Consider the following 115,343-nt stretch of genomic DNA (forward strand, 5'->3'; position numbering starts at 1 on the left):
GCTGCGGTCGAGACGATCGCGGCGGCCGCCAATCCGGGCCTGTCGAGCTTCGTTGCCGACGCGCTGTCGTCGTCGGACCGTCCGGAACTGACCTCGGCCAAGATCATCATCTCCGGCGGCCGGGCGCTCGGCTCGTCGGAAAAATTCCAGGAGGTCATCCCGCCGGTTGCCGACAAGCTCGGCGCCGCCGTCGGGGCAAGCCGTGCGGCGGTCGATGCCGGCTACGCGCCGAACGACTGGCAGGTCGGCCAGACCGGCAAGGTGGTCGCCCCCGATCTCTACATCGCCTGCGGCATCTCCGGGGCGATCCAGCACCTGGCCGGCATGAAGGATTCGAAGGTCATCGTCGCCATCAACAAGGACGAGGAGGCACCGATCTTCCAGGTCGCCGACTACGGTCTCGTCGCCGACCTGTTCGAGGCGCTGCCGGAATTCGAAAAGGCGCTGTGAGCAAGGACATGAGCGAGCGACAAGAGCTGCCCGAGCGCGAGAGCATGGAGTTCGACGTGGTGATCGTCGGGGCGGGACCGGCCGGTCTGGCCGCGGCGATCCGGCTGAAGCAGATCAATCCCGAACTTTCCGTCGTGGTGCTGGAAAAGGGGACCGAGGTCGGCGCGCATATCCTGTCGGGCGCCGTCGTCGACCCCATCGGCATCGACCGGCTGCTGCCGGGCTGGCGCGACGAGGCCGAGCATCCGTTCAAGACCGAGGTCACCGACGACCAGTTCCTGCTGCTCGGCCCCGCCGGCTCGATCCGCCTGCCGAACTTCGCCATGCCGCCGCTGATGAACAATCATGGCAACTACATCGTCTCGCTCGGCAATGTCTGTCGCTGGCTGGCCGGCCATGCCGAAGCGCTCGGCGTCGAGATCTATCCGGGCTTTGCCGCCACCGAAGTGCTCTACAACGACGCCGGCGCCGTCATCGGTGTCGCCACCGGCGACATGGGCATCGAGCGCAATGGCGAGCCAGGCCCGAACTTCGCTCGCGGCATGGCGCTGCTCGGCAAATACACGCTGATCGGCGAGGGCGTGCGCGGCTCGCTCGCCAAGCAGCTGATTGCAAAATTCGATCTCTCGAAGGACCGCGACGTCCAGAAATTCGGCATCGGCCTGAAGGAACTGTGGCAGGTCAAGCCGGAGAACCACAGGCCCGGTCTGGTGCAGCACTCGTTCGGGTGGCCGCTCGGCATGAAGACCGGCGGCGGTTCGTTCCTCTACCATCTCGAAGACAACCTGGTTGCCGTCGGCTTCGTCGTGCACCTCAACTACAAGAACCCCTATCTCTTCCCGTTCGAGGAGTTCCAGCGGTTCAAGACCCATCCGGCCATTCGCGGCACATTCGAAGGCGGCAAGCGGCTGTCCTACGGTGCCCGGGCGATCACCGAGGGCGGTTACCAGTCGGTGCCGAAGCTGTCGTTCCCCGGCGGCGCGCTGATCGGCTGTTCGGCCGGTTTCGTCAACGTGCCGCGCATCAAGGGCAGCCACAATGCGGTGCTGTCGGGCATGCTCGCCGCCGACAAGCTGGCGGAAGCGATCGCCTCGGGCCGCGCCAATGACGAGCCGGTCGAGATCGAGAACGAATGGCGCCAGACCGACATCGGCAAGGATCTGAAGCGGGTGAGAAACGTCAAGCCGCTGTGGTCGAAGTTCGGCACCGCGCTCGGTGTGGCGCTCGGCGGTCTCGACATGTGGACCAACCAGCTGTTCGGCTTCTCCTTCTTCGGCACGCTGAAGCACGGCAAGACCGACGCAGCGAGCCTCGAGCCGGCGGCAAAGCACCAGAAGATCGACTACCCCAAGCCCGACGGCGTCTTGACCTTCGATCGGCTGTCCTCGGTGTTCCTGTCGAACACCAACCACGAGGAAGACCAGCCGATCCACCTGCAGGTGAAGGACCCGGAGCTGCAGCGCAGCTCGGAACTCGACGTCTTTGCCGGCCCGTCGACGCGCTACTGTCCCGCCGGGGTCTATGAGTGGGTGGAGAAGGACGGCAAGCCGGTCTTCGTCATCAACGCCCAGAACTGCGTGCACTGCAAGACCTGCGACATCAAGGACCCGAACCAGAACATCAACTGGGTGCCGCCGCAAGGAGGCGAAGGCCCGGTCTATCCCAACATGTAATCCCACTCTTGCCTACTTATGCGCAGGCCATGCCACTTTGGCATCACAGGCCGACCGGCAGTCAGCTGACGCGGCATGGGATATCGAATAGGCGGCTGCAGCGTTCGGCTCGGCACGAGCAGCGCGTCGCGCTGTTTTATCGTCATCGACGAACTCGACCTCCTCGAATTTGCGGCGCCTGAGGATTGTAATCGCCTGTCTGACGTGATTGCCGCCTGTAGCGGAGCTGTATTCCACACACGACCAATGAGCGGATCACCTGAAAGGTGCTCTCGGCGGTTACGACGGTACGGGTGGCGGCACGCCATCGCTCTCTTGATCGCATTTCCGAAGTTCACGCTGGGCCCGCGGTTTTTGGTAGTCGGGTAGCTCCCGTCACGCGGCATTTAGCGACCGCCTAATCAGCGCTGAATCAAACTCTTATGTCGGGCAATTCCGCCCTCCTTTACACCAATCGGCAGGATCGGCCGCAGGGGCCGACCCTCCGTCGAAGCAAAAGAGGATGCGGCATGTCAGTGGAAAAAGTGGATACGCTCGTCATCGGCGCCGGTCAGGCAGGCGTAGCGATGAGCGAACATCTCGGCAAGCGCGGCGTGCCCCATCTGGTGCTCGAAAAGAACCGCATCGCTGAGAGCTGGCGCACCGCGCGCTGGGATTCCCTCGTCGCCAACGGCCCCGCCTGGCACGACCGCTTTCCCGGCATGACCTTCCCCGGCATCAACGACGACGCCTTCGTCCCGAAGGAACAGGTCGCCGATTACTTCGTCGCCTACGCGCAGAAGATCGAGGCGCCGATCCGTACCGGCGTCGAGGTCAAGAGTGTTCGCAAGGAGGGCGATGCTTTCCGCGTAGAGACAACGGCGGGTGTGATCGAGGCGAAGAACGTGGTTTCCGCCACCGGCGCCTTCCAGCGTCCCACCATGCCAGCCCTCGTGCCGGCAGAGGAAGGCCTTCTGCAAATTCATTCCAACGCCTACCGCAATCCGGGTCAGTTGCCCGAGGGTTCGGCGCTGGTGGTGGGCGCCGGTTCCTCCGGCACACAGATCGCCGACGAGTTGCTGCGCGCGGGCAAACGCGTCTATCTCTCCATCGGCCCGCACGATCGGCCGCCGCGGCGCTATCGCGGCAAGGATTTCTGCTGGTGGCTGGGCGTACTCGGGATCTGGGACCTCAAGGTGCCGGCCCCCAATACGGAACATGTCACCATCGCCGTCAGCGGCGCCTATGGCGGGCAGACCGTCGACTTCCGCTGTCTCGGCGCACGTGGCATGGCACTGCTCGGCCGGGCCGATACCTTTGAAAACGGTGTGTTGCACATTGCGCCGGACCTCGCAACGAACATCGCGCTGGGCGATGCCAACTACCTCTCCCTGCTCGATCGCGCCGACGACTATGCCGCGAAAAATAATCTCGATCTGCCCGAAGATCCCGAAGCCCGCCGGAAGGAGCCCGATCCGCTTTGCATGACCGATCCCATCCTTTCGTTGAACCTGAAGGGGGCTGGTATCACGTCCATCATCTGGGCGACGGGCTATACGGTCGACTACAGCTGGGCGCGGCTTGATGCCTTCGACGAAAAGGGACGGCCGGTGCACGAGCGCGGCGTCTCCAGGGTGCCAGGCCTCTTCTTCGTCGGCCTTCCCTGGCTGTCGCGCCGCGCCTCGTCCTTCATCTGGGGCGTCTGGCACGATGCGGATTACCTCGCGGGCTACATCGCCGAGAACCGGAGCGGGCAGACGGCCGATACTGCAGCCGCGGCCTCCTGAGAGGCTGCGCCGGCGCCCGCACGGAGGAAGCGAGCATGCCATGATCCGAAACCCAAGCCCCGGCGGCAATGTCATCCACAGCCCTGATGACGATGCCCTTTTCGCGCGTTCGAATCTGTTCCTTAATTGGCGGACAAAAAAGGATACAGATATGGTTCTGCGCTTCACCCTTCGCCAATTGGAATATCTCGTCGCTGTCGGGGAATACGGCTCCGTCACGGAGGCGGCCGAACGGGTGAATGTGTCCGCACCCTCGGTTTCGGCGGCGGTCTCCCAACTCGAAAAGGAATTCGGCATCACCCTTTTCGTGCGCCGGCATGCGCACGGCCTTTCGCTGACGCAGGCCGGCCGCAGCTTCGTCGACCAGGCGCGGCAAATCCTTTCCGAGGCGGCCAAGCTCAATGCGCTTTCCAATGAGTTGACCGGGCAGGTGCGCGGACCGCTGCACGTCGCCTGCCTCGTCACCTTCGCGCAGGCCGTTATCCCGGCGCTGCGCCGTGCCTTTTCCGACGCCTATCCGGACGTTGATTTCTTCCAGTACGAGCGCGACCAAGCCAGCATTCTCGAAGGGTTACGCATGGCGCGCTTCGACATCGCGCTCAGCTACGACCTCGACATTCCCGCCGACATAACGTTCCACCAGCTTGCCGTGCTGCCGCCCTATGCCGTGCTGCACGTGGATCACCCGCTTGCGGGCCGCCGCGAAGTGACGGTGGAGGATCTCGCCTCCCACCCGATGATCCTGCTCGACCTGCCGCACAGCTCGGCCTACTTCCTCTCACTTTTCCGCGATGCGGGCCTGACGCCGCACATTGTCGAGCGCACGCGCGACATGTCCGTGATGCGCGCCATGGTCGCCAACCGGTTCGGCTATTCCATCGCCAACATAAGGCCGGTCTCCGCCTATGCGCCCGACGGCAACAAGCTGGCCTTCGTACCGCTCACCGGGAACCTCCGTCCCATGCGCATGGGCATACTCGCCATGGGCGGGGCGAGCCCGGCGCTCACCGTGCGGCGCTTCATCGATTTCTGCGGCGAAAAGATCGGCGACATGGTCATGGACCTGCCGGTTTCCGCCGACGTCCCCCGAGAACAGAAAGGCAGTTCATGACCACGACCACCGACTGGCGCGCCCGCGCCGCGAGCATGAAATTCCGCAACGGCCTCTATATCGACGGCGGTTTTCGCAAGGCGGCGAAGGGCGGGCGGTTCGAAACCGTGAACCCCGCCAACGCGCAGGTGCTGACGGACGTCGCCCGCGGCACCGCGGAAGACATCGACGCCGCCGTCACTTCGGCCCGCCGCGCCTTCAATGACGGCCGCTGGTCGGGCAAATCGCCGGCGGAGCGCAAGGCGGTGCTCCTGAGGCTTGCCGCCCTCATTCGCGAAAACGTGCCGGAACTCGCCCTGCTCGACACGCTCGATATCGGCAAGCCGATCAGCGACAGCTCCACCATCGACGCGCCCGGCTCGGCGCACTTCTTCGAATGGCATGCGGAGGCCATCGACAAGCTCTATGACGAGATCGCGCCCACCGGCCGCGGGGATCTCGCCATGATCCGCCGCGTGCCGCTCGGCGTCATCGGCGCCGTCGTGCCGTGGAACTTTCCGCTGGACATGGCAACCTGGAAACTCGCGCCCGCGCTCGCCACCGGCAATTCCGTCGTGCTGAAGCCGGCCGAACAGTCGCCGCTTTCCGCCCTCATGCTGGCGGAACTCGCTTCCGAGGCCGGCCTGCCGGACGGCGTGCTCAACGTGGTGCCCGGCTTCGGCGAAGATGCCGGCCGTGCCCTTGGCCTCCATCCGGATGTCGACGCGCTGGTCTTCACCGGCTCGACCAAGGTCGGCAAGCTCTTTATGACCTACGCCGGCGAAAGCAACATGAAGCAGGTGTGGCTGGAGACCGGCGGCAAATCGCCGAACCTCGTCTTCGCCGATGCCGATCTCGACAAGGCGGCCGAGATGGCGGCCTTCGGCATCCTGTTCAATTCCGGCGAGGTCTGCTCGGCCAATTCGCGCCTGCTGGTGCACCGCTCCGTGCAGGAGGAATTCACCCAGAAGCTGATCGAGGCCGCCGCCGCCTGGCCGCTCGGCGATCCGCTCGACCCCGTCACCCGCATGGGGCCGATGGTCGAGAAGACCCATGCCGACCGCGTGGCAAGCTATATCGACATCGGCCGCTCGGAAGGCCGGCTGGCATATGGCGGCAATCGCGAGACCCGCGACGGCTCGGACTGCTACATCCAGCCGACCATCTTCAACGAGGTGTCGCCGGATGCCCGCATCGCGCGGGAGGAGATTTTCGGCCCCGTGCTCGCGATTACGCCCTTCGATAACGACGAGGAGGCGCTGCGGGTTGCCAACGACAGCGAATACGGCCTGGCCGCCTCCGTCTGGACACGGGATCTGTCACGGGCGCTCTCCGTTTCGGACCGCCTCCATGCGGGCACGGTCTCGGTCAACACCGTCGATGCGCTCTCCACCATGACGCCCTTCGGCGGCATGAAGCAGTCCGGTTTCGGCCGCGACCTCTCGCTTCACAGCTTCGACAAGTACTGCGCGCTGAAAACTGTTTGGGTGAAATACTAGGCATCCGCCCGCTCTGGCTGCGGCGCGCCGCCGGGGATTTCAACCATCGAAGGCGCCGGTTACCGAATGCGTATTTGCTCGCGAACGGTGACTGGCGTCGGTCCCTCCACAAGCATCTGAAAATAAACAGGAAATCCTCCAGATGCTCTGGTGCAGCTGCACTTTCGCGCGGAGATTGAATTTGCAATATCGCCACACGGCGGTCGCTGCTTAGCCTGAACCTAATCCATGTTTCCAGAACGTGTCATTTACGGATTGCGGTTCGTCAAATCCAATAGTCGATATAATCCTCTACAGGAGCATTGAGAATGCCCCATATGCGCGACAGCAAATACGACATTCTGTTCGAGCCCGTCCCAATCGGTCCCCACGTCGCGAAGAACCGGTTCTATCAGGTGCCGCATTGCAACGGCGGCGGTTACCGCGACCCCTCCGCAGCCGCGGCCATGCGCGGCATCAAGTCCGAGGGCGGCTGGGGCGTCATCTTCACCGAGCAGACCGAGATGCACCACACCTCGGAGATTACGCCCTTCATCGAGCTGCGGCTTTGGGAGGACAAGGACATTCCCGGCCTGCGCCGAATGTCCGACGCCATGAAAGTGCATGGCGCGCTCGCAGGCATCCAGCTCGCCTATTCCGGTATCAACGGTCCGAATTTCTACACGAAGGAAGTGCCGCTCGCGCCCTCGGCCCTGCCGATCCGCACCTTCACCAACGATCCGGTGCAGGCCCGCGCGCTGGATCTCACGGACATCAAAAATCTGCGCCGCTGGTTCGTCAACGCCGCGAAGCGCTCGAAGATGGCCGGTTTCGACCTCATCTGTCTTTACGGCGCGCACGGCTTCGGCATTTTCCAGCACTTCCTGTCGCGCGCCACCAACCAGCGCACCGACGAATACGGCGGGAGTCTCGAAAACCGCTCGCGCTTTGCACGCGAGGTGGTGGCCGATATCCGCGAGGCCGTGGGCGATACGACGGCGATCACCATGCGCGTCAGCCTCGACGAGACGATTGGCGAGCTCGGCTTCTCCAATGCCGAGGTGCGCGAATTCGTCGAGATGAACGCCGACCTGCCTGACCTCTGGGACTTGGCGCACGGTGCCTGGGAAGACTGTTCCGGCCCCTCGCGCTTCAAGGAGGAGGGCGCGCAGGAGCTTCTCGTCAAGGGCATTCGCGAGCTCTCGTCGAAGCCGGTGGTCGGCGTCGGCCGCTTCACCTCGCCGGACGTGATGGCGCGCATGGTGCGTCAGGGCGTTCTCGATCTGATCGGCTGCGCCCGTCCGTCCATCGCCGATCCCTTCCTGCCGAAGAAGATCGAGGAAGGCCGGATCGAGGACATCCGTGAGTGCATCGGCTGCAATATGTGCATCACCGGCGACATGACCATGTCGATCAGCCGCTGCACACAGAACCCGACCTTCATGGAGGAGTGGCGCAAGGGCTGGCACCCGGAACGCATGAACGCGAAAGGCGAGAGCCAGACGGTGCTCGTCGTCGGCGCCGGCCCGGCCGGACTGGAGGCTACCCGTGCCCTCTCGCTGCGCGGCTATGACGTGACGCTCGCCGAAGCCACCACGACACTGGGCGGCCGCGTGGCGCGCGAACGCCTTCTGCCCGGCCTTTCCGCCTGGGGCCGGGTGGTTGATTACCGCCAGTACCAGATCAGCCAGCGCACAAATGTCGAGACCTATTTCGACAGCCGGCTGACCGCCGAGGATGTGCTCGCCTTCGGCTTCGAGCATGTCGCGATCGCCACCGGCTCACACTGGCGCCGCGACGGCGTTGCCCGCCAGCATGTCGTGCCGATGCCAATCGATGGGGCAATGACGCTCTGGACGCCGGACGACATCATGGCGAACAAGCACCCGGAAAACCTCGCCGACAAGACGGTCGTCGTCTATGATGACGACCACTATTACATGGGCGGCGTGATGGCTGAGGTGATGGCGAAGGCCGGCGCCAAGGTCATCCTCGTCACGCCCTCGGCCTATGTCTCGGATTGGACGCGCAACACGCTGGAACAGGGCGCGATCCACGTGCGCCTCGACGATCTCGGCGTCGATATTCGCCTCAACCGCGGCGTCACCGCTATCCGCGCTGGCGAGGTCGAGACCAACTGCACCTATACCGGCCGCCGCAGCGCGGTCAGCTGCGACGCGGTCGTCCTGGTTGGCTCGCGCATGTCCGACGATGCGCTCTATAACGACCTTCTGGCCCGGCAGGACGACTGGGCCGATGCCGGCATCAAGAGCGTCAAAATCATCGGCGATGCGGCCGCGCCCGCGCCGATCGCCTGGGCGACCTATGCCGGCCACCGCTATGCGCGGGAACTGGATACGCCGGATATCGGAGATGCCCTGCCGTTCCGCCGCGAAGTCACCCAACTCGAGCCGATGTGAGGAAATGCGGATGAACCAGTCCAAAGCCATCGAAGTAAAGTCGGTCTCGAAGTATTTCGGAGCCTATCAGGCGCTGAAGTCGGTCAGCTTCAACATCGGCAGCAACGAGTTCTTCACGATGCTCGGCCCCTCTGGTTGCGGCAAGACCACGCTGCTGCGGATGCTGGCCGGGTTCGAAAGCCCGAACAGCGGCTCCATCTTGCTGAACGGCAGCGAGGTGGTTGCCATCCCGCCGCACAAGCGCCGCGTCAACACGGTCTTCCAGAGCTATGCGCTCTTCCCGCACATGACGCTGGAGCAGAACGTCGCTTACGGGCTCGAAAACCTCGGCTGGGACCGGGCGCGCATCCGCAATCGTGTCGGCGAGATGCTGGAACGGGTGCACATGAGCCAGATGGCAAAGCGCAAACCCGCCCAGCTTTCCGGCGGCCAGCGTCAGCGCATCGCGCTCGCCCGCGCTTTGGCACCCGAGCCGGAGGTTCTGCTGCTCGACGAGCCGCTTTCCGCGCTCGACCTGAAACTCCGGCAGGCAATGCGCGATGAGTTGCGCACCCTGCAACGCGACACCGGTATCACCTTCGTGTTCGTAACCCATGACCAGGAGGAGGCGCTCGATATGTCGGACCGCATCGCTGTGCTCGGCGGCGGCGAGGTGCAGCAGATCGGCACCCCGACGGAGATCTACGAGGAGCCCGTCAACCGGTTCGTCGCCGATTTCGTCGGCGAGACGAATTTCCTTGATGTGGACGTGGTCGAAACCGCGGCCGGACAGGCGACCATCCGCACGCCCTTCGGCGTTGCGCTTACCGTTCCCGCGACCGGCCATGCCGCCAAGGGTCGCGCGACACTTTCGGTGCGTCCAGAGAAGATCAACCTCGGCGACCAGGCGCAAGGTGTCGTTTTCGAGGGCCGCATCACCAACAAGAACTACATGGGCGGCTATACCCACTACACGCTGGACGTTGCGGGAACCGAGCTGCGCGCCTCCCGTCGCAACGCCTCGCGTGAGGGGGACACCATCCCGCTTGGCGCGACCGTTCCGGTGGGCTTCGTCGCGGGTTCTGCGCGGGTGCTTGCGGCATGACCGACAGCGTCCTCCATGTCGCCGCCGAAGCGGACCGCGTGCCTCGCGTCCGTTTCTGGCATGATCTTTCCTTCTGGGGCCTGCTGCCGTCCCGGCTGCTGATGGGTTTTGCGCTGATCCTGCCCATCTTCATCATCGCCGCCGTTTCCGTCGCGACACGTGGCGCGCATGGCGGCTTCGCGTGGGATTTCAACCTCGCCGGCTACCGCCAGATCCTCTTCAACGAGGGCTGGACGGGCGAGCTGGAATTCACCCCGCAATACCTCTTGATCATTGTCCGCACCTTCCTGCTGGCCGGCGCGACGACACTGATCTGTCTGCTCTTCGCGGTGCCCGTTGCCTATTTCATCTCGCGTCAGCCGCCGGGCCGTAAGGCGGCGCTGGTCTATCTGGTGACTTTGCCCTTCTGGGCCTCGATGATCCTGCGGGTCTATGCCTGGATGATCATCCTCGGCAAGGACGGCACGCTGCCGCGCCTGCTCGAATATCTCGGCTTTCCCGCTGGCACGAGCTTCATGTTCAACGACGGGGCGACGTTGACGGCAATGGTCTACACCGCCATGCCGTTGATGGTGCTGCCAGTCTTTGCCTCCATCGAGAAGCTCGACGGCACGCTGATCGAAGCCTCGCACGACCTTTACGGCAGCCGCTGGGTGACGCTGCGCCGGGTGATCCTGCCGCTGACGGCTCCCGGCATCGTCGCCGGCGCCATCCTCGTCTTCGTGCCTTCGCTCGGCGCGGTGCTGGAGCCCTCGCTGATGGGGGGCGGCAAGCAGATGATGATGGGAACGCTGATCCAACTCCAGTTCGGAGGTGGCCGCAACTGGCCCTTCGGCGCAGCCATCGCCATGACGCTGATGGCACTCGTCATGATCGTTCTGATCTTTACAGCGCTACGCGCTGCCCGCCGGGAGGTCGCGCTATGAGCACTCGCCACGACGTTAAACGATATCCCGGCCTTGGTCCGCTGTCGGTGCTGTTCTTCATCTACCTTTATGCACCGCTGGCCGTCGTCGTGATCTACTCCTTCAACGCCAACAACATCGCCGGCGTCTGGACGCATTTCTCGCTTCAGTGGTATTCCTCGGCGCTGAGAAACACGGCGCTGTTAAACGCGCTGAAAACCTCGCTGACGGTGGCCGCCATCGCAACCGTCGTCTGTACTCTTGTCGCGCTTTGTGCTGCGCTTGCCATCATCCGCGGCAAGAACGTCCGCTTCCGCAAGCTCTCGGAAACCATCGTAAACCTGCCGCTGCTCCTGCCGGAAATCGTGCTGGCCGTCGCCACGCTGATCCTCTTCTCGCTGATCGACGTGCAGAATGGCGTGATCCGGCTGACCATCGCCCACTCCGCCTTCTGCACGCCCTTCGCCTTCCTGCCGATCCGCGCGCGCCTGCAGGGCATGTCGCTGGATTTCGAAGAGGCGAGCGCCGATCTCTATGCTGACCGCTGGACGACGTTCCGGCGCGTGACACTGCCCCTCATCCTTCCTGGCGTCTTTTCCGGAGCGATGCTCGCCTTCCTGATCTCGATGGACGACTTCATCACCTCGAACCTGTTGTCGACGGGCGGCACGACGACGCTGCCAGTCTACATCTTTTCGCTCATTCGCAGCGGTACGTCGCCGGAACTGAATGCGATCGCCACGCTCCTGATCCTTGCCTCGCTGGTCCTTGCTACCGTGGCCCTTCTGGTCGCGACGCGAGGCAGCCGCGACAATGCCTGAACCAAAAACAACGAAGAGAGGAACAGCACATGAACAAATACCTGACCGCCACCACCCTCGCGCTTTGCTTCGCCACCGCTGCCCAGGCCGAGGGACAGCTCAATCTCTATGTCTGGGCTGATTCAATCTCACCCGTCGTGATCGAGAAATTCGCCAAGGAGTATGACGTCAAGGTCAATGTCGACGGCTACACCTCGAACGAAGACCTCCTGACCAAGCTGCAGGCCGGCTCCTCCGGCTATGACATCGCCACGCCCTCCCAGCACTTCCTGCGCGTAATGATCGACGAGGGTTTGGTCGAGAACTACGGGGCCAACACGCTGAAGGCGTACGAGAACATCGAAGCGCGCTGGCGCAATCAGTGGTGGGACGAGAAGCAGGAGTACTCGATCCCGATCGCCTACGGCACCGCCGGCTTCGTCGTGAACACCGAGCAATACAAAGGCCCGACCGACAGCTTCAAACATTTCTTCGAGCCTGACGGCGAGCTGAAGGGCAAGATCGCCATGCTCTCCTATCCCGACGAGGTGATTGGCGCGGCCCAGCTCTATCTCGGCATACCCTTCTGCACCGAAGACCAGGCGGAGATGAAGAAGGTGCTGGACCTCCTGATGGCACAGAAGCCGTCGGTGGCGGTCTATTCGTCCGACAACATTCCAAGCCGCCTCGCCTCGGGCGAAGTCGCTGCTCACTTCTGGTGGGACGGCGAGGAACTGAAGGCTCGAACCAAGGGATCGCCCTTCGCCCTCGCCATGACCAAGGAGGGCATGGTCGGCTGGCTCGACAGCATGGTGATCCCGAAGGGCGCGCCAAACCGCGACAATGCGATCAAGTTCATCGAGTTCATTTCCCAACCGGAAAACGCCACCGAACAAATGAACTTCTATGCTCATTCGTCGCCCATGAAACTGGTGCAGGAAAAGGTCGTCTACAAAAAGGAAAACGCGCCGGAGCTCTATCCGGAAGTACCAATCGTCTTCTCGCGCACCTGCTCGCCCGCCGCGCAGGATCTCGTTACCCGCGTGTGGACCCAGCTCCTCCAGTAAAACCGTCGCGGGGGCTCTTTGCCCCCGCTTCCTCTCATTTGGTAGGGAGCCGCCGATGCCAGCCGATCTCATCATCGTGAACGCCCGCGTGCGCGCGATTTTCGCGCCCGCGGGAACGACCGCCATCGCCGTTGCCGAGGGGAGGATCCTGGCACTCGGCACGGATGAGGCCATCCGCGCTCATGCCGGCACCACCACCCACGTGATCGATGCGGGTGGACGCGAATTGCTGCCGGGCTTCGTCGAAAGCCACCTGCACCTCTTCATGGGCGGGGCGACGCTTACCATGCTCAACCTCGGGCCAACTTTCGGCTTCGAGGCGACCCGCGACGCCCTTCTCGGCTTCGCCGCCGCCAACCCCGGTGACGACATCCTCTTCGGCTATGCCGTCAACTACGTGATTTTCGGCGAAAACCGCAGGCCCGACCGCCACCTTCTCGACGCGATCATCGCCGACCGCCCCCTCTGCCTCCTGTCGACGGACCTGCATTGCGCCTGGGCCAACACCCGCGCGCTGGAGCTGGCCGGCATCCTCCAGGGGGCGGATGTCGGACCGGGCGCGGAGGTGGTCATGGGCGACGACGGGTTTGCCAATGGCGAGCTGCGCGAATTTGCCGCCATGAACCGCGTGCAGATGCTTTCCCGTCTCAAGGGGCGCGACGGCCTCCACTACGAAGGCGGCAAGGTCTCGGAGGAAGATCGCACTCACGACAAGCGGCTGATCCGCAGAGCCGGCGACTATTGCGCCCAAAACGGCATTACCAGCGCCGTCAACATGGACGGCAATGCCTATCAGGCGGGCCTCCTGCGTGATCTGGCGCTCGCCGGCGAGATGCCGGTCCGCGTGAGCCTGCCGCTCCGGCTGGAGCAGCGCCACGGCCCCCAGGGCATCGCGCAGATCGACGACTTCGGTCCCGACGTACCGGGCTGGCTGCGTTTCGGCCGTATCAAGCTGTTCATGGATGGCGTCTACGACACCTGGACGGCACTGACTGTGAGCGACTATCCCGACCGACCCGGCTTCTGCTCCGAGCCGTTGATCGCACCCGACATCTTCAACGCCATGTGCATCGAAGCCGACCGCCGTGGCCTCCAGGTCGCGACCCATGCCGTCGGCGACGGTGCGGTGCGCGCGACCATCGACGGCTACGAGGCCGCCCGCACGGCGAATGGCGCTCGCGACGCCCGCCACCGCATCGAGCATATCGACACGATCGCGCCCGAAGACCTCGACCGACTGAAGCCGCTCGGCATCGTTGCCTCCATGCAGCCGGTGCATCCGCCGGGCTCTGCCGGCCTGCCGCTCGAACCCACGACCACGATCATGGGCCGCGACCGCTGGCCAACCGCCTTCCCCTGGCGGATGATCCGCGACCGCGGCGTGCCGCTTGCCTTCGGCACGGACTGGCCGGTGTCGCCCCTCTCGCCGCTCTACGCGATCCATTGCGCCCTGACACGGAAACCCTGGGCCACCGACATACCCGACCAGCGCATCAGCCTCGACGAATGCCTGCTCGCCTACACCGCCGGCGGTGCCTATGCAGACTTCGCCGAAGACAGCCGCGGCCAGCTGAAACCCGGCTTTGACGCCGACCTGGTGCTGATCGACGGCGCGCTGGAGGGCCTTGCCGAGGCCGAGGACGCCGCCCGCGTGGCACTGACAGTCTGTGGCTGCAGAATCACCCATGACGGCAGGCCGTGACGGCAAGGATGGGCCGCGACGCCGTGGCCGTCGTCGATCCCGTCTCGATGAAGGTGCTCGGGATTGAGGGCCTGCGCGTCGCAGACGCCCCGGTCATGCCGACGCTGATCGCCGGCAACACAAATGCGCCGTCGATGATGATTGGCGAGAAATGCGCCCGCGCGATGCTGGGACCAGCGGCGCGCGCTGGTCTTTGACCCCGCCCGGCGCGTAGCTTTTTCCAAAGCACGGGCTCGGCAAAAACGACTTTAACCGCCGGTCGGCGGCCCGCTAGTATCCGCGTCCGACCCCACCTTGCGCACCAGGAGACAGACATGCCCGTGCATACCCGCATCCGCCCCTTCAACACCAAGGACACCTATCCCGAGCAGAAGCTGAACAACGATCTCTGCCAGGCCGTGGTGGCGCGCGGCGCGACGGTTTTCGTGCGCGGGCAGATCTCGCAGGATCTCGACACGCGCGAGAGCCTGCATATCGGCGATGCGGCCGCGCAGGCTCGTAAGGCCATGGAAAACATCAAGATGCTGCTGGAAGAGGCGGGCTCGGACCTCAGCCACATCTGCCGCGTCGTCGTCTACCTCATCGACATCCGCTACCGCGAGGACGTCTATCAGGAGATGGGCAAGTATCTGAAGGGCGTGTTTCCGGTTTCGACGGGCCTCGTCGTCTCGGCGCTCGCCCGGCCGGAATGGCTGGTCGAGATCGAGGCGACCGCCGTCATCCCCGACCAAGCTTGACGGAGGGCGTCATGACCTTTTCCGTTTCCGGCCGCTGTGCCGACACCGGCATGTTCGGCATCGCCGTCTCCTCCTCCTCGCCGAGCGTTGCGGCGCGCTGCGCCCATGTGCGCGCAGGCGTCGGCGCCGTCTCGACGCAGAACGTCACCGATCCCCGCCTTGGCCCGCAGGGCCTCGAACTGATGGCGAGGGGCCTTTCCGCCGAAGCCGCGCTCGCACGTCTCGTCGCGGAAGCTCCGCATATAGAATACCGCCAGCTCGCCCTCATCGACGCCGCGGGTCGGACGGCGGCCTATTCGGGCGCCAAGACCCTCGGCTCCCATGCGGTCGGGCAGGGTGACAATGTCGTGGCCGCCGGCAACATGCTGACGACGACGGGCATCCCGCAAAAAATGGTCGAAGCTTTCGAAGCCACGAAGGGCAAGCATCTCGGCGACCGGCTGATTGCCGCCATGCGGGCCGCAGTTGCGGCCGGCGGTGAGGAAGGCCCCGTCCACTCCATGGGACTTGTCATGGTGGATAAGGTCTCGTGGAACGTCGCGGATCTGCGCATCGATTGGACCGAAGGCGACCCCATCGAGGAATGCGCCACGCTCTGGGCGCGCTGGCGCTCGGAGATGGACGCTTACGTCACGCGCGCGCTCGACCCCACGCAAGCGCCGAGCTACGGCGTGCCGGGCGATCTTTGAGGAGCGGGACGATGCCGAACCTCGCACGACGGACTGGCGCATGATCCCGTCGACACCGGACATCCTCGCTCGGCTCGTCGCCGAGCCGACGGTCTCGCGCGCCTCGAACCTCGCCCTGCTGGACTATGTCGAAAGCTTGCTTCGGCCGGCCGGCGCCCGCATAGAGCGTTTCACCCACCCGGACGGCAGCCCGGCCAATCTCTGGGCGACCATCGGGCCCGACGGGCCGGGCGGCGTGGTGCTCTCGGGTCATACGGACGTCGTGCCCGTCGAGGGGCAGGACTGGAGTGGCGACCCTTTCACGCTGACCGAGCGGGACGGACGGTTCTACGGGCGCGGTACGGCCGATATGAAAGGGTTCGTCGCAGCGGCGGTGCGCGCCGTCCTCGTTGCCTCCGACAAGCTCCTGAAGCGCCCGCTGCATCTGGCTCTCTCCTATGACGAGGAAATCGGCTGCATCGGCGTGCGCGGCATGATCGACGAACTTGCGGCGCGGTCGGCGCGGCCGGCGCTCTGTATCGTCGGCGAGCCCACGGGCATGCGGATCGCCACCGGCCACAAGGGCAAGCTGGCGCTGCGGGCTTGCTGTTACGGGCTGGAAGGGCATTCGGCGCTGGCCCCCAATGCGCTGAACGCGCTGCATCTTGGCGCCGCCTTCATCACCGCCCTAAAGACCCGTCAGGAGGGACTGGCCTTCCAGGGGGCCACAGACGCTGACTACGACATTCCCTATTCCACCATCCATGCCGGCATGGTGCGCGGCGGCACGGCGCTCAACATCGTGCCCAACCGCTGCGAGATCGATTTCGAAATCCGCAACATCGCCGAGGACGATCCGCGCGACATCCTCGCCGCCATCCAATCCGATGCCCAGACCATCGCCGCGCCCTATCGCAACCGGTTTCCGATGGCCTGTATCGAGATCGAGCCCGTGTCCGGTTATCCCGGCCTCAATTCTGGCGCCGACGCGCCGGCGGTGCGTCTCTTGCGGCTGCTTCTCGGCGATGACGGACCCACGCTCAAGGTCGCCTTCGGCACTGAGGGTGGGCTCTTCAATCAGGCGTTCGGCATCTCCACCGCGATCTGCGGCCCTGGTTTCATGGATCAGGGACACAAGCCCGACGAATTCGTCAGCGTTGATCAGCTCGCACGGTGCGACAGAATGCTGGCGCGGCTCATCGATGAACTGAGAACCGGCCTCTGGAACGTCTAACGAGTGTCATGCACAGTTTGGCGTGATTGTTTTCAGTTTCGGGCAAAGGGGGCCGTGACGCAGCCATACGCCGTCGTTTCCGCGGGCTTAATCGCCGGCGCATCGTAACCGGTACCGAGGCGATACCAGCGCGCGATGGCACCTGGCGGGAAATCCCCGGTCTCGTCTTCGTTCCGCTAACGTCCTGGCTTGGCCAAGGGCGTGATGTTTTTTACCATCGAGGACGATATCGGCATTGCCAATCTTGTCGTCTGGGCGAAAGGTCGTGCTCGGGGCGGGCACGATTGGCATGCTTCTCCGCGGGCCCTCGGCATCTACAGCGCAAACAGATTGCTACGCCTCAAAACAAACAGCCCAAGTAGAGAAAATGTTCTCGTTTTGTGCTTCTAGCATCGCATAATGGATCGACTGGAATGGCACCATTGGTCCAAGGACCCGGCTGACCGAGCCATGTCAGCGGTTTGCCAATCGCACTCCAGGACCGCCGTCAGGCCCAGGACCGTTCTCGAAGAAGATGACCCCTCGAGCTTCGTAGACGCGTTTGATCGCTTCAACTGTGACAGGCTGAGGGCCCCTTGGGCCAGCCTCGTCCTGCTCAACCCGGCTGACTGTATTCGCGGTGACTTTAGCCAGTTCCGCGACCTCCCGTACGCCGAGCTTTAGAATGGCACGCGCAGCACGGGCTTGAGCAGGATTCACGGCGACCTCGTATTTATTTCGATACATGGTATTGATAAACGCCCAGACACTATGACAAACACCCAGACGCTATATAGATACACTGCATCGATATCTCCTTCAACGATTCCGCGTTGTTCGCAGGGCGTATTCCGCCCTGCGCCCTGACACTTGCTCTTCCGAACATCGGAGCGTCGCCATGGAACTGCGTCAGCTGTCCTACTTCGTTGCGGTGGCCGAGGAGCTGTACTTCCATCGGGCAGCCGCGCGGATGTGCATTGCCCAGCCGGCGTTGAGTTCCCATATCCAGGCGCTGGAGAAGGAGCTGGGGGTGCGGCTGCTTGAGCGGTCGACGCGCCGGGTCGAGCTGACGCGGGCAGGGGAGGTGTTCTACGATCGGGCGGTCAGGATTATCGGTGATGTCGGACTGTCGGCGGAGGTGGCGCGCTCGGTTGCTGGGAAGGCGGCGTACACGATCAAGATCGGAACCGTTTATCCGGCGACCATAGGCGTGCTGCCAGCGTTTCTTTCCCGCATTGGCCGGAAGTTTCCGGATGTCGCATTGCATGTGATGAGCGGCTCGACCAGCAACATCATCCGCGGACTGGAAAACGGCCAGATCAATCTCGGCTTCATCCGCCCGGTCGAAAACATCGGCTCCTTGCGCTTCTTCTCGATTGCGCACGAGCGCTATCTGCTGGCGGTCGAAAAGACGAGCCCGCTGGCCGCCCATAGCGAGATCGACATCGAGGATCTGCGCTTGGAGAAAATCATCGCCTTTTCCCGACAGAACCTTTCCTAGCGCTATTTCTCAGAGATGTTCGAGACGCATGGCCTGACCAGCAACATCGCCTACAGCTGCGACGACACCTTCTCGCTGGTCTCGGCGGGCCTCGGCATCGGCTTTGCGCCGGAATGGACGAAGGATCTGCCAAACCGCAACTTCGAGCTCAGGCCCGTGCGCGGTGTCGATCTCAAGATCGGGCTTGGTGTCGCCTGGAGCAAGGAAGACCCGACCGCGTTCAGAAACGACATCATCGACATTGCCCGCTCGCTGGCGCGATCGGCCAGATGAGCGGCTCTGCTCGTCGGTCCTAGCTTATCGCCGCGCTCGGCTGAATTCCTGCGCAGACGGCAACCAGTCCCGGCCGTTGTCGCGCCGACGCAATCCTCGTCAAGACGCTTCTTCTCGCAAACATCTCACAACGATGCCGAGCGCGTGAACTGTGGGTATGTCGTTCGCAACGACAGGCATTCCTGCTTTCGTCCCTCCATGAAAAGCTTTCCTCCAGTTCAGATAGGCAGCCGCCAGTGCACTTACGGAGTTCATCTTCGAATGAGCGGCGACGAAGGAGAGGGCGTATCAATGGATGACATCAAATTCACGACTGGGCTGACGGCGGCCCAGGGAGCACGTGTTGCATTTCGCGGAACGCCTTTCGTCGAACGGACGGCTCCCCTGAACCAGAATGCGCTTTGGATGCGCTGGGATCGGAACATGGTCGTCGATGCCTATTCCGATATGGTCGAGGAGCTTGCGGCAATTCGTACCGCGGTCGCGATGGGCGACATGTCGCCCCTGTCGAAATATGTGATCTCAGGTCCTGACGCCGAAGCGATGATGGACAAACTGATCCCGCGCGACATCAAGAAGCTCCAGGTCGGGCAGATCTACTACGCGCCCTGGTGTGACGAAAACGGCCATGTCGTTGGCGACGGCCTCATCTTCCGAATGGACGAGAACACGTTCCGCATCTCGGCCGACCCGGGCTTTGCCTGGTGGAAGCGGCATGCCGAGGGCCTCGACGTCCAGGTGACCGATATCACCGACACCTATGGAATTCTCACCCTTCAGGGTCCCCGCTCGCGCGAAGTCCTCGAGGCGGCCACACAGTCGGGCTTTCAAGAACTACCCTTCTCGCGACTGGCAGTCGTGAGCATTGCGGGAAAGCACGTCGAAATCCTGCGTCAGGGCTTTACTGGCGAGCACGGTTACGAGCTCTGGGTTAAGGCAGACGACGCGCCGATGGTCTGGGACGCGGTCGAAGAGGCAGGTCGATCCTTCGGTATTCGTCCCGTGGGCGCCTGGGCGCTCGACGTCGCGCGGCTCGAGGCGGGCCTGCTGATCGTCGGCTACGACTACACCAGCGCCGGGCCGGACCATGGCGGTGCCGGCATTCAGGCCGCAGGCAGGTTCCGTGCCTCGCCATTTGACCTCGGTCTCGGCCGGCTGGTCGATTTCAAAAAGCCGGATTTTCTTGGCCGGGCTGCCTTGGAGCGCATGTCGAACGACGGCGAACACCGTCAGCTCGTGGGACTGGAAATCGATTGGAAGCAACTCTCCGGCACTGGGCTGAAAACCGCGGAACCCGGCAACCTTCGGCGTGTGCGATGGTATCCGGTGCCCGTCTTTGATGGCTCGGTCGAGATCGGTCACGCCAGCAGCGTTGCCTGGTCGCCCACGCTCCGCAAGCTGATCGGTTTCGGCCACCTGCGACAGGCATTCGGGGAGGTGGGGACGCAGGTGAGCCTACGCTGGGACGATGGCGTAACGGCGATCGACGTTGCCGCCCGGGTCGTTGCCCTGCCATTCCTCTCCTTGCGCCGTTCCGCCGGCAACTGAGTATCCAGATGCCCGACTGCTGAAGCGGTCGGGCGCTCCCTCCAATGGTAGTCCGCAGATCATGGTCGCCGTCTTCGCTGCGCCCAACGGATCTGCCTGTTTGAAATCCGGGGAAGGCGATGACCAATTCAAGTGAGGCTTGCACTGAAACAAGGATTGATCCCTCAAGCGGCGGCGAGGCGACGACATCGATCGAACTCGCCCCGGAGCAGGTCCGCAGCTTCGCGCCGCAGGCCGATATGCTTCCCTTGGGCTCAAGGGTGTTTCTGACGCATCTTGCAGGTAAGCCGGAAGCCCTGCAAGTCGAGGCGGCGGCCCGCATTACGGAAATGGGCTATGTCGCTGTGCCGCACCTGGCCGCCCGCAATTTCAAAACGGAAAGGGACTTTGTCGCTCTGGTTCATGCGCATAGTCGCAATGGCATCGACGAGGTACTGTTCCTTGGTGGCAATCCGGCACTTTTCCCCGGTCCGCTCGGTGAATCCGCCGAACTGCTTGCTCATCCGGTCTTGGCCGATAGTGCGATACGGACGGCCTTTGTCGCAGGCTATCCGGAGGGGCATCCGAACATTCCGGCGGATCGGCTGAAGGATGCGCTTAAGCGCAAGCTTGAGATCTGCGCGCGTCGGTCGCTCGAGCCTCGGATCGTGTCGCAGTTCGCCTTCGACGGCGGGATGATCGGCGCCTGGGCAAAGCAACTGCACCGCAACTACCCGGAGGTTCCCGTTCATGTGGGGCTCGCCGGCGTCACCAGTTTGACGAAACTGATCCGCTTCGCCGCCATGTGCGGGGTGGGCCCCTCTATAGCCGCTCTCAGGCGCTCGGCGAGCGGGCTTCTCAACATTATCGCAGACCGTAATCCGGGCGACGTGCTGGAGGCGATTGCGTCGACCTATCCCACTCCGCTCACGCCATTGCACCTTCATTTCTTTCCGTTCGGCGGGTGGGAGAAGACGCTTACCTGGCTCGGTGACTATCAGGAGGCCCGCATGATGCGGGCGGGCGCACGATGACCCGCCAAATACGGCCCGTCGTCCTCACGCTTACCTGTGACGACCGGGCAGGGATCGTGGCTGCAGTGACCTCGCAACTTCTCGATCTCGGCACCAACATCGTTGAGAGCAATCAGTATTGGGACTGCGAAACCAACCGCTTCTTCATGCGGCTCGCGTTTACCGCATCGGGCGAGGCATCGGCTGAGCTGATCGAAACCAGATTGGCGCCGATCCTCGAGCAATTTGGAATGCAGGACCGGCTGCTCGACTGTCGCCAGCGACCAAAGACGGTAATCTTGGTCTCCAGGTTCGACCACGCATTTCTGCATCTGCTTTACCAGATCCGTGTCGGCTGGCTCGACACCGAGGTTGTGGCGGTGATTTCCAATCACGACGACAGCCGTGAAACGGCCGCTTGGGCGGGTATTCCCTACCATTTTCTGCCAATCACAAGGGAAAACAGAAAGCAGCAAGAGGACCGCATCTTCGCGATCGTTCAAAATAGCGGAGCCGACCTGGTCGTGCTGGCACGCTATATGCAGATCTTTTCCGACGATCTCGCCGGTCGGTTGTTCGGCAAGGTCATCAACATCCACCATTCATTCCTGCCCAGCTTCAAGGGGGCGCGACCCTACCATCAGGCCCACGAGCACGGCGTCAAGCTGATCGGCGCGACGGCACACTATGTCACCGCCGACCTCGATGAGGGACCGATCATTGAGCAGGAAACCGAGCGCGTCTCACATGCCATGAGTGTCGAGGATTTCGTTGCGGCCGGCCGAGATATCGAAAGCCGTGTTCTGGCGCGTGCCGTCAAGCGGCATCTGGAGGCACGCGTGATGCTCAACGGGCGCAAGACAGTCGTCTTCGCTTAGGGCCGCGGCCGGATGCCGGCTTTGCAATTTGATTGAACAGAGCGTCGCGCGTTGCGACCACAGGCCACCGTGCGTCAAATCAAGGGAGGACCACGTAATGCGAAATGGAACATCACATCTTTTCGTGCCCGGACCGACAAATATTCCGGATGCCGTGCGCCGGGCCATGAACGTGCCGATGCAGGATATGCGGGCACCGGATTTTCCCGACCTGGTTCTTCCGCTGGTCGCCGATCTCAAGCGGATATTCCGGACCGCCGACGCCTCCATCTTCCTGTTCCCGGGTTCAGGAACCGGTGCGTGGGAAGCGGCGATCTCGAACACCCTGAACCGTGGAGATCGTGTACTGATGTCGCGCTTCGGTCAGTTCTCCCATCTTTGGGTCGACATGGCTCAGCGCCTTGGGCTCGATGTCGAGTGCATCGACGTTGCATGGGGCGAGGGCGTGCCGGTCGAGGAATATCAGCGGCGATTGAGCGACGACAAGAACCGGCTGATCAAGGCAGTTTTCGTAACCCACAACGAGACGGCAACCGGCGTAACCTCTGACGTCGCGGCCGTTCGTGCCGCCCTTGACGACACCGGCCATGAAGCGTTGCTGTTCGTCGATGGTGTGAGTTCGATTGCATCCATTGATTTTCGAATGGACGAATGGGGTGTCGACCTCGCCGTTACCGGCTCGCAGAAAGGGTTGATGCTTCCGGCCGGTCTCGGCATTCTCGCCGTCAGTGCAAAGGCGTTGGCCGCGCACGAGTACTCAACGATCGAACGCTGCTATTTCAGCTTCGAGGACATGAAGGCACCGTCCGTAACCGGCTATTTTCCTTACACCCCGCCGACACAGCTTCTGCTTGGCATGAGGGTCTCGCTCGACCTGATTTTTGCGGAAGGGCTGGACAGGGTCATTGCCCGGCACCACCGGCTTGCAGAAGGTGTTCGCCGCGCTGTCCATGCCTGGGGCCTGCGGCTTTGCGCCACGGAAAAGAAGTGGTGGTCGGATACGGTCTCGGCGATCGTCGTCCCCGACGATGTCGATGCCAGACAGGTCATCGCGAACGGCTACACAAAGTATCGTACGTCCTTCGGTGCCGGGCTTAGCAAGGTGGCCGGCCGGGTATTCAGGATCGGTCATCTCGGCGACTTGAACGAGGTCATGTGTCTTTCGGCGCTTGCGGCTGCCGAGATGTCCTTGCGCGATGCGGGTGCCAAGATCGAAGCGGGCTCGGGCGTTGCCGCCGCACAGGAGTGGTACCGTTCCGAGATCCGGCTGATTGACCAGGGCCAAAAGGATTGCGCTGCATGAGGAGGGCCAGGATCATGAAACCGAAAGTCGTTGTAACGCGTCGGTGGCCGACGGAGGTCGAAGACCGGCTGAATGCAGAATTCGACGTATCGCTCAACCGCACCGACCAGCCTTTCGACGGACGTGAGTTGCGCGCAGCCCTCGAAGGCGCCGATGCGGTGCTGCCGACGGTAACCGACAGGATCGGCGCCGACCTGTTCGAGGGAGGCGTTCGCGCAAGGATCCTCGGCAATTTCGGCGTCGGCTTCAATCATATCGATGTCGCGGCAGCAAAGGCCGCCGGGCTGGTCGTCACGAATACACCGGGCGTGCTGACGGATGCGACCGCCGATCTGGCGATGACCCTCCTGTTGATGTGCGCCAGGCGTGCCGGAGAGGGGGAGCGGGAACTGCGGTCCGGCAAGTGGACCGGTTGGCGTCCCACGCATCTTTGCGGAACGCACGTCACCGGCAAGACCATCGGCATCATCGGTATGGGGCGTATAGGGCAGGCAATGGCACGGCGCTGCCACTTTGGTTTCGGCATGGACGTCGTCTTCTTTGACAGCAATCCAATTGCGGGTCTCGACGTGCCCGCACGCCAGTTGCCGACCGTCGAGGACGTGCTGGGGACCGCCGATTTCGTATCGCTCCATTGTCCTGGAGGCGGGGAAAACTACCACCTGATCGACGATCGTCGGCTCGCATGTATGAAATGGTCGGCTTTCCTTATCAACACGGCCAGGGGCGATGTCGTGGACGAGCACGCCCTGGTCCGCGCGCTGGAGAACCGAAGGATCGCGGGCGCGGGCCTCGACGTCTTCGAAGGCGAGCCGCGTGTGCCTGGTCGTCTGGCCGAGCGGCAGGACGTGGTTTTGTTGCCACATCTGGGGAGCGCGACGAAGGAGACCCGCATCGCCATGGGGATGCGCATCATTGAGAATCTGAAGGCTTTTTTCAGCGGCCGCGCTCCGCCGGATGCGGTCAGCTGATCCTATACTTCCCATTGCAGTTCAATTGGCAGGCAGACGATACGGTCGCCGTGTCGTCGCCTCAGGAGAAAACCGATGTCGGGTTTATTCGAAAGACAACTCAAGCATGATTCCGTCATTGCCGGCGCGATCGCGCGCGAAATGGGGCGGCAACGCTCCGAGATCGAGCTGATCGCTTCGGAGAATATCGTGTCGCCGGCCGTGCTTGCTGCGCAAGGCTCCGTCATGACCAACAAGTACGCCGAGGGCTATCCGGGGCACCGCTACTACGGCGGCTGCCAGTATGTCGATCTCGTCGAAGCCGCTGCGATCGAACGGGCGGGGATGCTGTTTGACGCATCGTTCGTCAATGTGCAGCCGCATTCCGGCGCGCAAGCCAATGGCGCGGTCATGCTGGCGCTGTTGAAGCCGGGCGATACATTCATAGGCCTGTCGCTTGCCGCTGGTGGTCATCTAACCCACGGCGCGCGACCGACCATGTCGGGCAAATGGTTCAACGCCGTCCAATATGGCGTTCGCGAGAGCGATTGCCTGATCGACTATGACGAACTTGAGGACAAGGCCATCGCGACACGGCCGAAGTTGATCATCGCGGGCGGATCGGCCTATCCACGCCTGATCGACTTCAAACGAATTCGGGCAATCGCCGATGCGGTCGGGGCGGCGATGATGGTCGATATGGCGCATTTTGCCGGTCTGGTCGCTGGAGGTGTGCATCCGAACCCGGTCGAAATCGCCGATATCGTCACCACGACGACGCACAAGACCCTCCGCGGACCCCGCGGCGGCATGATCCTCACCAACAATCAGGACGTCGCGAAAAAGGTGAATTCGGCGGTGTTCCCGGGGCTGCAGGGCGGTCCGCTGATGCACGTCATCGCTGCAAAGGCGGTGGCACTTGGCGAAGCGCTTGAAGACAACTTCAGGCAATACGCGCGCCAGATGGTGGCCAACGCCCGGGCACTAGCTTCGGCGTTGACCGAACGCGGCTACGATATCGTTTCGGGGGGAACCGATACACATCTGATCCTGGTCGACCTGCGCAGCAAGGGGGTCTCCGGCAAGGATGCGGAGGAGGCCCTGGGGCGTGCCGGTCTGACCTGCAACAAGAACGGCATTCCATTCGATCCCGCGCCCCCGGCGATAACCTCCGGCATCCGACTGGGAACGCCGGCTGCCACCAGCCGGGGCTTCCGCGAAGCGGAGTTCAATGAAGTTGGCACGTTGATCGCCGACGTCCTCGACGCCCTTGGCACCGATCAGGGCACCGAACAGGAGCGACGCGCGAGGAAATCGGTCCACGATCTCTGCGCGGCCTTTCCCATCTACTCAGCGGCGCATTGAAACCAGGCGTGGTTCGATCGGGAATTGAAAGTCGTTGACGTTCGATGCTTGATCGAGCGGGCGTTAACCAGGAGTATCAATGGTGCTCGCCGGGCCAATGTTGGCGAACACTGCCGTCAGGTGCTTTGAAAGGCTTCGATGCGACTGCCGCCCATAGATCTTAGTCGGGAAAACACATTCGGGGAGATCTCCTACGAAAGTGGAGGGGAATATGGCCCTATTCGGGGGGACTATATTGCCTTCATCATCGTGCATCTTGGATCGCTCAAGATCGAGGCGGATGAGACCACCGTGGAGTTGGAAGCGGGCCAGTGTGCCCTGTCGCTGACACATGACCGCTATCTGACAACGATCAATCCCGACGCTCTGACACATATAAGCTGGTGTGATGGACGACCGCAGAATGCTGCTTGGCTTTTCAAGGAGCGCCACAAGTATGCGCCCTTCATCACCGCCTCGGCGCAGGTTCAGACGCTGATGCAACTGGGTGTCGATCTCGGCATCGGGGATCGCGATGGTCGCGGCGGCCTTCGCGAGGCTCTGACGAACACCCTCCTCAACGCCTATATCTATGAGGCGGAAGTCGTCGCCGAGGAAAGGCCGATCCCGCAGACGATTCTTCAGGCCCGTCGCTTTCTCGATGAAAACTTCGCTGCAGACGTCTCTATTGAGCGCGTTGCACAACAGGTTCGCGTCAGCCCGCAGTATCTTGTGTCTGCCTTCAAGAAACACTTGGGCATGACGCCGGCGCGGTATCTCTGGCGGTGTCGGCTGGACTATGGCGCGCATCTTCTGCAGCGCAGCGGCTTGTCCGTGAGCGAGATTGCCTACCAGGTCGGCTACAAAAATCCCTACCACTTTTCCCGTCAGATCAAGCTCGCCTTTGATTGCTCCCCGACAGAGTTGCGTGAGAAAATGCTGAACGGCTGAGTTTTCCAGCGCTTTCAATGCCCGACGCTCCGCAGCTAGGACAGGCGAATTGGCGATATTGAAACGCCAAGCGTAGGCATGGTCGTCCTCCTCCGCTTCATACACCTTTCCAAGGCGCCTCCATCTCCAGGTGCGGGCGCACGGTGCGCACAGCAAACATCCATGGGACTGCGATATGGAAAACCTCTCTCTCATCGACCCGATTGCACGCGACGAATGGCATGTCATTGCCTCGCTCGAGGAGCTCCCATCGAGCGGTATGTTCGCAACCGTTCTTCTCGGCGAAAGGTTGCTGATCGGCCGGCAGGGCGACCGGCTGGGGGTCTGGCGCGAGCCGCAAGACGGCATAGAGCCGATCGATGCCCAGACGCTCGCCGCCGAGCTTCCGACCATTCAGCGGTTCGGCTATCTCTGGACCACCTTGGGCAGCCCAACGCGCGATCTGTTCGAAATACCGGAATTTGACGAGCCGGATCGCAGCCGCATCGTTCAGGGCGTGACCCGGGTTGGCGTATCGGCGCCGCGCGCGGTCGAGAACTTTCTGGATATGGGCCATTTTCCATTCGTTCACACAGGGATCCTGGGGGAAGAACCCCACACTGAGGTCAAACCCTACAAGGTCGCTGTCTACTCCGACCCGCCAGAAATCCTGGTCACCGATTGCGAGTTTTACCAACCACAAGCCAATGCCGGATCGGAGACCGGTGCTGATACCGAGTACGTGTACCGAATACCCCATCCGTTTTGCGCTGTCCTTTACAAAACCGGGTCAACACGCCCGGACAGACGCGACGTGATCGCGCTTTTCGGGCAACCCGTCGATGAGGACCGGGTGCTCGTGCATATCGTTATCTGTCTGATTGATGAAGTCACGGATCTGGCGGCCATGCGCAGCTTTCACCAGACCATCCTTGGGCAAGACAAGCCCATACTGGAAAATCAGGTGCCCAAGCGCTTGCCGCTCGACTCGCGCTCGGAAGTTCCGATCCGTGCAGACGCCGCCTCCGCAGCTTATCGCCGCTGGCTTCGCGAAAGAGGTCTTCGCTACGGCGTCGTCGCGGGCAGCCGCTGATGACGGGTGCCAACAACAATCTGGGCAAGCTTAACTGGAGATATGCGGGGCCAAAATAGCAGTCATTGTTGCCCAGGCTGTTTCATGAAAGCCTGGTACAGCAATGTGAAAGAACCAACGTCGACGGCGACAAAAAACCAAAAGGGGAAGCCGTTGGCCCGGACAGTTTCGCATCGATGCCCGCAACCGAGTGCGGAAAGGCGCATCGCCTGCGAGCGACCGAACAAGGTCCAAGGTTGAAACAGGGAGGAATTTTCATATGCCTATCAATATCACGCGGCGCACCGCGATCCTGGGTTCGATGGGAGCGTTGCTGGTATCCGCGCTCGATCAGTCTTTCGCAGCTGAACCCAGTGCACTCAGGATCGCGCTCATTCTCGAAAGCCGGACCGATGTCGGCTGGACCCGCACGTTGCTGGATTCGTTGGAACAGGTGAAGCAGGCACGCCCCGACGGGCTCGACATATCGTGGGATTACACGGACCCGCTGTGGAACGATGATGCCGAGAACGCCATGCGCTTCTACGCCGAAGGCGGAGAATACGACATTATCTGGGCCCACGGCCGATACTCTGACCAGGTAAAGAAGCTTAGCGCCGAATTCCCCGACATCATGTTCGTCGTAACCGGGTCGGGCAACCTGCCGCTCGGAACCAACCAATATTGGCTCTACAAGCGACTTCACGAACCCTCCTACCTGCTCGGCATGCTGGCCGGTCGCACGACCAGATCGGGCGTCATCGGATTGGTCGGGACGTTTGCCGCAGACGATGTCAACGACCAGATCAATGCGTTCCTCGACGGCGCGAGAGCCGTCAGGCCTGACGTGAAGCACCGCGTGTCGTTCATCGGATCGTGGTCCGACAACGCGCTGGCGGCAGAACACGCAAACGTGCAGATCGCCTCAGGTGCGGATGTCGTGTTCATGCTCACGGACAACTTCAAGCCCTGTCAGGAGCACAAGATCATGTGCTTTGCCAACATCATCGACCAAAGTAAGCTTGCGCCAGACGCGATCGCCTCCAGTGCGATCATCAACTGGCAGCCGGATATCAAATGGATCGTTTCCGAATGGCTCAAGCACAAGCCGCGAGGCCAGTACAACGGAAACACCGAGCCGAAATGGTTCTCCATGGGGCAGGGCGGCGTCGATATCGCGCCCTATCACGACTTTGATGCAAAGCTACCGGCGACCGTCAAGGAAGAGCTTGCGGCGACGAGACAGAAGATCATGTCCGGCGAGTTTGTCGTTCCTCTCAACACCGCGGAGGTGAAGTAGGACCGACGACAGAACAGGGTTGGTGTCACTCAATGGAAAACCTTCTCAGCGTACAGAACCTGACCAAGCGGTTTGGAGCCGTTACCGCAAACGACAACGTCGACCTCGACGTTCGCAAGGGCGAAATTCACTGCCTCTTCGGTGAGAATGGTGCGGGCAAGTCGACGCTGTCGGCCTGCCTGTACGGATACTATCGCGCAGATAGTGGTGTCATTCGTTTCAAGGGTGAGATTGCCGAGCTGAACTCGCCGGCCGATGCGCTTCGGCTTGGCATTGGCATGGTGCACCAGCACTTCGTCCTCGTTACCAATTTCACCGTCCTTGAGAACATTATCGTGGGAAGCCCCGAAGTCGGGATGTTCCTGTCAAAATCAGCGGCGCGACGAAAGGTCGAGGATCTCTGTCGCCGTTGCGGCATCCAGATCGATCTCGATCGGGAAATCTGGGAGCTCTCGGTGGGCGAACAGCAATGGGTCGAAATCCTCAAGGCATTGTATTTCGGGGCGGAACTGCTGATCCTCGACGAGCCGACGGCTGTTCTGACCCCACAACAGTCCGATCAGCTATTCGCAATTCTCGACGGAATGCGTCGCCAGGGCCTGTCCATCATACTGATCAGCCATAAGCTGCGTGAGGTGATGCAGTCCGATCGGGTCACGATCCTGCGCAAAGGCAGGGTCGTCGCCACCGTCGAGACATCCGGCACGACGGCAGAAGCCATTACTGCACTCATGGTTGGCCACAAGGTCACCAAGCATGTTAGCGACAGGTCTATCGAACCGGGTCGTGATGTCCTTGTCGTCGATCGCGCCTGTGCGCTCGGCGAGTGGGGCGAGGACGTGCTTCGTGATGTCACCTTCAGCATCGCCAGCAACGAGATCCTCGGCCTGGCGGGTGTTGCAGGCAACGGCCAGAAGGAGTTGTTCGAAGTCTTGATGGGCGTGAGGACGTTGAGCTCGGGTGGTTTTCTTCTCGACGGAGATGCTGTCGCTGTGCCGACCTCGCGCGAAATGCTCGACAGGGGCGTTGGGCTCGTGCCTGACGATCGCTTTCGCGAGGGGTTGATTCCGGAGTTCGGAACGGCCGAGAACCTGGTGCTCGGATGGCAGCGCAAGCCGGAGTATCGGCGCGGACCGTTTCTCGATCGCCGCAAGCTCAACGCTTTGGCCGAGCGCAAGATCGAGGAGTTCAGGATCGTCGCTGCATCCGCGGACCTGCCCGTCGAGCGCTTGTCCGGCGGCAATGCCCAGCGCGTCATTCTTGCGCGCGAATTCCTTCACGCCGGGAGCCTGCTGCTTGCCAATCAGCCGACGCGTGGGCTCGATGTGGCGGCATCCGAATTTGTCTACGAGAAGATCCTCGAAAAGCGCGCCGAGGGCTTTGCCATCCTTCTGGCCTCCGAGGAACTCGACGACCTTCTGCGTCTGTGTGACCGCATAGCCGTTATCTTCAAAGGCAGGATCGTGGGCATTGTGCGGCCCGAGGAAACAACACTCCTCGAGCTTGGAATGATGATGGCGGGTGACGCCAGCAACCTTGATGGACACCTCAATGATCTTAGTTCAAAGGCGCTCAGGCAATAGCATGGGCTGGAACGTTGCCTGCTATTCGGCGGCAATGCTGTGTGCTCTTTTTTCCACCGCCGCCTTACTCCATTTGTCCGGAGGTGACGTGGCAAAGGCCTTCTCGTCGCTCGTTATCGGGGCCTTCGGCAGCCAAAAGGCGTTACTCGGTTCGCTTGCCAAGGCGACTCCCCTGCTGCTTGTGGGCCTTGGAACGGTGATCGCTTTCAGGGCGAAGATCTGGAATATCGGACAGGAAGGGCAGGTTCTGGCCGGCGCCATGTGCGCCTATTGGGCCAGCCTGTGGATCGGCCCGCTGCCTTATTGGATGGCGTTCGCCGTCCTTGTCCTTGCGGGCCTGGCAGGAGGCGGCGCCTTGGGTCTCTTGGCCGGAATTCTCAAGACTCGCTTTGGCACTAGCGAGATCATCTCGACAGTCATGTTGAACTACATCGTGATCTTCCTGCTCGCCTATCTGCTTGATGGTGGACCGTGGATGGAGTCCGGCGTGACCGTCGCCTATCATCAGTCTCCCCCGGTCAATACAATGTTGGAGTGGCCGACGCTGTTCGGCCAGGGCTCCGCCAAGCTGCATGTCGGTTTCTTGCTTGCGCTCGGTGCCACGGCGTTATCGGCCGTCTTGCTGGAGCGAACGCCGCTCGGCTACGAAATCCGCGCTTTCGGCTCCAACCCGACTGCGCTTCGGTTCCGCGGAACTGATATCAGCCGCCTCCTGCTGGTCGTGATGCTGGTATCCGGCGCCCTTGCGGGTCTCGCTGGCGCTGGCGAACTTTTCGGCACGTCCCATCGTCTTCGCGCCGAAACACTGCTCGGTATCGGCAGTTCCGGCATCGTCGTTGCGATGGTCGGAGGGTTGCGGCCAAGCGGCGCCATGCTTGCGGCCCTCTTCTTCGGTGCGCTGAAAAGCGGAGCCATTTACATGCGATTGCAGAGTGGAACCCCGGCCGGGCTGGTCTCGGCCATGGAAGGGCTCGTCCTGCTCTTCTTCCTGTGTGCAGCCGTGGCCACCAGGATCCAGGTTACTGTCAGGAGTGAAGTGCATGCTTGAGCTTTTTCAGGGTCCACTGTTCATCAGTATTCTGGCCGCAATGGTTCGGATCGCCACGCCGCTGTTGTTCTCTGCCATGGGCGAACTCGTCACCCAGCGTTCCGGTATCTGGAACATTTCCGTCGAGGGGACGATGTTGCTTGGCGCGGTCGTCGCCTATGTAATCGCGTCAACGACGGGCTCGCCGTGGCTTGCCCTGCTCGTCGCGGTACTGGCTTGCGCGGCATTGAGCCTGATCCTCTCGTTCGTCACGATCGTTCTCAAATCAGAGCAATTCATCGCCGGCCTTGCCCTCAACTTGGTTGCCTCGGGTCTCACCCTGTTCTGGTTCCAGACCTACATCATCGGTCGCGATCCGCCCAAATTCGCGGGTTTTGAAGCTGTCGAGATACCGTATCTGTCGGATATTCCGATCCTTGGAACGGTGCTGTTTTCCCAGCGCCTTCTGACCTATGTCAGCTTCCTGCTTCCGATCGCGGTCTGGTTTTTTCTCTACCGCACCCGGTATGGGCTCGAAATTCGCTGCGTCGGGGAAAATCCGAAAGCACTCGACGTCAAAGGGCTGAACGTTGGTCGCCGCCAATGCCTGGCAATCATGTTCGGCAGCCTGATGTCGGGCTTCGGTGGCGCATTCCTGATGCTCGGCTATTCCGACCGGTTTGTGCCGGACCTTATCGCCGGTCGCGGTTGGCTCGTCGTTGTTGCCATTATCGCCGGCAACTGGATGCCTTTCCGTGTGGTTGCAGCGATCTTCATATTCGCATTGCTCGAAGCCATCGGAATTCACGCCCAGGTCGTCGGGGTTTCAATTCCGCATCACGTCTTCCTGGTGTTGCCATATGTGGCCTCACTCGTGCTTCTGGCTGGCCTGAGGTCGCGAACGCATCAGCCGGTCGCACTTGGAATTCCCTATCGCCGGGAATGAGGGATAGATGAACTGACGACATCCGACTTTTGCTTCAGCGCCCAGCCGTGTGAATTCTCACGGCTGGGCTCGGCGCGTCATCCTGCCTAGGCGATGAGGCGAAAAGTGACCGGCCAAGAAGGTAACAGGGCCAAATTAAGCTATTGATTAAATGCAGCTCTAATCCGACCGCCGGACGGTTCCTTGCGGAGAGCGGCAAACATAGGGCAGGAATGACTGCCCTGTTGATGTGTGGGATTTCCGACGGGGACGTTGCCGACCGGTATCTCGAAAAACGTTAATTGAAGGTATGCGCGGGGCAACGGAAGACATTCCGTCGCGGTCCCGAAAATGAAACTCTGCGGGCAGTTAACAGGCATCGCTACGGTTTTTCCGCAGTGATGCATGACCGCACCGGAGGTGGCCAATGGGAGAGTTTCGCTGCGCCGATCGTACGCTTCTCAACGACTGGCACGTTGTCGCGGAGCGGGCTGCCCTGCCGTCGAATTCGGCCTTCGCCACCAAGCTGATGGGACATGATCTTCAGGTCACACTCGATGGCCGCTACAGCCAGAGAGTGGTCCTGTCGGGGACAGGTGAAGAAGTCTGTTCGGACGCTCGATACGGATTCATCTGGGCGTGCCTCGGTAGGCCGGAACGAGACATCATATACCTGCCGGAATCGAACGAGGCCGACCGCCACTTGTTGAGCGGCGGCTCCATCGCAGTCAAGGCATCGGGTCTACGAGCCGTCGAGAATTTTCTCGATATGGGGCACTTTCCCTTCGTGCACACCGGCTGGCTGGGCGATGAGCCGCACACCGAAGTGCTGCCCTACAATGTGACGATTACCGCGGCAGACGAAGTGCTGGCAACCGATTGCAAGTTCCACCAGCCGCTTGCCTCTCCTACGGCACAGACGGCGATGCTGGTCGATTATGTCTACAAGGTCTTCCGGCCCTATACGGTCGCACTCTACAAGAGCAATCCTCTTGATCCCAACCGAAAGGATCTGATCGTGCTGTTCATCCAGCCGGTCGATGAGGAGAACTGCGTCGTTCACTCCTATCTCTGCTACCTCAAGCAGGGCTTGGAGGCGGCGGCAGTGCGCAGTTTCATGCAACTGATATTCGCGCAGGACAAACCGATCCTCGAAAACCAGCGCCCACGACGCCTGCCGCTCGATCCGAGGGCGGAAACCCCGATCAGAGCCGATGCCGTCTCCGTCCACTATCGGCGGTGGCTTCGTGATCGCTCGGTCACCTATGGCGCGATCACGTACCCTGTCTGATCGGCGACGGTCCACCTTGAAGGGAATTTCTTATGGCGATGACAACTAGATGTTCGGATTCCGTCGTCCTGAACCTATGGCACCCGCTGGGCGCGCTGGCGGAGCTCCCCGTCGATACGGTTGTCGATACCGTTCTCCTGGAGGAGCGGCTCAGTCTCGCCGTCGGGCCAGACGGTACGGTTGCCGTTTGGCGGTCTTGCGCCGAGTTTGCCGCCGGCGACAAAATCGACGCGGCATCCGTGTGCAATTCGCTGCCGGCAAAGGTCGCCTATGGTTATCTCTGGGCCTCCCTCGGTTGCCCTCCCGACGAGCTCTTCCCCATCCCGGAGTATGACGAAACCGATCGGCGCCGCCTGAATGCAGCGACCTTCGGGGTCAATGTGTCAGCGCCGCGCGCGATCGAGAATTTCCTCGACATGGGTCATTTTCCCTATGTCCACACCGACATCCTGGGCGTTGAACCGCACACCGAGGTCAAGGAATACGATGTCGACATCTCGGTCGAGAGGGACGAAATCCTGGCAACCCGCTGCCGTTTCTTTCAGCCTTTGGCGTCGAGCGCTTCCCAAACCGGCGCCGAGGTCGAGTACATCTACCGCGTGCCTCACCCCTATTGCTCCGTACTCTATAAATCGAGCCCGGTCGACGGCGCCCGGTACGATGTCATCGCCGTGTTCATGCAGCCTCTCAGCCAGGAGACTGTCCGTGCGCACATGATGCTTTGCATCCTCGACGAGGACAATGAAGACAAGGTGATCAAGCGGTTTCAGCAGACGATTTTCGGCCAGGACAAGCCGATTCTGGAAAACCAGTTTCCCAAACGTCTGCCGCTCGATCCGAGAGCCGAGACCCCGATCCGAGCAGATAAATCCGCCATCGCCTATCGCCGCTGGCTGAACCGGAAGGGTGTCAAATACGGGGTCATTCCGGCTCCGAATTGAACCCAGCCAACACGAAACACTGACGACGAATTGGAGACGACGATGCTTGAAGAAGCGAGGACCCGGTGGCATCCGATCGCAGCAACCGATGACCTGCCGCTACGCCATGTCTTCCACGGCCAACTGCTTGGCCGGGAGTTTGCTGTGTGGCGCGCAGACGATGGATACGTCAATATCTGGGAAAACCGCTGTCTGCATCGCGGTGTCAGGCTATCGATTGGCATCAACGACGGCCGAGAGCTGAAATGTCAATATCACGGCTGGCGCTATTCGAACCGCACGGCCGGATGCACCTATATTCCGGCCCACCCCGCCGACGCACCTGCCCGGACCATTACCAACCGGTCGTTCCCCGCTGTCGAACGCTACGGTTTGGTGTGGTCGTCCGAAGGGCCGTACGGCGATCTTCCCGTGTTCGAGGGGCTTAGTGGAGACGACCTGCTCGTGCTGCGCGCCATACCTGTCAATGCATCGGCAGAACTGGTTGTTAAGACGTTGCGATCCTATCGCTTCCAACCGAATGATGAGATCGATGGGACGGACGCCAGCGTTGAACTGGCGGTAGTGACGGAAGCGGTCGTGGCTCTGAGGAGCCGCCACGGCATGGCTGAAACGCTTGGTGTCTTTTTCGTTCAGCCGGTGGATTCCGGCCGTTCGATAATCCGAGGCGTTCTTAATGGCAGGCCGGATACTGTCCACGCGATGACGGTGTTGCGTCATCACAACGAGGCGCTCTCGGCATTGCGTATACACATTGAGAAGGAAGCCGCCTCACTGCCGATACCTGCGCCGATCGAACCGATCTTCGAGCGGGTCTCCGAAGAGCTTGCCAGTCTGCCTGAGCTGGACAGCCGTGGACGCAAAGCGGCGATCCGTGTTCAAGTTGCGCGAAAGTGGCAGACTGCCGATGCCATCATGGCCTTCGAACTCCGACCCATCAAAGGTCTTCTGCCGACGTTCCAGCCCGGTGCTCATATCGATGTACATCTTCCGAACGGTCTTATCCGTCAATATTCGATTACCAATGGACCTGGTGAAACGGACTGCTTCACCATCGGAGTGAAGCTCGATCCGGCATCGAGGGGTGGATCCCAGTGCCTTCACGACAGCGTCCGTGAAGGAGATGTGCTGGCGATCTCCGAGCCAAGGAACAATTTTCCGCTGCGACGCGACGCCCTGAAGACCATCTTCGTTGCCGGCGGCATTGGCGTGACGCCGTTGCTGGCGATGGCAAAGGCGCTGAACAACCAGAGCCTCGCCTACGAACTGCACTACTTTGCTCAGAACGAACAGCAACTCGCATTCGTCGAGAGCAGGCAGGCGCTCGGTGATGCCGTGAAGCCCCATCTCGGGCTATCACCTGACGACACTGCCAGCGAATTGCGCCGACTTCTGTCGCCCTATCGCCCGGACACGCAGCTTTATGTTTGTGGCCCCGGACCGATGCTGGAAGTGACGCGCGCCCTGGCGGCCGAGGTTGGTTGGCCCGAGACTGCGGTGCATTTCGAGTACTTCAAGAACACCAACGTGATCGACGACAGTTCGAGCTTCGAAGTTGCTCTGGCCCGGTCGTGTTTGACCATCAAGGTGCCGGCCGGGCAGTCCATCCTCGAAGCGATGCGCGAAGCGGGTGTCGATTTGCCGTCATCTTGCGAGCAGGGCGCCTGCGGGACCTGTCTTGCGACCGTCATTGAAGGCGAACCGGATCACCAGGACGTCTATCTCAGCCCATCCGAGCGAGAATCCGGCACGAAGATCATGACCTGCGTTTCCCGCAGCAAGTCAGCCCGTCTCGTCCTCGACGTGTAAGGAAATCAAAACATGATCAAGCTTTACGATTATGAATTATCGGGCAATTGCTACAAGCTCCGGCTGCTGATGAGCATCCTGGGGGTCGAATACAGCACCGTTCCCGTCGACTTCTATCCGGGCCGCGAACACAAGGCCGGCTGGTTCCTGAAACTCAATCCGCTCGGTCAACTGCCCGTCATCGATGATGACGGTTTGGTGCTGCGCGACGCTCAGGCGATCCTCGTCTACCTCGCCGCCAAATACGACACTGCCGGAACCTGGTACCCGCGCGACAATCCTGAACTCCTGGGCGAGATCACCCAATGGCTTGCATTTGCGGATGGCATTACGGGCACCGCCTCGGCTGCCCGTCTGCACGATGCCTTGTTCTACGACTTCGACATCAACGCTGCGCGCGCCGGCGCCCATCGGCTGTTCCGGATCCTCGATGAACATCTTTGGTTCGGTGAGCGGCAAGGGCGCGAATGGATCTGTTCCACAAGCCAACCAACGATCGCCGACATCGCGTGCTTCCCCTACATCATGCTTTCGGAGGAGGGGGGCATTTCCAGGCAGGACTATCCGGCGATCCGTCGCTGGTGCGACCGGGTCAAGCGGCTCAAGGGGTTCATTGTCATGTCGGGCGTGTTTCCCGCCGGCCCCGCTAAGGCGGCATAGGCATTGGGATTGGAGACGGTCCAACTCGCGTTCTGCCAACGAAACAATATGCAGGGAGAAAATAGATGGATGTACGCGCCGCCGTCGCCGTTCAGGCCGGCAAGCCGCTGGAAGTGATGACCGTTCAGCTCGAAGGCCCAAGGGCCGGCGAGGTGCTGATCGAGGTCAAGGCGACCGGCATCTGCCACACCGACGATTTCACGCTGTCGGGCGCCGACCCCGAAGGTCTGTTCCCGGCGATCCTCGGCCATGAGGGTGCCGGCGTCGTCGTCGATGTCGGCCCGGGCGTCACCTCGGTCAAGAAAGGCGACCATGTCATCCCGCTCTATACGCCCGAATGCCGCTCCTGCCCGTCGTGCCTGTCGCGCAAGACCAACCTGTGCACGGCGATCCGCGCCACGCAAGGGCAAGGGCTGATGCCGGACGGCACCTCGCGCTTTTCGATCGGCAAGGACAGGATCCATCACTACATGGGCTGCTCCACCTTCGCCAACTACACCGTGCTGCCGGAGATCGCCGTCGCCAAGGTCAACCCCGACGCGCCGTTCGACAAGATCTGCTACATCGGCTGCGGCGTCACCACCGGCATCGGCGCGGTGATCAACACGGCCAAGGTCGAGATGGGTGCGACGGCGATCGTCTTCGGCCTCGGCGGCATCGGCCTCAACGTCATCCAGGGGCTCAGGCTTGCCGGTGCCGACATGATCATCGGCGTCGACCTCAACAACGACAAGAAGGCCTGGGGCGAGAAGTTCGGCATGACCCATTTCGTCAATCCGAAGGAGATCGGCGACGACATCGTGCCCTATCTCGTCGACATGACGAAGCGTGGCGCCGACCAGTTCGGCGGCGCCGACTATACCTTCGACTGCACCGGCAACACCACGGTGATGCGCCAGGCGCTCGAAGCCTCGCATCGCGGCTGGGGCAAATCGGTGATCATCGGCGTTGCCGGTGCCGGCCAGGAGATTTCCACCCGCCCGTTCCAACTCGTCACCGGCCGCAGTTGGATGGGCACCGCCTTTGGCGGCGCCCGCGGTCGCACCGACGTGCCGAAGATCGTCGACTGGTACATGGAGGGCAAGATCGAGATCGATCCGATGATCACCCACACCTTGGCCCTCGAAGACATCAACAGGGGCTTCGAGCTGATGCGCCAAGGAGAAAGCATCCGCACGGTCGTTCTGTACTAGACACGAGGACGAGGCCTCGGGGCGCGATAGGAGGTCCAATCGCTACTAGCATGTCTTGGACGCGCCGGGATACGGTTCCTCCAGCCACCGGCGCCAGTGGCGGCGCAATTGCTTCTCCAAACACCGATTGCGCCGCCGCGACTTCCCTGATCCGCTGAGAGAAGGATAACAGCGTGAAGATCGTTTCTACCGCGAGATCCCATGGAGGTGTCCAGGGCGTGTATTCACATGCCTCAACCACCTGTGCCTGCGAAATGACCTTCGCCGTATTTGTTCCCCCGCAGGCCGAGCATTCGCCGCGGCCGGTTCTCTGGTATCTATCGGGGCTGACATGCACCCCGGCAAATGTCGTCGAGAAGGGGGAGTACCGGCGGCTCGCAGCCAAATTCGGGCTGATCATAGTCTGCCCGGACACCAGCCCGCGCGGAGAGGGTGTCCCGGATGAGCCGGACAATTGGCAGTTTGGTTGTGGTGCTGGCTTTTACCTCGACGCAACACAACCCCCTTTCGCCAAGCACTATCGGATGTACAGCTACTTGACGGACGAGCTTCCGGCAGTTGTCGGCGCAAATTTTAACGCCGATATGGAGCGTCAAGGGATATTTGGTCACTCGATGGGCGGCCACGGGGCGCTGGTCATGGCGTTGCGGCAGCCCGACCGGTTCAGGAGCTGCTCAGCCCTTGCGCCGATCGTTCGCCCTACCGAAGCCGAGTGGTCAAAACCAGCACTGCGGAAATACCTAGGAGCCGACGAGGCAACTTGGCGCGGTTACGATGCCGTTTCTCTTATCGAGGATGGCCATCGGTTCAAGGAGTTACTGGTCGATCAGGGAAAGAATGACCCATTCCTGACGGACGGACTTCGGCCCTGGTGCCTCGAGGAGGTCTGCAGAAAAGCGAACATGGCGCTCACAATGCGCCATCAAGCTGGGTATGATCACTCCTATTATTTCATCTCGACATTCATGGAGGATCATCTGCGGTGGCACGCGGAGCGGCTTACCGGATAGCCACCCGGCGCCATGCTAAGTTCCGTGCCGAGCTGTAGTGGCTGCGCGAAAGTCCGCAATTTAGCAATCACCTTAACTCCCGCGACAAGCGTTCCATGGCGCCGCGATCAGATGGCGAGTTTCGCCCCCTTGAGCGCTTTTGGGATGCAGTGAAAGCCGATATAGCCTCGTCGTCGCGATCTCCTGACCGATGTTCCCGTTCCGAGCTCGAAAAATCGCATAATGTATCGTTGGGAACTGACCGATCATCTGGGATTGCGTCCCCCCGACAGACTCGATGGCGTTTTTCGTCGGCTCCTCGGCTCGACGAACAGCTCGAAAACACTGCACACCAGACCTATAGCTCACGCCGAGATATCCGCTTGAGCCCACATAGTCAGCGCGTAAGTAAGACAGACGTACATATGTCTCCGAGCGCGTCGCGGTGATATGCCACTTATCCTGACATCACGGCGCTAGACGCCATTCGGTCTTTCGAGCGTTGGGGCTTTCTGGTTTGTATGGGCGACTCGCCCTCACTTGTGCGGTACACCTTCGCAAAGTGGGAACCCGAAGTGAAACCGCAAGCGATAGCGACTTCTACAACAGGCATCGCTGTTTGTTCCAACAGTGCTCTGGCGCGTTCAACCCGCAGCTTCACGTAGAAGCGACTTGGACTGCAGCCGGTGCTTGTCTGGAACTGGCGTTCCAGTTGCCGACGCGAAATGCCGACCTTTTTTGCGAGGAACGCTAGCGGAAGCGTTTGTGCTACGTTCTCTGCCATCAGTTCAATTGCGGCCTGAAGCGTGCGGTGCTTAATATCTTGAGAGAGCGAAAACGGAAGCCGCTGGCGTTCCGACCGATGCCTGACAGTTCCGACGATAGCCTGTTGGCAGATTTTCCGCGCTGCCTCAGAGCCGTGATGTTCGGAAACGATGTGCAACATCATGTCGAGTGAAGAAGTGCCGCCGGCGCATGTGTAGATGCCGTCGTCGACTTCATACAACTGTGGCCGCGCCTGGGAGTCGGAGAAGGCTTCCGCGAAAGACGGATAGTTTTCCCAATGGATCGTGCAGCGCTTATCTACGAGCAACCCAGCTTTCGCGAGCAAATGGGCACCAGTGCAGATGGCCCCTAACGGGATTCGTTGCGAGCGGCATTCGCGAAGCCATTGGTCGAGCGACCTGTCGAGATGTTTCTGGACATTCCGACCTGCGCAGACGATCGCCATGCCGAGCTTTACGCCGCTCGCCCTTAGCTTTCGTGCCTCGACCAGGGCAAGGTCCGGGGTTATCGAGAGACCACAGCTTGCCCGGACAGCCTTGCCGTCGCTTGTGACAATGCGCCATTCATAGACCTCGTCCCCGATCACTTGGTTCGCCAACCTCAAAGTTTCGAGAGCAGAGGTAAAGGCGAGTAGAGTGAATTCCGGCGCAAGGTAAAAAAGGAACAGTCTTCTCGTGTCCGATGTCGTTGTCATCGGTGCCTCCAAGTCCAAGATAGCTGGTTTGAAACTAATCTCTAAAGCCCAAGCGCCTGGCGTTGCTTCATGGCAAAGGCTTGAACCAAACGGTCCGCAACTAGAGCCAGAATTGCCATCGCCGCTCCGGCCGCCACGCCGAGGCCGACATCGCCCTGGCCTAGAGCGAGATATATCTGCTGGCCGAGGTCGGTCGTTCCGATCAGTGCGGCGATCACAAGCATCGAAAAGGCATACAGAACCGTCTGGTTCAGCCCGAGGAGAATGGTGGGCAGCGAGTAGGGAATACGCACCTCCCGCATTACCTGCCAGTCGCTCGCGCCGGACGCGACTGCCGCCTCGAGGAGTTCTTCCGGGGTCGATGTCAGGCCATGATACGTGTAGCGAACCATTGGCACGATCGCGTAGGCGCATATCGCCAGGAACGCGGAGAACTCACCGATCTGGAAGAACATCAGGACGGGAATAAGGAAGACAAAGAGCGGAATGGTCTGGAAGAAGTCGCAGACAGGCCGTACGACGCTCCAGGTCGCCGGACTGACGGATGACACCAGCCCAATCAGACCGCCAAGCACCACGCACACCGATACCGCCGCCGTGCACAGGTACAATGACAGGAGCGCGGGCTCCCACAATCCCATCAACAGGATCGCCATTATCATGGTGACGGCGAACGCAGCGAGTTTGGGTCCGCCGGCAACCCAGCCCAGCGCGCCGAGAGAAACCAGCATGAACGGCCATGGTAGGTTCGCGATGCCGACAATCATGACGCCAGAAACGATGAGAAGCGACAGGCCGAGGACCGCACTGCCACGAAGTGCCATTACGACTGCGACGACGCCGAAGACTGCATAGACGGCGGCACTCATCCATTTCGTCCACATGAAGCCCCAGGTGAACGGGAGCACTGCCTGGCCGAGACCGATCTTCAAGGGCAGCAGGACAAAGAACATTGCGCCGTTCTTGACCGCGTCCAACACGAGGCCGTTGGCAGCCGTGAAAGCGTTGAGATAACTGTCGGCCGCGGCGGCAAGACCTTTGAAGGCGGAATAGGAGTCGGGCCCAGGTAGGAGGCTGCGCTCCACCGTCGCCAAGGCAACCGAAACCAGGACCACGGCGAGCGCGATTCTCCACGAGTACCGCACCTCCGATTGCGCCAACGCGCCGCTCATTCGGTCCGCCAGGATCGCGAAAATGACGATGACGAGGCCCGCAACCAAGCTCTGCCCGAAAGCCGCCTTACGCATGGTCAGCAGGACTTCCCAACCGATGTCGTTGAATCCGCCGATCACCGCTGCGATGATGACCATGGACAGAGCCGCCATGATGGTCTGGTTGACGCCGACCATGATCTGCCTGACGGCCGACGGCACCTCGATCAGGAACAGTTGCTGGACGCGGGTCGCGCCGTTCATGATCGCCGCTTCCTTGATCTCTGGCTCGACCCGTTGAAGCCCAAGCATAACATTTCGGGCCATCGGAGGGGCGGCATAGATAATCGAGGCTATGAGGCCGACTACCGGGCCGAAGCCGAAGAGGAGCAGGAGCGGCGTGAGATATGCGAACGTCGGTACTGTCTGCATCACGTCGAGAGTGGTTTCGACGACGCGGTTAATCGATTTGAATTCGTTCGCTAGCAGGCCAACGGCGAATCCGACCAGGAGGGCGAAGGGCACCGAGACGAACACGAGTGCCAAGGTGTTCATGCTGGCGATCCAGTAGCCGCTGAAGAGGACGAAGCCCAGGCCGGAAACGACCAGAAGCGTCAGGCGGATGCCCCCGAGGTACCAACCAAGTGCAGTAAGAATCCCGATGGTGAGGGAGTACGGCGAGTTCACCAGCACCGTGTTTGCAAACATCATCGGATACGAAAGCAGTGTCGAAATCGTGCGTGCGAGAGGCTTGAGCAATTCGAATGCGGCCGTAAGGCCGGTTCCGATCCATGACGTGACGGGAAGGGTCGCCCCTGCCGGCCAGGAAGTGACCCAGTGGAAATAGGGCGACAACGTGATGCAGGCAGCTCCGACAAGGACAGCAGTCAGCGCCGCCCAAACCGCTGGGGTGGGGCGTTTCATGGAGATTTCTCCGGTTCCCGATTTATTGTTCAGGACGGTCCGCTGGGGCGGACCGTTCATAATGCAGTCGGTTTCACGCAGGTCGCTCGGATTGGAGCGCACTCGCCAATTGGCTCGGATGGACTATCCCCGCCATCTTCCCGTCGGCTCCCCATACGGGAACAGGCTGGTAGAGAGCCATGCACGAGGCCAAGGCGTCATCGACTGTCATCTCCGCGCCGATCTTGGGATCGTCCGGCATATTCGGGAGGCGATCCGGCAGGCTCATCATCGAGCTGACATGTGAATACCTGCCCTTGGGGACGTCCCGACTGAACTCCCGCACATAGTCATCGACTGGATTGACGATGATCTCGTCCGGGGTTCCGATCTGTACGATTTTGCCGTCGCGCATGATCGCGATCCGGTCGGCCAGTTTAAGCGCCTCCGTGATATCATGGGTGATGAACACGGAGGTCTTCTGCAGGCCCGCCTGAATCCTCAGAAATTCATCCTGGAGCTGGCGACGGATCAGCGGATCGAGGGCCGAATAGGGCTCGTCGAGGAACCAGAGGTCCGGATTGACGGCCAGAGCGCGGGCGATTCCGACGCGCTGCCGTTGTCCGCCTGACAACTCACGGGGATAGGCGTCCTCTCGGCCGGAAAGCCCTACAAGTTCCAGCACTTCGAGGGCGCGTTTCCGACGTGAGGTTTTGTCCGCCCCCTGCATTTTCAGCGGGAACCCGACGTTTTCGCAGACGGTCATGTGGGGAAAGAGCCCGAAATGCTGGAACACCATGCCCAGCTTGTTTCGGCGCAACTCGATCAGCCGCTGCTTGCTCGCGGTGAGGATGTCCTCGCCGCTGATCAGGATAGATCCAGCAGTCCCTTGTACGAGGCGGGAGATCGTCCTGATGAGGGTTGATTTCCCTGAACCCGAAAGTCCCATGATGACGAAGACTTCGCCTTCGAGAACATCGAAGGTTACATCCTGTACCGCTGGAACCAGCCCCCGTTGACGAAGCAGCCGCGCCGCCTCGTCTGCGCTTCCGCCCGCATCCGACAGAGCTTGTTTAAGTCCTTGCTCTGGGTTTGCCCCGTAGACCTGCCAAACACCTTTGCATGAAATCGCCGGAGGCGGGAGTTGTTGCAACATCGGCCCTGACCTCACTTGGTCGCCGCCTCAACGACGGGCTTCCAGGCCGCCGAATTCGCTTCGATCCAAGTTTGCGTGACGTCTTCGGCGGATTTTCCATCAACGTCGACGGCACCCATGAGAGGCTGCTGCTCCTCCGTGGACAGCTTCAATCCCTTGAGGATTTCATATGCGGCCGGCCACTTTTCCTTGAGACCCGGCCATGCCGCCTTGAAGACACGCGTCGGGATAAAGTCGCAGTCACCGGTCGCGTCCTTGTTCGGACCGTAAGCCGGATCATCGAAGCATTCTTGCTTGCCTTCGGGGAGTTCGACGAACTTCAGATCGTATGCCGCGATCGCCCAGTGCGGCTGCCAGAAAACGGCAACCAGCGGCTTCTTGCGTTCGACGGACGCCTTGAACTCGGCGGCGAGCGCTCCCTCGGAACCGGCGGGGATTGCCTTGAAGGGAAGGCCGAGGGCTTTGATACGGTCCGCTCCTGGCGTGCCCCATTCACCCGGGTAGTCGACAAGACGACCCTCAGGAAGCGTCTCGGCCGTCGCAAAGACGCTGGCGCAGTCCTTCAGAGCTTCCCACTTGGGGAGGCCAGGACACAGCTCTGCAACATGGGCTGGGTAAGCGAAACCTTCACGCGCCACCAGCCCCAGTTCACCGAGGTCCTCGACCTTACCCTCCTTGTTTAGCTGTTTGTACTGTTCGGTGACGTTGGAACCCCAAACTTCGAGGGCCGCGTCAATCTGGCCCTCGGAAACGGCCTGCCACATATTCTGGTAGCCCGCGGTTACGTATTCGACCTTGTATCCGGCAGCTTGCAGCATTTGCCCGGCGATGCGGGTGGTGATCTGCTGACCTGTCCATTCGTTGATGGCAAGCTTGATCGGCTCGTCGACAGCGCCCAGTTCTGCGGCATAAGCGGCTCCGGAAAGCAGCGTCAGGACAGCGCACGTCGAGACAAGTTTTGAAACCTTGTTCATTATTGATCTCCCAGTTTGTATTTGTTCCCTTCCAAAATTGTTGCATAAAGCGGGGGTGTGTTTTAACATTTCACGACACTGGTTTTACATTTTCGGCCATGTCAGAGAAATACAACTCTACCGTCCAGATACTCGTCCTCGTCACGCCGAACTTTAATGTCGCGGCTACGGCTGCCTTCATCGACCCTTTTCGCGCGGCCAACTATCTCGAGGGGGATACCCGGTTTCGATGGCAACTGGTGTCCGTAAAGGGTGGGCCATGCATGGCAAGCAACGGCTTCGCCGTTGACACTCAGCGCCTGAGTGACATCCAGAACGATCAGTTCGACATCGTCGTCATGTCCGCGAGCTGGACACCGGAAGCTGCTGCCACACCGCAACTGCTGGCCACCTTACGAAAGTGGGCGAGGGCGGGAAGCATTATGGGCGGTCTCGACACCGGGGCCTTCATTCTCGCCGATGCCGGTCTTCTCAGCGGCAAGCGCGCGACCGTCCATTATGAGCATATCGACGCGCTCAAGGAACTGCATGAAGACATCGAGGTTTCGGAAGACATCTTTGTCCGTGACGAAAAACAGTTCACATGTTCGGGCGGGATCGCGTCGGCTGACATCGCGCTTCACGTCATCCAGGCTATCTCGGGTGACGCGCTGGCCAACGCCGCAGCCCGGTACATTTTCCATCCCCTGTTGAGGCCAGCGGGAACCCCGCAGAACCCCGCCAACGTCGAGCCCCTGGGAAGCCACGTTCCAGCCTCGATCAGGCAGGCAATTGTTGTCATGGAGCAGCACCTCGAGGACGCGCTCGCTATACCCGACATTGCCGACCGGGTCCGGATTTCCCATCGTCAGCTCAACCGACTTTTCTTGAAATATGTCGGCAAGTCCCCTGCGATCTATTACCGCGACATCCGTCTGGACCGCGCTCGCGGACTCGTAACGCAGACCGACATGCCCATGTCGGAAATTGCCATCGCCTCAGGGTTCGCCAGCCAGGTGCACTTCAGTAGAGCCTACCGGGAGCGATTCGGGCTATCCCCGCGAACCGACAGAATCGACGGGCGAATACCGTTTGAGTTCCGAGCATGGCCGATGCACAGAAAGCAGTCGGGGGCGGTCTGATGACTGGGGCGGCCGGCGGGATCAAGCCAGGTTATCTGGTACCGTTTTCGGCCCGGTCATCGAGGGTTATTTGCGAAGACAGATCGTCGACTCGGCGAACTTAGGTGGCGGGATGCTTGTTTGCTCCCTGTCAGCCGCTTAGTGTTGCGCTGGTGAATGAGCAGGTGAGGACTCCCAATGAATAACGAAAAAATTCAGCAGCTGCGGAGCGATATCCCGTACATTCACGACAAAATCTATGTTGATAACGCTTCTGTTACCCCAATACCCATTCGGGTTCAGTTGGCGAGCGAGCAATACAACAAGATTTTCTCAGAAAACCTTCGGGAGTACCGTGCCGCTTCTCTGCCGTATTTCGACAAAGGTCGCGCTCTTGCGGCAAAACTTGTTGGATCAACTCCGCAGAGCATCGCTTACGTTCAGAATACGGCGCACGGCCTGTCTCTCGTTGCCCTGGGCGTCGATTGGCGACCGGGTGATAACATCGTAGTTTGCGCCGATGAGTTCCCGTCCAACTATCTGTGCTGGGTTCAATTGACCGACATGGGCGTCGAGGTTCGGCAGGTAACTTCGACGGGAGGTAGGATCGAGCCCAGCCAAGTCCGTGCGGTTACCGATAGCCGTACCCGAGTTGTCGCTGTAAGCCACGTCCAGTTCTATAGCGGTTTCCGCGTTGACGTTGCTGCTTTTGGGGAAATCTGTACCGCAGCCGGTGCTCTCCTCGTGGTGGATGGCACTCAGTCCACCGGGGCCATAAAACTTGATGTAGGAGCGTCCGGTGTTGATGTTCTCGTTGCCAGCGCTCATAAATGGATGATGGGACCTCGCGGGATCGGCTTCGCCAGCTTCTCCGACCGGGCTTTGAACTCGATAACACCACGGATTGTCGGCTGGCTCAGCGTGAACGATCCCTTTGCCTTCAACCGAAAACTCGACTTTCTGCCGGATGCGCGTCGGTTTGAGCCGGGTACGGCCAATGGGTCGGGCATCCTTGGTCTGGCTGAGAGACTTGCCCAGATCGATGAACTGGGGATCGACTGGATTGAGGAGAGGATTTTGTCGTTGAGCGATTTGCTTCGCGAGCAAGCCCTGAGCAAGGGCCTTCAGCCGGTCTATCAGTTCGACGACAAATTCCGATCAGGCATCAACATCCTCAAAAAGCCTGGGGTGCCCACCTCGGAGTTGCACTCGACGCTAACGGCCAACGGAATCTACGCTAGCGTTCGCAATGAAGCAGTTCGGGTGTCGCCACACTACTACAATACCTCCGACGAAATTGAGCAGATCATCGCCGTGATGTCCGGTTCGTGACGAGAGATGTCTAGCGTGCGGCTGTTATTTGACCATTTTAGACTTCCGTGCATTTCCGATGCCGGACGTAACTACTACCTCGACCAAATCGTGGTTTGAATCCACGGCCGACTTCACACGCCAAGAGCCGAAATTTCTATTGGCCTAATTTCGAGCCGCGTCCGGCATCGGCATAGCACCGATCCGGAGCTGGATGACTTGTATTCACCCTACGACAAGGCATCGGCCATATCGTCCTGCTTTCTCTCATTAGCCGCCGCACTTAGCTGCTTCAGCCACACCGCACGATGAAGATCACGTCCGATCCCGCGGCCCGTATGCCGTTTCGATAGATTGCGGCAACGATCCTAGTTCGCCGAACACGGCGGCGAAAAATATCAAATTCATGGCGGTTCGCGCACAGACGGTGGAGGAGGTCAGCGCGAAGCTTGGGCATCAAAACAGACATTCCGCGCCAAGCGAATGCGGGAAACGAGAGAGGAGCAGCCATGACCGTCCTGCCATCAAAGGAAGAATTCGCCGCCATCCAAAAGGGCTATTCGCCGAACGCGTCCCGTTCCCTTTCGTTGCACAAGGACGCCTATGTTGATCCGCGTTGGCACGCCGTCGATCTCAAGGAGATCATCGCCAAGACGTGGCAGTGGGTCTGTCATGTCCAGAAAGTTCGTACTCCGGGGTCTTACGTCACCGTCGAAATTGCCGGGCAGCCAATCGCGGTCGTACGCGACCGTGAAGGCGTGCTGCGAGCGTTTTACAACGTCTGCAAACACCGTGCCCATGAGCTGTTGAGCGGCGAGGGCAACACGAGCCGAATTATGTGTCCCTATCACGCTTGGACATACAAGCTCGATGGACAGCTCGTCCGTGCGCCTCATACCGAAACACTCGAGGACTTTGATACTAAGGATATCTGCCTCGACCAGGTTCAGGTGGAGGAATTCTGCGGCTTTATCTACGTCAATCTCGACCCCAACGCTGCTTCGCTGCGTTCGCAGACGGGCGACCTCGAAACAGAGATCAAGCACTGGGCTCCCGACATCGATAAGCTGACGTTCGCCAAGCGCCTGACCTATGACATCAAGTCGAACTGGAAGAACGTCGTCGACAACTTCCTCGAGTGCTATCATTGCCCGACGGCCCACAAGGACTTCTGCACCTTGGTCGATATGGACACCTACAAGGTGACGACGCACGGCATCTACTCCAGCCATATGGCCGATGCCGGCAAGAACGCGAACAGCGCCTACGACGTCTCGAACGCCACGGTGACGACGCACGCCGTGTGGTGGCTGTGGCCGAACACCTGCGTCATGCGGTATCCGGGTCGCTCTTCGATGATCATTCTGAACATCATCCCGGCCGGCCCCGACCGGACGCTGGAGACCTACGACTTCTTCTTGGAGGACACCAACCCGAACGAGATGGAACTCCAGACGATCAAGTACCTCGACGAGGTTCTGCAGGTCGAAGACATCAAGATCGTGGAGAGCGTCCAGAAGGGCATGAACACGCCGGCCTTCAGCCAGGGCCGCATCGTCAACGACCCTGACGGCTCCGGCCAGTCCGAGCATGCCGTGCATCATTTCCACGGGCTCGTTCTCGAAGCGTACGCGAAGAGTGCTCCGTAAGGACCCGGCTCGCCTCCCGATGGCCAAATCCAATTGGCCATCGGGAGGTTGTCCGAAACACATCGGTGATGTGCGAGACCGCCCACCGATGCGCTCCACGCCAAAAGAAAAGAAGCCGTCGATGACCGGAAAACTCGAAGGAAAGGTGGCGCTCGTCACCGGGGGACGTGGCGGTATCGGCCGCGCGATCTGCGATAGATTCATCAAGGAAGGGGCGGTCGTTTATGCCGCTGACATTTCGGACGCCGGCAGCATGACTTCGGTCGCTGATGATCGCGCTAAATTCATAAAGCTCGACGTCACCTCGGAAGAGAACGCGCTCTCGGTCATGGCTACGGTCATGAAAGAGGCCGGCAAGCTAGACGTCCTCGTCAATGCCGCTGGCATCGAGATCGAGAAGACGATCGAGCATACGACGTTGGAGGAATGGAACCGGAGCTTTGCAGTCAACGTGACCGGAACGTTCCTCGCTTCGAAGCACGCGCTGCCGCTTCTCAGGAATGCCACGACGGGCGGCGTTACCGCGTCCGTAATCAACTTCGGCAGCTACGACGGTTTCATTGCCGATCCAGGTCTAGCCGCCTACTGCGCGACGAAGGGCGCGGTTCACGCGCTGACCCGTGCGATGGCCTGCGATCACGGCCCGGAAGGCATACGCGTCAATGCGATCTGCCCCGGCTACATCGACACACCGATGCTCCAGAGCTTTTTCGCCGGGGCAGGCTCGGGCGGGAAGGGTGGCACGATCGACACCCTCAAGGAAGCCGTCCGCAACGTCCACCCGATCCGGAACTACGGCGCGCCGGAAGATATCGCAAACCTGGTGAACTGGCTGGCGAGCGACGAGGCCAGATACGCCAGCGGACAACTGTGGGTGCTCGACGGTGGTCTGTCGGCGCAAGTTCAGCAAATGAGGCTCTAAATATGTCTAAGTCAGTAATCATTACGTGCGCGCCGACGGGCGGTATCCACACGCCGACCATGTCCGAGTACTTGCCGATCACGCCGTCTCAAATCGCTGAGGCGAGTATCGAGGCAGCGGAAGCGGGCGCCGCGATCATACACCTCCACGCGCGCAATCCCGAAAACGGAAAGCCCGATCCAAATCCGGACCTCTTCATGGAGTTCCTGCCGCGCATCAAGCAGGCTTCTAACGCGGTGCTCAACGTTTCCACCGGCGGCGGGCTCGGCATGACTCGCGAAGAACGCCTGCGCGCCGCCACCCGGACGAGCCCGGAAATGGCATCGCTCAACGTCGGTTCGATGAACTTCGGCATTTTCCCGATGATGCAGAAGTACAAGGACTGGAAGCATTCGTGGGAACCCACCTTCCTCGAATCCACCAGGGACTTCATCTTCCGGAACACCTTTGCGGACATCGAATACACGATCAAGGAACTGGGCGAGGGCCACGGCACCAAGTTCGAGTTCGAGTGCTACGATCTCGGTCACCTCTACAATCTCGCCTGGATCATCGATCAGGGTTGGATAAAACCTCCGTTCTTCGTCCAGATGGTTTTCGGCATTCTCGGCGGCGTCGGTCCCGATCTCGACAACCTCGTGCACATGCACACGATCGCCAACAAGCTCTTTGGTGACGACTACGAGTGGTCGGTGCTGGCCGCGGGCAGGCATCAGATTCCGTTTACGACGCAGGCTGCCCTCCTCGGTGGGAACCTGCGGGTCGGCATGGAGGACAGCCTCTACATCGGACCTGGCCAGAAGGCGAAATCCAGCGCCGAACAGGTGCGCAAGATCAGGTCCATCGTCGAGAACCTTGGAAGAACGGTCGCGACGCCGGAAGAGGCGCGTCAGCGACTGGGACTCAAGGGTGGCGATCAGGTGGCGTTCTGACCATGCAAACCAAACTCCTCATAAACGGCGAACTCGTTCGAGGCAGTGGCGAAGCACTGTCGATTGTCGACCCGGCCACGGCCGGGGAGATTGCAAGCGTCCAGGAGGCCAGCCCAGAGCAGGTCGACACGGCCGTCGACGCCGCAGCCAAGGCCTTTGACAAGTTTTCGCGGACGACGCCGAAGGAACGCGCAAACCTCCTGCTGAAGATCGCAGACGTCATCGAGTCCAACAGCACCGAGTTGGCGGAGCTTGAAAGTCTCGACGTCGGCAAGCCCTTGCCATCAGCACACGACGATGAGATGCCTCTGACGATCGACACCTTCCGCTTCTTCGCCGGCGGTGCCCGTACGATGACAGGACCTGCCGCTGGTGAGTACGTCGCCGGACACACTAGCATGATCCGACGCGAAGCCGTCGGTCCGGTGGCGGCGATCACCCCTTGGAACTATCCGTTGATGATGCTGTCGTGGAAACTCGCAGCCGCCGTTGCCGCCGGGTGCACCACCGTCCTCAAACCTTCGGAAATCACGCCTCTTTCGACGCTCAAGCTAGGCGAGCTACTCGCCGACGTCCTCCCGAAGGGCGTCTTCAACATCGTCCACGGTCGTGGGGCGACGATCGGCGACAGACTAATCAATGCGCCGCAAGTCGAAGCAATCGCCGTTACAGGTTCGCCTGCGACGGGCATGGCGGCGATGAGGGCCGCCTCGCATCAGATCAGGCACGTTCATCTCGAACTCGGAGGCAAAGCACCGGTAATCGTCTTTGACGACGCTGATATCGATGCCGTTGTCCAGGTCATCCGATACGGCAGCTTCTTCAACGCGGGCCAGGACTGCGCCCAGCCATGCAGATTGTTCGTCCAGGACGGCATTTACGACAAACTGGTGGCAGCGGCCGCGACGGAAGTCTCCGAGATCAAGATTGGACCCCAGAAGGCCGAAGGCACGCAGATGGGGCCGGTCGTCTCCGCCATGCAGTTGGAACGCGTTGAAGGCTTCGTCGAGCGGGCTCGCTCCAGTTGCGACATCGTGACAGGTGGCAAACGAGGCGAGGGGAAGGGCTTCTTCTATCAGCCGACCGTAATCGCAAACGTCGATCACAACGCCGAGGTTGCCTGCTCCGAAATCTTCGGGCCGGTGGTGACGATCTCCCGTTTCTCAGACGCGGAGGAGGCGGTCTCAATCGCTAACGCCGGACGATACGGACTAGCGTCGTCCGTGTGGACTCGGAACGTCGGCCGGGCGATGGATGTGTCCAGCCGTCTTCGATACGGCTTCACCTGGGTCAATACCCACGGCGTGGCGACCCCCGAGATGCCTTGGGCGGCCATGAAAGGATCGGGAACGGGATCGGACATGTCGATCCACGCGCTCGACGCCTATACCTCGGTCCGTCACGTGATGGTGTCCCATGGATAACGATTTCCAGAAGGTTGCGATTGTTACTGGCGGCGGGCGCGGAATTGGCGCGGCCATCGTCCGTCGACTGCGGGAGGACGGTGCCTTGGTGGTCGCGTGCGGGCGCAGCGCGAGACCGGAAGGGTTGGACGATGACGTCGTTTGGGTTCGCGCCGACGTCTCCTGGAGCGGCGATGCAAACAGGGTCATCGAAACTGCCAGCAAATACGGACCCGTATCCATCCTGGTAAACAATGCCGGGGTGCAGGTCGAAAAGACCGTGCGCGACACGACCGACGAAGACTGGTCGAACGTTATCGACATCAACTGCCGGGGCGTCTTCAATATGTCCCGCGCCGTGTTGCCAATAATGGAGAAATCCGGCGGGTCTATCGTAAACCTCGGCTCGATTTCCGGACACGTGGCCGATCCGTCCATGGCGATCTACAACGCCTCGAAAGGCTTCGTTCACAGTCTCACGCGCTCGATCGCCGTCGATCACGGCCCGGCTGTACGCTGCAATGCTGTTTGTCCGGGCTGGATCATGACTGCCATGGCCGAAAGCGGCTTTGCTTTGGCTGAGGACCCCGAGAAAGCGAAAGCGGACGCGATTGCCCGCCATCCCGCTCGCAGGTTTGGAACGCCGTCCGATATCGCAAACACCGTAGCCTGGCTCGTCTCCGATCAGGCATTATTCGTAACCGGCCAATTGTTCACCATCGACGGTGGACTGACAGCCGCCTCTCCACTCCAACCTGGGTTACTCTGATGACTGAATTCAAAAATACTGCCGTGCTCGGCGCTGGGGTAATTGGTGCCAGCTGGACCGCTTTGTTTCTCGCCTCCGGCCGGGACGTCGCGGTTCACGATATCTCCCCGAACACGGAAAAGAGCGTTCGTGATTACGTCGAGCGCGCGTGGCCAACCCTTGAGCAGATTGGTCTGGTCAAGGGAGGTAGTCCCGACCGAGTTCGCTTCTGCAAATCTGCCGTCGAAGCGGTTGAAGGCGCGACTTTCGTGCAGGAGAACGTTCCGGAGCGGCTCGCTATCAAGCATGCTCTCTACGGTGAAATCGAAAAACATCTCGCGGCCGACGCTGTCGTCGCCACGTCGGCCTCGGGCCTGACGCTTTCCGAAATGCAGGGCGGTTGGCGTGATCCGTCGCGCTTCGTCCTTGGCCATCCGTTCAATCCGCCCCACCTGATTCCGCTCGTCGAGGTCATGGGCAATGAACAGACCGCCGATGGCGTTGTGGAAGCCGCGGAAGGCTTCTACGCAGCGGTCGGCAAGGTGACGATCCGCGTCAACCGCGAAGTCCCGGGCCACGTCGCCAATCGACTGCAGGCTGCCGTCTGGCGCGAGGCCATTCATCTCGTCAAAACGGGCGTGGCCTCCGTCGAGGACGTCGACAAGGCTATGTGGGCCGGTCCGGGTCTGCGCTGGGCCGCAATGGGGCCGACGATGCTCTTCCACCTCGGTGCCGGCGAGGGCGGTCTTGCGGCCTTCTGCGAACGCTACACCGATAGCTTCAATCGCTGGTGGGATGACCTTGGTGTGCTGCACCTAGACCCCACGTTGGCGGAGACTCTCGTCTCTGGCGTCAAGCAGGAGGCCAACGGGCAGTCGCCAGCCGATCTCTCCGAGCAGCGCGACGCTCTCATCGCCAGCATCCAGAAGGCAATGGCTCCGCTCCGAGCCAACTAAACATTAGAAGGACGGCAACATGGAAGACGGTCGGGTTGATCAGACCTCCCGGATTGTGGTGATCGGTGCAGGTCAGGCGGGATTTTCCGCATGTGCCAAACTCCGCGCGCTCGGACATATGGGGTCGATCACCTTGATCGGCGACGAAAACCATGCGCCTTACCAAAGGCCGCCGCTCTCGAAGGGGTTCCTCCTCGGCGAAACGACCGAGGAAAGACTCTATTTCAGGCCCCTGAGCTTTTACGAGGAAAAGGGCATCGAGTTGAGGCTGTCATCGACGGTCGAGGCCATAGACAGGTCCACGCAAAAGGTGGCGATGGCGGACGGATCAGAAGTCGCCTACGACCGTCTGCTTCTGGCGACAGGTGCACGCCCGAGGCTGCTGCCTGCCGAGATCGGCGGGGACTTGGGCGACGTCTTCTACGTCCGAAATCTCGCCGACATCAACTCGATGGCGCACTGTTTCCGCGAGGGGCAGCGTGTCCTGATCATCGGCGGCGGCTACATCGGCCTGGAAGCGGCAGCCGTTTCGTCCAAGCTTGGACTCCAGGTCACTCTCATCGAGGCTTCAGACCGCATCCTGCAGCGCGTTGCTAGCCCTGAGACTTCACGGTTCTTCAGAGAGCTGCATGCGTCTCACGATGTCACCGTGCTCGAGGGAACGGGGATCAGGCGCCTTACCGGCGAAGACGGTCATGTTCGGGCGGCCGAACTCTCCGATGGCTCTGTTCTCCCGGTTGACTTCGTCATTGTCGGGATCGGAGTTCATCCCAATGTCGAGCTTGCGCGCGACGCAGGCATCGACGTCGACAATGGCATCGTGGTGGACGCGAACTGCCGGACCTCGGACCCGCACGTCTTCGCGGCGGGGGACTGCGCTTCATTTCCGTGGAGGGCAGGCCGAATCCGCCTGGAAAGCGTAGGCAATGCAATCGATCAGGGAGAAGCAGCAGCCAAGGCGATGCTCGGGGATTCCGCCGGATACCTGGCGAAGCCCTGGTTCTGGTCAGACCAGTTTGACGTCAAACTGCAGATCGCTGGCCTCTCCACGGGATACGACAGGGTGGCGACCCGCCATGGAGCCGGCAATGCAGTCTCCTATTGGTACTACCGCGGTGACGAGCTTCTGGCCGTCGACGCCATGAACGACCCGAGGGTCTACATGGCCGCCAAGCGGATGATCGAAGCGGGCAAGTCACCGGCACCGGTCGTGGTCGCCGATACGACGGTCGATCTCAAGTCATTGCTATAGGGGGACCGTACAATGGTGAAGTTGTCCATATCCACCTTCGACGGAACGCCATTCGAATTAGATGCGGCCACCGGAACGACACTGATGGAGAATGCGGTTCGGAATTCTGTCCCCGGCATAGAGGCGGAATGTGGTGGCGCGTGTGCCTGCGCCACCTGCCATGTCTACGTGGACGAGGAATGGAGAGAGCGGGTCGGGCCGCCCAACAATATCGAAAAGGATATGCTCGATTTCGCACACGACGTTCGCGAGAGCTCGCGCTTGTCGTGTCAAATCAGGCTGTCGGAGGCAATCGACGGACTGAGCGTAAGAATCCCAGAACGACAGTCGTAAGCTCGCGTTGTCGCAGATTAGCGCACGATCAAATGGAATCGAACGTAATGACCCCAGCGGCTATGTATCTTTGGGAGGGTTCCGTCCTTCCCGAGTGGCTCGACTACAACGGGCACATGACGGAGCACAGATACCTTCACATCTTCAGCGATAGCTCGGATGCCCTTTATGCGAAGCTCGGGGTGGTCTTCGAAAAAGCTGCCGAAGGGTCTTATTATACAATGGAGACTCATCTGAGGCATTTGGCAGAGACACATGTCGGAGGCAGTCTCTGGACCGAGACCGAAATTCTCGGATACGATGAAAAGCGCCTACATCTATTTCATCGCCTCTTTGAATCCGGAGGGAAACTGCTAGCGACAGCGGAGCATCTGGCATTGCATGTCGCCCATTCCAAAAGCTGTGCGGCAAGCGGTGACATGCTCACTAAAGTGGCATCCATTTTCGCTAATCAGAACGAACTGCCAGTAGCGGAACGGGTAGGCAGTGTCCTTCGCCAGCCTTCGCGACATACATGACTGCGATGATTTATCCGCACCCCCTTGGCGAGCTTCAATGAAACAGAGTGGGCCCACAGCCACCGAACCGGCTATCATTGCTTGCGGACCTTTTTCCTGGATTGACCACGGAGGAATGTCGGTGGGGTCCCCTTACCAAAAGCCCGTTTCCGCGCAACCCGCAAGCAGCGTGAAGGCTCACTTCGACAGCGTCGCTCGCAACTCGCGCGGCGACTGGCCGAAGGTCTTGGCGAACATCCTGGAGAAATGCCCAGCGCTTTCGAAGCCGACGTCGAGGGCGATTTCAATGAGTGAAGCATCGGTCTGGGTGAGAAGGCGCTTGGCGCGTTCCAGCCGGAATTTTCTGTAGACGTGCGCCGGCGACATCTTCGCCTTTTCCATGAACAGGCGCTCGAGCTGACGCCGTGACAGGCCGACGGAGGCCGCTAGTTCAGGGATCGAGATCGTGTTCTCGGTATTCTGCTCCATGATGATAAGGGCAGCGTTCAGGCGGGGGTCGTTGCTCTCGATCGCGAGCGGCTTTCTTGGCTGGACATGAAGATGCGAACGGGCCCTGTCGATCTGCAGGACCTCGAGCGCATTGCGTTCCGCCTCCCTGCTGATATGGAGGCGAACGATATGGGCTGCCATGTCGGCCGCACTGCTGCCGCCGGCGCAGGACCCACGGGTGCGGTCGAGGTTGAAGAGGCGATCCGAGCGCACCTTCAGATCCGGGAAGCGCTCGCGGAATGCCTGATAGTGGAGCCAGCTGACACAGACGACGTGCCCCGCCATGAGCCCCGCCTCCGCCAGGATGAAGGTCCCGGTGCACAGGCCGATCAAAGGCACTTTCTTGGCGGCTGCCTTTTTCAGGAAGGCGACCGTCTCATCATCGATCGGGTGCTCGTTCTTGAGAAGGCCGCCGACTATGACGATGTAGTCGAACTGCCCGGGATCGACGAGGCCGGACGTTGGCGCCACCTGAACCCCGCAGCTGGATGCGATCAGGTGGCGTGTGTTGCCGAGGACCTGCCAATCGGCACGCACACGGCCCGATTTATCGAGCTCGTCGCTTGCCAGCCTAAGCGTATCGATGAAGAGGGCGAAGGCCGAGAGTGTGAAGGAACGTGCGAGCACGAAGCCGATCTTGAGGCGGACCGTCGCGGCAGGGGTTATGGGTTTCAGGTTCGTCGTCATCGAGGAGTTTCCTAACTAGCGAACTGGTTGGCTCGCGCGCCACTTGCCGAGGTCGAAACGTATGAAATCGTGGCTCAGGTCTTAGGTCTTGCGATGCTCGATCAGTCATGATCCGAGGCCCGAAGCCGACCGGCTATTTTATCTGAAATCCGTGTGCCAGGGGATCTCGATCATCCACGAAGATGGTGTTGTGACCGATGATCCGGGCCCACCCACCCACGCTTGGCCTGATGCCCCTGAAGTCACCGACGTTCTGTTCGGCCTCGACGCGCCCTTCGAAAACCGTGCCGATCAGGCTTTCCTGGCGGAATGTTTCGCCGACCTTGAGACGCCCCTTTCCGTGGAGCTGAGCCATCCGTGCGGATGTCCCGGTACCGCCCGGCGACCGGTCGATCGCCTTGTTGCCATAGAACACGGCGCCGCGGCCATCAGCCTCTTTGGAAGTCGGTCCGTCGCACCACAGCGCGTGATGCACGCCGCCTATCCGATCGTCCTCCGGGTGGATCGGGTCGCAGACAGGTGCAAGGGCGTCGCGAAGACTTCGGCTGACCTCCACGATATCGCTTGCCGACATACCGTCGAGGCCAGGCCAGTTTTTCTGCGGTTCGACGACGGCATAATAGTTGCCGCCATAGGATACGTCGACGACAAGCGGACCGAGGCCTGGAACATCTACGCTGACGTCGGCTTCATGCAGATAGCTCGCGACGTTGAACATGCGGACTGATTCCACGAACTCGCCGGGCTTGGAGTATTCGACGTCGACCCTGCCAGCGGGCGTCTCGATCGACACCTTCCCCGGCTTGCGCGGTGTCACAAGGCCCTCTTCGAGCGCTGCGGTAACAAGCCCCATCGTGCCGGCGCCACACATCGGCAGGCAGCCGCTTACCTCGATGAAAATGACCGCGAAATCACAATCTTCTCGGTACGCGGGGTAGATGATCGCGCCAGACATGACGTCGTGCCCACGTGGTTCGAACATCAACGACTGGCGAACCCAGTCATGGTCGCGAACGAAGATTTCGCGACGCTCGACGATCGGTAGATGGGGGAGCAATGGGGCTCCCGCCGCCACGAGCCGAACGGGGTTTCCGCAGGTGTGAGAATCGATGCAGAAGAAGCTGCGGCGCATGGTCTGATATCCCTAGTGTGTCGCCCTTGTCGGACCGCGGCCGCGGCCCTGCAGGGCACCCTTGGACAAACGGTCGAGGAGGATTGCGATGGCGACGATTGCCAGTCCGGCCCGAAGACCGAGCCCCATTTCCATGCGCGTCAGCCCTCGTGTGACTTCGGCACCCAGTCCGCCGGCGCCGACCAGACCGGCGAGCACCACCATCGCGAGCGAGAGCAGAATGCACTGGTTGAGGCCGACAAGAAGCGTGGGCGTGGCAGACGGAATTTCGATCTTGAGGAGAATCGCGCGGGGTGGTGCGCCCGTCGCCTGGCCAAGTTCCAGAAGATCCTTCGGGACCTGGTTGAAGGCGAGCGTCGTCAGACGCAGCATGGGCGGTATGCCGTAGACGATCGTTGCGATAATTGCTGGAACGCGGCCCAGGCTGAAAATCATGACCGCAGGGATCAGATAGACCCATGGCGGTACGGTTTGCATGATGTCGAGCACGGGCCGAAGGCCGGCCTCGAGGCTCTTGTAGCGCGATGCTAGAATGCCGAGAGGAAACGCGATCGACACTGAAATGAAGACGGCGACGGTCACGAGCGCGAATGTCTGCATCGACGCCGTCCAAAGACCTGCTAAGAGACAAAAGGCAAGGCTGACCGCCGTGATCACGGCAACCCTGAAATTGATGAGGAACGCGGCAAGCAGCACCGCCACCAGGATCACCACATAGGGCGACGGGTACAGCAAGACGGCTTCGATGCCGCCCAGTACCGCCTCGATCAGCTTGGTGACCGCGTCAAAGAACGGGTGGAAGTTCGCGTTCAGCCAATCCACCGCCGGGGCGAGATAGACACCCGGCGAAAAACGAATGAGGTCGGCATTCATCTTGCACCTGCCTTTGCGCGATGGGCAGCACTTTGTGTCAATCTGTCGAGCACCATGGTCAGGATGACGATCGCGATTGCCGCATTGATGGAAGTTGCGATGTCGAGCGTGCGAACCGCACCGTAGATCGTCTCGCCTAGCCCGCCGGAACCGACGATGCCGGCGATGACAACCATCCCGAACGCCATCATCAAGCTTTGGTTTATCCCGGCCATCACGCTCGGGATCGCGAATGGAAGCCTGATTTTGGTGAACATCTGCCACGGCGTCAGGCCGCTCGCCTGCCCCAGTTCGATAAACTCTCGCGGCGTCATCCGAATGCCGAGCGACGTCAGGCGGATGGCCGGCGGCATCGCGACGATGAAGGTGGCGATGAGCGCGGTCGCAGGCCCATAACCGAGCAGCGCAATTGCCGGGAGAAGGTAGATGTAGGGTGGCAGTGTTTGGATGAGATCAAGCACGGGCTCGAGAGCACGATCGAAGGATCTGACAAAACCGGCGAGGATCCCGATCGGAATGCCGACGACGAGTGCAAGGATCGTTGCCGTTGCGACCAGGGCCAACGTGCTCATCGTTTCGGCCCAAAGACCCATGGCTGTGCAGAAGGTCAGTGCGACGCCTGTCAGTAGCCCGGCTGCAAGATTGATCAGCCGCCATCCGAGCAAGGCCGCAAGAGCAGCAATGACATAGAACGGCGAGATCTGGAGCACCCAGAGGATGCCGTCATATGTCCCCTCCAGAACCATCCTGATGAAGTCGAACAACCACTCGCCGTTGTCGCTGATCCAGCCAAGCGCGTCGTCGGTAAAGGTGTCGAAATTATCCGTAATGACCGAGGTGTCCATTGCATTACCTCCAACTAGGCTGCGACGAGCTCTCTGGCGGGGGTCCCGGCCACGCCGCAGAGCAATCCGCGGGTCGTCACGATACCGACCATGGCACCATTCTCGACAACTGCAACGGCGTCGCGGTTCGAGCGCATGGTGAGATCTATGAGTTCCCCGATGTCGGCTTCCGGCGAGGTCTTCAGAAGCGCCTCGACGTCGCAGTGGGGCTGCAGGGTCTGGAACTCCGCAACCGGGAGCATCACTGAATGTGCCTTGACGAGATGGATTCTCGAAATGCCGGCGACAAATTCGGAGACGTAGTCATCGGCCGGCTGTGTCACGATTTCTTCCGCGGTCCCCACCTGCACGATCACGCCATCCTTCATGATCGCAATCCGATCACCGATCCGAATGGCCTCTTCGAGGTCGTGGGTAATGAAGACAGACGACTTACCAAGTGATTTCGTCAGCTGCCGGAACTCATCCTGCAACTGCCTGCGGATGAGCGGGTCGAGCGCGCTGAACGGTTCGTCCATCAGGATAATTTCCGGGTCTGCAGCCAGCGCCCGGGCAAGGCCCACGCGTTGCTGCATGCCGCCCGAAAGTTCGGAAGGGTAGCGCGCCATCCAGTCGGCGAGTCCCACTTTTTCTAGGGCGGCGCGGGCAATCTTGTACCTCTCGTCCCGAGGCACTCCACGGACCTCTAGTCCGAATGCGGCGTTTTCGAGCACGGTCCTTCCCGGAAGAAGGGCTACGCTCTGAAATACCATACCGATGTTCCGGGCGCGCATGTCGCGCAGCTCTGCGGCGTTCAGCTTGGCAATGTCCTTGCCCTTGATCGTGATCTGACCAAGGCTCGGTTCGATCAGCCGATTGAGCAAGCGCACGAGGGTCGACTTGCCGCTACCGGAAAGCCCCATGATACAGAAGATCTCGCCGCGACGGACCTGAAGATTGGCGTTGGCAACGCCAACAACGCAGTCGAATTCTTCCAGGATTTGCTTCTTCGATAGCCCACGCTCTTCGACGGCCCTTATCGCAGTCGGGGCACGTGCGCCGAATATTTTCCAGACGTTCTGGCAGTCCACCAGCACTTCGTTCGCATTGTTGATCGTGTTCATCTCGTTCCCCGCAATTCAGCCCGTAGCTGTTTGCTTATGGTCGATTGCGGGCGGCACCATCCCGAGCCGCCCGCGTATTCACGCTCATTCGCTCTTGATATTGCCCCAGCGCTTCAGCAGGTCGGCGTGGTTATCGGTCCAGTCCTTGACCGCCTCATCCATAGACTTGCCGTCGCTGACAGCGCCGTTTATCGCAGTGATGTCGGCAAGCGGCACGTAAACGCTGGCAACAACCTCACGAGCGTGCGGGTAGTCAGCGGAGAAACCCTTCTGACCGATCCAGTAGTAGCTCTGCGGCGGCGGGAATATGCCCTTTGGATCCTTCAGGAACTTCAAGGGGTATTTCTGCATCATCCAGGACGGCTCCCAGATAGTGACGGCCACCCATTCGTTGCGGTCGATGGCGGACTTGAGTGCAGCGGTCATTGCGGCGGTGCTGCCTTCGACAAGCTGCAGCTTGAGGTCGTAGTCCTTCACGACGGTGGCGGCGTCACGCATCAAACCTGAACCAGGCTCGATGCCGACAATCTTGCCGCCGAACTTGTCGGCGTTTTCGTTGAGTTGTTCGACGGAGTCGACGGTGACGTATTGCGGCACTGCAATGGCCTGATAGAGGCCGTGCGAAACAGGCGAAATCTTCTCGAGGCGCTTCTTGTTCTTATCCCAGTAGTCCTGTGCGACATAATCTGTCTGCGAGGCGAGGAGCTGAACGTCGCCCTTGGTGAGAGCAGCGTAGGCGATGCCCCACTCGGAAAACGGCACGACCTTGACGGTGTATCCGGCGTCCTCGAGCACTTTCTTGGTGATTCCGGTGATGGGGGTGAGGTCCTCCCAAGACATGGTGCCCAGTGTGATGGTTTTTTCTTCGGCCCGCGCGGACACCATGGTCATTCCGACCATCGCAGCAGCACAGAGCGCTTTCCACAAAGTCTTCATTATTGTTCTCCTAGTTTTCGTTCCCATTCTCTTTGAAGACCGGCAGTCGCCTCAGCCCTCACATTGCGCGGCGAAGGGTCAGCCCTCGCGGCCTGCGCGCAATTCCTGCAGGCGGATCACCGAGTTGATGCCGAGCCACGCAAATGGCTCAGGCGGCAGGCGGGTTGGCCCTGGGTGATCCATATATTCTTCGAGTTCCCTGGAGATGGTCCCGGTCGCCAATTCGGCGGCCATCATCCCGGCCAGCGTGCTCTTCACGGTGCCAAGACCATTCTCGCAGCAGGCGGAAAAGAGCCCCTCTTCAACTTCGCCGAAGGCGGGCACGTGGTTGAGGCTGAGGCAAAGACGGCCCGCCCAGCTGTGCTCGAACGCTATCCCCTTGAGGCCAGGGAACCTCGCATCCAGTGAGTTCCGGTGTGCCTCAGCCATTTTCGACAGGCGGCGTTCCGACAAAGTGACCGTCGTGTCGTACGTGTATTTGGTCCGGATCGCGATCCGCGATTGTCCGCCGGACGTGATCTTGCGTACGGTGGCACCCATCGCATCGGCCGGAAGCAGGGCCCAGCGATCGCGGCCCGAAACCTTGTGCCCAAAGTCATCGGCTGGAAAGGGCGCCGTCATTGAGGCATAGGCGAAAATGTGCATCAGGCGCCTGCCGAAATGGCCAAAGTCTTCGATATGGCCATTGACGCCGAGAATGACCTTTGGGGCGCTAACCCTGCCGCGCGCGGTCGATGCCGTCCAGGATCCGTTTTCGCGCCGCAGTGACATCACCGGAGACCGCTCGAAGAGATCGATCCTTTGTGACAGCCCGGCGGCGAACTGGCGCATATAGTCGGCCGGCTGGATCAGGACCGCCCCGGGGGTGTAAAGCCCGCCAAGATAATAGCTAGACCCCGTGATCTCGCGCATTTCGGCGGCGTCGAGCAAGGAGTGTTTCTCGCCAGCGCTCTTCAGAGACTGGCCGAAACTCGCGTTGAGCTTCATGCCGCGCGCGGTCGCGGCGGCATTGATCTTGCCCGCTGGATCGAACGTCTCGCGAGACATGCCGTAGTCTTCAGCCGCGCGGGTGGCGAATGCGATGGCCGATCGGTTCTGGGCCATCTCCAGGCGGGTCGCATCAGCGGTGCCGCTTGAATACTCGCTGGAGGTGAGGTTGTGCGGCACGTCGATCATGTAGCCGGAGTTCCGCCCCGACGTGCCCTTGCCAACCTCACTGGCCTCGAGAACGACGATCTTGTCGTCAGGCCTAAGCTCGAGCAGACGGCGCGCCGACGAAAGTCCGGCGAACCCGGCGCCGATGATGAGCCAGTCCGCCTCCACGTTGCCGTCGAGGCACCGGACGGGAAACGAACGTCGACTGATCGCCTCCCAGCCCGAGATGCCATTTTCGACCGGCAAGCGTTTGACGGACCGCGTGTTCATCGGATCGTCTCGTCGACGGAGCGTTCCGAAACGTCGATCCAGATCGTCTTCAGTTCGCAATAATTGTCGTGGGCGAAGATCGATTTGTCACGGCCGCCAAAGCCGGACTCCTTGTATCCACCGAACGGGGTTGTGGCGTCACCTTCGCCGAAGCAGTTGACGGTGACGAGGCCCGCGCGGATGTCGCGGGATAGCCGGATCGCGTTTCGAAGGCTTCCCGTGTAAATCGATGCCGTCAGGCCGTAATTGGTGTCATTGGCGAGCGCTACCGCTTCGGCGAGGTTCTCGAAAGTCGTGACCGAAAGGATCGGCCCGAAGATCTCCTCCTGGAACAGCCGGCTCGCCGGCGTTACCCCGTCTACAACAGTCGGTTCGATGAAGGCGCCCTCATATGTCCCGCCACCGTGAGCGAGCGCGAGTTTCTCCGACTTCACGTCGTCGAGGAACGACCGCACCTTCTCGAAGTGGCTCTTGCTGACGAGCGCGCCGATGCGATTCTCCGGGTCAAGCGGATCCCCCGTCTTCCACTCGCGCATATAGGCGCCGATCCGCTGCAGCAGTTCGTCCTTGATGCTCGACTGGACGATCAGGCGGGAGGTCGCCGAGCAATTTTCGCCCATGTTCCAGAAGGCGCCGTTGACCACCTGTTCGGCGACGAGATCGAGGTCTTCCGCATCCCCCAGCACGACCGCGGGGTTCTTGCCGCCGCACTCGAGCACAACCTTCTTCAGGTTGGAGTCGGCCGCATAGCGCAGGAACCGCCGGCCGGTCGGGGTGGAGCCGGTGAAGGCGACCATGTCGACATCCATGTGCAGGCCGATCGGCTCGCCGACATCCTTGCCGCTGCCCGTTACAACGTTGAAGACGCCCGGCGGGATCCCCGCCTCATGGGCAAGCTCGGCGACACGAAGGGTGGTCAGTGTCGTTTCCTGCGCGGGCTTCACGACGACCGAACATCCGGACGCGAGCGCCGGGCCGATCTTCCAGGCCAGCATCAGAAGCGGGAAGTTCCAGGGTAGGACGCAGCCGACGACGCCGATGGGCTCGCGCACGACCATGGCCAAGGCATTCGCGCCGACATTGTTGGTGTTGTCGTAGAGCTTGTCGATCAGTTCGGCATGCCAGCGGATCGTGTGGATCGTGTCGGGCACGTCGACCGTCTGGCACTCACGCACCGGCTTGCCGCTGTCGATGCTTTCCATGACGGCGAGTTCGTGGCGATTGTCTTCGATGAGTTTTGCGAGCTTGACCAGCACGGCCTTGCGGTCGCCGGGCGATTGCAGGCGCCAACGACCGTCTTCGAAGGCCTGCCTTGCCTTGGCGACGGCAAAGTCGACGTCGCTTGCGTCGCAGGCCGCGATCTCGGCCAGAGCCTCGCCCGTAGCCGGGTTGGTCGTCGTAAAGGTTTTGCCGAAATTGGCCGGGCGGAAGGCCCCGTCGATGAAGGCGTTGGTAGGCAGGTCGAGCCCGACGGCGATGGCCTTGTATTCAGCGGCGGTCAGAGGTTCATGCATTGTTGGCTCCCGACGTGATCTGGGCGACCGTTCGCTTCAACGTGGAGACGACAGTCTGGAGGGTTCGCTTCTCTTCGGAGTTGAGCGGGCGGAGCGGGGCTCGGACGGAGCCTGTCTTCAAGCCGATCAGTTCGCATCCGTGCTTGATCGACTGCACGAACTTGCCGCATTCGAGGAAGTCCATCAGCGGCAGCATCGCCGTCATGATCGCGCGGCCCTTGTCGAAGTTCCTTTCGACGACGCAGGCCTCATAGAGGGCCACATGCTCCCTCGGCAGGAAGTTCGAGCCGGCGCAGACCCAGCTCTTTGCTCCCCAGGCAAAGAACTCGAGCGCCTGATCGTCCCAACCGCAGGAAAGCGAGATGTGCGGGAATTTCCGGGCCAGCAGGTGCAGATTGGCCATGTCGCCCGAGCTCTCCTTGATGGCGACAACGTTCCTGGACTTGCCGACGCGGGAGAAATATTCGTCTCCCATCATCACGCCCATTCGAGCGGGGTAGTTGTAGAGCATGATCGGCAGGTTCGCGGCCCGGTCGACAGTCAGCGCATGAACGGCGTTCTCGCGCTCCGTCGGCAAGGCATAAGGCGGTGACGACACGAGGATGGCGTCCGCACGGATCTCCTTGGCCGCCTTGGCGAATTCCACCGAGTCTTCGGTTCTGGTCGCACCCGTTCCGACGACGAGCGGCAGACGTGAGCCGATGACATCTTTGGCGAGCGCGGCCAGGTCGAAGCGTTCCTGAGCGCTCTGGGCGTAATATTCACCCGTCGATCCGCCGACGATGATGCCGTGGACCTTGGCCTCGATCAGCGTTTCCAGCACGGCCGCGAAGCCCTTGCGGTCGATCTGTCCGTCTTGCCCGAGTGGGGTGACCGCCGGCGTGTATATACCTTCGAACTTCAAGATGACTTCTCCATCGATTGGGCGGGAACCTCAACGAGCGCGTCCGCCTTCATCCCCTCCGGCGCGATGAACATTTCCATGTTTTCGCGCGACAGTTCCCAGTGCTCGAACACCAGATCGACGACGGTGTCTTCGTCGTGCGAGGCTATTGCCGCGATGAAGCCATCGTGATGATCGACCGCGACCTGCAGGCGCTGGCGCATGTCATCGGTCTTCGGGCGGAAGAAGGTGTGGCCGATACGAGCGTGATCGATCAGCAGGCGTCCGAGGCTCGGCTGCAGATAAGCATTGCCGGACATTTCCCCGATGATCTCGTGGAAGCGATTGTTCTCGAGAACCATTGAAAGAGCGTCGCCCGTGAGACTTGCCGAGCGAAAGCGCTCCTGCGTGTCCTTGAGGTCGCCCAACTGCTTTTGCTTGAAGTTCTGGACGGCCAGGCGACCGATCGCGGCATAGACCATCGGAGCCACCAAAAAGAAGTGCCGGAGCGTTTGATGATTCATCGGGCTGACGCGTGCGCCGCGATTGGCGCGGATGTCGATGTAGCCCTCGCCTTCGAGCCGACGAAAGATCTCGCGAACCGGCGTGCGGGAGAGGCCGTACAGTTCGCCCAGGCTTACCTCGTCGAGATCCTGATCGGGATCGAGTTCCATCGTCAGAATCTGGCGTTTGAGATCCTCGTAGAGGCCGCTCTTTCCCTTCTTCACCGAACCCTCCTTCGTGAAATTTCGTGTCGGCGGATGCGTTGATCGCCATTTGACAAATGGAAGGTCTCACAGCGCCGCGACGGAGTCAATGAAATTGTATAATCTGCGTATACAGAGATTATGGTCACATTATACAATTTGCGGCGAGCGAATGGCTACCGGTTGGGACGAGCCGATCCGGCGCGGTCTCACAAAAAGGAAAAAGGGATGCGCGAAAACTTACTGTCGCCGGCTATCTCCGCGATCACCTCGAATACTTCGAGAGGGAGCTTGACGCGCACTGTTGATCCCGACGGTCTGCTGGCTCCGGGGATAGACCCCGAAACTCTTGAAATCGTTCGCCTTGAGCGCGGGCTCAATCGATTGATCCGCGGCATCGACAGGCACTATTGCGATACCGAGCCGGCGTCAGACGATCGCGCCCTCGACGTGGAGTCTCCCGCATCCAGGGGACATCCTAACCGAAGTGCATCATGCCGGTTTAGAGGGTAGGGGGTCAGCCTCCGTCTTGCAAATGTGCCCCGAACACTTCGGCCGGCGTCCTGTAGTCGAGGCACTTTCTCGGCTGGTCGTTGAGATGGCGAGCAAGCTGGATGAGGTCGCGTTGCGATACGGTGGTAAGGTCCGTATCGCCTGGCATGAACCGGCGAATGCGCTTGTTCACGTTTTCGACCGCACCTTTCTGCCAGGGCGCACTGGGGTCGCAGAACCAGCTGCGCGCGCCTCCATCAACATCATTCGAATTCCGAGAGCGGAAACTCCAAAGGTATCGAAGCCCGTCATCCATCCAGTCTTGAAGGCTTTCACTTTGACATCACCAGAGGAATGTCCTGTCCGGTATGCACCGACAGTTCCGTCGGCGGGGCATGACTATGAAGGAGCGAATGCAGATTCCAGTAGGTCGGGGCCAGGATCGCCAAAGCAGCAATGAAGCCAATGGGCACGCCGAAGATCGCTCGCCGGAATTCGGGAGCAATCTGCATTTCGCGGGCGGGGTCAATGGCCGCAATCACCAGCATCATTGTAATCAGGCCGTGACCAACAAAATCCAGCCGCCCGAATGCAACGACGGCTGCATTGAAGATCACAAGCAACGCAATGGCGGAAAGCCGCCGCACAATCGGGGTCCAGATCAGTCCAAGACCGAGGACGAACTCGACGACGCCTGCCATCGGAAGAAACACATTCTCCGGCATCCCGAAGGTCAGGAACGGCTTCTCCTGTGCCAGCGGGTCGAACCATTCAGGATAGGCGAATTTTTCGAGGCTGGAGCGCATCAGGGTAATCGCGATCGCCCAGCGCAGAATGGCGAAGCGCTGTTCTCGCCACGAAGATCCCTCAAGCGAAAACAGTATGAGATAACCAGCAAGGCCAAGGCAGAGCACCAGGTAGTCGAGCAGATGAAAAAGCTGATACTCATGCAGCGCCGCTCCCCAGAGCGCGAGTATCCCAATCGCGGAACACCACATTGTTCTGCGCGAGAAGAGACCTGCCGCGATCAACAACTGCGCCCAGGAAACCCATTCCAAGCCAGTTCTCAGGTCAGGCGTGAGATAGACGCCGCCAATGACGAAGATTGCGATGAAGAAAGCTGCCGTCGCTGCGCGAACAAAATCATCAGCTCGGCTCCACAACGGGGCGGTCAGTCGCTCCATCGTCGTGAGCACCTTATCGCCTGCGGCAGTGCGCTCGAAGGCGACGGTCATGACGAATAGCGGGACCGCAATGGCGACGGCAAGCCAGAACCACTGGCTTGCCAAGGTCTCCGCGAATGGCCGTGCGGGCGATGCAATGTCAAACGGCGCGAACCATTTGACATGAGCCGCGGCAGCCGTCGGCCACAGCATAGGAGTGGCGGCGCCAACCGTAGCCGCTGCGACCGCTTGCCGAAGTCGCCTTGAGAAAAATTCTCCCCGGCTTATTCCACCATACGTAACACGCATCACAACACCCTCTGCAGTTGCAGCAGTGACCGGTCGGTGCTTCCAAGACAAACGCCCGACTTGATTTACCCAACACGGTATCTACGCCCTCGGCGTCCTTTTAGACGCACGTAGGGCCGCTGCCGCCCTTGAACCGCGGCATTGTCACGCCCAATCGGTTCCGTCGGGTCCTAGCCGCAGGGGTCTCGCCATGGAAAAAGGATCGCCAGAAACCGGCGTAATGGGAACGGCGGAAAGTCCAACAAGTTTTGCGACTTTCGTCGCCATCGGCCTCTCTGCCGCTTCGCCGGATGGATCAGCCAGCGCATATCCATGCCGCAGGTCGTGGAGCTTGAGGATGCGTGTGCGGATCTCGAACTCCCGGAGGAGGAAGGTGTCCTGTGATGCGTGTTCTGTCTACTTTCTCCGGCATCAGTGCGGCGTCCGTCGCATGGAAACCTCTGGGATACGAGTTCGCGGCATACTGTGAGCCGTCCGCATTCCAGTGCCACGTGCTCAATCAGCGTCTCGACGCATCGGCTCCGAAATACCTGCCTAAAGAAGCTTCCGAAAGCGGTACTGTCGGCTCAGGAGACGTGATTTGGGCGCCCGTCTTTGGAACTCTGAACGCGAGCGGTGCTGGAATGTCTCGCCCGGCCGGGCAAGGCAACCAGATGGATTTCGTTATCGTGACGAGCGACGGAACCGTTCGCCGTCCAACGCCGCTGGAGTGTGAGCGCGCGCAGGGCTTCCCGGATAACTGGACAGTTGTCGTTGTCGGCGGTCGCCGTGCGTTGGATATCGTGCGGTATCGAGGCGTCGGCAACAGCATGAGCGTCCCGGTTATGGAATACATCGGCTACCATCGGCGCCGCCGAATTCGCGCAGCAGGATAGGATCGGAGCATGACCCGCCGTTTGAGCAGGACCGACGCCAAGCGCGCAGCTCAAAGCGACACGGTCCGGTAGCGGCCGCCCGGCCGTAGGTGGCAGCGAAGCTAGCGGGTCCAGCATCCGGAACAGCACGGGTGTGTCTTGACCGACTAGGTGCCTGCGACGCCGCCGAGATCGGAGCAAAACATGGCATCGCGTGGATGCCGCCGACGTGGTCAAGGCGAGCGAGAATGCGGACAGGGGTGTTTCCCTTCCATGATGGAGACTATCAAAGTGCGGAAGAAACATTTTACGGTTAAACTGGCGCTGGTCGGTTCTCGTGAACAGCACCGGCTTGGTGAAGTCGACAACGAGCAGGTCTACGAATGCGCGTACGAGCGGACCCGGAGAATTTGGGGCCGGCTCCTGCAGAACGATCAGACAGGTGAGGTTGGGACGCGCACCAGCTAAATAGGCTCGTTGGTGACGTCGTTCAACAGGCGACCGTCTCGGAGGAAGACGACGACGTTCTCGAAGCGCTCGGCGCTGGAGCGGCCGGCTATGTCCTGAAGGGCCGGCATTGGAGCTGGTCGCGGTCGCCGAGGGGCGTTCTTATATGTCACCCAACCTCGGCATGCGGCTATTCGGCGTTATCCGCAGCAGAACGCAGGAGCACAAGGTCGCGAAGCTGATCGGGCGATCGCCGAGGAAATGGGCGTTCAGGTCAAGACCATCAAGTTTCATGTCAGCCGGCTGCTGACGAAGCTCGGAACGAAAAACCGCGTCGAGGCTGCACTGATGGCGCAACGGCATTTAAACGCTTCAAGCAATCAGTGACATGGTCTGCAAGCAACACAGCCTGAGCTGTTGCGTCGTTGAGAGTGGTGACGCCGTCTTGGTGAGCACTCCCCCCCCCAAAGCCTTCACAGTAGGGAGCGTTCTACGTCCCTTGAATAGCCGCAACCGCCCGGCCAAGGCATTCGCCTCGAATGGCAGCCACCCGAAAGGATTTTGGCAGTTGCTTAATGTGAGGCAAAGCTTGTGGGCGATACTGGGGGGCGCAGGTTCGCTTCCGTTCAAGGCGATATATCGGTCTGGCTCCGCCGCGCTTTTGCTTAAAGTGCAGGGTCCTCTTCCGCCACCGGAACACGTACTTAGATCATGCCAAGATCTGCGTAGCTGTCATGCAGCACCCGGTCGCCGGCGCTGAAACGCGCGCTGGCGAAATTGTGCTGGTGCCAGTAGGGATAGATACAGGGCAGGCGGCTGACCTTGTTCAGCGTGCCAAGTTCGTCCTCGGTAAGCGTGAGGTCCACGGCTGCGATGTTGTCGCGGAAGTGTTCTTTGCTGAGGCCGCCGACGACGAGGCTCGATATGGCGGGGCGTGACAGCGTCCAGGCTAGTGAGACCTGCGCCACCGTGACACCGCGGTTCCTGGCGATCGCCTCCAGCGCTTCGACGATCGTCCACAGGCGTTCCTGATCGCGGATCGGCGGTTCGCTCCAGCCGGCAGTCTGACGGGAGTCGGCCGGCTGCCTGCCACGGCCGAAGGCGCCAGAGAGAAGACCGGCGGCTAGCGGACTCCAGACCATCACGCCGAGGCCCTGATCGACCGAAATCGGCAGCAGCTCGTACTCCGCCTCGCGTGCTTCCAGCGTGTAGTGGATCTGCTGGGTCACGAAGCGCGGCAGGTTTTTCGCCTCCGCCACGCCCAGCGCCTTCATGATATGCCATCCGGAATAGTTCGAGCAGCCGATATAGCGGATCTTGCCCTGCTGGCGCAGCGTGTCGAGCGCCGAGAGCATCTCCTCGACCGGAGTCACGCCGTCCCATTCGTGCATGAAGTAGATGTCGATATGGTCGGTCTTCAGGCGCTTGAGGCTCAGTTCGCACTCGCGGATCAGATGGTAGCGCGAGGTCCCCTCGTCGTTCGGCCCGTCGCCGATGCGCATGCGCGCCTTCGATGAGATCAGCACCCTATTGCGCTTTTCGCCGAGCGCCTCGCCGAGAATTTCCTCCGAGCGGCCGAGCGAATACATGTTGGCGGTGTCGAAGAGATTGACGCCGCCGTCGATGCAGCAGTCGATGAGACGCCGGGCCTCGGGAACCCCCTGGTTCGCTACCCGGGAAAAGGCGCCGACCCCGCCGAAGGAGAAGGTGCCCATTGCAATGGCCGAAACCTTGAGCCCCGTGCGGCCAAGTGTCCTGTATTCCATAATCGCTTCTCCTTCGGACTATTCCGCCGACTGCCGCGCCGCCCGCGCGGGACGGCTGTACGTCGCCTTCGGTGCGCCGTGCTCATGGCTGGCACGTAGCACGAGGTCCGCGCCGACGAGGATTTTAACCGGCGGCTGCGGTTCGGCGGCGGCGATGAGGTCGTCGAGAACGGTGACGGCGAGGTAGCCAATCTTGCGCTTCGAGACGTCGATCGTCGTCAGGCCGGGTTCCATGGTGCCGCTCTGCGGAAGGTTGTCGAAGCCGATGATCGAGACGTCCTGCGGTATGGCGATGCCGTGCTCCTTGAGCGCCCGGATGAAGCCGTAGGCGATGATGTCGTTCGTGCAGAAATAACATTCGGCGAGGTCGAGGCCGGTCGCGAGCAGCGTGCGCGTATCGAGATAGGCCCCGTCATAGGTCGATTCCACCGAAAGGATATCGGCCTCGTTCACCGGCAAGCCGAGGCGCGCCATGTTCTTGAAGAACGCCTCGCGGCGCAGGCGGAAGTTGGTCGTATCGACATGGGAGGCGACGAAGCCGATGCGCTGGAAACCCTGCATGCGGAAGCGGGACAGCACCTTGTAGACGGCGTCCTCGTTGTTCATGTCGACGAAATTGGCGTCGAGCACATCGTAGAACGTGTCAATGAAGACCGTCGGCAGGCCGAGGCCCTGGATCAACCTGATATCAGCTTCCGTCAACTCCGTGCCGAGGGCAATGACGCCGGAAATCGGCGCGCCGGCTAACGATTCCGCCACGGTGCTGATCGGCTGGCCCTCGAAGCTCACCACTTCCAGCGTGTAGTTGCGCCGCGTCGCCTCAGCAGACATGCCGTCGATATAGTCGGAGATGAAGACGCTGTGATCCCGGTTCACGGTGTGGCCGTGCTTGGCGATCTTCAGGAAGCGCAGTGTTTCGCCGGGTTCCGTGCTGCTTTTCGTGGCGCGCGGCACATAGTTCAGGCTTGCCACCGCCTCTAGCACGCGCGCACGCGTCACTCCGGAAATTTCCCCCTTGCCGTTCAACACGAGCGAAACCGTCGCGGCCGATACACCCGCCGCCTCCGCGATGTCCCTGATGGTCAGTTTTCCCGGTTTCTTCATGTGGAGGTTAGGGCCTCTTTATGCTGCGACTGCTAACAAGTTTACTAAACGATTTAGGTGGCCTTTGCGACGCCTAGGGCAATTTTTCGCCTTTCGCAACCGATATGTCGCGAAAATTGGGCTTGTCAGCGCAAATTTCCTTTGTTAGCGTTTTAGTGAAGATGCAGTTTGTTTAGTAAACAATTGGGAGGGGATTATGCAAAAAACCGGCGGGCAGCTGGCGATGCTGGTTGTCATAAACAGCCTTTTGCTCGTGGCGGGCGCCCTGATCTCCGGCGGCACGTTCCTCTCGGTTTTCAATCTCCAGTCCATGGCGAGCCAGGTGCCGGAAATCGGCCTTCTGGCCATTGGCGTCATGCTGGCAATGTGCGCCGGCAATGGCGGCATCGACCTGTCGGGCATCGCACTTGCCAACCTCTCGGGCGTACTCTCCGCCGTCATCGTCTCGTCCTTTCTGTCGGCGACGGAGAGTGGTGCGGCCTTCAGTCTCGCCTTCATCGCCGGCGCGCTCCTCGTCGGCTTTGCCGGCGGCGTCATCAACGGCCTCCTCATTTCGCGGCTGAACATCACGCCGATTCTCTGCACGCTCGGCACGCAGATGGCCTTCATGGGCCTTGCGGTGGTGGTCTCCAGCGGCAAGGCGGTGACGGTCGGCAGTCCGGCGCTGCTGTCCAGCATTGGCAACGACATGATCGCCGCCGTCCCGATCAGCTTCTTCGTCTTCGTGCTGGTCGCCGGCGTGGTTGCCGCGCTGCTGAAGTTCACGCCGTATGGCCTGTGGCTCATGCTGATGGGCACCAATCCCAAGGCAGCGGTCTATGCGGGCTTCCCCAAGAACGGCGTGATCATCGCCACCTATGCGATCTCAGGCACGCTGTCGGCCCTTGTTGGCGTCATCATCGCGGCGCGCAACGTCAACGTGAAGTTCGACTACGGCAGCTCCTACCTGCTCATCGCCATCCTCATCGCGGTGATGGCCGGCGTGAAGCCGGAAGGCGGCTACGGGCGTGTCATCTGTGTCGTGCTGAGCGCCATCGCCCTGCAGCTCATGTCGAGCCTGCTCAATTTCAGCGGCCTTTCCAACTTCGTGCGCGATTTCGCCTGGGGCCTGCTGTTGCTGACGTTCCTGGCCGTCGGACGCTACGACATCGCTGGCTTTCTGTCTCCGGGCCGCCGCTCGCAAACCCCTTCGGTGCCTGTCCCTCAAGCGCCGAAGTGAAAACAGGAGGGAAAATTCGTGGAGGAAAACATGAAGTCATTTTCAAAGAAGGTACTGGCTGGAACCACGGTTGCTGCCGTCGCGCTCGCGGGCTCCATCGGCACGCTGGTCGCCCAGGAAAAGCCTGTGATCGCCACCGTGGTCAAGATCAGTGGCATTCCGTGGTTCGACCGCATGAACACCGGCGTCGTCGCTTACCAGGAAGCCAACCCGGGTGTCGTTGCAAGCCAGAGCGGCCCGGCGACGGCGGACTCGGCCCAGCAGCTTCAGATCGTCAATGACCTCGTCGCCAAGGGCGTCAACGCGCTTGCCGTCGTGCCGATGGATCCGGCCGTTCTGGAAGGCACGTTCCAGCGCGCCATGGAGCGAGGCATCGTTGTCGTGACCCATGAAGCCGACAACCAGACGAACACCAACGCTGACGTTGAGGCCTTCGACAATGCCGACTACGGCGCTGCGCTGAACGAGCGCCTGGCCGAGTGCATGGGCAAGGAAGGCAAATGGACAACCTTTGTCGGTTCGCTCGGCAGCCGCACGCACATGCAGTGGGTCGGCGCGGGCGAGGAGAACGCCAAGAAATATACCGGCATGGAGCTCGTCGATCCGAACAACGAATCCTTCGACGACGCCAACGGCACGTACGAGAAGGCCAAGGAAATCCTGCGCAAGCACCCGGATATCAAGGGCTTCCAGACCTCGGCCGGCAACGACGTTCTCGGTGTCGGCCGCGCGATCGACGAGGCGGGCCTGAGCGGCAAGGTTTGCCTCGTCGGGACCGGCCTGCCGAACCCGTCGTCCGACCTTCTGGAATCCGGCGCCATCACGGCGATCGGCTTCTGGGATCCGCAGAAGGCCGGCATGGCGATGAATGCCGTCGCCAAGCTGCTGCTGGAGAAGAAGGACGTCACCGACGGTATGGACCTCGGCGTCGAAGGCTACAACAAGGTCTCGGTCAAGCAGGGTCCGGGCAAGGGCCTGCTTATCCTCGGCAACGGCATGGTGCTCGCCGACAAGGCGACCTACAAGGAACACCTGTTCTAATCCGGCAAACCGTCAGCCGGCCGGGAGGCTTGCCTTCCGGCCGAACCCGTCCGGCGTGGCGACGCGCCGGTCAGCATGAGGACAATTTCCGTGGCGGCACAAGCACATACCGCGCAGCAGTCGGCAGCGCTCCTTGAACTGAGAAACATCCAGAAGTGGTTCGGCGGCGTCCATGCCCTGCGCGGCATCGACCTCACGCTTCAGCCGGGCGAGGCCTATCATCTTCTCGGTGAGAACGGCTGCGGCAAGAGCACCGTCATCAAGATCATGTCGGGCGCCCATGCGCCGACATCGGGGGAGATCGTGCTTGGCGGCGAGTCCTTTTCGTCGCTGACGCCGATCCAGTCGCTCGCCGCCGGCATCGAGACCGTCTACCAGGACTTGTCGCTGCTGCCCAATCTCACCGTCGCCGAGAACGTCGCGCTGAACGAGCAGTTGGTAAACGCCAATGGCCGCCTCGCGCGCCTCTTCGACCGCAAGCGACTGCGGGAAACGGCGGTACGGGCGCTTGCCGCCGCGGGCCTGCCGACCGACGGCGCCTTCCTCAACACCATCGTTTCCGATCTGCCGCTCGCTTCCCGCCAGCTTGTCGCCATCGCGCGGGCAATTGCGACCCGCGCCAAGCTCGTGATCATGGACGAGCCGACCACGTCGCTGACGCGCCGCGAGGTGGACAATCTCATCCGCGTCGTCGAGCGCCTGCGCTCCGAAAACGTCGCCGTGCTCTTCGTTACGCACAAATTGGACGAATGTTACCGCATCGGCGGCCATGCCGTCGTCTTCCGCGACGGCCAGTGCGTCGCGCAGGGGCCGATTGCGAACTACAGCAAGAAGGAACTGGCCGAGCTGATGACCGGCCGTTCCATCGATGCGCAGCGCTATCGCACCGGCAAGCCGTCCGATGTCGAGCTCCTCAAAGTCGATCGTCTTGTCGCCGATGGCGTGCGGGGGATGAGTTTTGCCGTCAAGAAGGGCGAGATCCTCGGCATCACGGGCCTTGCCGATTCCGGGCGCAACGAACTTGCCATGGCCCTGACCGGCGTGGCCCCTGCGACCGCGGGTGTCGTGGCGCTTGATGGCAAGGCGGTATCGGTGCGATCGCCCGCAGAGGCCATCGAGCGAGGCATTGGCTACGTGCCGGAGGACCGGCTTGCCGAAGGCCTCTTCCTCGACAAGTCGATTTTCGAGAACGAGATCGCGCTCATCGTCTCGCGCCTCGCCAATTCGTTAGGCGTCGTCGACCGGGAGGAGGGGCGCGCGATTGCAGCCCGCCTGTCCGAGGAAATGCGCCTCAACACCAGGAATCTCGATCTGCCGGTCGGCGCGCTCTCGGGTGGCAACCAGCAGCGCGTGCTGATCGGCCGCTGGCTGAGCATTGCGCCGAAACTGCTCGTGCTGCATGGGCCGACCGTCGGCGTTGATGTCGGCTCCAAGGATACGATCTACCGGGTCATCCAGGCGCTCGCTGAAGCGGGCATGGGCCTCGTCATCGTCAGCGATGACCTGCCCGAACTCCTGCAGAACGCCGACCGCATCCTCGTCATGAACAGCGGCCGGGTGGTCGCAGAAGTGGATGCGGAGCAGGCAACCGAAGACCAGCTTTACAAGGCGATGCTGACGACCACGACGGAGACTCTGCAATGAGCGTTTCACGGACCGATGAACTCCACGGCGCCGCCGGCCAGTCGCGTTCCTTCAGCTTCGGGGAGCACGTGCGCCGCCGTCCGGAGACCATTACCTTCCTGCTGCTGGTGGCGATCTGCGTGATCGTCGCCGTGGTCAACCCGGCCTTCCTGCAGCCCTCGACGCTCATCGACATCGGCCGCGCCAGCGTGGTCATGGGACTGTTCGCACTCGGCGTCTTCATCATCCTGGCGGCGGGCGGCATTGACGTGTCCTTCACGGCGATTGCGGCTTTCACCATGTATTCGATGACCGTGCTCGTGCAGAGCTATCTGCCCAATCTGCCCATCGTCGTCGTTATCCTCATGGCGACGCTCGGCGGGGCGGCGCTCGGCATCATCAACGGCTTGCTCGTCCATCACCTGAAGGTGCCGTCGCTGATCGTCACCATCGGCACGCAGTATCTCTTCCGCGGCTTCCTGCTCTCCTTCATAGGCACGGTCTGGATCATGTCGCTGCCGCCGCAGATGGGGGCCTTCGGCCGCATGCCGCTCGTCCAGTTCGAATCTGCCAATGGCGCGCTCATCACACTGCCGTTCTATTTCCTCGTCCTGCCCATCGCGGCGTTCGGGACCTGGTGGATACTCAACCGCACGCTGATGGGCCGCGCCATTTTCGCGGTTGGCGGCAATGCCGACATCGCTAGCCGCCTCGGCTACAGCCTGCGCACCGTGCATGTCTTCCTGTTCGGCTATGCGGGCGCGCTCGCGGGCCTTGCCGGGATCATCCATGTCTGCGCCAACCGGCAGGCCAATCCCTTCGATCTCGTCGGTACCGAGATCAACGTCATCGCCGCCGTCGTGCTCGGCGGGGCGCGCATCACCGGCGGCACGGGCACGGTTCTCGGCACTCTTCTCGGCGTGCTCCTGATCGTCGTGCTCAACAGCGTGCTCGTCATGGTCGGCATTCCCAGCACCTGGCAGCGGCTGGTCGTCGGCAGCTTCATCCTGTTGGCCGCCGCCTTCTTCGTCACGCGACAACGCAAGAAATAACCCCCCATTCCCGGAGGAAATCCATGAAGAAATTCCTGAACGATCCCGTCAATTTCGTCGACGAAATGCTGGAAGGTATCTACAAGGCGCATCCCGCCGTCACCTACACGGCCGATGACCTGCGTTGCCTCGTCACGGCGAAGACCAGGCCCGGCAAGGTCGGTATCGCCACAGGCGGCGGCTCCGGGCATCTCCCGACCTTCCTCGGCTTCGTCGGCGACGGCATGCTGGACGGCGCGGCCGTCGGCGGCGTCTTCCAGTCGCCCAGCGCCGAGCAGATGTACCAGGTGACCAAGCACATCGATCAAGGTGCCGGCGTCCTCTATATTTACGGCAACTATACCGGCGACATCATCAACTTCGACATGGCGGCGGAACTTGCCGATCTCGACGGCATCGCCGTCAAGCAGGTCGTCGGCAATGACGACGTCGCCTCGTCGGTCGTTGGCGAGGAGCACAAGCGTCGCGGCGTTGCCGGCATCTTCTTCATCTACAAGGCTGCCGGCGCGGCCGCCGCGGAAGGCCTTCCGCTCGACCAGGTCGCGCGTCTTGCCGACAAGGCGCGCCTGCGTACCCGCACAATTGGCGTTGCCCTTTCGAGCTGTGTCGTTCCGGAAATCGGCCATGCCACCTTCTCCATCGGCGACGATGAGATGGAAATCGGCATGGGTATCCATGGCGAGCCCGGCATCAGCCGCAAGAAGCTGGCGCCGGCCGATGCCGTGGTCGACGAGATGATGGACCGCATCTTCGCCGAAACGGATTACAAGCAGGGCGACAACGTCGCCGTACTGATGAACGGCCTCGGCGGCACGCCGCTGGAAGAACTTTACATCCTCTTCCGCCGCGTCTCGCAACTACTGGATGTACGTGGTGTCACCGCAAAATACGTCTGGGTCGGCGAGTTCGCCACTTCGATGGAAATGGCCGGCGCCTCGATCTCGATCCTGCATCTCGACGATGAACTGGACCGCCTGGTCGCCGCTCCGGCCAACACACCATTCTTCCAGCACGTTGCGGAGTAATGCCATGACGCTTCAGACATTGAACGCCGCTGACCTCATCGACCTCTTCAAGAGCTGGAAGGGCCTCTTTGCCGAACAGCGCGAATTCCTCATTGCGCTCGATGGCAAGGTGGGCGACAGCGACCTCGGCATCACCATGAGCAAGTCCTTCGCCGCTGCTGCCGAAGCGCTCGAAGCGGAAGGGGAGGCGGCGGGCATCGCCAAGCTGCTGCGCACCGCCGGCGCCACCATGGCTCGTACCGCTCCCTCCACCATGGGAACGCTGACGGCGACCGGGTTCCTGCGCGCAAGCAAGGCCGTGGAAGGCAAGGAAACGCTGAATGCCGCTGATATGGCCGCCTTCTGGCGTGCTTATCGCGACGGTGTCGCCGAGCGCGGCAAGGCCAAGGTCGGCGACAAGACCTTGCTCGACGTGCTCGACCCGATCGCGGTGAGGCTGGAAGCTGAGGCTTCCGGTGGTGCGGCGCTTTCGGATGCGCTCAACGTGACGGCGGATGTGGCGGAACAGGCACTGGAGGGCACCAAGTCCATGCTCGCCCAGCATGGTAAGGCGGCGGCCTTCCAGGAAAAGACCGTCGGTTTGCAGGATGCCGGCGCGACGGTGGGTGCTTTCCTGATCCGCCGCATGGCCGACTTCGTCGCGGGCCGGTAGAACTTTCGGCAACCAGCAATGTCAGCGAGCTTGGCCCATGACCCAGTCCTCGGAATGCAATTCCCGCTACGTCGTAGGTGTCGATGTTGGCACCGGTAGTGCGCGGGCCGGCCTGTTCGACCTTTCGGGCGCCATGCTCGCCTCCGCCAAGCGGGACATTTCGCTGTTCCGCGCGGCGGGCGCGATCGTCGAGCAATCGAGCACGGAAATCTGGGACACTGTCTGCACGAGCGTGCGCGAGGCCGTGGTTAGTGCAGGTGTCGACCCGGCGTCGGTGGTCGGTCTCGGCTTCGACGCCACCTGCTCGCTCGTGGTGCTCGGTGAGGGCGGAGCGCCGCTCGCTGTCGGTTCCTCAGAAAAGCCGGAGCGCGACATCATCGTGTGGATGGATCACCGGGCCGTCGGGCAGGCGGAGCGCATCAACGCGATCGGCCATGACGTGCTGCGCTATGTCGGTGGGCGCGTCTCGCCGGAAATGCAGACGCCGAAGCTGCTTTGGCTGAAAGAGAACAGGCCGCAGGTTTTTCGTGCGGCCTGGCAGTTCTTCGATCTCGCCGATTTCCTCACTTGGAAGGCAACGGGCGATCTCGCCCGTTCGACCTGCACCGTCACCTGCAAATGGACCTATCTCGCGCACGAGAAGCGCTGGGATCCGAGCTATTTCGAGAAGGTCGGCCTCGCGGAACTCGCCGAAGAGGGCTTTGGTCGAATCGGTACTGAGATTGTCGAGCCGGGCACGCGGCTGGGGCAGGGGCTGACGCCCGACGCGGCGGCGGCCATGGGCCTGAACCCCGGTACGGCAGTTGCTGCGGGCATGATCGACGCCCACGCCGGCGGGATCGGCACGGTCGGCATCGGCGGCCGGTCGACCGAGAACCTCGCCTATGTCTTCGGTACTTCCTCCTGCACCATGACCTCGACGCAGGAGCCTGTCTTCGTGCCCGGAGTCTGGGGGCCGTACTACTCGGCCATGCTGCCGGGCCTGTGGCTCAATGAAGGCGGCCAGAGCGCCGCGGGTGCTGCTATCGATCAACTGCTCGCTTTCCATCCCGCCGCGCCGGAAGCGACGGCTCAGGCGTGTGCACGCGGGTGCTCGCTGCCCGTCTTCTTGGCCGAGATGGCTTCCGCCAAGGCTTCCTCATTGTCCGACGCCGTCCATCTTGCCACTGGCCTGCATGTGGTGCCGGAATTCCTCGGCAACCGCGCGCCCTTTGCCGATCCGCATGCAAGGGCTGTCATCGCCGGCCTCGGCATGGAGCGGAGTGTCGACAGCCTCGTCGCGCTTTACATCGCCGGTCTGTGTGGCATTGGTTACGGATTGCGGCAGATCATCGAGGCGCAGGCGCGGGAAGGGGCCTTGGTCGAACGCGTGGTGATCAGCGGCGGGGCGGGGCAGAGCGATCTCGTGCGTCAATTGCTTGCCGATGCCTGTGGAAAGCCGGTCGTCGCGCCGCGCGCGCAAGAGCCGGTCCTCCTCGGCTCTGCCATCCTCGGGGTGGTCGCTTCCGGCGCTTTCGCCGATGTCGCAGCCGCCATGGCCGCCCTCAGTTCCGTTTCGATGGTCTATGAGCCGGCAAGCGGCGAGATCGCCGACAGGCATGAAACCCGTTTCCGCTGCTTCGAGGACCTGCAGGCCGCCATGCGTGCGATGCTAGGCATCTAATTGCTGGAACTTGGGATTGGCGGTGTCCTCTTTCCGCACGGATGAAGCGTTTCCGCGACCTCACTGCCACAGGGATGAAGGGCCGGGGATCTGCCACGGAGGGCGCGCTCGTGCTGGATGCTTATGGATTTATGCGGCGCGCTCTGACCTGGCTGCTTCCAGCGCCTGTAGCTCTTCCAGCTTTTACCTCACTTCAACCCGGTGAGCCTGGGCTATGTCGCACGTCTCGGTGCAGTCTCTGTTCTTGCTAATTGACGGGTCGGGCAGCACGCGCACGGGCTGCCTTCAGCGGCATCGCATTGCATTTCGGCCAGCGTGTCCGCCACTGATACCTAAAAATAGACGAGATAGATCGTCCCCATCCATCTTTGCAATGTCTCCAGTTCCAGTCGCGAGTATGTTGGCGATGCGGTTCACGTCAATTCGGTGGAAGGCTTCAATTCCCGGACCCGCCGCACCATTGCCGGTGTGTTTCATCATATCAGTCCGCAGCACGCCGATCTCTATTTCCACGATGCGACCAACTTCTATTCGATGAAGAGCGTTGGTGGGCGACCGATGGGCGTAGCGGCGCTGGGCTTCATCTCAGGAAGCGGGCGGTCGTCTTCGATGCGACCTCATCTGCAGACACGCCATCAGCCAGTTCGATCAGCGAAAATGGTGCGGCAGGAGATTGGCGCTCAAAGACGCAAAGATCCGTTATGATCATGTCCACGACGTCGCGGCCGGTCAGCGGCAGGCTGCAGGAGGGTATGAACTTCAGCGACCCATCCTTTGACACGTGTTCCATCAGCACGACGATCTTTTTGACGCCCGCGACCAGGTCCATGGCTCCGCCCATCCCCTTGATCATTTTGCCTGGGATCATCCAGTTGGCAATATCGCCACTTTCGCTGACCTCCATGGCGCCGAGAACCGTCGAGTCGATGTGGCCACCGCGGATCATGGCGAAACTGTCGGAGCTCGAAAAATAACTGCTACTTGCCAACTCGCTGATTGTTTGCTTGCCTGCGTTGATCAAATCGGGATCCTCTTCCCCTTCGAAGGGGAAAGGTCCAATTCCAAGCATGCCGTTTTCAGACTGAAGCGTGACCTCAATGCCCGGCGGAATAGGCTCGCGACCGCGCGAACTCAGCCTGGCTGATCTTCTTCTTATGCATCCGCGCAATGACGCGTCGTTCATTCATACTCAACTGCACAAACGAGCGGGCCACTTCCATCCTCCAGAGACCATGGCCAATTTGTCTCTGTTGCATTTGAAAATGGAATCCGCCCCCGCAAATGTCGTACTAATCATGTGCGTCCTCTACGATAACATCCTGACATATATTGCTTTATTTAGCCTGGGATCCCGCTGACGCCAGTTGCATATTGCTAGCTACTTGTGACATTGCTCGCGGCGGTGGCGACATCGTCGCGACCGCACAGGCAAGATCCAGCCGGTCCGCCGGGTCAAGATCGTCGAGTATAAAGAACCGGGCCGGGTATTCACCGCAAATGCGATCAACGGCATCCGAGTGCAAAAGGGCGGGGTGCTTGTCGAGCTCGATCCGACGACCCGCGGGCAGAAGAGTAGGCACTGTAGCTGCGCCTTGACGCGTTGTGCACCGCGATCGTCGGCGGCAGGCGCAGCGGGACACGGTCGCTGCCTGGGCCAAGAGCGAGCCCTGGGTAGGCGCCGGCGGGCCGGCCCGGCCCCGGCCCCGGCCGGCGTCCGACGTGACTGAAGACGAGTTTCAATAGTATTTTGGAGAGACTAAGGATGTTTGGTTATGTTGAAGGGCTGCCAGCTTTTCTCGCCTATTTCGCTATCGGCTTAGCTGCCTATGCGATCTTTGCGACCGTCTACACCCACCTCACTCCCCATGCGGAGGCCAAATTGATCCGATCGGGAAACCTGGCTGCCGTCACCGCGTTCATGGGTGCCCTGATCGGGTTCAGTTTGCCGCTTGCCTCGGCGGCAGCCAATTCAGTGAGCATTCTCGATTACGTCATCTGGGCGGTCATTGGCATTGTCATGCAAGTGCTCGCCTTCTTCCTCGCGGGATTCACAATGCCAGGTCTCCACGAGAAGATAACGCGGGGGGATATGGCCGCGGGTCTCTGGGGCGGAGGAATTGCCCTGGCGGTCGGCATTCTCAATGCCGCTTGCATGACCTACTGAGGAAGCTCCGATGCGCAGACGACTTTCCGGCCGCACGCCTCCTATCCTTGCCCTCGGCACCATTGCGGCCTCCGGCCTTGCGTTGGCGAGTTGCGGCGACAACCCACCTACCGAAGATGTCATGTTCAAATCCGTAGACCAGTGCATGCAGGCCGGCATGGATGAGCAAGTTTGTCGGGCCGGTTATCAGGACGCAATGCGCGCCCACCTGGCGGGCGCTCCCCGGTTCGACCGTCGCGCCGCATGCGAAGCAGAATACGGGTGGGCGCAATGCACTCAGGCGCGCGGCGCCGACGGCAGCGGAAGCGCGGGCAGTTTCTTCATCCCCTTTATTGCAGGATACATGCTGTCTACCGGGTTCGAGAAAATTGACGATTATTACAAGTACCGCCGCCGAGAGGAGGAGCAGGGAGGCGGTGGTGGTGGTGGAGGGTACTCCGGCTCCCCCATCTATAGAACGCGCTCCGGCCAAACAGTGACGACGACGCCCGCGCCTGCCCGCGGCTCGCAGAGCGCCAGCGCCTCGTCTTCCCGATACAGTGTAAAGCCAGTCAATGTGAACACACGAACCGTGGCGCGCCAAGGATTTGGCGGACGTTCGTTCTCGTTTGGATTTGGCGGTTGACATGCACCGAATAAGTCTGCCGGCACGCCCGGATTGGCAGGACAAGGCACGTGCCGTCGGCTTTGGCTTCCACGAAATGTATGGCGAGCCGTATTGGCTTGATGACGCGGCCTACGTGTTTACGCTTGAGGAGATTGAAACCCAAATCGAAGGTCCGAGCGAGGAACTTCACGCAATGTGCATGGAACTCGTCACAGACATTGTGGGGAGTGATGAAAAGCTTCATCGGTTAGCGATCCCGGATGAGTTCCGTGAGGTCGTTCGTCGCTCCTGGCAACAGGGCGAGCGACATCTCTATGGCCGGTTTGATTTGGCCTATGACGGCAGCGGACCCGCCAAACTTCTCGAGTACAATGCTGACACACCGACTTCGATTTTCGAGTCGGCTTTCTTTCAGAATAATTGGCTGACGGATCAGGTTGCGCTCGGTGTTTTGCCGGCCAATGCCGATCAGTTCAACTCCCTGCAGGAGAGCTTGGTCGAAGCTTTCCAACAATTCGACACAAGCTCCATTTTCCATTTCGCCGCAATGACAGACAATGAGGAAGATCGCGGCACGACGGTCTATCTCATGGATTGCGCTGTGCAAGGCGGTCACCGCGTCGAGCTACTCGACGTTCGTGATATTGGCGTGGATGGCATTGGCCGCTTCACGGATTTGAAGGACCGCGTCATCGATCGATGTTTCAAACTCTATCCCTGGGAATTTATGTTTCGGGAGGGCTTCAGTTCTCATCTGCCCCAATCAGGATCGATCTTCGTTGAACCCGCCTGGAAGGCGGTTCTCGCAAATAAAGGTCTTCTTGCATTCTTGTGGGAGCGGTATCCGAACCATCCAAACCTTCTGCCGAGTTTTTTTCCCGACGATCCCCCACCGCTTTCAAACTACGTCCGCAAGCCATTGCTTTCCCGTGAAGGCGAGAATGTAAGTGTCTATCGCGACGGCAGGGAGTTCCTGTCTCTGGGGGGCAGCTACGGCGACGAAGGCTTCGTGATACAAGCGTATGCGCCGCTGTTTCACAGTGAGGCTGGCTACGCGGTGCTGGGGAGCTGGATTGTCGGCGACCGTTCTTGTGGCCTCGGCATCCGCGAGGATCGTACTTGCATCACCGCGAATTTGTCGCGGTTTGTACCCCACATAATCTTAGACTGACCTATGGAAGGAGAGGTCGTAGTCGTACCGCTTCTTCAAACCTCGGAGCGTCGCGTGGGAGTGAGTGGTATTCTCGTTCCGTACTGAAGAGATGGCATAATGGATCGAAGGGAACTGCCGGCGCGGCGAGCCACGAAAATAGAGGTAGTCTTTATTCGTCGCCGATTTGAACCGCTGGCCCGGTACTATCATCGCACCGGAGACACCATCATCTGAAATGAGAGTAGAATCCGTCTGAGGACACGAAGTGTGCTCCTACGAGCGGTGGTGCGCATCGGCTCGTAGTAAAAAGCGGCTGCGCGCGTTGCGCCTTGGGTCAAAGTTTGTGAGCTATCGATGACGCCAGGACCAGAAAATTACAAGGAGCTTCTGCTGTTTCTGGCGACGGCCGGCGTAATAGTGCCTCTGTTTGGGCGGTTGAAATTGAGCCCGGTCTTTGGATTTCTCGCCGCTGGCATGATGCTTGGCCCCTTCGGTCTCGGAGCTCTCGCGAGAGATTTGCCGTGGCTCTCTGCAATCTCCATAACAGATGTCGGACAGATCGCGCATCTTGCTGAATTCGGCGTAGCATTCCTGCTCTTCATGATCGCGCTCGAGCTGTCGTGGAGCCGCCTTCTGCTAATGCGCAAACTCGTCTTCGGGCTAGGGGGCTTGCAGGTTCTCGCCTCAACAGCCGTCCTCGCGACCGTCGCGGGCTTGCTGGGTCAAACCCCAGCTTCGGCGGTGGTGCTTGGCAGCGCGCTCGCGATGTCATCGACGGCTATCATTCTGCCGTCGCTTGTCGAGCGCAAACTGCTGAACACCACGGTTGGACGCGCAAGTTTCGCCGTGCTGCTCTTCCAGGACCTTGCGGTGGCGCCTCTCCTTTTCATGGTGACGATGTTGGGTGCTCGTGGAGGGACGGGACTCGGCGCCGGCTTTTTGTATGCGCTAGCGCCTGCCGCAGTTGCGTTATTCGCAATGGCCGGGCTGGGTCGCCTAATTCTTCGGCCCCTGTTTAAGCTGGTCGCGACAACAAAGAGCAGCGAGTTGTTCGTCGCTGCATGCCTCTTGGTCGTGATCGGCTCTGGCCTTGTCACAGCGCTCAGTGGTCAGTCCATGGCTCTGGGCGCCTTCATCGCGGGCCTCCTGCTGGCTGAAACCGAGTATCGTCGGCAGATCGAGGTCACGATCCAGCCCTTCCAGGGTCTTCTGCTTGGCCTCTTCTTCGTCTCGGTTGGAGCCCGTCTGGATCTTTCGGAGATCATCGCCAACCCGTTCGTTACGGTGGGTGTCGCGATCGGTTTATTTGCCATAAAGGCAGTTATCCTGTTCCCCATCGCGCGCCTATCGGGCTTGACGAACCGGAGTGCCGGCGAGCTGGCGGTTGTACTGGGCCCCGGCGGCGAGTTCGCATTGATCCTTATCGGTGCAGCTGTGGCGGGCAACGTCGTCCTTGACGAAGCCGGCGCCACTGCCACGGTCGCGGCTACTTTGACGATGGTTGGCATCCCCCTGCTGATCCGTATACTGGGCCGCGGTCGAGCATATGCCGGTATGGATGAACCTGCATTCGCGGGATTGACGCCCCAGCATGACGATGGTCTGGAGCGCGTGATCGTCGTCGGATACGGGCGTGTCGGACAGTTGGTCGCCGAGATGCTCACACGGCACGGATTGAGGTTCCTCGCAATCGACGCCGATCCCGTGCTCGTCGCCAATGAGCGAGCTCGCGGTCCCACGATCTATTATGGCGATGCCACCCGGATCGAGTTGCTTCGACGTTGTGGAATCCAGAACGCCCGCGCGCTTGTCGTGACCTTGGACAATGCCGAGGCGGTTGAATCTATCGTCCGCGCTGCGAGATCGGAGCGGTCGGAACTTACCATCGTCGCCCGCGCGCGGGATGCGGTGCACGCAACTGAATTGTACGAGCTGAAAGTCACTGATGCAGTGCCGGAGACCATCGAAGCCAGCCTCCAGCTCTCGCAAGCAGTGCTCGTTGGCATCGGCATTCCGATGGGCCTGGTGATTGCATCCATACACGAGAAACGGGATGAATTTCGCAAGATGCTGCAGCCCACGGACGGATCCGGCAGAGAACGACATGCCATCCGCGCTGCGCAGGCAAAACGTGACCTGCCTCGTAGGCCGCGCTCAGGCTCCGATGCGCATGAGCACACTCGGGATCGTTAATTCAAAGGAACGCTCGACTGCTTCATTCGATGAAGGGAACACCGCGGTCGGCGTTACGCCTCGGCCTTGGAGCATGAGATCTCGCCCTTCAGGTCGGTCCTGACCGGATCCGAAAGCTACAGCGCCGCGCGTCTATTTAGACGCGCAAAGGTCGCTGTAACACTTTGAATTTCTGCATAATTCCTTAAATCGATTCCGATTTAAGGAATTATGCAGTAGACACTCAGTGCAAATTCTTGAGGTTGATGGTTGTGCTGAATTCGCCGTTCATTAGTCGCCTCAGGTGAAAGCCAGCGAGCGGGTCCTCCGGATTGCGACCAACCAGCGCAGCGAATGAAGCTACAGCACGAGGATCACCGCTCTCCAGCTCTTCGAAGGCAGCCATGTACGCCTGCGTTGCGCCGCTGGCATAGATTTCGGCCTCAAGCGGCTCGAAAGCGCGGATCGGCTCCACCCTGCCTCTGAGCAGGAGGTCGCCAACAGGGCGACCGCAGAACCCCTGCATGTTCGCTGCGAGGCGTGTGCCAAGCGACTTGTTGGCCGCTTCCAAGCGCGCGGCAACGTTGATGGTGTCGCCGTAGGCGCTATAGTCGAAGAACTTTCCTCCGCCGAAGTTGCCGACTACGGCCGTGCCGGCATGCGCACCAATCCGGGTGTGGCCAAGGGCTATTCCCTTTCTGCACCAGTGTTCACGGAAAGACCGTGCGAAGGCGTCAAGTGCGAATGAACAGGCGATCGCGCGACTGGCATGGTCCGGCTGATCGACCGGTGCGCCGAAAAGTACGTGGAGTGCGTCGCCAATGATCTTGGCGACAGTACCGTCGTGGGCGAACACGATGTCAGTCATGCCGACGATGTAATCGTTGAGGAGCTGCCCAAGCACGTTCGGCTCGATCGTTTCCGCCAGTGTGGTGAACCCCGTCAGATCGGTAAAGAGCGACGCAACATCTCGGCGTTTTCCGCCAAGATCGAGGGCGTCGGCGCTGCTGGCCAGGCGTTCGGCGAGATTTGGCGAAAAGTAACGGGAAAGTGACGCACGTGCCTGCTCGGCGGCCGACTGCCGGCGCTGCGCCTCACGCAACGTCTCCACGTGGTGGATCGTCTTGACGATCGTCGCCTCCAGGTCGGGAAAATCGATCGGCTTCGTCACGAAATCATAGGCGCCGCGATTCATCGCGATCCGGATGTTGGGCATATCGCTGTAGGCCGAGACGATTATCGTGGACAGATCCACGTCCCTCTGCTGAAGCTTGGCCAGCAGCGACAGGCCATCCATACGCGGCATGTTGATGTCGCTCAGCACAATATCCACGTCGTGGTTGGCAGCAAGCACTGCCAAGGCGTCAACTCCGTCGCAGGCGAACAGGAAACGCAGTAATCCGTCGCGGATCTGCTTCCGGAATTTCTGGAGAAGAAGCATCTCCAGGTCCGGCTCGTCGTCAACAACGAGGATACTTGTGCTCATGCGGCGCGCCCAACTCGACTGTCGATTTCTACTCGCAACGCGATAAAGTCGATCGGCTTGGTCAGCAACGCCTCCGCACCACTTTCCATGGCTCGTCGCTTCGTATCCGGATCGCCATAGGCAGTGATCATGATCACCGGCACATCAGGCCGTACGGTCCTCGCCTTCGGCAGAAGTTCGAACCCGCTCATACCGGGCATGTTGACGTCGGACAGGATGAGAATGAGCATGACGTCGCCCGCATCGGCGATCCGCTCGAGTGCGGATGATGCTGATCGCGCGAACTCCATGACAAAGCGACCAGCGCGCAGGTCATGGCGGAACTGTTGTTTGAAAAGCAGTTCGACGTCGGGCTCGTCATCGACCACCAGAATGAGGAGGCTCATGATTTGCCCTCCGGTGTAGCCATCGCCGGGGTTAACCGCGGCAGTCGAATGCGAAACTCGGTGTACTGACCAGGTTCTGTTTCCACCTCGATGGAACCGGCATGCTGCTTGACGATGATGTCGTGGCTGAGTGACAGGCCGAGGCCGGTCCCCTCGCCAGCGGGTTTGGTTGTGAAGAAAGGATTGAACATTTTCTCCCTCACCTCTGGCGGGATTCCGACACCATTATCGCGGATAGTGATCTCAACGCTGTCTCCGAGGTCCCTGGTCACCGCCGCAAGCGTCGGCTCATAACTGTCACCGGGGTCGGATGCTGCGCGTTTGCTCGTCGCATAGAAGCCGTTTGAGATGAGGTTGAGAAGCACGCGTGTGATCTCCTGCGGGTATAGATCGATCTCCCCGGCCACCGGATCGAGCGATTTCTTTAGGGAGATCGTGAACCCCTGCTTCTCCGCTCGAGCCCCATGATAGGCGAGATTGAGGCTCTCCTCGACGATGGCGTTGATATTGGTCGGCCTGCGCTCGCCCGCTCCCTGACGCGAATGCATAAGCATGTTCTTGATGATTGAATCGGCGCGTTTGCCGTGCTGGACGATCTTTTTAAGATTACCCTTTATCGTCTCGGCGAGTGCGTCGATCTCGGAGCGCGGCGCGCCGTCGAGCGCCTGCTGAAGCTCTTCGATCAATTCGACCGACAGCGCCGAGAAATTGTTCACGAAGTTCAACGGGTTCTTGATCTCGTGTGCAATTCCGGCGGTAAGCTGTCCGAGTGAGGCGAGTTTTTCCGTCTGGATCAATCGGTCCTGCGTAGCCTTGAGTTCCTCGAGGGAGTGCGACAGTTCGTCGGTTCTCGCCCGCACTTCCTGAAATAGACGCACATTCTCGATGGCAATCACGGCCTGGTCGGCAAAGGTAGATGCCAACTCGATCTGCTTGTCCGTGAATGGCCGCACGGTGGAACGGGTCAATGCGAGCACCCCGATCGGGCTACCCTCGCGCAGGAGCGGCACGCCAAGTACGGTACGAAACCCGCCAAGTCTTTGCGCTTCCGGCATGGCGTACTCGGGATCGTGGAGGACGTCGGCCACCTGAACCGGCCGGATCTCAAGCAGGGTTCGCCCTACTATGCTCCCGCGCCCCGGCTCCAGCGGGAGCGCTCGGAAATATTGGTCGAATTCCTGAGAGAAGCCGTAGCTGGACACTGGATAATGCGCGTCACCCATCGGCCGGGTCATCGTCGCCATGTCCGCCTCGCAAAGACGGGCACCGGACGCCACCAGAGTATCCAAAACCGATTGCAAGTCGAACGCGGAGCGGCTGATGACCTTCAGAACGTCAGCCGTCGCGGTTTGCTGTTCTAGCGCCTCGGCCAGTTCGGCCGTCCGCGCTTTCACCTCGTCGAAAAGCCGCACGTTCTCAATCGCTATGACCGCTTGGTCGGCAAAGGTCTGGAGAAGGTCGATCTGCTTTTCAGTAAATGGCTTGACTTCAGTTCGGCGTATGACGAGCCCACCAATAGCTTGCTGCTGTCGCAGCAAGGGCGCCGCTAAAATCGTGCGATGCCCCATCCGCACGGCCATGCTCTGGCCGTCCGGGTACTCGTCGGCGTCGGCCGTCAGGTCAGGCACATGAATAGGTTTTCTGTCAACGACGGCCCGTCCGGTCACCCAACCCCGTGACACCGGCCAGCCTGCGAAATCGATCGGAATTGGCCCGTGATGCGCTCTCAAGTAGAGAGTGTCTCCATCCTTTAGGAAAATGGCCGCATCATAGGCCTCGCAAAGCCGCACGGCCGATTCGACAAGCGTATCAAGTACCGTCTGGAGATCGAAGGTCGACCGACTGATGACCTTCAGAACATCGGCTGTCGCCGTTTGTTGCTGCAGAGCCTCCTTCAGGTCGAGATTCCGTTCTTCCAAATCGGAAAACAGTCGAACATTCTCGATTGCTATCCCGGCCTGATCGGCGAAGGTCTTGAGAACTTCGACCTGGCGATCGGGGAACAATCCTGGTTCGCTTCGTGCCACGACAATGGTTCCGATCGCGACGCCGCCGCGTATGATGGGCACCGCCACCAGGCTTCTGTAGTTCGAGGATTGACTGCCGATGACGGTATAGGCCGTGTATTCCGGATCGGCGAGCCAGTCTTCTATCTGCTCTACTGATCGGCTGAGGATCGAACGGCCGGCCGCACTGCCTCGACCGGGCGGGGCTGGAAGCACCGCGCCTTCGGGTTCCAGCCGGTGGTGCGCCACGAAATGCAACAGTTCGCCATCATAGCGAAACACGTGGCAGAACTGCGCGCCGCAAAGCCGGGCTGCACGCTGCGCGATCGTGTCGAACACGGGCTGCGCATCGGTCGGTGAGGTCGAGATGACGCGAAGTATTTCACTTGTCGCCGTCTGCTGTTCGAGCGCCTCGCCAATCTCTCGGTTGTGCGCTTGCGCCTCCTCGAAAAGATGAACGTTCTCGATGGCGATCACCGCCTGATCAGCGAATGTTCGCAGCAGCTCAACCTGTCGCTCTGGAAAGACGCCGATCGCGCGCCGAGTGACGGCGATCGATCCAATCGGACGTCCCTTTCGTAACAGCGGCACGCCCATGGCGCTACGGTACGACACGATCTCCGCCAGCTGGAGCATCTGATAATCTGGGTCGGAAAAGACGTCGGGGATCTGCTCGATGACACCGCTGATAAAAGCTCTGCCCGTGACGTTGCCTTTATTTGGTCGCTGCGGAAACCTGGCACGTACTGCTTCAATGCCTTCGCGCGATATGCCGTGATAGGCGACTGGGTGTAGGAACTCTCCGTCGAACTGAAATACGAAACAAAATTCCGCCGCGCATAGCCTTGCTACGCTTTTCGCTATCGCATCGAAGACGGGCTGCGCGGAGTTGGTCGAGATCGGAATGACGCGCAGTATTTCGCTCGCCGCCGTCTGTTGCTCGAGGGCCTCGTCAAGCTCCCGCTTCAGCAGTTCGACCTGTTGTCTGAGACTGACGCTTGATTCATCCGCCTCGCGCCCCTCCACTGCAGTATCCCCCATGCAATCAGCTTGCGTCGAGTGCTACCGCCCCCACCACAGGGTGCGCCATGGCCGGTATGCCTGCCAGGATGGATAGAATACTCCATCTGATCAGTTGTGACGAGGTTACTTCACTGCCATGCGCATCTGAGCCTGGAAGACGTAACTGCTGCCACAATAATCCCTTTCGGACGGCTGCAGAGTGTCGATCTTTCCCGTTTCCGGTTCCATCGTCGCAGAAGGGTCAGCACCTGAAATTCCCAGCGTTATCGGCGAATGGCAGCAACGGGTCGAATTTGGCCTTCAGCGTGGCCAGATAGCGGCGCCTCCTTCGAAGCGCGGCAAGGGCGAACACCTTTCCTGGGTTGCTCTTCCTTTTCAGAGCCAGATCCATCAGGTATGGCAGATAGCCCCTACCGGGCAGGGCCGCCGTCGAGGCCATTGGCAACGTTCCGACAGCTGAAGCCGCCGCGCAGTGTTACGCCAGGGTGGTCAGTCCAAGCCGATCCAGACGGAGCCGTCCTGTACGCGGCACGGGTAAACAACCAGCTTGGCGCGGTTTTTCGAAATATCTCCCGCGTATTCATAGCCAGGCGCAGTGCCATCCTGCTGTAATTGCGCCCACTGCCTGATTTCGCCGGTGAGCAGGTCAAAACAGCTTTGATGCCATCGGCAGACGAGGCCAAGATCGCTGGTAATGGTACTTTCGGTGTGTGGGAGTTGCAGCCCTTTTGTCTGGGCTGGACTGCGGCGCTCGTATAACGGCAAGTGAAGATGTGGGCAGGCGTTGTTGAAGGCGCAATAGCCGTCCGCTTCGCGAACTATGACGATGTCGTAGTCGTCGAAGTCGAGAATCCGTCTTTCGTGGAGCTGGAGGTCTTGTTCAGCAAGAGCGCAAACCCACCTTCGGCCGCCATGTCGGATGGTTTCGCGGGAGGGCTTGGCGTTGAGCTCGGCGTCGATTTCGGGCCTTAGCCTGTCTACTTCGAATAGCGTTGTGCGCTCGCTTGTACCGCGAAGGCGCACTCTGACAAAGTCAGCAATTTCCACCTTATCGGCAAGCACGTTACGGAGCGATTCGGATATCAGCAACCGCGTACCGGCATCTTTATTGGCGGCCTCAATCCGGCTCGCCACATTCACAACGTCACCAATGGCCGTTAGTCGTCCATGTCCGGCAAAACCCAATGTTCCGATGACAGCCTCGCCGTAGTTGAGGCCGATGCGGATCTCGAAGTCGATCCCATACATCGAGGCAAAGAACGGCTTCAATCGATCCACGGTGCAGAGAGTCTGAAGGGCCGCATTGACGGCGTGGAGCGGTGCGTCAGGTCGACCATCTATGCCGAATATGGCCATGAGCCCGTCACCAATGAAACTGTCGATGAAGCCGCCATTCTTCTCGATGATGTCGCCGACCTGGGCGAAGTAGCGATTGAGTAGGTACATCACGTCGTAGGCAGAGAGCTTCTCCGACAGCGCCGTGAAATCGACAATGTCGCTGAAGAACACCGTGATGCGCTTGGCTTCTCCAGAACGTGTCGCGGCAGTTGCACCAAGTTGGTTGGTGATCATCATGTCGGTTTCGTCCAACACCAGCCGCCGGACACGAAGGTCGCCTTGGGGTTTAAGCTGGCAAGCCAACCGAACCTCGTCCGTCAAACTCAATCGGTCCGCCATCGAAGCCTCAGTGGCATTCCGATTTGGGCAGGCCTCCAAGCCAGAGAGGATCCAGACACGGCAGGTCGAGCATTTCGCCCGCCCGCCGCATGCATGCGCGAACGGCAAGCCCGATCTCAAAGCCGCCTCCAGCAAGGTCTCGCCGGCGGTCACGTCGAAGTCCATCTGATCCGGCAGGGCGGTTACTCTGGTCATCTTCGACTCCGCAGGTTGGTCCCAATTCTAACACCAAGAGAACAGGCGATCGAATCTTGTACGGGCCGGGAGGCCGCAAAGCCCATGGGTGATCTCGGGGGGGGCTCAACGATTGGCGCTGATCGCGATGGTATCGGCGGCATGACCAAACACTAGACCGATCTCATGTCTCACGGTTGCGGGCGCCACTGCGCGCTTGCCGATATCATCACCCATGCAGTGTGGCTGTATTTTCGGTTTCCGCGGCGGCCTGCATGTGATTGCGTAAAATTTGCGCTGAACGTGCCACCTCACCGCTGTTGTCGCAGGTCGTTTGACAACAGCCAATGATTCCCGGATCGTCTGATAAGGTTGGTCTTGTTTCGCGGAAGGCTAGGGGAGGCGCCGGCGCGCTATCGCGTGCAGCCTCCCGTGGACCTCTTCTAAAAGCCAAGCACCATTCGAAGCAAACCGGGAGGATGGCATGAGCGACCACGTCTATAAGAAAGTGGAACTTGTCGGAAGTTCGAAGACCTCCGTCACAGAGGCGATCGAGACTGCGATTGAGCGGGCATCGAAGACCATGAGAAATCTCGAATGGTTCGAGGTTGACCAGATCCGGGGACACATCAAAGATGGCGAAGTTGCGCACTATCAGGTGGTCGTGAAAGTCGGGTTTAGGATTGACGACTGAAGCATGATCCAACCGAAGCCAGAGCAGATCCGCGGCCTTGAGGGCTGCGGCCGCGCCGGTATTCGCCCCGAAGATCCCGATCGGCAGCCCTGGCCTCTCTTGCGCCGCCAAGACCCATTTGTAGGCACCAACCAGTCTTCCGGCCAGAAGCGGGATATCGAAGACATGGGCGCGGTCTGCAGCCTCCCTCTCACCCAGGAGGTCGAAGAGCAAGCTCGCAACGCCGTGCCGCCGCAGCGTCTCGGCAACGTAGACATTAGGCGGGCGCTTATGACTCGACCCACTGCCATGAGCGAACACAATGACACCGCGAGGGTTTGACGGATTTCGAAGGCAGCCTGGCAAACCGAACGGCGAAATTTCGACATCGATCACCTCGGCTTGGTCTGCAGCCATATGGTCATCTTGCCGGATGCTATGGCTAGCCCTTGATGCATATGACGGGCCGCATGCGCGCCACACGCCGGGCAAGACCGGCCCGTTCGGCGGCAAGCACGACGGCTTCGACATCCTTGTAGGCGCCGGGCGCTTCTTCTGCCACGCCACGGCTGGAGGGGCTGCAGATGAGAATTCCCCGCACAGCGAGCTCGTCAACGATTTGGCGGCCGCTCCAGAGCTTTAGTGCCGCATGGCGTGACATCGCCCTGCCGGCACCATGGCATGCGGACGAAAACGCCTTCTCCTCGCTCGTCGGCTCGCCGGCCAGCACATAGGAGGCGGTGCCCATGCTCCCGCCGATAAGGACCGGCTGCCCGACGGCGCGGAATGCTTGCGGAACGACCGGATGGCCGGCCCCGAGCGAACGGGTTGCGCCTTTGCGGTGAACGAAGAGCTCACGGCGCTTGCCGCCCACCACGTGCGACTCGAGCTTGCAGGTGTTGTGCGAAACGTCGAACAGTAGTTCGAGGCTGGCCTGCGGAAAGTAGCGGCCAAAGACCTGCCGGCTGTAATGGCCGAGAATCTCCCGATTTGCCAATGCGCAGTTGATCCCGGCGCGCATCGCCCCGAGGTATCGCTCCCCCAACTTGGACTTGATGGGCGCACAGGCCAGTTCGCGGTCCGGAAGGATGATCCCTGCAGCCGGTGCAGTACTCGCCATTTCCTTCAGGAACTCACTGCCGATCTGATGGCCGAGCCCGCGCGAGCCGCAATGAATTGTCACGACGACGCCCTCGACACGCAAGCCGAATGCGTCAGCGGCCTGTTCATCGAAGATCTCAGCCACGGCCTGCACTTCGAGATAGTGGTTGCCGGAGCCCAACGTGCCCATTTCCCGCCGCTGGCGCTCCTTGGCGCGATCCGAGACAAAATCCGGCCTGGCGCCTTCCATTCGGCCGCCGTCTTCAATCCGGTCCAGGTCGTGCTCCTCGCCCCAGCCACGCTCTACGGCCCAGCGCGCGCCCCCCGTGAGCATCGCGTCCATCTCGGCATCGTCGAGCGTCATCTCTCCCCTGCTTCCGACGCCTGCGGGGATTTGCCGGAACAGAGTTTCGGCCAAAGCCTCCTGTACCGGCAGAATATCCTCTACCGACAGGCCGGTGAGCATCGTGCGCACCCCGCATGAGATGTCGAAGCCGACGCCGCCGGCGGAGACCACGCCTCCTTCCTCCGGATCGAAGGCGGCCACACCGCCGATCGGAAACCCATAGCCCCAATGGGCATCGGGCATCGCTATCGAGGCAGACACGATTCCTGGCAGGGTCGCGACATTGCAGGCCTGCTGACCGACCTTATCGTCCATCTCGCTGATGAGTTGCTCATCCGCGAAGATGATCGCCGGCACGCGCATCGCTCCGGTCGGTTCGATGCGCCAGGTGACCGGATCAATCTGCGTGAAGCCAGCCGGATCCATTGAAGCGCCTCATACGTCGATCACGCACTGTGCGGTCCAGATGCCACTGTCGTCTCGCGCCACCTTCAATGCCGTGAGCGTGGCACCCTTCGGTTCGCAAGCTGGTGCGTGCCGCACCACGTCAACGGGTTCGCCCCAAAGCGAGCCCTGCAGAAAGAGCCCCTCTATGCGCACCGCGAAGCACCCAAAAAGCACCTTACGGGTCGCTATCTCGTAAATGATGGCGTCGAGCCAGTCCACGAAGAGCAATTCCAGGTCGCATTGACGGCATTCTACCTCAACCCGGATATCCGCGGCGATCGGACTGTAGGTGACAATCCGGGTCAGGCCCAAGGCGGCCTGCTCGAAGGCCTCCACAACAGACCGACCACTTCCGCGCACCCCGATGTCGGCGTCATGATGGAAATGCTCCCAGCCGAACCCGGATATCTGGCCCGTGGCGTTCATTGCAGGCCATCCCTTCCACCGACCTGCCGAACACTCCTGAGTGAAAGGCCGGTGCGTGCGAAACCATACCATGCTGCCCTCTCCCCGTCGAGAAAACAGGCCGTGCCAGCCATGGGACTTGGCCTGCGGCAAGAGTTCGCCGAGCGTGCGCGACCTGCCGCCTTCGCTTGTCATCGGCCGTTGACTGCAGGAGGGGCCGTGCCGCTACGCCACGACTTGTGGCGGTTCCGGCTTTGCCAGCCCGCCGAGATCGGGTTCGCCGCAGCGGGCGAGGATTGCGCTGCGTACCGCGTCGCGCAGCCGCAGAACGGATCCGAAGTCCGTGCCCGACGGCGCAATCGGCTCGCCGATCTCGACGCTGAGCGGCACATGTCTCGGAAACCATTGATTGCTTCGGAGCATCGATCTCGTTCCACGAATGACCCCCGGCAGGATCGCAAGGCCGGCTTCCGCCGCTACCTTGAACGCACCGAGATAGAAGCCTGAAAGACCGGCTCTGCGGGTGAGGGTACCCTCCGGAAAGAAGACCAGCACACGGCCCTCGCGGGCAAGACCTGTCAACGCCTCGGCATCCTGGAGGCTCGCGGAAACGTCGTAGCGTTCGACGAAGGGAATACCGAGGCGCCGCAGCAGCGGGCCCGCGACGAAGTGCTCGGCCAGTTCCCTCTTGGCGACGATCGCTGGTTCGCCCGGAAGGCCGGCCGCCAGAACGAGCGCATCTGCATAGCTCGAATGATTGAAGACCAGCATCGCGCCGCTCTTCGGGATGCGCTCCGTTCCCCCGGTAGAGACGGACACGCCCATGACTGCGAACGCAATGCGCGCAATCCACCGAACGGCACGCCAGCGCCAGGGGAGACGCGGGATAACGAGCACGGCGAGGGACCCGAGCAGCACTGCAACGCCAAGAACCGTCCACCACCAGGCTGCATACAGCGCCTCCCGAAAGAGCCGCGCAGAGCGCCACATCTGAGGGACGGCACTCAACAGTATCAAGCGTGTGAATTGCAGCGCGAGGCTGTGTGGGGCGGATCCCATGCGGCCCGACTCGTAGAGCGCTTTCGAGGCGCTCCTGCGGATCTTGCCGCTCGATGTCTTGGGCACCGACCGCGGCGGGACCAGGACAACCTCGTCGGCCGGCGTGCCTGCGATGTCGGTCGTGACGTCGATCACGCGCGCCTGCAGCGATGCCCGTGAAGCCGGATCGGTCTGGGCCGTCTCGGCGACGACCACCACTCGCTCAGTGCCGGAGTCCGGATCGGATGTGCCGAAGACCACGACCCCTCCCTTGCGTATTCCCGGCAAGGCCGCCGCCGCCTCTTCGATTTCTTGCGGATAGAGATGGCGACCGGCACGAATGATGATGTCCTTGACGCGGCCCGTGACGAAGACGTCGCCCCCGGCCATATAGGCGCGATCGCCGCTGTCGAGCCAGTCGTCATGGAAGAGCGCGCGGGTCTTTTCGTCGTTTCGGAAATAGCCGGCCGTCGCCGAGGGACCACGGAACTCGAGCCTTCCTTCCCGCCGTTCCTCGAGTTCATGGCCCGCTTCATCGACAATCCGAATCTCATGGCCGGGCAATGGCTGGCCGCAGGCCACGATTTCAAGGGCCGTATGGTCTTCCGGGCTGGCAGGTTCTGCCACGCCGCTTGTGGCCAAGCGATCGCGGTCGACGCGATCGACAACAGGCGGGCGTTCCAGCGGCGGAAAGGCGAGGCCCACCGAACTCTCAGCAAGCCCATAGACCGGGGCCACCGCCTCAGCGGAAAGGCCGTAACGGCCGAACCGCTCGATGAACCTGCGAAGCGTGCGCGCGCTCACCGGCTCCGCGCCATTAGCGACCATACGCAGCGAAGAGAGATCGAGGCCCTCCAGGTCGGCGTCGGCAACCTTATTGAGGCAAATTTCGAAGCCGAAATTCGGCGAAGCGGAGAACGTCGCCCGAAAGTTGTGCATCGCCCACAGCCAGGCTGCCGGCCTTCCGAGGAAGCTCAGAGGCGACATCGCGTAAAGCGGCGCGGCATAGTAGAGGCATCCCAGCCACGCGCCGATGAGACCCATGTCGTGGTAGAGCGGCAGCCAGCTCACGACGATGTCGGCCGAACTCGCCTGCATGGCGCCGCCCATCGCACGAATGTTGGAAAGCAGATTGGCGTGGCTCAGCACGACCCCTTTCGGGTCGCCCGTACTGCCGGAGGTATATTGAATGAGCGCGACGGCATTCGGGTCGCAAGATTGGGGAAGGTCCACCGCTGCTGCCGCGCTCTCTATATCGGCGACGCAATCGACCGCGTTCAACGTGTCCACAAGCGCTCTGAGTAGTCCGGCGAGCCGCCGTGCCTCCGGCATTGTGATAAGCAGGCGGGCGCCCGCATTGCCGAGAATGCCGGCCTGGCGGCGGACATGCTCCTCAAGCTGTGCAAGCCGTGTCGGGGGGTATATCGGAACCGGAATGGCGCCGGCGTAAAGGATCCCGAAGAACGCGACGAAGAAATCGATGCCGGTTGGCAGCATCAGTGCCACCCGGTCACCCGGAACAACGCCGCGGACAATCAGGCTACCGGCAATCCGGCGCGCTCTCGTCGCAAGTTCTCCATAGGTCAGGGCTCCGAGACTGGTCACCTCGTCCTGCAACACGGTCAGATGACGTCGGTCGGAATGCCGCGTCGCATGCCACTCCAGAGCCTCGACCAGCGTGCGCGCCTCAGTCGCGGCCGGTGCGGACGGCAGAACGGCAGCTGGCGGCGTACCAGCGGCGATCCGCTCCCCCGCTGGCTGTGCCCGCTCCAAGGCTTGCACAAGGTCAAGGACCGTCTCCGCCCCGGCGACGATTTCGGCGGGCAAATGCACGCGAAATGCGCGCTCGATCCGCAAGGCCAGTTCAGTCCGGCCGAGGCTGTCGATGCCGAGATCGCGTTCGATGCGGCTCGAAGGGACGACATCCATGGCTCGATCGTGCCGAGGATGCACTTCGCGCACAAATTCCTTAACGATCGCAATCATGTCGCGACCGCGCAAATCCTGCTCTTGAACAGGTGAAATCGGCTGCCCAGCTTCCGTCGCCATAAGCAAACATTATAGCACAACGCGTCGCGTTCGTCTTGGTGCGTATCAGTAACGGAATTGCCGGCCACGGTTCTTTTGCGTGGAAACTATTGGAGGCACTGCAAGCCCGCTTACCTAATCCATCGCATATAGAGCACGGCCACGTCAGTATCAGACGTCCGTTCGGCCGTTGCTCCACACCGGCGTCCACTTTCGCGGTCCCGCGTCCACGGACATTTGTTCTTTTCCTGCTCCCTCCGCGATCGCTTAGGGACTATACTTGTTTGTAGCGTCTGTTGCAGTGAGGATCGTTGTTGCTCGCTGCCGTTGGCCTGGACGGTTTGATGCAACACACCGCAGCTGAAGACACTGCCGACTGACAGTCGCCATGGAATCGAAGCGTCACGCCTCCGTCATGACATCTGGTCAGGAACGTTTCAGGAGCCTTGAGGGTAGCGAGCTAGGCATCGAACCGGGGAGGAGTCAACCGGCACTCCGCTCTTCGCGGGGTGAGCGGCGAATGCAATAACAAGGGAACATCAGTGAGGGATGTACTGATCACCGGCGGGGAGGCGCTGCACTGGTGAAGCCGCAACTGGGAAAGCAGCCGCAGCCGACCCCCGTCTCCTCGATGCGCAGCTTCTGGGGGCTGATGTGGGCCTATTGGTTCTCCGACAGATGGCAGGAGGCTTGGGGACTGGCGGCGATCATCGTCGTGCTTACGGCCCTGTCGGCAATGGCTAGCGTCTGGTTCGCCGAGGCGTCGGGCGAACTTGTCAGCGCAATCGCCTTCCTCCACCATCCGGAAAACCCGACGACGCTCAAGTCGCTTCTGGCAAGCGCCGTGACCTTGGCCGCGATCGTCGTGCTCAAGGAAGTCGGTTTCACCGCAGTCCGCCACTTCTTCTCGACGAGCCTGCATCGCAAGTGGCGCGCCTGGCTTGACCGGCGTTTCAACGACGCACTGCTCGACCGCAACCATACGCATTTTCACCTGCAGCACGGGGCGGTGGACGCCGTTCTGTCCGACGCGGCAGTGCCGGACAATATCGACCAGCGCATCCAGGAATCGATCAAGGGCATGACCGGCGGCGCCATCGGGCTTGCCATGGGCATCGCCGGCGTGGTCCTGTCGCTGCTCTTTGTCGGGGGCAAAATCATCGAAACGTCCACCAAGGTCAGCGGACTGGAGTTCCTTGGCAGTTACGCCAGCGCCTGTCTGACGCTTGTGGCCGTCGTCGCCTATGTCCCCGCCAACACGCTTTTGGCTGTGAAGATCGGAGCGATCCAGCAAAGGCTGGATGTCAGGATGCAATGGGCTGAAGGCAGCTACCGCCGCGAACTGACCACGCTCCTCCACCGCAGTTTCCACGTCGCGGCCGCCGGCGGCGAGGAAGCACAGAACGGTGTTCACAGGCGGCGCTATCTCGACATTGACCGCACCTGGGCAAGGCTCAACATTCTGACCGCGAGCTATATGGGTTTCGAACTCGTCTACAACTTTTTCAGCTCGCGCATCGTCGCCTACGCGCCCGGGCTGCTCCCCTATGTGGAGGCCAGGCTCAGCTTGCAAGCATACGTAACCGGCGCGGAGCTCGCCAATGCGATCATCAACGATTGTTCGTGGTTCATCCACGTCATGCCCGACATAGCGAGGCTCAGGGCGAATGCGGGCCGTATTGTCGACCTTGCAAAAGCCATCGAAGACGTGCAGCAGCCGCGCGATTTCTATGCCCACACCGGTCACGCCGAGCTGCACTATACCCGGCAGGATCCTGAGTTCGGCTTGACGATCCGGCATCTTGAACTGATGCACCCGGGCGATGATCAACCCTTCGTCACGACCGGGCTCCTCCACTTCGACCGTGGCGAATGGACGCTTCTCGTCGGCGAATCGGGCAGCGGCAAGTCGTCGTTGCTCAACGCGTTCAACGGACTCTGGCCGCATGGCCGCGGCACCATTGTCTTGCCCAGGAAGGTGCGGGCCCTCTATGCCGCGCAGGACATAAAGCTGCCGACAATATCGCTGAAGGAGCTGATTTGCCTCCCCGATCCCGTCGAGGCGCACTCAGATACTGAGGCCGCCGCAGCGTTGACAAAAGCCGGTCTTGCCGATTTCATCGGCGACCTTGCCGAGGAGGGGCGCGACAACCAAAGCTGGGACCAGCTTCTTTCCGGCGGTCAGAAGCAAAAGCTCGTTCTGGCGCGGATCCTGTTACTGCGCCCGGGGCTCCTGTTTCTCGACGAACCGACCAGCGCTCTCGACCGCGAGGCGGCGGTCGCCTTTCACCAGGCCCTCAAGGACGATTGCCCTGGCGCGACGGTGATCAGCGTCATGCACGACGCCACGCCTCCGAAATCCGCAAGCGGCGAGGAGTTCTTTGACAACGTACTCGTCATCGCCGGTGGCTCATTGACCAAGACGCATCTGTCGAGACCGACAGGCGGCCCCGTCGGCCCCGCGCGCGTGAGGCGGCGTGGGGAAAAATGGCCCGTAGATTGACGTGAGGAGCACGTCAGGCCGTTACCCGGTTCGACGCCTTCTTCGCTGGCCGATGGCGCGGTTCGGAACAGAAAAGGAACATGTCAGCTTGCTGTGCCTCCGGAAACCCTTGAGGCCGCGCTTCTTCGTCATCCCAGGTCTCAGGACCATTGCCGTTTCCCTCATGTCGTCTTTCTAGGGAACGGCCGCCATCTCGAAGGGTCCGGATGGGGCCTGCGGCGCGGGCACGGCTTGGCGGTCTGCGGTATTGCCTTCGCGATCCCAAGGTGCGAGCCTTCACACGCGGCGCTTTTGGCGCCCGGCGAAATAGCAAAAAAATGCCCGGCACAAAGTGGCCGGGCAAGAAGCAGGGCCTTGGCTCGGCCCTGCGGGGAAGCTCTTTCACCCCGAAGCTTTGGATATTTCAGGTCGCTCCGGACCACCTATCGAGCAAAGGCGCCGGCTGGCATGTCTTCTTCGGCGTGGCGCTTGAACTGCCGTATTGAGGCGGTCATCCAGATAAGTGAAACCGCAACGATCGCGAAGAGCAGCATGAAACAGCTCGACCAGAGGCCGGTCGCATCCTTGAGAAAGCCGAAAGCGATCGGCAGGACGAAGCCGCCAAGACCGCCCATCATACCAACGATGCCGCCGACGGCGCCGACACTGGCGGGGTAATAGGCGGGAATATGCTTGTAGACCGCCGCCTTGCCGAGGCTCATGAAAAAGCCGAGCACAAAGATCACGAAGACAAAGACGGCCGGGGTCACAGCAATCGGCATTGCTCCGCCCGCCCCACCTGCCGGCACGGATAGAATGAGCGTCGCCACGGCCGCGACGGAAAGCGTCGCGTACATGATCTTGCGTGCCCCGATCTTATCGGAAAGCATGCCGCCATAAGCGCGGAAGATGCTGCCAGGGATCGAATAGGCTGCGGCGATCATGCCGGCGGTCTCGATGCGGAAACCGTAGACGCCGACCAGGTAGCGCGGCAGCCAAAGCGACAAAGCAACGAAGCCGCCAAAGGCGAAGAAGTAGTAGAGAGCGAAGCGCCAGACCTGAATGTTCCGGAGCGGCTCGAACTCTTGCAGGAAGCTCTTTCGCGGAACTTGGTGATTGCGGCGCGCGCGAAACTGAGGGTCGTCGTTCGTGGAAAACCAGAAGACGACGGCCGTGATGAGCAGCACTGCGGACCAGATTTGTGCGACGGTCTGCCAGCCGAAGGCAACGAGAACGAGCGGAGCCGCAAACTTGGTCACAGCTGCACCGACATTGCCGGCGCCGAAAATTCCGAGCGCCGTCCCCTGTTTTTCCGGCGGAAAGAAGGGCGACACATAGGCGACACCGACGGCGAACGAGCCACCAGCCAGGCCAATGCCCAGCCCCGCGAGCAGCATCTCGGGATAGGTCTTTGCGTGGGAGAGGAGAAACGTGGCAAGGGCTGCTGCCGTCATGGTGACGGTGTAGACGAGCCGGCCGCCATAGCGGCACGTCCAGATACCCAGCACAATGCGGATCAGCGAGCCGGTGAGGATGGGCATGCCAATCAGCAGGCCGAATTGCGCCTCGGTGAGGCCGAGTTCGTCTTTGATGCGCACGCCGATGATGGAAAAGATCGTCCATACGGCAAAACAGACGGTGAAGGCAGTCGCGGAGGTCCACAGCGCGCGCGCTTGCTCGCTTGCAGAGATCTCTTGTGTTTGATGAAGAGCGGACATTGCATCTCCCGGCGCGTTGAACGCGCCATTCTCCTGTTGGTCCTGGAAACACCATGAGCGAAGACGACGCCCATCGGATTGGGCGCGTCGATCCTGTTCAGCAACTTTGCACTTGGCGCGCGACATTGGGCGCCTGCGACGGAATCCGCTTGGTCTCGAGATCAGGAAAGCAAATAGCATGCCAGCTGGAGCGAAACTGGGTCCCTAGTGATTTCAATAACCTAGCGAGGCGGGTCCCAGCGGGGCGTTCGATGCTGTTCAAATAATAGCCCTCTGAGAGGGCATTGCTCAATTATGGTGCACTGCGGTGCGCCCGACCATCGCTTCCGCATACTCGCCATTTCAAAGGCACCGCGACTTCTTGGGTTCTATGCGTAGCTGTGTTGGCGGTGGGCCGATCTTTGATGCGGTGCAGCAACGAACCTGTCTTGACTAGTCATACTTTTCGCGGCTCCATGGAAACTGATCTGCTGGACCAACCAGTGGGTCAGTTGGAGGTGATGGTGGCGATGGACGGCAGCCCGATACTCACGCAAATGCCAAAGGTCGGGCAGAGTCTCGACCGGCGCACGGCTCGTGACCTCATCGCCGACAAGCTGATGGTGCTAATCGCCACCAACATGCTGCGCCCCGGCGACGTCTTGCCGGGCGAACGGGAGCTCGCCAATGTGCTTCATGTCAGCCGCGAGACCGTGCGCGGTGCCATCCAGACGCTCGCCGCGCGCGGTATCGTCGAGGTGTCTCAGGGCAGCCGCACACGGATCTGCAATGTCGATCTCAGCCATCTCACCGTTACCATCGCTTCGCCCAACGCCATCGACAGCTACGATCTCGACGATGTTCATGCGGCCCGGCTGCATATCGAGCTGAAGGTCGTCGGCGATGCTGCCGATCGGATTGATGAAGAGACGCTGGGCAAGCTCAAAAGCCTGCTCGAAGCGCAGAAGCTGTGTGGCGATGACGCCATGCGCTTCCTGATCTGCGACCGCGAATTCCACATGGGAATCTATCGGGCTTGCGGAAACCCGCTGCTGTCCGATTTCGTCACCGATCTCTACACCTACATGATGGACTACCGGCGCAGCGCGATGTCACGGCCGGGCGCTATCGATGCCAGCTATGACGACCACACCGAGATCGTGGAGGCACTGGAGCGGCGCGACCGGGACGCGGTGATCGCTGCATTTCGCCAGCATCTCACCCGGATCTACGACACGACGAAGGAACTGCTTGCGGGGAGCGGGCAGAAAAAACGGGAAAAGAACAAGAGCGGGACGGCAGGCTGATCCGGCTGAGCCGGGCGGCAGACGGGGAGGTTCGCCGGAAATGCATATCATGGTGATTGGAGCGGCCGGGATGGTCGGCCGCAAACTGGTGGAGAAGCTCGCCTCAGAGGAAGGCGCGCTTGGCTACGATATTTCCAGGCTGGCGCTGGTGGATGTGATCGAGCCGCCTGTGCCTCAAGGGCTGTCGCCGATCGCGAAGGCACTCGCGCTTGATCTGTCAACCGAGGACGCCGCTGGCAAACTGGTCGCTTTGCGCCCCGACGTGATCTTCCACCTCGCGGCGATCGTTTCCGGTGAGGCCGAGGCTGATTTCGACAAGGGCTACAAGGTCAATCTTGACGGAACGCGGGCGCTCTTCGAGGCGATCCGCCATGAGAGTTTGCGGGAGCCCTACGTTCCGCGGGTCATCTTCGCCTCGTCGATCGCCGTTTTCGGAAAGCCTTTCCCGGAAAAGATCGGCGACGAGTTCTTTACCACGCCACTGACGAGCTACGGTACGCAGAAGGCAATCTGCGAACTGCTTCTCGCCGACTATTCGAGGCGCGGCATTTTCGATGGCGTCGGCATCCGCCTGCCGACGATCTGCATCCGCCCCGGCAAACCCAACAAGGCGGCGTCCGGCTTCTTTTCCAATATTCTCCGCGAGCCGCTGGCAGGTCAGGAGGCGGTGTTGCCGGTGGACGAGAACTTGCGTCACTGGTTTGCAAGCCCGCGTTCGGCAGTCGGTTTCTTCATTCATGCCGCGCGGATGGATACGTCCGCGATCGGCCCGAGACGCAATCTGACCATGCCTGGCCTTTCCGCCCTCGTTGGTGAAGAGATCGAAGCGCTTCGGCGTGTGGCCGGTCTGAAGGCCGTCAAGCTCATCCGCCGTGAGCCCGACCCGGTTATCCAGTCGATTGTTTCAGGCTGGGCGACCGATTTCGACGCGCGGCGTGCTTCCCAACTGGGTTTCAAAGCCGAAACCAACTTCGACGAGATCATCAGGATCCATATCGAAGACGAACTCGGAGGACATATCTGAGATGGTCCGCGCTTTGAAATCCGGCGAAGGCAAGATCGCATTGGTGACGGGCGGCGGCACGGGCGTCGGACGCGGCATCGCCGGGGCCTTGAGCGCGGAGGGTTATACCGTCGTCATCACCGGCCGGCGCGCCGACGTGCTCGATAAAGCCGCTGGCGACATAGCGGTGCAAACGGGAGAAACCGTGCGGGCGATCGTTGCAGATATCGGCGACCCCGCTGCGGTCGCTCGCCTTTTCGAGGCGATCCGCAGGGAGTTCGGCCGGCTCGACTTGCTGGTCAACAATGCCGGTTCCACCGTGCCGCCAGTGTCGCTGGAAGATGTGACCTTCGAGCAATGGAGCGGTATTCTCGCCGCGAACCTCACGGGTGCCTTTCTCTGCACACAGCAGGCGTTCCGGCTGATGAAGGCGCAGGCGCCGCGCGGCGGGAGGATCATCAACAACGGCTCGATTTCGGCCCAGACGCCGCGGCCGAACTCCGCGCCTTACACGGCAACCAAGCATGCGATCACGGGGTTGACGAAGTCGACCGCGCTCGACGGGCGCAAATATGACATCGCCTGCGGCCAGATCGATATCGGCAATGCCGCGACCGACATGACGTCGAAGATGAATTCCGGGGTGTTGCAGGCGAATGGCGCGACCGCCAGTGAGCCGACGATCCCGGTCGCGCATATCGCCGAAGCCGTTGTCTACATGGCAAGCCTGCCGCTGGAGGCGAATGTGCTGACGATGACGGTCATGGCGACGAAGATGCCGCTGGTGGGGCGAGGGTAAGGGCAGTCGATCGGGAACCGGACGGGGTCCGAGTACGGCATGAGGAGGCCGCCGGACAATCCGCCGATTTCAGATGAAATTCACAGGGAGGAAAGTATATGGCAGGCGTTGACTTCGTCGATGTCAGAAAATCATTCGGAGCCTTTCCCGTCATCAAGGGCGTGAATATCGAAATCGAGGATGGCGAATTCGTCATCCTTGTCGGCCCGTCGGGCTGCGGGAAATCGACGCTTCTGCGAATGCTGGCCGGGCTTGAAAACATTTCAGCGGGCGAGATCCGCATCGGCGACAAGGTGGTCAACGCCCTGCCGCCCAAGGATCGGGATATCGCCATGGTGTTCCAGAACTATGCGCTCTACCCGCATATGACGGTCGCCGACAATATGGCTTTCTCCCTTATGCTGAACGGCTCGCCGAAATCCGAGATCGAGAAGCGCGTCGGCACCGCGGCCGGAATTTTGGGACTTTCCAAGCTGCTCGACCGCTATCCGCGCCAGCTCTCCGGCGGCCAGCGCCAGCGCGTGGCCATGGGCAGGGCGATCGTGCGCGATCCGCAGGTGTTTCTCTTCGACGAACCGCTGTCCAACCTCGATGCGAAACTGCGGGTAGCAATGCGCGCCGAGATCAAGGAACTGCACCAGCGGCTGAAGACGACCACCGTCTATGTCACGCATGACCAGATCGAGGCGATGACCATGGCCGACAAAATCGTCGTCATGCATGACGGCATTGTCGAACAGATCGGCGCGCCGCTTGACCTCTACGACAGTCCCGCCAATCTTTTCGTCGCGGGTTTTATCGGTTCGCCGGCGATGAACATGATCAAAGGCAGGCTCGACCCGCAAAATCCGAATAGCTTTATCGCAACCGATGGCATGGCGCTGCCGCTCGCGCGGTCGCCATCGGCGGCAAGAGGGCGTGATCTGATCTACGGCTTGCGGCCGGAATATATGTCGCTCGACCCGAACGGGTTTCCTGTGACCGTCGCGGTTATCGAGCCCACCGGCTACGAGACGCAGTTGATCGTGCGCTTCGGCGGCACGGACGTCACCTGCGTTTTCCGTGAGCGCGTGACCGCCCGGCCGGGCGAGGCAATCCACCTATCGATCGATGCCGATCATGTGCACCTGTTCGACGCCGAAACCGGCGTGCGGCTGACCGACTGATACCGTCCCGTTTTGCGCTGCGTGAGGGAAGAGGAGCCCTGACGCATCGGCCGGCATTCCGGCATTTCCGGAAGCCATTAACTCAGCATTCGCCAAACGGGACGGCGGGTGCCGGAAAGGATGATGTCCCGTGTCACCAGGAGGAGCATTATGACTTTCAAGAGACGTGATTTTCTTGCCGCATCCGCCGCGGTCGCGGGCATGGCCGGCCTTTCGCCTTTCGGCATCCGCTCGTCGTTCGCCCAAGGGGCGGAGCCGGCCTACAAGCCGGAGGACGGTGCTAACCTGAGGCTGTTGCGCTGGACACCCTTCGTCAAGGGTGACGAGGATGCATGGCTTGCCAACACCGCGAAGTTCACCCAAGCGACCGGTGTCGAGGTCCGCATCGACAAGGAAAGCTGGGAAGACATTCGCCCGAAAGCGGCCGTCGCTGCCAATGTCGGCTCCGGGCCGGATATGGTGATGTGCTGGTTCGACGATGCCCATCAATATCCGGACAAGCTCGTCGATCTGACCGAACTCGCCAACTACCTCGGCGGCAAATACGGCGGCTGGTACGATGGCGTAAAGGGTTATGCTTCGCGCGGCGACAAGTTCATCGCCATGCCGCTGGCGGCCATCGGCAATGCGATCTGCTACCGCGATAGTCACATGAAGGCGGCCGGCTTCAGCGAATTTCCGAAGGAAACCGACGGGTTCCTCGAACTCTGCAAAGCCATGAAGGCCAAGGGAACGCCAGCCGGCTTCCCGCACGGCAAGGCCGTCGGCGACGGCAACAACTATGCCCATTGGCTGCTCTGGAGCCATGGCGGCAAGATGGTCGATGAAGGCGGCAAGGTCGTCATCAACAGCCCCGAGACGCTCAAAGCGGTCAACTATGCCAAGGCGCTTTACGAGACCTTCATTCCGGGCACCGAGAGCTGGCTCGACATCAACAACAACCGGGCCTTCCTGGCGGGCCAGGTGTCGCTGACGGCGAACGGCGTCTCGCTCTACTATGCGTCGAAGAAGGACCCGGCGATGGCGGAACTTTCAGCCGACATCCGCACCACGAACTTCCCTGTCGGTCCGGTCGGCCAGAGCGTCGAGCTGCATCAGACGAGTTCGCTGCTGCTCTTCAGCCATACGAAATATCCGGAAGCGGCCAAGGCGTACATCAAGTTCATGATGGAGGCCGACCAGATGAATGCCTGGATCACGGGCTCCAGCGCGTACTGCTGCCAGCCGCTCAAGGCTTTCGCCGACAATCCCGTCTGGACGTCCGATCCGATCCACGCGCCTTATGCGCGCGCCTCGGAAACGCTGCGCCCGAACGGTTATGCCGGCCCGCTCGGCTATGCGTCCGCCGGCGTCATGGCCGACTACGTGCTGGTCGACATGTTCGCCACCGCGGTTACGGGGCAGATGACGCCGGAAGAGGCAATTGTAGAGGCTGAGCGCCGGGCAAACCGCTACTACCGGGTCTAAATCCCAACGTGGCCTGTATAGGCCGCTGAGACAAGGTATCGGCGGAAATGCCCCGCCGATACCCGTTCCCCAATCCGCTATACGGGAGATGTCCGATGTCCACAGCGTCATCCAGGAAGCCGCCATCCGCGATGGCCTCGCTCATGCAGAACAGGAACATGATTGGTTTCCTCTTCATGCTTCCGGCCGCCGTCTTCCTTGTCTGCTTCCTCACCTATCCACTCGGTCTCGGCGTCTGGCTTGGCTTTACCGACACGCGCATCGGTCGTGACGGGGTGTTCATCGGGCTCGAAAACTACATCTTCCTTGCCGAGGACTCGGTCTTCTGGCTCTCGGTCTTCAACACGTTGCTCTACACGATTGTGGCGTCGATCCTGAAATTCGTCTTCGGGCTCTGGCTGGCGCTGCTGCTGAATGAAAATTTGCCATTCAAGTCCTTCTTCCGGGCAATCGTACTCTTGCCCTGGGTCGTTCCCACCGTGCTCTCGGCGCTGGCCTTCTGGTGGATCTACGATGCGCAGTTCTCGATCATTTCATGGTCGCTGATGCAGCTCGGCGTGATCGACAGTCCGATCAACTTCCTGGGCGATCCGGAAAATGCCCGAGCCTCGGTGATCGCAGCCAATGTCTGGCGCGGCATTCCCTTTGTCGCCATTTCGTTGCTGGCTGGCCTGCAGACCATTCCGGCCTCGCTGCAGGAGGCGGCGTCGCTGGACGGTGCAACGAGCTGGCAACGCTTCCGCTATGTGACGTTGCCGATGCTGACGCCGATCATTGCCGTCGTCATGACCTTCTCGGTGCTGTTCACCTTCACCGATTTCCAGCTCATCTATGTGCTCACCAAGGGTGGGCCGGTGAATGCGACGCATCTGATGGCGACGCTGTCTTTCCAGCGCGGCATTCCCGGCGGACAGCTGGGCGAGGGGGCGGCGATCGCTGTGGCGATGATCCCCTTCCTGCTTGCCGCCATCATGTTCAGCTTCTTCGGTCTGCAACGCCGTAAATGGCAGCAGGGTGGCCAGGATTGATTGGGGGAGAATGACGATGACAACGACCGTGAAATCCGAAGATGCCGTTCTGACAGATGATGTACAGGGAATGAGCTATCTCAACCGCCTGCCACGCAGGATCGTGATGGTTTATCTGCCGATGGCGGTGTTCGTCTTCGTGCTGCTCTTTCCGTTCTACTGGATGGCGATCACTGCAGTGAAGCCGAATTCGCAGCTGACGGATTACAACAATTACAGCCCCTTCTGGGTGGTCGGGCCGACGTTTGACCATATCAAGTACCTGCTGTTCGAAACCTCCTATCCAGGCTGGCTGTGGAACACGATGCTGGTGGCGACCTGCGCGACGTTTCTGTCGCTTGCGGCTTCGGTCTTTGCGGCCTACGCGATCGAGCGGGTGCGGTTCTCGGGCTCGCGGCCGGTGGGCCTGATGATCTTTCTCGCCTATCTCGTGCCGCCCTCGATCCTGTTCATTCCGCTGGCATTCATCGTCTTCAAGTTCGGCATCTACGATTCCAGGCTGGCGCTGATCTTTACCTATCCGACCTTCCTCATCCCCTTCTGCACCTGGCTGCTGATGGGCTATTTCAGGTCGATCCCGTTCGAGCTCGAGGAGAGTGCGCTGGTGGATGGCGCGACGCGCTGGCAGATCCTGATCAAGATCATCCTGCCGCTTGCCGTCCCCGGGCTTATCTCGGCTGGTATCTTTGCCTTCACGCTTTCCTGGAACGAGTTCATCTATGCGCTCACTTTCATCCAGTCTTCGGAGAACAAGACCGTGCCCGTGGGCGTGCTGACGGAGCTGGTCCGCGGCGACGTGTTCGAATGGGGAGCGCTGATGGCGGGCGCGCTGTTCGGTTCGCTGCCGGTGGTGATCCTCTATTCCTTCTTCGTCGATTATTACGTGTCGTCCATGACCGGGGCGGTGAAGGAATGAGTGCCTGCTTCAGGCGATAGCGCATCAATCGTGGTCGTGGTCGTGATGCGACGGCAGGTCGAGGCCGAAGGTCTCGGTGAGATCTGCCACCTGCGCCGGGCTGAGGTAACGGGGGTTGAGGTTGCGCAGCAGCAGATAGAGCTTCGCCGTCTCCTCCAATTCCTCGGTAGCGAAAACCGCCGCCTCCAGGCTGTCGCCGGCGACGACCGGTCCGTGATTGGCCAGAAGCACCGACGAATATTTGCCCGCCAGCCCGCGGATCGCGTCGGCCACCGCCGGATCGCCGGGACGGTAATAGGGGACCAGCGCGGTCTCGCCGGCGCGCATGAGATAATAGGGCGTCATCGGCGGCAGGGCGGCGCGCGGATCGATCTCCGGCAGCATGGTCAGCGCAACCGCGTGGGTGGAATGAAGATGGACGATGGCGCGGGCGCTGCCGCGCGTGTCGTAGAGGGCCGTGTGAAGCGGAATTTCCTTGGTCGGCTTGTCGCCGGACACGAGACGCCCGGCGGCATCGAGCCTTGAGATACGGGCCGGGTCGAGGAAGCCGAGCGAGGCGTTGGTCGGCGTGACCAGCCAGCCGCCATCCTCCAGCCGCAGCGATATATTGCCCGACGACCCGGGCGTCAGCCCGCGTTCGAACAGCGAGCGGCCGTAACGGCAGATTTCCTCACGCAGGCGCGCGTCGGACATGACAGTTCCTCCAGCTCTAGGCAGTTGCCCCTTCGATCAGTTCAAAACCGAGATCGACGACCTGGGGTGGCGCATTGGCGACGACAAGTTGTGCCGCCACATGTCCGGTCGCAACGCGGGGCGTGCGGATGGTCGAGAGCGGCTGCGGCGTTGCCCGGCCGATATCGAGGCCGTTATAGCCGAAAATGGCAAGCTGCGAGGGGATCGCAATCCCCCGCGCCAGACAGTGAAAATAGCCGCCCAGCGCCATGTCGTCGTTGGAGAAATAGACCGCGTCGAGATCGGGCGTCCGGGCGAGCAGCCGCTCCAGTCCCAGCCTGCCGTTTTCCACCGACGATGCCCCGGCGAGAATTTCGCGATCGGCGAGGGGGGCGTCATGCGCGCCCAGCGTTTCGCAAAAAGCGGAAAACCGCTTGCCGGCGCGCGTATCGCGGTTGAGGTCGTGGCCGACATACCCGATCCGGCGATAGCCCCGCTTGAGCAGGAAGGCAGCACTTTCGCGTCCGGCTGCGCGGTTGGAGAAACCGACCGCCAGATCAAGCGCATCGCCGTCCAGATCGAGCAGCTCGACGATCCGGCAGCCGCTTGCGCGCAGCATCTTCACCGTGCCCTCCGTGTGCTCGTACCCCGCCAGCATCACCGCCGCGGGCCGCCAGGCGAGCATCGCGGCGGCAAGCGCTTCTTCCTTCCCCGGATCATAGTCGGTGACGGAGAAGACCGCCTGATACCGGTTTTCCTCCAGAACGGCGCTGGCGCCGCGCAGTACATCGGGAAAGACGATGTTGGATAGCGAGGGAATGACGAAGGCGACAAGGCGCGAAGCGGTGGAGGCGAGCGTTCCTGCGATCCGGTTCGGCACATAGCCGAGCCGCTCGACCGCAGCCATCACCCGGTCCCGCGTCTTGCCGGAAAACGAGCCGTGGTTGCGCAGCACCCGCGAGACCGTGCTCTCGCCGACCCCGGCCGCTTCCGCGACCTCGGCAAGCGTCACTGTCGCCTGGTGTTTGAATTCCATAGTCACTTTCGAACCCGGCCTTGGGTGGGCGCTTCAGCCGCGAAGCCGTCATCCCTCCGATGTCGCCCACCATGCAGTCCTCATTTTTCACCACTCTCTTCAAGAAGCAAGATTTTTTTGGCAGCGCTACCAATTTCGTGTTGGCAGCGCTGCCAAAATGGATTAAGGAAAATGGCAGCGCTGCCATTATTGGCTCGGCGTGCCGCGGAAGGAGACTGCGGCAACAATTGGAGGAGAAAATCATGACGCTGCAAACGCAGGCGCCAGTCGATGGCGCATACGCCGCACAGACAATGGAAGACCGGGCCTATGGCAAGGTATTCTGGAGAATCGTTCCTTTTTTGATGCTGTGCTACGTGGTGGCCTATCTCGACCGCGTCAATGTCGGCTTCGCGAAGCTGCAGATGTCGAGTGAGCTCGGCCTCTCGGAAGCGGCCTATGGCATCGGCGCAGGTATTTTCTTCATCGGCTATTTTCTGTTTGAAGTGCCGAGCAACATTATCATGAACAAGGTCGGCGCGCGGGTGTGGATTGCCCGCATCATGGTCACCTGGGGCATCATTTCCGCCGCCTTCATGTTCACCTCGTCGGAAGCCGTCTTCTATGTCCTGCGTTTCCTGCTGGGCGTTGCCGAAGCGGGATTTTTCCCCGGCATCATTCTCTATCTGACCGCTTGGTATCCGGCCCATCGCCGCGGCAGAATCATCACCACCTTCATGTCCGCAATCCCGATATCCGCCATTTTCGGTAATCCGCTTTCGGGTCTCTTGATGGACAGCTTCCACGGCACGCATGGCCTTTCCGGCTGGCAGTGGATGTTCCTGATCGAAGCCATCCCGGCCATCCTTTTCGGCGTCGTCACGTTCTTCTACCTTGATGATACGATCCGTGACGCGAAATGGCTGAACGAAGACGAAAAGCGTGTGCTGGCGGCCAATATCGAGGCGGAGAACCGGGCCAAGGCCTCGAGCCCGCACAGCATTGCCGGAACGCTGACGGACCGCCGCGTCTGGCTGATGTGCTTCATCTATTTCTGCTTCGTGCTTGGGCAATACGGCCTGAATTTCTGGATGCCCTCCATCGTCAAGGCCTCCGGCGTCAGCGGGAACCTGAATATCGGCCTGATTTCCGCTATCCCCTATATCTGCACGTTCGTTGCCATGCTGGTGCTCGGACGCTCCGCCGACAGGCTGCGTGAACGCCGGTGGCACCTGGTCATTCCCGCCCTCATCGCCGCCGGTGGTTTTGTCGCGGCAACGACGGCAACAAGCACGACGGTCTCAATCGTCTGCCTCTCGCTGGCTGCTGCGGGCGCCATCAGTTGCGCGCCGCTCTTCTGGTCGCTTCCGACCGCTTTTCTCGCCGGCACGGGCGCGGCCGCCGGCATCGCCTGGATCAATTCGGTCGGCAATCTCGCCGGGTTCCTCGGGCCGTTTCTGGTGGGCTATCTGAAGGATCTTACGGGCAGCAACAGCGCGGGCATGTATCTTCTCGCCGCGGCCCTGGTCATCGGTTCGCTGGCCGTGTTGA

95 protein-coding genes and 4 pseudogenes (1 of these 99 running past the window's edge) are annotated in these 115,343 nt (G+C 61.0%); 70 read left to right on the plus strand and 29 right to left on the minus strand.

What is annotated here, in order from left to right; genetic code table 11:
* From BC360_RS29435 to fghA, 34 genes and pseudogenes are all read left to right on the plus strand, one after another.
* On the plus strand, positions 1-450 hold a 450-nt coding region (locus BC360_RS29435; protein ID WP_208858228.1), incomplete at its 5' end, for an electron transfer flavoprotein subunit alpha/FixB family protein.
* 8 nt (positions 451-458) lie between these two features.
* The gene (locus BC360_RS29440) at positions 459-2,123 is read left to right on the plus strand and encodes an electron transfer flavoprotein-ubiquinone oxidoreductase (RefSeq protein WP_065798001.1); all 1,665 of its coding nucleotides are present in this window, start codon (positions 459-461) and stop codon (positions 2,121-2,123) included.
* Positions 2,124-2,632: 509 nt separating this feature from the next.
* On the plus strand, positions 2,633-3,889 hold the full coding sequence (locus BC360_RS29445) for a flavin-containing monooxygenase (protein ID WP_065797863.1): 1,257 nt from the start codon (positions 2,633-2,635) through the stop codon (positions 3,887-3,889).
* A 151-nt stretch (positions 3,890-4,040) separates the two neighbouring features.
* Entirely contained in the window at positions 4,041-5,000 is a 960-nt protein-coding gene (locus BC360_RS29450) for a LysR family transcriptional regulator (RefSeq protein ID WP_065785495.1), read from the plus strand.
* Positions 4,997-6,478 (plus strand): aldehyde dehydrogenase, encoded by a 1,482-nt coding sequence (locus tag BC360_RS29455; RefSeq protein ID WP_065785491.1) that lies wholly within the window; start codon positions 4,997-4,999, stop codon positions 6,476-6,478. Before BC360_RS29450 ends, BC360_RS29455 begins: the two co-directional genes overlap by 4 nt.
* A gap of 317 nt (positions 6,479-6,795) precedes the next feature.
* Positions 6,796-8,877: an FAD-dependent oxidoreductase gene (locus BC360_RS29460; protein ID WP_065797864.1), complete on the plus strand. Its 2,082-nt coding sequence runs from the start codon at positions 6,796-6,798 to the stop codon at positions 8,875-8,877.
* Between the two features lie 10 nt (positions 8,878-8,887).
* On the plus strand, positions 8,888-9,961 hold the full coding sequence (locus BC360_RS29465) for an ABC transporter ATP-binding protein (RefSeq protein WP_065785489.1): 1,074 nt from the start codon (positions 8,888-8,890) through the stop codon (positions 9,959-9,961).
* Complete coding sequence (locus BC360_RS29470; protein ID WP_202618574.1) at positions 9,958-10,887, plus strand: ABC transporter permease; 930 nt, start codon at positions 9,958-9,960, stop codon at positions 10,885-10,887. Before BC360_RS29465 ends, BC360_RS29470 begins: the two co-directional genes overlap by 4 nt.
* Positions 10,884-11,687, plus strand: a complete 804-nt coding sequence (locus tag BC360_RS29475) for an ABC transporter permease (protein WP_065797865.1) — start codon at positions 10,884-10,886, stop codon at positions 11,685-11,687. Before BC360_RS29470 ends, BC360_RS29475 begins: the two co-directional genes overlap by 4 nt.
* Before the next feature lie 29 nt (positions 11,688-11,716).
* Entirely contained in the window at positions 11,717-12,733 is a 1,017-nt protein-coding gene (locus BC360_RS29480; protein ID WP_065785487.1) for an extracellular solute-binding protein, read from the plus strand.
* 55 nt (positions 12,734-12,788) lie between these two features.
* Positions 12,789-14,435, plus strand: coding sequence for an amidohydrolase (locus BC360_RS29485; protein ID WP_065797866.1), 1,647 nt, complete (start codon positions 12,789-12,791; stop codon positions 14,433-14,435).
* Positions 14,435-14,632: pseudogene (locus BC360_RS29490) on the plus strand (GMC oxidoreductase); the annotation flags it as partial. The gene BC360_RS29485 and the pseudogene BC360_RS29490, both read left to right, overlap by 1 nt.
* Positions 14,633-14,749: 117 nt before the next feature.
* Positions 14,750-15,172 (plus strand): RidA family protein, encoded by a 423-nt coding sequence (locus BC360_RS29495; RefSeq protein ID WP_065785484.1) that lies wholly within the window; start codon positions 14,750-14,752, stop codon positions 15,170-15,172.
* 11 nt (positions 15,173-15,183) lie between these two features.
* Entirely contained in the window at positions 15,184-15,861 is a 678-nt protein-coding gene (locus BC360_RS29500) for a DUF1028 domain-containing protein (RefSeq protein ID WP_065797868.1), read from the plus strand.
* A gap of 40 nt (positions 15,862-15,901) precedes the next feature.
* Positions 15,902-17,074 carry an acetylornithine deacetylase gene (gene argE / locus BC360_RS29505; RefSeq protein ID WP_065797869.1) on the plus strand — a complete coding sequence of 391 codons (1,173 nt, stop codon included), beginning with the start codon at positions 15,902-15,904 and terminating at the stop codon, positions 17,072-17,074.
* An 877-nt stretch (positions 17,075-17,951) separates the two neighbouring features.
* Positions 17,952-18,827: pseudogene (locus tag BC360_RS29515) on the plus strand (LysR family transcriptional regulator).
* A 291-nt stretch (positions 18,828-19,118) separates the two neighbouring features.
* Positions 19,119-20,375, plus strand: coding sequence for an aminomethyltransferase family protein (locus tag BC360_RS29520; protein WP_065797871.1), 1,257 nt, complete (start codon positions 19,119-19,121; stop codon positions 20,373-20,375).
* Positions 20,376-20,494: 119 nt separating this feature from the next.
* Positions 20,495-21,388, plus strand: a complete 894-nt coding sequence (locus BC360_RS29525; RefSeq protein ID WP_065797872.1) for a methylenetetrahydrofolate reductase — start codon at positions 20,495-20,497, stop codon at positions 21,386-21,388.
* A complete protein-coding gene (purU, locus tag BC360_RS29530; RefSeq protein WP_065797873.1) occupies positions 21,385-22,245 on the plus strand; it encodes a formyltetrahydrofolate deformylase in 861 nt (286 codons plus the stop codon). Before BC360_RS29525 ends, purU begins: the two co-directional genes overlap by 4 nt.
* A gap of 97 nt (positions 22,246-22,342) precedes the next feature.
* Positions 22,343-23,548, plus strand: coding sequence for an aminotransferase class V-fold PLP-dependent enzyme (locus BC360_RS29535; protein ID WP_065797874.1), 1,206 nt, complete (start codon positions 22,343-22,345; stop codon positions 23,546-23,548).
* Positions 23,545-24,519, plus strand: coding sequence for a 2-hydroxyacid dehydrogenase (locus BC360_RS29540; RefSeq protein WP_065797875.1), 975 nt, complete (start codon positions 23,545-23,547; stop codon positions 24,517-24,519). The genes BC360_RS29535 and BC360_RS29540 overlap by 4 nt, the downstream gene beginning before the upstream one ends.
* Before the next feature lie 75 nt (positions 24,520-24,594).
* Positions 24,595-25,863, plus strand: a complete 1,269-nt coding sequence (gene glyA, locus BC360_RS29545; protein WP_065797876.1) for a serine hydroxymethyltransferase — start codon at positions 24,595-24,597, stop codon at positions 25,861-25,863.
* Positions 25,864-26,001: 138 nt separating this feature from the next.
* Positions 26,002-26,793, plus strand: a complete 792-nt coding sequence (locus tag BC360_RS29550; RefSeq protein ID WP_065797877.1) for a helix-turn-helix transcriptional regulator — start codon at positions 26,002-26,004, stop codon at positions 26,791-26,793.
* A 175-nt stretch (positions 26,794-26,968) separates the two neighbouring features.
* Positions 26,969-27,865, plus strand: a complete 897-nt coding sequence (locus tag BC360_RS29555; protein WP_065797878.1) for an aromatic ring-hydroxylating oxygenase subunit alpha — start codon at positions 26,969-26,971, stop codon at positions 27,863-27,865.
* Between the two features lie 259 nt (positions 27,866-28,124).
* Complete coding sequence (locus BC360_RS29560) at positions 28,125-29,144, plus strand: BMP family lipoprotein (RefSeq protein ID WP_065797879.1); 1,020 nt, start codon at positions 28,125-28,127, stop codon at positions 29,142-29,144.
* A gap of 32 nt (positions 29,145-29,176) precedes the next feature.
* Complete coding sequence (locus BC360_RS29565) at positions 29,177-30,727, plus strand: ABC transporter ATP-binding protein (protein ID WP_065797880.1); 1,551 nt, start codon at positions 29,177-29,179, stop codon at positions 30,725-30,727.
* Positions 30,728-30,815: 88 nt separating this feature from the next.
* Positions 30,816-31,775: an ABC transporter permease gene (locus tag BC360_RS29570; protein WP_244512986.1), complete on the plus strand. Its 960-nt coding sequence runs from the start codon at positions 30,816-30,818 to the stop codon at positions 31,773-31,775.
* Positions 31,768-32,700: an ABC transporter permease gene (locus BC360_RS29575; protein ID WP_065797882.1), complete on the plus strand. Its 933-nt coding sequence runs from the start codon at positions 31,768-31,770 to the stop codon at positions 32,698-32,700. Before BC360_RS29570 ends, BC360_RS29575 begins: the two co-directional genes overlap by 8 nt.
* A 406-nt stretch (positions 32,701-33,106) precedes the next feature.
* On the plus strand, positions 33,107-33,970 hold the full coding sequence (locus BC360_RS29580; protein ID WP_065797883.1) for an aromatic ring-hydroxylating oxygenase subunit alpha: 864 nt from the start codon (positions 33,107-33,109) through the stop codon (positions 33,968-33,970).
* A 38-nt stretch (positions 33,971-34,008) separates the two neighbouring features.
* Complete coding sequence (locus tag BC360_RS29585; RefSeq protein ID WP_065798002.1) at positions 34,009-34,911, plus strand: aromatic ring-hydroxylating oxygenase subunit alpha; 903 nt, start codon at positions 34,009-34,011, stop codon at positions 34,909-34,911.
* Between the two features lie 42 nt (positions 34,912-34,953).
* Positions 34,954-36,720: a Rieske 2Fe-2S domain-containing protein gene (locus BC360_RS29590; protein WP_065797884.1), complete on the plus strand. Its 1,767-nt coding sequence runs from the start codon at positions 34,954-34,956 to the stop codon at positions 36,718-36,720.
* A 12-nt stretch (positions 36,721-36,732) separates the two neighbouring features.
* Positions 36,733-37,380 (plus strand): glutathione S-transferase family protein, encoded by a 648-nt coding sequence (locus BC360_RS29595; RefSeq protein WP_065797885.1) that lies wholly within the window; start codon positions 36,733-36,735, stop codon positions 37,378-37,380.
* 65 nt (positions 37,381-37,445) lie between these two features.
* A complete protein-coding gene (locus BC360_RS29600; RefSeq protein WP_065797886.1) occupies positions 37,446-38,573 on the plus strand; it encodes an S-(hydroxymethyl)glutathione dehydrogenase/class III alcohol dehydrogenase in 1,128 nt (375 codons plus the stop codon).
* Between the two features lie 173 nt (positions 38,574-38,746).
* Positions 38,747-39,583 carry an S-formylglutathione hydrolase gene (gene fghA / locus BC360_RS29605; RefSeq protein ID WP_065797887.1) on the plus strand — a complete coding sequence of 279 codons (837 nt, stop codon included), beginning with the start codon at positions 38,747-38,749 and terminating at the stop codon, positions 39,581-39,583.
* Positions 39,584-40,019: 436 nt separating this feature from the next.
* Here fghA and BC360_RS29610 read toward each other — a convergent pair whose 3' ends face one another.
* The 4 genes from BC360_RS29610 to BC360_RS29625 are packed head-to-tail and all read right to left on the minus strand — an operon-like array spanning position 40,020 to position 45,295.
* Positions 40,020-41,042 carry a GlxA family transcriptional regulator gene (locus BC360_RS29610; RefSeq protein ID WP_065797888.1) on the minus strand — a complete coding sequence of 341 codons (1,023 nt, stop codon included), beginning with the start codon at positions 41,040-41,042 and terminating at the stop codon, positions 40,020-40,022.
* A gap of 41 nt (positions 41,043-41,083) precedes the next feature.
* Complete coding sequence (locus tag BC360_RS29615; protein WP_208858229.1) at positions 41,084-43,177, minus strand: ABC transporter permease; 2,094 nt, start codon at positions 43,175-43,177, stop codon at positions 41,084-41,086.
* 13 nt (positions 43,178-43,190) lie between these two features.
* The gene (locus BC360_RS29620; RefSeq protein WP_065797890.1) at positions 43,191-44,252 is read right to left on the minus strand and encodes a quaternary amine ABC transporter ATP-binding protein; all 1,062 of its coding nucleotides are present in this window, start codon (positions 44,250-44,252) and stop codon (positions 43,191-43,193) included.
* A gap of 11 nt (positions 44,253-44,263) precedes the next feature.
* The gene (locus BC360_RS29625; protein ID WP_244512988.1) at positions 44,264-45,295 is read right to left on the minus strand and encodes an ABC transporter substrate-binding protein; all 1,032 of its coding nucleotides are present in this window, start codon (positions 45,293-45,295) and stop codon (positions 44,264-44,266) included.
* A gap of 29 nt (positions 45,296-45,324) precedes the next feature.
* On the opposite strand from BC360_RS29625, the gene BC360_RS29630 reads away from it, so the two are divergent.
* The 11 genes from BC360_RS29630 (at position 45,325) to BC360_RS29680 (ending at position 56,350) form a co-directional block, all read left to right on the plus strand.
* Entirely contained in the window at positions 45,325-46,347 is a 1,023-nt protein-coding gene (locus tag BC360_RS29630) for a GlxA family transcriptional regulator (RefSeq protein ID WP_065784737.1), read from the plus strand.
* Between the two features lie 177 nt (positions 46,348-46,524).
* Entirely contained in the window at positions 46,525-47,658 is a 1,134-nt protein-coding gene (locus BC360_RS29635) for an aminotransferase class V-fold PLP-dependent enzyme (protein ID WP_065797892.1), read from the plus strand.
* A 488-nt stretch (positions 47,659-48,146) separates the two neighbouring features.
* On the plus strand, positions 48,147-49,286 hold the full coding sequence (locus tag BC360_RS29640) for an aromatic ring-hydroxylating oxygenase subunit alpha (protein WP_065797893.1): 1,140 nt from the start codon (positions 48,147-48,149) through the stop codon (positions 49,284-49,286).
* A 19-nt stretch (positions 49,287-49,305) separates the two neighbouring features.
* A complete protein-coding gene (locus tag BC360_RS29645; RefSeq protein ID WP_244512990.1) occupies positions 49,306-50,208 on the plus strand; it encodes an SDR family NAD(P)-dependent oxidoreductase in 903 nt (300 codons plus the stop codon).
* 2 nt (positions 50,209-50,210) lie between these two features.
* Positions 50,211-51,140 carry a 3-keto-5-aminohexanoate cleavage protein gene (locus BC360_RS29650; RefSeq protein ID WP_065784677.1) on the plus strand — a complete coding sequence of 310 codons (930 nt, stop codon included), beginning with the start codon at positions 50,211-50,213 and terminating at the stop codon, positions 51,138-51,140.
* Positions 51,141-51,142: 2 nt separating this feature from the next.
* On the plus strand, positions 51,143-52,564 hold the full coding sequence (locus BC360_RS29655) for an aminobutyraldehyde dehydrogenase (RefSeq protein WP_065784678.1): 1,422 nt from the start codon (positions 51,143-51,145) through the stop codon (positions 52,562-52,564).
* On the plus strand, positions 52,557-53,312 hold the full coding sequence (locus tag BC360_RS29660) for an SDR family NAD(P)-dependent oxidoreductase (RefSeq protein WP_065797894.1): 756 nt from the start codon (positions 52,557-52,559) through the stop codon (positions 53,310-53,312). Before BC360_RS29655 ends, BC360_RS29660 begins: the two co-directional genes overlap by 8 nt.
* On the plus strand, positions 53,312-54,247 hold the full coding sequence (locus BC360_RS29665; RefSeq protein WP_065797895.1) for a 3-hydroxyacyl-CoA dehydrogenase NAD-binding domain-containing protein: 936 nt from the start codon (positions 53,312-53,314) through the stop codon (positions 54,245-54,247). The genes BC360_RS29660 and BC360_RS29665 overlap by 1 nt, the downstream gene beginning before the upstream one ends.
* 19 nt (positions 54,248-54,266) lie before the next feature.
* Positions 54,267-55,499 carry an NAD(P)/FAD-dependent oxidoreductase gene (locus tag BC360_RS29670; protein WP_065797896.1) on the plus strand — a complete coding sequence of 411 codons (1,233 nt, stop codon included), beginning with the start codon at positions 54,267-54,269 and terminating at the stop codon, positions 55,497-55,499.
* 12 nt (positions 55,500-55,511) lie between these two features.
* Positions 55,512-55,832, plus strand: a complete 321-nt coding sequence (locus tag BC360_RS29675) for a 2Fe-2S iron-sulfur cluster-binding protein (protein ID WP_065784681.1) — start codon at positions 55,512-55,514, stop codon at positions 55,830-55,832.
* Between the two features lie 62 nt (positions 55,833-55,894).
* A complete protein-coding gene (locus tag BC360_RS29680; protein WP_274533964.1) occupies positions 55,895-56,350 on the plus strand; it encodes a thioesterase family protein in 456 nt (151 codons plus the stop codon).
* Between the two features lie 177 nt (positions 56,351-56,527).
* Here BC360_RS29680 and BC360_RS29685 read toward each other — a convergent pair whose 3' ends face one another.
* The 12 genes and pseudogenes from BC360_RS29685 to BC360_RS29740 form a co-directional block, all read right to left on the minus strand.
* Entirely contained in the window at positions 56,528-57,526 is a 999-nt protein-coding gene (locus BC360_RS29685; protein ID WP_065784683.1) for a GlxA family transcriptional regulator, read from the minus strand.
* Positions 57,527-57,659: 133 nt separating this feature from the next.
* Complete coding sequence (locus BC360_RS29690; RefSeq protein WP_065797898.1) at positions 57,660-58,658, minus strand: 4-hydroxyproline epimerase; 999 nt, start codon at positions 58,656-58,658, stop codon at positions 57,660-57,662.
* A 12-nt stretch (positions 58,659-58,670) separates the two neighbouring features.
* Positions 58,671-59,531: an ABC transporter permease gene (locus BC360_RS29695; RefSeq protein WP_065797899.1), complete on the minus strand. Its 861-nt coding sequence runs from the start codon at positions 59,529-59,531 to the stop codon at positions 58,671-58,673.
* The gene (locus tag BC360_RS29700; RefSeq protein WP_065797900.1) at positions 59,528-60,376 is read right to left on the minus strand and encodes an ABC transporter permease; all 849 of its coding nucleotides are present in this window, start codon (positions 60,374-60,376) and stop codon (positions 59,528-59,530) included. Before BC360_RS29700 ends, BC360_RS29695 begins: the two co-directional genes overlap by 4 nt.
* A 14-nt stretch (positions 60,377-60,390) precedes the next feature.
* Complete coding sequence (locus tag BC360_RS29705; RefSeq protein ID WP_065797901.1) at positions 60,391-61,479, minus strand: quaternary amine ABC transporter ATP-binding protein; 1,089 nt, start codon at positions 61,477-61,479, stop codon at positions 60,391-60,393.
* Between the two features lie 84 nt (positions 61,480-61,563).
* Entirely contained in the window at positions 61,564-62,415 is an 852-nt protein-coding gene (locus tag BC360_RS29710; protein ID WP_065797902.1) for a glycine betaine ABC transporter substrate-binding protein, read from the minus strand.
* A gap of 78 nt (positions 62,416-62,493) precedes the next feature.
* Positions 62,494-63,840 carry an NAD(P)/FAD-dependent oxidoreductase gene (locus BC360_RS29715; RefSeq protein WP_065797903.1) on the minus strand — a complete coding sequence of 449 codons (1,347 nt, stop codon included), beginning with the start codon at positions 63,838-63,840 and terminating at the stop codon, positions 62,494-62,496.
* Positions 63,837-65,354 (minus strand): aldehyde dehydrogenase, encoded by a 1,518-nt coding sequence (locus BC360_RS29720; RefSeq protein ID WP_065797904.1) that lies wholly within the window; start codon positions 65,352-65,354, stop codon positions 63,837-63,839. Before BC360_RS29720 ends, BC360_RS29715 begins: the two co-directional genes overlap by 4 nt.
* Complete coding sequence (locus tag BC360_RS29725) at positions 65,347-66,258, minus strand: dihydrodipicolinate synthase family protein (protein WP_065784690.1); 912 nt, start codon at positions 66,256-66,258, stop codon at positions 65,347-65,349. Before BC360_RS29725 ends, BC360_RS29720 begins: the two co-directional genes overlap by 8 nt.
* Entirely contained in the window at positions 66,255-66,965 is a 711-nt protein-coding gene (locus BC360_RS29730; RefSeq protein WP_065784691.1) for a GntR family transcriptional regulator, read from the minus strand. Before BC360_RS29730 ends, BC360_RS29725 begins: the two co-directional genes overlap by 4 nt.
* 496 nt (positions 66,966-67,461) lie before the next feature.
* Positions 67,462-67,689, minus strand: a pseudogene (locus tag BC360_RS29735) (transposase); the annotation flags it as partial.
* A gap of 79 nt (positions 67,690-67,768) precedes the next feature.
* A complete protein-coding gene (locus BC360_RS29740; protein ID WP_244512992.1) occupies positions 67,769-68,812 on the minus strand; it encodes a DoxX family membrane protein in 1,044 nt (347 codons plus the stop codon).
* A gap of 479 nt (positions 68,813-69,291) precedes the next feature.
* On the opposite strand from BC360_RS29740, the gene BC360_RS29745 reads away from it, so the two are divergent.
* On the plus strand, positions 69,292-69,783 hold the full coding sequence (locus BC360_RS29745; protein WP_065797906.1) for a DNA cytosine methyltransferase: 492 nt from the start codon (positions 69,292-69,294) through the stop codon (positions 69,781-69,783).
* A gap of 687 nt (positions 69,784-70,470) precedes the next feature.
* Positions 70,471-70,596 (plus strand): LuxR C-terminal-related transcriptional regulator, encoded by a 126-nt coding sequence (locus tag BC360_RS31170; protein ID WP_083222787.1) that lies wholly within the window; start codon positions 70,471-70,473, stop codon positions 70,594-70,596.
* Positions 70,597-70,913: 317 nt separating this feature from the next.
* Here the strand turns inward: BC360_RS31170 and BC360_RS29755 are convergent, their stop codons facing one another.
* Entirely contained in the window at positions 70,914-71,975 is a 1,062-nt protein-coding gene (locus BC360_RS29755; RefSeq protein WP_065793311.1) for an aldo/keto reductase, read from the minus strand.
* Between the two features lie 18 nt (positions 71,976-71,993).
* Positions 71,994-73,079 carry a LacI family DNA-binding transcriptional regulator gene (locus BC360_RS29760; protein ID WP_065784696.1) on the minus strand — a complete coding sequence of 362 codons (1,086 nt, stop codon included), beginning with the start codon at positions 73,077-73,079 and terminating at the stop codon, positions 71,994-71,996.
* Positions 73,080-73,275: 196 nt separating this feature from the next.
* On the opposite strand from BC360_RS29760, the gene BC360_RS29765 reads away from it, so the two are divergent.
* The 8 genes and pseudogenes from BC360_RS29765 to BC360_RS31175 all read left to right on the plus strand — a co-directional run.
* Positions 73,276-74,298 (plus strand): ABC transporter permease, encoded by a 1,023-nt coding sequence (locus BC360_RS29765; protein ID WP_065797907.1) that lies wholly within the window; start codon positions 73,276-73,278, stop codon positions 74,296-74,298.
* 30 nt (positions 74,299-74,328) lie between these two features.
* On the plus strand, positions 74,329-75,339 hold the full coding sequence (locus BC360_RS29770) for a substrate-binding domain-containing protein (RefSeq protein WP_065784739.1): 1,011 nt from the start codon (positions 74,329-74,331) through the stop codon (positions 75,337-75,339).
* Positions 75,340-75,414: 75 nt separating this feature from the next.
* Positions 75,415-76,983, plus strand: a complete 1,569-nt coding sequence (locus BC360_RS29775) for a sugar ABC transporter ATP-binding protein (protein WP_065784698.1) — start codon at positions 75,415-75,417, stop codon at positions 76,981-76,983.
* Entirely contained in the window at positions 76,980-78,014 is a 1,035-nt protein-coding gene (locus BC360_RS29780; protein WP_065784699.1) for an ABC transporter permease, read from the plus strand. The genes BC360_RS29775 and BC360_RS29780 overlap by 4 nt, the downstream gene beginning before the upstream one ends.
* 23 nt (positions 78,015-78,037) lie before the next feature.
* Positions 78,038-79,039: a dihydroxyacetone kinase subunit DhaK gene (locus tag BC360_RS29785; RefSeq protein WP_065784700.1), complete on the plus strand. Its 1,002-nt coding sequence runs from the start codon at positions 78,038-78,040 to the stop codon at positions 79,037-79,039.
* Between the two features lie 4 nt (positions 79,040-79,043).
* Positions 79,044-79,691: a dihydroxyacetone kinase family protein gene (locus BC360_RS29790; RefSeq protein ID WP_065784701.1), complete on the plus strand. Its 648-nt coding sequence runs from the start codon at positions 79,044-79,046 to the stop codon at positions 79,689-79,691.
* A gap of 37 nt (positions 79,692-79,728) precedes the next feature.
* Positions 79,729-81,354, plus strand: coding sequence for an FGGY-family carbohydrate kinase (locus tag BC360_RS29795; protein WP_065797908.1), 1,626 nt, complete (start codon positions 79,729-79,731; stop codon positions 81,352-81,354).
* Positions 81,355-81,729: 375 nt separating this feature from the next.
* Positions 81,730-81,871 (plus strand): annotated as a pseudogene (locus BC360_RS31175) (transposase); the annotation flags it as partial.
* A gap of 63 nt (positions 81,872-81,934) precedes the next feature.
* Here BC360_RS31175 and BC360_RS29800 read toward each other — a convergent pair.
* Positions 81,935-82,537, minus strand: a complete 603-nt coding sequence (locus BC360_RS29800; RefSeq protein WP_083222788.1) for a 3-oxoacid CoA-transferase subunit B — start codon at positions 82,535-82,537, stop codon at positions 81,935-81,937.
* 579 nt (positions 82,538-83,116) lie between these two features.
* Here BC360_RS29800 and BC360_RS29805 point away from each other — a divergent pair.
* The 4 genes from BC360_RS29805 (at position 83,117) to BC360_RS29820 (ending at position 87,471) form a co-directional block, all read left to right on the plus strand.
* Positions 83,117-83,518: a DUF350 domain-containing protein gene (locus BC360_RS29805; RefSeq protein ID WP_065797909.1), complete on the plus strand. Its 402-nt coding sequence runs from the start codon at positions 83,117-83,119 to the stop codon at positions 83,516-83,518.
* A gap of 10 nt (positions 83,519-83,528) precedes the next feature.
* Positions 83,529-84,143 (plus strand): DUF1190 domain-containing protein, encoded by a 615-nt coding sequence (locus BC360_RS29810; RefSeq protein ID WP_065797910.1) that lies wholly within the window; start codon positions 83,529-83,531, stop codon positions 84,141-84,143.
* Position 84,144: 1 nt separating this feature from the next.
* Positions 84,145-85,296: a glutathionylspermidine synthase family protein gene (locus BC360_RS29815; protein WP_065797911.1), complete on the plus strand. Its 1,152-nt coding sequence runs from the start codon at positions 84,145-84,147 to the stop codon at positions 85,294-85,296.
* A gap of 336 nt (positions 85,297-85,632) precedes the next feature.
* A complete protein-coding gene (locus BC360_RS29820) occupies positions 85,633-87,471 on the plus strand; it encodes a cation:proton antiporter (RefSeq protein ID WP_065797912.1) in 1,839 nt (612 codons plus the stop codon).
* Positions 87,472-87,694: 223 nt separating this feature from the next.
* Here BC360_RS29820 and BC360_RS29825 read toward each other — a convergent pair whose 3' ends face one another.
* Genes BC360_RS29825 through BC360_RS29835 form a run of 3 tightly spaced genes read right to left on the minus strand, consistent with a single transcriptional unit; the run spans position 87,695 to position 92,369 of the window.
* Positions 87,695-88,936, minus strand: coding sequence for an adenylate/guanylate cyclase domain-containing protein (locus BC360_RS29825; protein ID WP_065797913.1), 1,242 nt, complete (start codon positions 88,934-88,936; stop codon positions 87,695-87,697).
* Positions 88,933-89,322: a response regulator gene (locus BC360_RS29830; RefSeq protein ID WP_065797914.1), complete on the minus strand. Its 390-nt coding sequence runs from the start codon at positions 89,320-89,322 to the stop codon at positions 88,933-88,935. Before BC360_RS29830 ends, BC360_RS29825 begins: the two co-directional genes overlap by 4 nt.
* Positions 89,319-92,369: a GAF domain-containing protein gene (locus BC360_RS29835; RefSeq protein WP_065797915.1), complete on the minus strand. Its 3,051-nt coding sequence runs from the start codon at positions 92,367-92,369 to the stop codon at positions 89,319-89,321. The genes BC360_RS29830 and BC360_RS29835 overlap by 4 nt, the downstream gene beginning before the upstream one ends.
* A gap of 181 nt (positions 92,370-92,550) precedes the next feature.
* On the opposite strand from BC360_RS29835, the gene BC360_RS32265 reads away from it, so the two are divergent.
* The gene (locus tag BC360_RS32265) at positions 92,551-92,811 is read left to right on the plus strand and encodes a hypothetical protein (protein ID WP_161491405.1); all 261 of its coding nucleotides are present in this window, start codon (positions 92,551-92,553) and stop codon (positions 92,809-92,811) included.
* Between the two features lie 29 nt (positions 92,812-92,840).
* Here BC360_RS32265 and BC360_RS29845 read toward each other — a convergent pair whose 3' ends face one another.
* Complete coding sequence (locus tag BC360_RS29845) at positions 92,841-94,223, minus strand: adenylate/guanylate cyclase domain-containing protein (protein WP_065797917.1); 1,383 nt, start codon at positions 94,221-94,223, stop codon at positions 92,841-92,843.
* A 463-nt stretch (positions 94,224-94,686) separates the two neighbouring features.
* On the opposite strand from BC360_RS29845, the gene BC360_RS29850 reads away from it, so the two are divergent.
* Positions 94,687-94,896: a dodecin gene (locus BC360_RS29850; protein ID WP_065784711.1), complete on the plus strand. Its 210-nt coding sequence runs from the start codon at positions 94,687-94,689 to the stop codon at positions 94,894-94,896.
* Positions 94,897-95,317: 421 nt separating this feature from the next.
* On the opposite strand, the gene BC360_RS29860 is transcribed toward BC360_RS29850, so the two are convergent.
* The 3 genes from BC360_RS29860 to BC360_RS29870 all read right to left on the minus strand — a co-directional run bounded on the left by BC360_RS29860 (position 95,318) and on the right by BC360_RS29870 (position 100,198).
* Positions 95,318-96,748: an RtcB family protein gene (locus BC360_RS29860; RefSeq protein ID WP_065784713.1), complete on the minus strand. Its 1,431-nt coding sequence runs from the start codon at positions 96,746-96,748 to the stop codon at positions 95,318-95,320.
* Between the two features lie 9 nt (positions 96,749-96,757).
* Positions 96,758-97,195: an archease gene (locus tag BC360_RS29865; RefSeq protein ID WP_065784714.1), complete on the minus strand. Its 438-nt coding sequence runs from the start codon at positions 97,193-97,195 to the stop codon at positions 96,758-96,760.
* 204 nt (positions 97,196-97,399) lie between these two features.
* Positions 97,400-100,198: an AMP-binding protein gene (locus BC360_RS29870; protein ID WP_244512994.1), complete on the minus strand. Its 2,799-nt coding sequence runs from the start codon at positions 100,196-100,198 to the stop codon at positions 97,400-97,402.
* Between the two features lie 673 nt (positions 100,199-100,871).
* Between BC360_RS29870 and BC360_RS29875 the strand changes: the two genes are divergently transcribed.
* Positions 100,872-102,743, plus strand: coding sequence for an ABC transporter ATP-binding protein/permease (locus BC360_RS29875; RefSeq protein ID WP_083222789.1), 1,872 nt, complete (start codon positions 100,872-100,874; stop codon positions 102,741-102,743).
* Positions 102,744-103,165: 422 nt separating this feature from the next.
* Here BC360_RS29875 and BC360_RS29880 read toward each other — a convergent pair whose 3' ends face one another.
* Positions 103,166-104,440: an MFS transporter gene (locus BC360_RS29880; RefSeq protein ID WP_065797920.1), complete on the minus strand. Its 1,275-nt coding sequence runs from the start codon at positions 104,438-104,440 to the stop codon at positions 103,166-103,168.
* A gap of 509 nt (positions 104,441-104,949) precedes the next feature.
* Between BC360_RS29880 and BC360_RS29885 the strand changes: the two genes are divergently transcribed.
* The 7 genes from BC360_RS29885 (at position 104,950) to BC360_RS29915 (ending at position 112,105) form a co-directional block, all read left to right on the plus strand.
* Positions 104,950-105,726, plus strand: a complete 777-nt coding sequence (locus BC360_RS29885; protein WP_065377142.1) for a FadR/GntR family transcriptional regulator — start codon at positions 104,950-104,952, stop codon at positions 105,724-105,726.
* A gap of 40 nt (positions 105,727-105,766) precedes the next feature.
* Positions 105,767-106,750, plus strand: a complete 984-nt coding sequence (gene denD / locus BC360_RS29890) for a D-erythronate dehydrogenase (protein ID WP_065797921.1) — start codon at positions 105,767-105,769, stop codon at positions 106,748-106,750.
* A 1-nt stretch (position 106,751) separates the two neighbouring features.
* Positions 106,752-107,528 carry an SDR family oxidoreductase gene (locus tag BC360_RS29895; RefSeq protein ID WP_065784718.1) on the plus strand — a complete coding sequence of 259 codons (777 nt, stop codon included), beginning with the start codon at positions 106,752-106,754 and terminating at the stop codon, positions 107,526-107,528.
* A gap of 98 nt (positions 107,529-107,626) precedes the next feature.
* Complete coding sequence (locus BC360_RS29900) at positions 107,627-108,694, plus strand: ABC transporter ATP-binding protein (RefSeq protein WP_065797922.1); 1,068 nt, start codon at positions 107,627-107,629, stop codon at positions 108,692-108,694.
* Positions 108,695-108,844: 150 nt separating this feature from the next.
* A complete protein-coding gene (locus tag BC360_RS29905; protein ID WP_053249895.1) occupies positions 108,845-110,161 on the plus strand; it encodes an ABC transporter substrate-binding protein in 1,317 nt (438 codons plus the stop codon).
* Positions 110,162-110,256: 95 nt separating this feature from the next.
* Positions 110,257-111,189, plus strand: coding sequence for a carbohydrate ABC transporter permease (locus BC360_RS29910; RefSeq protein ID WP_053249896.1), 933 nt, complete (start codon positions 110,257-110,259; stop codon positions 111,187-111,189).
* A 16-nt stretch (positions 111,190-111,205) separates the two neighbouring features.
* Positions 111,206-112,105, plus strand: coding sequence for a carbohydrate ABC transporter permease (locus BC360_RS29915; RefSeq protein WP_065784720.1), 900 nt, complete (start codon positions 111,206-111,208; stop codon positions 112,103-112,105).
* Positions 112,106-112,129: 24 nt separating this feature from the next.
* Here the strand turns inward: BC360_RS29915 and BC360_RS29920 are convergent, their stop codons facing one another.
* Together BC360_RS29920 and BC360_RS29925 are read right to left on the minus strand one after the other, a co-directional pair.
* Positions 112,130-112,798: an aldolase gene (locus tag BC360_RS29920; protein WP_065377125.1), complete on the minus strand. Its 669-nt coding sequence runs from the start codon at positions 112,796-112,798 to the stop codon at positions 112,130-112,132.
* 16 nt (positions 112,799-112,814) lie between these two features.
* Positions 112,815-113,813: a LacI family DNA-binding transcriptional regulator gene (locus BC360_RS29925; protein ID WP_065797923.1), complete on the minus strand. Its 999-nt coding sequence runs from the start codon at positions 113,811-113,813 to the stop codon at positions 112,815-112,817.
* A 242-nt stretch (positions 113,814-114,055) separates the two neighbouring features.
* Here BC360_RS29925 and BC360_RS29930 point away from each other — a divergent pair, with 242 nt between their 5' ends.
* Positions 114,056-115,343 carry the 5' portion of an MFS transporter gene (locus BC360_RS29930; RefSeq protein WP_065797924.1) on the plus strand. The gene runs 29 nt beyond the window's last position, so the window shows 1,288 of its 1,317 coding nt (coding positions 1-1,288); the start codon lies at positions 114,056-114,058; the stop codon falls past the right edge of the window.

It is taken from the genome of Ensifer sp. LC163 (genome assembly GCF_001695855.1).
In the GTDB taxonomy this organism is placed as follows: Bacteria; Pseudomonadota; Alphaproteobacteria; order Rhizobiales; family Rhizobiaceae; genus Ensifer.

Coding starts and splice junctions, on each gene's coding strand:
- BC360_RS29440 (WP_065798001.1), top strand. CDS start 459: ATGAGCGAGCGACAAGAGCTGCCCGAGCGCGAGAGCATGGAGTTCGAC.
- BC360_RS29445 (WP_065797863.1), top strand. CDS start 2,633: ATGTCAGTGGAAAAAGTGGATACGCTCGTCATCGGCGCCGGTCAGGCA.
- BC360_RS29450 (WP_065785495.1), top strand. CDS start 4,041: ATGGTTCTGCGCTTCACCCTTCGCCAATTGGAATATCTCGTCGCTGTC.
- BC360_RS29455 (WP_065785491.1), top strand. CDS start 4,997: ATGACCACGACCACCGACTGGCGCGCCCGCGCCGCGAGCATGAAATTC.
- BC360_RS29460 (WP_065797864.1), top strand. CDS start 6,796: ATGCGCGACAGCAAATACGACATTCTGTTCGAGCCCGTCCCAATCGGT.
- BC360_RS29465 (WP_065785489.1), top strand. CDS start 8,888: ATGAACCAGTCCAAAGCCATCGAAGTAAAGTCGGTCTCGAAGTATTTC.
- BC360_RS29470 (WP_202618574.1), top strand. CDS start 9,958: ATGACCGACAGCGTCCTCCATGTCGCCGCCGAAGCGGACCGCGTGCCT.
- BC360_RS29475 (WP_065797865.1), top strand. CDS start 10,884: ATGAGCACTCGCCACGACGTTAAACGATATCCCGGCCTTGGTCCGCTG.
- BC360_RS29480 (WP_065785487.1), top strand. CDS start 11,717: ATGAACAAATACCTGACCGCCACCACCCTCGCGCTTTGCTTCGCCACC.
- BC360_RS29485 (WP_065797866.1), top strand. CDS start 12,789: ATGCCAGCCGATCTCATCATCGTGAACGCCCGCGTGCGCGCGATTTTC.
- BC360_RS29495 (WP_065785484.1), top strand. CDS start 14,750: ATGCCCGTGCATACCCGCATCCGCCCCTTCAACACCAAGGACACCTAT.
- BC360_RS29500 (WP_065797868.1), top strand. CDS start 15,184: ATGACCTTTTCCGTTTCCGGCCGCTGTGCCGACACCGGCATGTTCGGC.
- argE (WP_065797869.1), top strand. CDS start 15,902: ATGATCCCGTCGACACCGGACATCCTCGCTCGGCTCGTCGCCGAGCCG.
- BC360_RS29520 (WP_065797871.1), top strand. CDS start 19,119: ATGGATGACATCAAATTCACGACTGGGCTGACGGCGGCCCAGGGAGCA.
- BC360_RS29525 (WP_065797872.1), top strand. CDS start 20,495: ATGACCAATTCAAGTGAGGCTTGCACTGAAACAAGGATTGATCCCTCA.
- purU (WP_065797873.1), top strand. CDS start 21,385: ATGACCCGCCAAATACGGCCCGTCGTCCTCACGCTTACCTGTGACGAC.
- BC360_RS29535 (WP_065797874.1), top strand. CDS start 22,343: ATGCGAAATGGAACATCACATCTTTTCGTGCCCGGACCGACAAATATT.
- BC360_RS29540 (WP_065797875.1), top strand. CDS start 23,545: ATGAGGAGGGCCAGGATCATGAAACCGAAAGTCGTTGTAACGCGTCGG.
- glyA (WP_065797876.1), top strand. CDS start 24,595: ATGTCGGGTTTATTCGAAAGACAACTCAAGCATGATTCCGTCATTGCC.
- BC360_RS29550 (WP_065797877.1), top strand. CDS start 26,002: ATGCGACTGCCGCCCATAGATCTTAGTCGGGAAAACACATTCGGGGAG.
- BC360_RS29555 (WP_065797878.1), top strand. CDS start 26,969: ATGGAAAACCTCTCTCTCATCGACCCGATTGCACGCGACGAATGGCAT.
- BC360_RS29560 (WP_065797879.1), top strand. CDS start 28,125: ATGCCTATCAATATCACGCGGCGCACCGCGATCCTGGGTTCGATGGGA.
- BC360_RS29565 (WP_065797880.1), top strand. CDS start 29,177: ATGGAAAACCTTCTCAGCGTACAGAACCTGACCAAGCGGTTTGGAGCC.
- BC360_RS29575 (WP_065797882.1), top strand. CDS start 31,768: ATGCTTGAGCTTTTTCAGGGTCCACTGTTCATCAGTATTCTGGCCGCA.
- BC360_RS29580 (WP_065797883.1), top strand. CDS start 33,107: ATGGGAGAGTTTCGCTGCGCCGATCGTACGCTTCTCAACGACTGGCAC.
- BC360_RS29585 (WP_065798002.1), top strand. CDS start 34,009: ATGACAACTAGATGTTCGGATTCCGTCGTCCTGAACCTATGGCACCCG.
- BC360_RS29590 (WP_065797884.1), top strand. CDS start 34,954: ATGCTTGAAGAAGCGAGGACCCGGTGGCATCCGATCGCAGCAACCGAT.
- BC360_RS29595 (WP_065797885.1), top strand. CDS start 36,733: ATGATCAAGCTTTACGATTATGAATTATCGGGCAATTGCTACAAGCTC.
- BC360_RS29600 (WP_065797886.1), top strand. CDS start 37,446: ATGGATGTACGCGCCGCCGTCGCCGTTCAGGCCGGCAAGCCGCTGGAA.
- BC360_RS29610 (WP_065797888.1), bottom strand. CDS start 41,042: ATGACAACGACATCGGACACGAGAAGACTGTTCCTTTTTTACCTTGCG.
- BC360_RS29615 (WP_208858229.1), bottom strand. CDS start 43,177: ATGAACGGTCCGCCCCAGCGGACCGTCCTGAACAATAAATCGGGAACC.
- BC360_RS29620 (WP_065797890.1), bottom strand. CDS start 44,252: ATGTTGCAACAACTCCCGCCTCCGGCGATTTCATGCAAAGGTGTTTGG.
- BC360_RS29625 (WP_244512988.1), bottom strand. CDS start 45,295: ATGTTAAAACACACCCCCGCTTTATGCAACAATTTTGGAAGGGAACAA.
- BC360_RS29630 (WP_065784737.1), top strand. CDS start 45,325: ATGTCAGAGAAATACAACTCTACCGTCCAGATACTCGTCCTCGTCACG.
- BC360_RS29635 (WP_065797892.1), top strand. CDS start 46,525: ATGAATAACGAAAAAATTCAGCAGCTGCGGAGCGATATCCCGTACATT.
- BC360_RS29640 (WP_065797893.1), top strand. CDS start 48,147: ATGACCGTCCTGCCATCAAAGGAAGAATTCGCCGCCATCCAAAAGGGC.
- BC360_RS29645 (WP_244512990.1), top strand. CDS start 49,306: ATGGCCAAATCCAATTGGCCATCGGGAGGTTGTCCGAAACACATCGGT.
- BC360_RS29650 (WP_065784677.1), top strand. CDS start 50,211: ATGTCTAAGTCAGTAATCATTACGTGCGCGCCGACGGGCGGTATCCAC.
- BC360_RS29655 (WP_065784678.1), top strand. CDS start 51,143: ATGCAAACCAAACTCCTCATAAACGGCGAACTCGTTCGAGGCAGTGGC.
- BC360_RS29660 (WP_065797894.1), top strand. CDS start 52,557: ATGGATAACGATTTCCAGAAGGTTGCGATTGTTACTGGCGGCGGGCGC.
- BC360_RS29665 (WP_065797895.1), top strand. CDS start 53,312: ATGACTGAATTCAAAAATACTGCCGTGCTCGGCGCTGGGGTAATTGGT.
- BC360_RS29670 (WP_065797896.1), top strand. CDS start 54,267: ATGGAAGACGGTCGGGTTGATCAGACCTCCCGGATTGTGGTGATCGGT.
- BC360_RS29675 (WP_065784681.1), top strand. CDS start 55,512: ATGGTGAAGTTGTCCATATCCACCTTCGACGGAACGCCATTCGAATTA.
- BC360_RS29680 (WP_274533964.1), top strand. CDS start 55,895: ATGTATCTTTGGGAGGGTTCCGTCCTTCCCGAGTGGCTCGACTACAAC.
- BC360_RS29685 (WP_065784683.1), bottom strand. CDS start 57,526: ATGACGACGAACCTGAAACCCATAACCCCTGCCGCGACGGTCCGCCTC.
- BC360_RS29690 (WP_065797898.1), bottom strand. CDS start 58,658: ATGCGCCGCAGCTTCTTCTGCATCGATTCTCACACCTGCGGAAACCCC.
- BC360_RS29695 (WP_065797899.1), bottom strand. CDS start 59,531: ATGAATGCCGACCTCATTCGTTTTTCGCCGGGTGTCTATCTCGCCCCG.
- BC360_RS29700 (WP_065797900.1), bottom strand. CDS start 60,376: ATGGACACCTCGGTCATTACGGATAATTTCGACACCTTTACCGACGAC.
- BC360_RS29705 (WP_065797901.1), bottom strand. CDS start 61,479: ATGAACACGATCAACAATGCGAACGAAGTGCTGGTGGACTGCCAGAAC.
- BC360_RS29710 (WP_065797902.1), bottom strand. CDS start 62,415: ATGAAGACTTTGTGGAAAGCGCTCTGTGCTGCTGCGATGGTCGGAATG.
- BC360_RS29715 (WP_065797903.1), bottom strand. CDS start 63,840: ATGAACACGCGGTCCGTCAAACGCTTGCCGGTCGAAAATGGCATCTCG.
- BC360_RS29720 (WP_065797904.1), bottom strand. CDS start 65,354: ATGCATGAACCTCTGACCGCCGCTGAATACAAGGCCATCGCCGTCGGG.
- BC360_RS29740 (WP_244512992.1), bottom strand. CDS start 68,812: ATGCTGTGGCCGACGGCTGCCGCGGCTCATGTCAAATGGTTCGCGCCG.
- BC360_RS29745 (WP_065797906.1), top strand. CDS start 69,292: ATGCGTGTTCTGTCTACTTTCTCCGGCATCAGTGCGGCGTCCGTCGCA.
- BC360_RS31170 (WP_083222787.1), top strand. CDS start 70,471: ATGGGCGTTCAGGTCAAGACCATCAAGTTTCATGTCAGCCGGCTGCTG.
- BC360_RS29755 (WP_065793311.1), bottom strand. CDS start 71,975: ATGGAATACAGGACACTTGGCCGCACGGGGCTCAAGGTTTCGGCCATT.
- BC360_RS29760 (WP_065784696.1), bottom strand. CDS start 73,079: ATGAAGAAACCGGGAAAACTGACCATCAGGGACATCGCGGAGGCGGCG.
- BC360_RS29765 (WP_065797907.1), top strand. CDS start 73,276: ATGCAAAAAACCGGCGGGCAGCTGGCGATGCTGGTTGTCATAAACAGC.
- BC360_RS29770 (WP_065784739.1), top strand. CDS start 74,329: ATGAAGTCATTTTCAAAGAAGGTACTGGCTGGAACCACGGTTGCTGCC.
- BC360_RS29775 (WP_065784698.1), top strand. CDS start 75,415: ATGAGGACAATTTCCGTGGCGGCACAAGCACATACCGCGCAGCAGTCG.
- BC360_RS29780 (WP_065784699.1), top strand. CDS start 76,980: ATGAGCGTTTCACGGACCGATGAACTCCACGGCGCCGCCGGCCAGTCG.
- BC360_RS29785 (WP_065784700.1), top strand. CDS start 78,038: ATGAAGAAATTCCTGAACGATCCCGTCAATTTCGTCGACGAAATGCTG.
- BC360_RS29790 (WP_065784701.1), top strand. CDS start 79,044: ATGACGCTTCAGACATTGAACGCCGCTGACCTCATCGACCTCTTCAAG.
- BC360_RS29795 (WP_065797908.1), top strand. CDS start 79,729: ATGACCCAGTCCTCGGAATGCAATTCCCGCTACGTCGTAGGTGTCGAT.
- BC360_RS29800 (WP_083222788.1), bottom strand. CDS start 82,537: ATGAACGACGCGTCATTGCGCGGATGCATAAGAAGAAGATCAGCCAGG.
- BC360_RS29805 (WP_065797909.1), top strand. CDS start 83,117: ATGTTTGGTTATGTTGAAGGGCTGCCAGCTTTTCTCGCCTATTTCGCT.
- BC360_RS29810 (WP_065797910.1), top strand. CDS start 83,529: ATGCGCAGACGACTTTCCGGCCGCACGCCTCCTATCCTTGCCCTCGGC.
- BC360_RS29815 (WP_065797911.1), top strand. CDS start 84,145: ATGCACCGAATAAGTCTGCCGGCACGCCCGGATTGGCAGGACAAGGCA.
- BC360_RS29820 (WP_065797912.1), top strand. CDS start 85,633: ATGACGCCAGGACCAGAAAATTACAAGGAGCTTCTGCTGTTTCTGGCG.
- BC360_RS29825 (WP_065797913.1), bottom strand. CDS start 88,936: ATGAGCACAAGTATCCTCGTTGTTGACGACGAGCCGGACCTGGAGATG.
- BC360_RS29830 (WP_065797914.1), bottom strand. CDS start 89,322: ATGAGCCTCCTCATTCTGGTGGTCGATGACGAGCCCGACGTCGAACTG.
- BC360_RS29835 (WP_065797915.1), bottom strand. CDS start 92,369: ATGGGGGATACTGCAGTGGAGGGGCGCGAGGCGGATGAATCAAGCGTC.
- BC360_RS29845 (WP_065797917.1), bottom strand. CDS start 94,223: ATGACCAGAGTAACCGCCCTGCCGGATCAGATGGACTTCGACGTGACC.
- BC360_RS29850 (WP_065784711.1), top strand. CDS start 94,687: ATGAGCGACCACGTCTATAAGAAAGTGGAACTTGTCGGAAGTTCGAAG.
- BC360_RS29860 (WP_065784713.1), bottom strand. CDS start 96,748: ATGGATCCGGCTGGCTTCACGCAGATTGATCCGGTCACCTGGCGCATC.
- BC360_RS29865 (WP_065784714.1), bottom strand. CDS start 97,195: ATGAACGCCACGGGCCAGATATCCGGGTTCGGCTGGGAGCATTTCCAT.
- BC360_RS29870 (WP_244512994.1), bottom strand. CDS start 100,198: ATGATTGCGATCGTTAAGGAATTTGTGCGCGAAGTGCATCCTCGGCAC.
- BC360_RS29875 (WP_083222789.1), top strand. CDS start 100,872: ATGCGCAGCTTCTGGGGGCTGATGTGGGCCTATTGGTTCTCCGACAGA.
- BC360_RS29880 (WP_065797920.1), bottom strand. CDS start 104,440: ATGTCCGCTCTTCATCAAACACAAGAGATCTCTGCAAGCGAGCAAGCG.
- BC360_RS29885 (WP_065377142.1), top strand. CDS start 104,950: ATGGACGGCAGCCCGATACTCACGCAAATGCCAAAGGTCGGGCAGAGT.
- denD (WP_065797921.1), top strand. CDS start 105,767: ATGCATATCATGGTGATTGGAGCGGCCGGGATGGTCGGCCGCAAACTG.
- BC360_RS29895 (WP_065784718.1), top strand. CDS start 106,752: ATGGTCCGCGCTTTGAAATCCGGCGAAGGCAAGATCGCATTGGTGACG.
- BC360_RS29900 (WP_065797922.1), top strand. CDS start 107,627: ATGGCAGGCGTTGACTTCGTCGATGTCAGAAAATCATTCGGAGCCTTT.
- BC360_RS29905 (WP_053249895.1), top strand. CDS start 108,845: ATGACTTTCAAGAGACGTGATTTTCTTGCCGCATCCGCCGCGGTCGCG.
- BC360_RS29910 (WP_053249896.1), top strand. CDS start 110,257: ATGTCCACAGCGTCATCCAGGAAGCCGCCATCCGCGATGGCCTCGCTC.
- BC360_RS29915 (WP_065784720.1), top strand. CDS start 111,206: ATGACAACGACCGTGAAATCCGAAGATGCCGTTCTGACAGATGATGTA.
- BC360_RS29920 (WP_065377125.1), bottom strand. CDS start 112,798: ATGTCCGACGCGCGCCTGCGTGAGGAAATCTGCCGTTACGGCCGCTCG.
- BC360_RS29925 (WP_065797923.1), bottom strand. CDS start 113,813: ATGGAATTCAAACACCAGGCGACAGTGACGCTTGCCGAGGTCGCGGAA.